This window comes from Streptomyces sp. SPB074 (assembly GCF_000154905.1).
Lineage (GTDB): Bacteria > Actinomycetota > Actinomycetes > Streptomycetales > Streptomycetaceae > Streptomyces.
In genome coordinates this window covers 1-93,310 of the sequence record NZ_GG770540.1, presented here as the reverse complement: position 1 = coordinate 93,310, position 93,310 = coordinate 1, and the positions used below count along the sequence as shown (strand labels likewise).

The following is a 93,310-nucleotide window of genomic DNA, read 5'->3' as shown; positions in this document are numbered from 1 at the left end:
GCGTGCGCACCGAGCGGTCCCACGAGGCTCCTTGCAGGGCCTCAGATGCGCCGGCTGGTCATGAGGGCCAGCACAAGCGCCGCAACCGCCGCGGCTCCCGTGACGGGACCGACGAGGGCGGGGTGCTCGGCAAGCACGTACACGCTGCCGCCCAGAGCGCCGAGGGTCGCGACGGCGGTGAGCTCGTCGTCGTGGCGCGGAGGGTCGGGCTGGGGCGGGAGCGAATTGCGGGCGTGGGTCACGGCTGTCCTTCCGGTCGGGTCTTCTTCGGCCCTTCGCAGTGCTCGGGGCGGGCCGGACAGGACGATGGAGGACAGCGGGGTAAGCCACGCAAGCCACAGCGTCGCGGCGTTACGAGGTTCGGCACCGGGGCGATCGCCGGGAAGACAGCGGAATGGGGCGATTGATTCCGCCGTGGCCTTCAGGAGCAAGGACATCCCGCTGCCCGGCATGGCGAAGACGTTGTCCGCCTTGAAGTGCGCTCGCCGCTCGGTCTCAAGACACCAAGAAAGCCGGTGCTGAAACGGCACCGGCTCCTGGTCGGCTCTCCCGCTGCAACGGTCGGGCCGTGTACTCCCTGGTCGGCGTGCGATTGGAGTCAGCAGCGTTCAGGGCAAGGGGGTGGCCCGTCGGACGCAACCTCCTGTTTCGGCGATGTTCGCAGCGGTACTGACCGCGCGGCAACCGTGATCGGCGCACGGACGCATCAATGCGCGGATCGTCACCGCACCCTGCTGAAGCCCCGCCTCAGCCTCTTCTTGCATGGCCGCAGGTCAGCACGCTTGACTTCCTTAGAGACCTCGCCCGCAGACAAAGTATGTGGCGTCCCTGGAGGCCCGCCAGGTGTTAAGCCGTACGGGGACGGTGCCGCATCAACTAGCCCGAAAAGCGGACCTCCGGGCCAAGCCGGTCGCTCAGTCCTGCGACCATCTTTTCCACGCGCCACACCCGAGCGGCTGCAACTGCTCGTGACGCGTACCCGTTTGGAGTCAGCAGCCGGTCCGGTGGCCCGATGGTCACCGACCGCCCAAGGCAGGGGGTTTCCATGCCCAAGTCCGTCCCCGTCTCCTGTGTGGAGCACGAAGTGCCGTTCCGCCGACGCCTCGGTGGCGCCGAGGCGGCCGTGATCATCGTGATTTTCACGCTCGCCGCAGCGTTGCCCGCCTTGGCGGGCATGCCGGTCACGATCGTCCTGCAAGTACTCGCGGGCGCTGGTCTCATCGCCGTGATCGTGGTGAGCCTGGGCGCCAACGCGCCCCGTCCATGGTTTCGGATGGGAGCGAAGGCGCTCCTGAGCACCCTCGCCTGAGGCGGGATCATGTCGCGCCCCGAAACCTTGGTGATCACCAACAACAAGGCACTGCGCGAGCTCGTGGAGTGGCTACGCGGTCACCGAGACCGCACCGGCCTGCACTACCGGGTCCTGGCCGAGCGGGCCGACTGTCACGCAACCACCCTCTCCCGCGCCGCCTCCGGCAAAAGTGTTCCTACGCTGCAGGCTGTGCTCCGCTACGCAACAGCGTGCGAGGCCCCGCAGGATGAAGCCCGCCGCCTGTGGCGAAACGCCCGGTTCGAGGAGACCCGGCGACAGAGAAAAGGGAGGATGCAGGCCGTCGCGAAGCCCCCGTTCATCGGCAATTTGGCAGAGCTGAGTGCGGCCCTGCTCAACGTGTACGAGAGGGCGGGCTCTCCCAGCCTGCGCACGATGGAGGGACGCACCGGCGGCTACGGTGTGCTGCCCCGCACCACCCTCAGCCATATCTTGCGCAAGGAGACCGTGCCGTACGGTATCCCGCAGCTTCAGGCCTTCCTGACAGCCTGCGAAGTTCCTCCAGCCCTCTGGCCGCAGTGGGAAGCCGCTTGGCGCCAGGCACACCTGCACGACAACAGAGTCGTAGTCGTGCGGGACGTGCCGCCGCCGCCCCGTACACACCGGACGAGGGATGCTGCGGCGGCTTCGAACATCACGGTGCAGCTCGTGCGAAAGACCTCACCTCGTGGAGACCGCGCCTACGAGTTCAGGCCCGATGGCGAGACGCGGGTCATCGAACTTGAGTGAGAGGTGTCCCTATGTGGCTGCGCGAGGCCGCCGTCGGACCCGTAAGCGGCTCGACGACGGTCCCTCGCAGTCCCTCAGGTCCCGGATCATGGCGGCGGCAATGCTGGCGATGGTCCTGCGGACGCGGGCCAGCGGCGATGATGACGCTGACTGCCACGAGGCACTTCCTCGTCAGGTGAGTCCGGCGGCGGCGTTGTCGGTCCAGCCGTTGGCCCGGTGCATGTAGCCGAGCATGCTGCGGGAGTGGCGGGCCCAGCCGCCCTGGTCGGCGATGGCGACGGCGTCCTTGCCCGCAGCGCGTCCTTGCGAGGCGAGCCCGATGCGCAGGGAGTGCCCGGTCCAGGCGACGGGGACGTTCGCGCGCTGGGAGGCGCGCTTGATCGCGCGGGTGACGGAGTCGGAGCTCATGCCGCCGGTGACGTTGCCCCAGCGGTCGATCCCGACGTAGGCCGGCGCGTCGGGCGCGCTCCAGCGCGGGTCGGCCTCGGCGGCGAGCCGGGCCCGGTAGGAGGCGTAGGCGCGCACGCCGCACAGCTCGGGGTCGGCGGAGGGCGGGACCTTCGCGGTGCGCACCGAGTGCTTCGTCTTGCCGGTGAGGATGTCGATGAGGAGCCCGTGCTCGACCTCCTCGATGTCGGCGGCGAGGAGACCGGCGGGGACCTGGGCGCGCGCGGCGTACGGGAACGAGGTCAGCACGAGGGAGCGGTCGCGCTCCCCGGCGAGGGTGTCGGGGCAGGAGCGCGCGATCGCGCGCAGCCCCGCGATCGTGCCCGGCACCGCTTTGCCGCGCCCGCGCCGCTCGCCGTCCTTCAGGAGCTGGACGGCGAGCCCTTCGAGCGCGGCACGCGCGGCGCCCTGGTCGTCGCCGGAGACGGGGACGCCGCGCTCGCGCAGGCCGACGACCGCCCCGGCGAGGTGGGTGGAGGCCGAGCTCGGCGCGTAGCCCATGCCGGTGTGCTGGCCTTCGCGCAGCATCCACGCCACGAACGCGACGAGGGAGCCGCGCGTCGCCCCGGTCTCGGGCAGGCCCGAGACCGCGCAGAACCGCGCCCACACCCGCCACGCCTTCGCGTAGGTGTCGAGCGTGTTCGCCGGGGTGATGGCGCGGGCGACCGCGTCGGCGAGGTCCTCGGCCTCCTCCAGGCGCCGCGCGGCCTCGACGCCGTGCCGCTGCGCCCACAGTTCGAGAAGCGCGGCATGCTCGGACGCTGCTGGAGGCGCGAGGCCAGGTGTATTCGTCATGGCGTGCCGTCCTCCAGTTCCTCGTCGATGCTGAAGTCCTCGGGGCCGTCGTACGCGAAGGCCCCGGACGCACTGCACGACTCGCACAGATCCAGCGGCGAGCCGGTCTCGCCACGGTCTGTGGCGGTTCCGCAGGCGGAGCACCAGCCCAGGTTCGGGAATGGGGTGAGGCAGGTGAAGCAGAAGGCGGATGTCTCATGAGCTCCGTGCAGGAGGACTCCGGTACCGAGATTCTGCTGCTGGCATGTCGGGCACGTGTTGGGGCGTTCCGGGGCTCCATCCCGTCCTCCGAAGTACATGGGCACAAGGATGTCCGTGGGCCTGGACAGTCCGCAGAAACGGCAGGTCGCCGTGTCGGGGGAGTCCTCCTCGGTAGGCAGTCCCGTCCTGGAGCCCTCGATCACCAAGGCGAGCTTTTCGCACTCGGGGCACTCGATGGTTCGGTTCTCCACGCCCTCCTTGCGCAGTTCGTTGCCGATGCGCTCCATGCGCTGGTCGCCGTAGGCGGTGACCCGGGTCAGTCCTTCCCTGAGTGATTCCAGGCTCTTCTCTGCCTCTCGCAGCTCCGACTCGTTGGTCAGGTAGGGGAGGAGCTGTTCGTCGCAGAAGCGGATGAGGAAGTCGAGCACCTTCGCCGTCCGCTCTTCGACCTTGGTCGCGGAGACGGTCAGGCCGAAGTGCTGGAGCTTGTTGCGGTCCTTGCCGAGTGCTTCGAGTTGGGCTTCCTCGGCGGGCGTGATGGTCGCCTGCACGATGTTGCGAAGGCGGACGATCGCCTCCTTGAGGGACACGCTGTCGAACTCGTAATTCTCCAGGGCCTCGTGCGTCACCTTGATGGCTTTGGCGGAAGGGGCGAAGACGAGGGTCCAGTGCTCGGCGTGTAGACGCGCTTTGAGGAGGACCTCGGCCGCCGCGTAGAGGTGCAGGACGGCGTACTTCACGTCGCGAGCCCCGCCGCCTTCCCATTCATCGAGGTGTCCCACGGCGCTCTGGAGGAAGTCGAGGCCGTTGCGCACGGGCGGGAAGTCGAGGTGCCCGGGGCCGGGCGGGGGCGTCCAGGGCCGCCACCGGGAAGGGCGTGGCAGAGGTGCGGGCCTGCTCGTCGTTCTGCCGTCCTCGCTCATGCGCGGAATTCCCCTCCCGGTTTCCGGCGCGTGGGCCGACCGGCCGTCATGTCCCTTTTTGTCGCGTCGGATAAGGAGAGCTTATCCGACGCCATGCCGTCTCCCGCTACCGTTCCGCCATGACCAGCGCACCCCGCCCCCGCTTCTCCGTCCGCACCGGTCTCGCCGCCGCGCCCGACCACGACGGACCGCACGAAGGCGTACCCGGGAGCGGCCAGGCTCATAGCGAAGACCGAACAGGAGCCCGGGGGCTTCCGTTGGAGCAAGAAACGTGATCTTCAGGACCGACCAGGCAGCACGTTGAGAGGATGCGCCATGGGAGAAGAACGTAACGAGAGTCCAGCCCAATTGCGCCGACACTGGCACGCGATGACCGAGCTAGGCCAGTCCGGACCGGACAGCGTCCCGTGGCCGGACGATCTCGGGAAAGCCCCGATGATCATCGACACCGACATCGGTGGCGACGCGGACGACGCGCTTGCCGTTGCCGCCGCCGCCCGCCGAGTTCCGGAACTTGCCCTGGTGCTCACCGGCGACGAGGTCGACGGCGAGCGGGCCCGGTTCGCGCGCCACCTGCTCGATCTGCTGGGCCGTCGTGATGTCGTGACCGTCGCAGGGGCCTCCCTGGGGGGGTCACGCTACTACTGCGTCGACGGGCTGATCCCCGATTTCGTGCCGCAGCAGGCGAGCGGTGTCGTGGAAGCAGTCCGGCAGGTATGTGCCGGAACCGATGGACCCGTGCGGTGGGTGGGCATGGCTCCTCTGACTAACCTCGCCCGCGTGTTGGCCGACGCCCCCGAGCTGGGGGCTCAGCTACGAGTGACACAGATGGGCGGCGCCCTGCGGTACCGGGACCCCGAGAGCGCAGAGCACAACATGCGCTTGGACGTGCCGGCCGCCCGTGCTGTCCTCGACGCTGTCAGTTCCGATGCCCTTGGCATGCCAGAGTTCGTCGCCTCGGAAGTCACCTTCACACCGGCGATGGAGGTCACCGCTGCGAGCCCGCTGTACCAGTGGCTTCGAGAGCCGGACGCGGTGCCGTGGGCGCGGCTGCTCGCCGATCACCTCGACCGGTGGTTCGAAGACTTCTACCCCGGCAGCATCCAGCACGACGCCCTGACGCTGACGGCGGCGATGGACCTGCCCTTCGTCGACTCCGACCGGATTCGCATCGAGATGGACGATCACGGCCGCACGACCCGAGCTGGCGAAGAGGCGGGCGCGATCCTGCGGTGGAGCATAGCGGCCACCTACCAGCCCTTCATGGGCTGGCTCGCCGCGTCACTGACCTCGTCGACCACGCCTCCGGGCCTCAGCGGGCGGGACTGACATGGAGCCGATCGAGACGACCTATCCGCGCTTACAGGACGTTCAGGACGCCTACCGCCTCTCACCCGAGGGCCAGCGGACCGTCGAGGAGGCATACGACGCATTCCGTGCAACCCACGCTCCGCTGATCACCTCCGTCGTGGCGCAGATGCTCCCCCACCTACGCCAGGACGCCGCCGCTGGGCGCAGCATCGTCTTCCTGGGCCGCGACGGACACTCCTTTGCGGCCGCCACCCGAGCGCTGGCGCCGGACTTCTACGCAGCGTCCTGCCACGAAGCCGTGCTCTCCCGCGTGGTGGTGGAGGCCGCGGTCCAGGACCTGGAGGCCAACCGTGGGGACCGCTTTCCGGACTACGAGGGATTCCGTGCAACCCGCAGGCGCGTAGCGGCCGAAGACGTACCCGGCTCGTACCGTCGTCTGACCGCCTACCTGCGGGACACCGGGGTCCCTGCCGGGCGGCCGGAGAGCGCCGTCACCCTTGTGGACAGCAGCTTCAAGGGGACCGTGCAGGAACTGCTGACGGCGATCTACCCACACACAGACTTTCAGGGCCGCTACGCCAGCTTCGGCGCTGCACCGGATGATCCGCACCCCCACCGCAAGCGCGGCTACCTCGTGCATCTCGCGGCCGCACAGACGGGTGAGGGCAAGGGATTCCCGTTCGATGATCTCCACCCCAATGTGGGACTCACCTTCGCCAGCAAAGATCCGATCAACTCCCTGGAGGACACCTTGCACGGCCCCCTCGACACGCCGCTGAGGATCGCGGAGGGCCCTGTCCAAGTGCTCCAGCGCACTGACAGGAGTCAGCTTCAGGGCTTCAACCCGCTGCTCGTCCCCAAGAAGTGGAGGGATCCCCTCGCCCGGGAGGCGGCCAAGGCCGCGGCGCTGCTGGCGGTCCACGACTTCGCGCAAGAGGTCGCGCCCGGGCAGCAGTCGCAGGACTGGTACGACCAGCGGCAGCGTGAGGGCGAGCAGGCCACTCACGAGATCAGACGATGGGCGGCGCGCAGCATCGACGCGGACCCCGGCTTGAAGACCGTCTTGGACAGCATCACTCACCGCGTCGACCACCCCGTCATCACTCGGCTACAGGACTACCTTGCGGGTCGAGGGATTCCTGAACGCGAGACTCATCAGCTTTGGGAGAAGGTCGAAAACGCACCGTCGCGCAGCCACCGGGCAGACCTCATCGACGAGGTCATACACACGGGCGTCCTTCCCGGGCGGAGAGGAGGACGCCCGTCGGCGGAAGCAGCTCGTAAGCGCTCCACGACCACCACCCGGCGGCCGCCGGGGCCCGGGCCGGGACCTGCCGATGATGGCGCCGCAATGCCCCATCGTCGGGGGCCGGACGAGGCGCCGGGGCGGGGGCGCGGCAGATGATCGCGGCGGTCCGCCCGACCGACCTGACCCAATTAGGGGCTCAGGCGTCCGCGCAGATGTGCGTACTGGCCACGAGGGCGGGCCTCGTTCCGTCCGTGGCGTAGGCGCGAAGCTCCACCCGGTGACTCCGAAGATCTTCATCAGCTCCGGCAGGCACTGCATGGCGACTTTGATCACGTAGTCGGGCGAGCCGTTTCTCATCGCCCGTCGCCAGCCCGCTGGCTCCCCAAGCGGTCAGCTCCAGCCAGGAGAAGTTCGCGGTGGACTAAGCGACGAGATGCTCGCTGGCGACCCAGCCCCCAGCCCGGACCGTACATCGCCAACGCCTTTCCGGTGTGCGCCGCCTGCTACACCCCCCTCGCGCCGCTCAGCGAGTAGCGTGAGGGGGGGCTCGCTCAGTCCTCGGCGTGCGTCCAGGCGCTGGGGACGAGACCGGGCATGCGGTGCTCGATCTGGTGCTCGCCCTTGGTGCAGCCGCCGAACGGGCCAGTGGACGCCCGCAGTTCCCGGAGCGCGGGATCGAGATGGTCGCGGTGCCAGACCGAGGGGCCGGTGTACCCGCAGGACGCCGGGTCCGTCAGCTCCTGCCACGCGAGCCACACCGCGTGCAGGCGGGCGATGGCCACGGGGTGCTCCCACCACAGGTGACACCACCGGGCATCGGCCGACGGCTCCCCGAGGTAGCCGGGCACCAGCACCCCCTCGACCCACTCGATCAGCGCGCGCAGCTCGTCGTCGTACTCCGGCGGGTCGAGCAGCAGGATGAACGGCGGGTACTGCCACTCCTCTTCTTCCCCGTCGCTCTCCTCCTCGGCGGCGGCCTCCCCGCCGGCCGACTCCTCCTCGTCGGCGGAGGCCTCGCCCGGCTCCCCCTCCGCTCCCCCGGTCAGCTTCTTCACCAGGTCCGTCAGGCTCGCGACCTGGGCCTTTAGGTCTTCGATGTCCTCGAACATGCCCACCGGCACGCTCAGCTCCGGGGCGCCCTCGGGTTCATCGGCCACTGCGCGTCGCCTTCCGCAGCTCGTACGCGCCCACGGCGCGCTTGGTGATGGCGGCCTCCTCGTCGCGCATCTGCGGGCCGATGTGGGCCATCGCCTTCTCCGCGTACCAGGGCCGCAGCGCGATCTGTGCGACCGGCATGCCGGTGGACATGAGCAGGGCCGTGCCCTTGCGCATGGCGCGGATCTCGGCGGGGTCTAGCACCTGCTCGCGCTGCTCGCTCCAGCTTCGGCTGCCGCCATCCTTGCTCTTGGAGTAGCTGCCGCGCTCGACGTAGTGCGCGCCCGTCAGGCTGCTGATGTCCTGCGCGAACTTCGCATCGTCGATCCCGACACCGACCAGCTTCTTCGTGGCCGCCGACCACATCGAGTCCATGCCGACCTCTCCCCACGCCCGTACGCCCTGGCGGTAGCTCTGGAGGATCACGAACGGCGTGATACCGCGAGATCCCAGGTGGCTGTAGAGGTCGGGCAAGTCCGCGATCTTGCAGATGTTCGCGGCCTCGTCGAGCACGGCGCGCATTGGCTCGGGCAGGCGAGCGCTATGGCGCTCGCCCGCCTCGGTACCGGCCGTGAAGACCGCGTCGGCGACGGCCGCGACCAGGGCGCTCGACGGGCCGCCCTTCTTGCTCAGCAGGTAGAGCGTGTCCGTGCTGGTGGCGAAGGTCTCGGGGTCGAAGCGGGCCCGATGCTTGTCCGGGGTGACCCACGCGAGGACCTTCTCGTCGCGCAGTGCGGACATCGCCGTACGCGCGTTCTGGTAGATCCCGCTTTGGGTCTCTTCGGCAATATTGATGGAGGAATCGACTTGTTCTGCGAGCACGGGTTCGTGCTGGTAGAGCACGCGGAGCGGCGCCTTCTCCTTCGGGTCGGACAGCCACCTCATGACCTCGCGGACGGTGGCTCCCTCCCACCACGCGGCCCGGTAGAGGCCGGTGAGGAGGTCTCCGGCCGCCTGAGACCAGAAAGGATCGGCTTGCTCGCTCGTGATCTGGTTGACGAAATGGCTGGCCAGACGCTCGGCTCCCTCCAGCGTCTCGGCCTGCGCGACCAGGTCGACCCACACCTCCCGCTCGGCCTGCGCGACGCCCTGGGTGTCGAACAGGAAGGTGGTCCCGACCTTCGCCCGGCTCCCCTTCGTCGCGGCGTAGACGTCCGCCTTGTTGCTGGTCATCAGCAGGGCGCCGGGCGCCTCCTCCGCCACCGGGATGGCCAAGGAGGTCGACTTGCCCGCGCGGGGCGCCATGATGGCGACGTAGGTGTCCTCGTCGGACCCCCGCAGCTCGACCCCGGACGGCATGTGGTCACCGAGGAGCACGCCCCGGTCGCGGGCCGGAAGCTCCTTCGGCTTCACGCCCTTCAACGAGGCCCTCAACCGGGTCGCGGTACGGGCCGCGTGCTTGGGCGTCAGCTCGCGCACCTGGTGCAGCGTCGCCAAGCTGGACGGGTTCCTGAACCAGCGGAATGCCCAGCGCATCCCCCACACGAGGAAGACCACGACCGCGAGGTCGGCGACGGTGGCGCCGACGATGGAAGCGGTCTGCGACTGCGACCACACCGTCGACCAGTCGTTCACCATCCGGTAGACGGTCAGCGGGGAGGCGGGTGCCACGTCCTCGCCGGTCGCCAGCGCGCCGGCCGCCGCCCCGGCCCACGTCGTCGCGGCCAGCGCCGCCGCGCCGCCGACCAGGATCGCGCCGCCGGCCCACGCCCGGTCGTTGTCCGTCATCATCGGCTGTCGCCTCCCACGCTCGTCCTCCTGCGCCGGTTGGTGTCCGTGCGGTAGAGCCGCTGTTCGGTCGCGGTCAGCTCCAGCGAGGCCGCGATCCCGGGCCGGGTACCCACCTTGATCAGGTATTTGCCGCGGCCCGGGTGCCGTGCGCCCTCTTCCTCCAGGGGCACGTTGACGCCGTCGGCATCGTCGTAGCTGGGGTCGATGTCGAGCCCGGTCGACGTCGCCGACGACCATGAACCGATCATCATGCGCTCCTGCTCGGTGAGGCTGCGCTTGCCGGTGACCCGGGTCAGCTCCTCCTCGGAGGAGGCGCCGATCACCCAGGTGTCGCACCGGTCCATCAACCCGCGCGCCTTGGCCCGGTCGGTCTCCGTCGGCAGCGCCTCGACGTCCAGCAAGCTGTGCGTGACGTAGATCGTCACATCGTTGGTGGTCCTGTTCAGACGGCTGATGGCGTCCATCGCGTCCACCAGGCCCGGGCCGGACCGCAGCGCGCGCCACATCTCGTCCATCGGCAGCACGAGGGACCGGTCCATCAGGCCGATACTGCGGGCGGAGTCGATCGCGGAGTAGGTGTACGCCCACGTGGCGATCATGCCCGCGCTGACCACGTCATTTCCGCGGGCCCGCAGGGCGGAGATGTCGACCGAGACGGCGGGCGCCGAGATGTCCAGGGGGGTGGTCGTCGGGCCGTCGAAGAGGCCCTTCAACGGGCCCCCGATCAAGTTGTCCAGCCCGGCGACGACTTCCCTCGTCAGGTCCCGGTACCGGTCGTCCTCGGCGGAGAGCTTGGTCCGCAGTGCCTCGGGCGCGTCCCGCAGCACCTGCACGACGTCGCCGACCACCGGGTCGCTCCCCGACGACTGGGCGGCAGAAGCGACGTGGACGGCCGTGTCCAACGCCGAGCGCTCGATCGCGTTCGGGGCCTTGCCGAGTCCGTGCTTGGTCGACAGCAGGGCGACCAGCGTCTCCAACCGGCGCCCGTTGAGGACGTCCAGCAGGGCCTCGCGCTGCTTCACCGGCAGCGACTGCGCGCGCCCCTTGAGCGGCCCGGAGTCCAAGGGGTTGAGACGGCCGATGCCGTCGCCGATCCGGACCACCGACCCGCCGAGTTCGCGGACCATGTCGCTGTACTCGCCCTTGACGTCCCCGGGCACGCAGGTCATGAACCCGAGCGCCGAGTAGACCATGCACACGCGCTTGACCAGCGCTGACTTACCCGCGCCCGGCTGGGACATGACCCAGACGCCGGGATTGGTCGTGAGCTTGCCGGTCCATCCCGACGGGTCGATACACACCAACTCGCCGGTGAGCACATCCCGGCCGACCGGCACCCCGCGCGGCGGGAGACCGCTGCCGAGGAGGAAGGGGTAGATGCCGCCCGCCTGGCTGGTCGGACCGGTGTAGATGGTGCCGGTGTCCTCGACCGGGACGCGGCCACTGAACCGGCCGCCCCAGCCCAACCTCGGGGCGAAGCGGCCCCGCAGCTTCTTCTCCGCCCGCCGCTCCTCGCGGGTCGGGGCCTGCTCGATCACCTTGACCACACGCTTGGGCGTGGTCACCGGAACGGACTTGGTCTTGCCCATCGTCGTCAGTCCTTCACCAGCGGGGAGTAGCCGATCGGCAGTCCGGCCGCGAACACCGCGGCCTGTGCGCCGAACGCGCTCCGCATCCGGATGCCGCGGGTCGCCTTCACCGCGCGGGCCAGCTCCTGGCGCGCGGCGGGCAGGTCGGCAGCGCGGCGGGCGGTGGCGGTGACCATGAGGGTCCAGTCGACCACCTGGACGCCGCCGGCCACCTGCGCGGCGGCCCGTTCCGCGCGCTGGAGGTCGGCCTTCTGGCTGTACTTCGCGCGGCCCTTGACCTCGGCGGTCGCCCGCGCCCGGTCGTGGGCGTTGCTGATCTCTCGCTCCAGCACCGCCTCGCCCTCGTGCGGATCGAGCACGCGGTACAGCAGGGTGATGCGGCGCTGGTAGCGCCCCGGGGCCAGCAGGGGCAGCAGGACGCTGTACGGCAGGGGGCGCTTGGGCATCTCGCGCAGCACCCAACTGATGCTGACGCCGCCATCGTGCGCGTACTCCTCCCAGCCGTCGTCGGCGGCCTGCGGCCCGCACTCCGCCCACGACAGATCGGCGAACTCCGAGTCCCGCGCGTTGAACACGTCCGGGTCGTACGCGCTGCGCACGATCCGGCGGAGGTCGACGTCGGTCGCCCGGCGCTCGATGTCCGTGCCCGTGCCGGACAGGTCGAGCGAGTCGACCACCCGCAGCGCCTCGGCGACCTGTTCGGCGAGGTCCGCCGGCGCGTTCACGGAGGCGTTCGGGTCCACCGTGACGCTCATCCACGGAGCGACGCTCGCGGTGGCGTGCGGGGTGGTGCGGACCAGCTCGTCAATGACGTTCTTGGCGAGCTGCGGCGCGTTCGGGTCCTTGCGCTCGGCGACGTTGTCGCCGAGGGCCTCCCCCGCTCCCGGGGTGATCTGGATGGTGACGGACGCGGCCTTGATCTGCTCGTCGGTGCTCATCGCGTCCAGCACGGACGACCAGGTGCGCAGGCTGCTCTGCACGGCCCCGGTGGGCGCCATGAGGCTGCCGCCCGGGGCGAGCAGGGTGGTGATGGTCATGCGGCCGGTCCCCCGGTCGTGGACGACGCCGACGGGCCGTCCGCTGGTCGGGTCGTGCGCCTTGATCAGGGTGGAGCTGGCACCGACGCCGGGAAGGTCCAGGGCGTAGGGGTGCGGCAGCAGCAGGCGCCGGTAGGAGGTGGCGTCGAACTTTGCCGCCCGCTTCCAGGCGACCTTGGCCCAGTAGTAGTTCAGTGCGGACATGCCGTGGCGTCGCGCGGCGGCGAGCCCGAAGACCGCGCCGGTCACCGGGAGAGTGACCAGCAGGGACAGCGGGGCCTGGGTGGCGATCAGGCCGTCCGCCACCAGGATGACCGCCGCGAAGATCGTCGCGTTCCGCGACAGCCCGCCGAAGCCGAAGCTGCGGCGGGCCCGGAAGCCCTCGACCATCAAGGTCTTGGGCACCTCGTGGGTGCTCACTGGTTCTCTCCGCCCATCTGACCGCTCGCCCCCTGGACCGCGTCATTGACGCCGTCCAGGACCTGGATGCCGACGCCGACCGGACCGAGCGCGCCCGCCGCGGTGCTGGTGCCGGCGGTGCCCGCCGTGCCCTGCACGGCCTCGGTGGTGCCCGGCGTGCCGACGCCCGGAACGCCGTCGACTTCGCCGCCTTGTCCGGGTACGCGTCCGGTCTCGTTCCGGGCGGCCTGCGTCTGGGCGTCGCCGCCCTGGCCGCCGTCCTCGCCGTCGCCGCCTTGGCCCTGGCCTTGGCTGCCCATGCTCTGCTCGACGTACTTCGCGTGCTCGACCGCGTTCGTGCCGCCGTCGCCGTCACCGCCGCCGTCGCCTCCGTCGCCGTCGCCTCCGGCCTTCCCGGCGAAGTAGCCCGCGGCCGCGCCGAGGGCGCCGCTGGCGCCCCCTGCGCTCATGCCCGCGCCGACCGCCGCCCCGAAGGGCGCGAAGATCTTCGTGAGCGGGCCCGGGGCGAGCACCGCGAGGACCAGCGTGGCGCAGCCGCGCAGCCATTCCGCGAGGGTCTTCGAGTGGCCGAACTCCGCGAACCCGGTGCAGATGATCACGGCGACCGTGGGCTTGTAGGCCACGATGACCATGCCGGAGGTGATCAGGCTGGGCGCCCACTTCCGGGTGGCCTCGCCGCCGGTCCGACCGCCGCCGGCCACGGGGATCAGCAGGCAGATGATCGGGATGGCGCTCTGCCGCAGGAAGATCATCACCATCTGGATGAAGCCGATCAGCAGCAGCACGCCGACGATGCACAGCAGGGTGATGGGGTTCGAGATCGCGTTGGGCAGCAGGACCGCGATGAACCGCTCGTAGGCCTGCCCGTCGTCATCGAAGGTGGCCTTCACCAGTCCGGCGCTCAGCGCGTCCCCGAGCGTCAGCAGGAACGCGAACAAGCTGACGCCGAGGGCGGACAGGACGATGTTCTCCACCCATCCCTTCATCGCCACCCCGGCGTGCTGCGCCTTCCCGGTGATCGCCATCTTGGCGAGGTTCCACATCACCCCGAACGCGGCGATCACCAGCCCGAGCCACACGAGCATGCCCGCCAAGGTGGCCTTGCCGTCCCACAGGCCGGTGCCCTTCAGGTCGACCGACGGGCCGAGCAGCGCCAGGGTCAGCGTCTTCTTGATGATCCACTTGGTGACGTCCTGGGCGGACTTGATGATGTCGCCGAAGACCGAGTCCCAGACGTTCTTCCAGGCATCCTTGATGGCCCTCTCGCCCACGTCGCCGACCGCGTCGCACATGTCCGAGCCGGTCAGGCCGCCGATGCCGGTGAGCTTGCCGCCGGGGTGCAGGATCGTCCCGAGCACCGAGCCGGTGGTGACCCGGCAGGCCCCCTCGATCGTGTTGCTGATGATGCCGTCGGCCCGCGCGGGCTGCGGCGCCGAGACGACGGACACCCCGAACACCGCGGCGAGGGCGAGCAGCACCGCGGCGAACCGGCGCCCCATGACGCCTCGGCGCATCACGACGCCTCCCGGATGGCCGTCCATCCGGCGCTGTTGAAGTCGGCGTCGCCCGGCGCGACGATCCGCGGCTGCGTCTGGCCCTGGACGTCCTTCTGCGCGCGGGCGGTGGCGTCGCCGGTGAGCTTCCAGTCGCCGCCCTCCCACTGCGCACCGGCCAGCGTCCGGGTATAGGAGCCCTTCTCCTTCTCCATCTCGCCGTTCTTCTGCACCACCCTGGTCAGCAGCCACGCGCTGACCTCGGTGTCGGACTTCTGGATGATCTTGTATCCGACCACGGTGTTGCGGACGTACGCGCCCGCGGGCAGCGACTGGCCGGGGCTCACGCCCATCTGCTTGGCCAGGGACTTGTCGCTCTGCTGGGCTTGCAGCTCGATCTGCTCGGCGTTCTCCGACGACTGGTCCGCCTTGCCGATGTACGAGTGGTAGATGCGGAGCTGCTCGTCGGTGTTGGTCTTCTCGCCCTCGATGTCGGTCGCGTTGGCGGCGACCATCATCGACACCGCGCCCTCGGTCGTCTTCGGGAAGCCGACCTGACTGCCCCGGTCGTCGGTGCGCTTCCCCCGCGGAAGTGCCGACCACTGGTCCGGCTCCGTCCAGTCCTCCGGCGGCGCGTACGTCGGGCCGGGTGAGGCGGACCCGCTCGCGCTCGCGCTCGGGCCCTTGGCCGGGGTGTCCCCGCCGTCGTCGCCGCCGCTGAACACCGCGTAGCCCGTCAGGGCGAGCACGGCCGCGAGCGCGGCGCCGGCGAACCAGGTGCCCTTGGTGTTCCACGTCCCCCTGGTGCGTCCCATGTCCCCCGCCTCAGCCTGCGATGCCGTTGAGGATGGCGATCAGCGATCCGGACAAGATGACCGCGGCCAGCCCCCCGCCCATCCACTTGAAGGGCTCGGACCCGCCGCCGTTGCGGCTCTTGTCCGACACGGCCAGCTTGTAGACGCCGAAGGCCACACCGCCGACCCCGGCCAGGACCAGCAGCCACAGGCCGTAGCCGAAGATCTCGGAGACCGGACCTTCCATGCCCGGGATCTTCGTCGGCTTGGCCCCGGGAATGAGGCTGCCGCCGCCCTTCTTCTTGTCGTCGTCCGCCGCCAGGATGAACGCGGCGACCCGCTCCATAGCCATCTGCTCACTTCCCTTCGATCGTGTGCCGCAGCTTCTCGGCTGCGGACCGAACGTTCTTGTACTCCAGGGCCTCGTCAGGACCCTTAACGGCCCGGAGAACGGGCAGGTACGGCAACCTCGCCACCCCGGCCAGCCGCCCCTCCAGGGCGCGGACCAGGAACCGGGCGTCCTGCACGGGGCGGGCCGGGCTGTCGGCCACCCACACCAGCCACGGCCGGGGCAGCGAGCCCCACCGCTGGAGGGTCTGCTCGACCATGTGCGTGCCGTACAGCGTCGTGTCCGCCACGAGCACCGGAGAGGCGCCGTACGGGATGTGCTCCCCGTACGCCAGGACTCGGGCCCGGGCGCCGCCGGCGTCGTTGTCGAGCATCTTCGCCACCGTCGCCACTGCAATGCCGACACCCATGTCGATCGGCATCAGCGCGTACCGGAGGGCAACCGGCGCACCAGTGCCCGGGGTTGATGTCACCGATTGGGTGGTCATGCCGCAACTCCCCCCTGTATGCCTTTGTTTAAGTCACGATATTGGGTTCTTGGGATCACTGAGGCTAGCGTGAACCCCCGACAAACCTGGGTGGTGTTTTCGCGAGAGCCGGAGGTCAGGCAGAGGTGTCGCTCTACAACAGCGCACGGCGGCCGGGGATTTGCCTGCAAAGCGGCGGCTGTTTCGAGACGGCGAACACGTTCCGGCTGGTCACTCCGGCCGGAGTCACAGCGTCAACACACACACCCACAGCCACACCCCCGAGTCGCCAACGGTTCCGCGCGGACGCCTCCATTTCGCCGTGCGAAATGAAGAGGGCGGCATTTCGTTGTGCGAAATCGCCCTACCTGAAACCTGATCCCCGACCCTACGTGAGCCGCGCTCTCGTAGCCGGTCCGGCCCCGGCGAATGGAGGCGCACATGCCAAACAACTCGTGATCTAGTACGGCAGAAAGTCACACAACCGGCACGACAGCGAAGCGAGAACACGCACGGGGGGACAGCACGTGAAGGTGCTCATGGGGGCCGTCGCCGCGGTCATAGGACTGGTCGTCCTGGCGCTCCTCGCGGTGGTGGGTGTGGTCATCGGCGACGACGCATCGGCCACCGAATCGACCAGCTCCAGCGGCGGCCTCAAGGGTGTGCCCGCCGAGTTCCGCGAGTGGATTCTCAAGGCGGACGAGGCCTGCAAGGAGCAGGCGATGACCCCGGCTCTGCTGGCCGCGCAGCTCTGGCAGGAGAGCAAGTTCAAGACCTCGAAGGAGGAGGCCACCAGCTCCGCCAACGCGCAGGGCCCGGCTCAGTTCCTTCCCTCGACCTATGCGACGTGGGCGCGCGACGACGACGGCAACGGGGAGGCCAGCCTGTGGGACATCGGCGACGCCGTCATGGCACAGGGCCGGATGATGTGCTCCCTGCTGAAGCAGGCGAAGTCCTCCGGCTACCCGGGCGACGTCCGCGCCCTCGCGCTGGCCGGCTACAACGCCGGATGGGGCCGGGTCGAGCAGTTCAAGGGAGTGCCGCCGAAATCGTTCGCGAAGGGCGAGACCTTCAACTACGTCCAGCTCATCCTGAGCTACCTGCCGCGCTTCCAGGGCCCGAGCCTGATCCAGGTCTCCGGGCACGGCTCGGGAGCCGACGCGCTGCGCAAGGCGGTCGGCCGGATCGGCACCCCGTACGCGTGGGGTGGCGGCGGACCCTCCGGCCCGTCGAAGGGCTTCTGTGACGGCACCAACGGCTACTTGAACGGCGACTGCGTGGCCTCCAGCACCACCGGCTTCGACTGCTCCGGGCTGACCCAGTACGCCTTCGCGCCCAAGCTGAAACTGCCGCGCACGGCGTCCGCGCAGTACGGCGCCACGTCCGACCGGCCCGTCTCCCGCAGTGACCTCAAGGAGGGCGATCTGCTGTTCTGGTCGCACGGCGGAAGCGGCAGGATCTATCACGTCGCGATCTACGCGGGTGACGGCAACGTGGTGCAGGCGCCGCGCACCGGTAAGAACGTCGAACTCGCCCCGCTGACGTCCGCGATGCCCGAGCGGGACTACTACGGCGCCACCCGCCCCTGACCCCGAAACGACGTGTGCCGCAGACCGACGATCGGTCTGCGGCACACGTGCGTCCGGCCGTGCTCTACCGGGTCTTGCCACTCTTCGGCGCGGGCCCGGCCTCCCGGTGCGCGGCCACGCCGGGCGTGGCCGTCGCCGCGGCCGTGCCCTTCGCGGCCGGCTTAGTAGGGCCCACGCTCGGCGACGTCGACCTCGCGGCCGCCGTGCTCACCTTCGGCCCCGCCGCGCCGACCGGCTTGCGCAGCGCATCGTTGGCGGCCTGGATCAGGCGCCGCCCCATCTGCGTCTGCGGGCCTTCCTGCCACGAGGGGTCCTTCGACAGGCGGGCCAGGTGCTCCGCGACCGGCTGACCCTTGCTCTCCATGTCCGCCATCCGGGCGGCGACCAGCGGCCACTGACGCGAGGTCACCAGCAGGTCCGCCTCCCGCTCCGCGCCGGGCAGGGCCTCGCGCACCATGCGCGTGAACTTCGCGTTCTCCGACGGCGCGATCGAGAGTTGCCGAAGGGCCCGCTCCCTGTCCCCCAAGTCGAGATCCTTGGGGATGTCGAGCCCGGTCGTCAACGGCCCGTACGACAGCTTCGCGTCCCGGCTCGTGGTCGGCGCTTCCCCGGCCGCGAGCACCTTGGCGACCGCCTGGTCGACGCCGACGCCCTCCTCGTGCGCGGCCGCGAGCAGAGCCCGCACGTCGACTCCGCGCTCGTCCATCGTCGCCATCGTCCGCGCCATCTCCGGCCACGCCGGGGAGGACAGGATCGCCTCGCGCACCGGTCCCGCCGGCAGCGTCTCGCGCAGCGCCTTCGCCCACTCCTCGGTGCCCTCGCGCTTGATCTTCTCGGCGTTCGCCGCGACCTGGTCCCGCACGTCCACGGTGATCTCGCCGACGCGCGGGAGCATCGTCTCCAGGTCGACCCCGGCGGCTTTGAGTGCCATGAGCTGCTGGGCGAGCTGGGGCCAGTCCGCGCCCTCTAGCAACGCCGTGGCGATGTCGTCCGGCAGGAATTTCTTGACCTCCTCCGAGGCCTCCGCCGCCGCCTTCTTGGTGTCCGGGAGTTCGTCCTCCTTCCCGGCCTTCTTCTGCTGCTGACGGCGCACCGCGTCCGCGATGGCCATCACCAGACGGAACGCCATCATGGAGGTCTGCACCGCCTCGGCGGCGGCCTCCGTGAACGCCTCCCCGGGGCGTTCCTCCGGTGTCGGCATCGACATGTTCGCTCCCCTCGTTACCGGGCCCGTCGCGGGCCCTTACACTGCTCGTCACCCGGCGGCCGACGTGTCGGTCCGGGCGCCCCCGTCTTGCGCGGCCCACCGGTGCGGCCGGTGCCGCCCGTGGACGTCGGCGACGGGTTCTTGCCGGTGGCAGTCGTCGTCGCACCGCGCTGACGACTCCACCCGTCCAGTCGCCATGTAACGAGTTGGTGCGTGATAGCGGGTGAGGTGTCGTGCCACGTGGATGGCATGATCCCGCTGTGGCGATCATGGTCAATCGGGCGGTGCTGGCGCATCGACTGTTCACGGGGCTCTCCCGGCGTCATCTTGCGTGCTTGGTCGAAGAGTTGGCCGAGCCGTGGCAGGCCGGGGTCGAGGGTCGCCGCCATGCTGTGCGAGGCGGGGCCCGCAAGCGGGCCGAAGGCGCCGGCGCCCGCCATCAGCTGGTGTTCGTCGACCGGTTGGTGGCCACACTCATCCACCTGCGGCACGACCTGCCGCACTCGGTGCTGGGGCTGCTGTCAGGTGTCGACCGATCCACGGTCACCCGGGCGATCGGAGAGGTGCGCACGCTCTTGGCGGAGCGGGGGTGCGCGGTTCCCGACCGTCCCGGCCTGCGGCTTCGGACTCTGGCAGATGTGTTTGCCTACGCCCAGGCCGAAGGTGTCGAGCTGCGTCTGGACGCCACCGGGATCCAGGTCCGCCGGCCACCGGCCGGCCGCGGCGGCCGGCGCGCATTCGTCTCGGGCAAGAAGAAGCAGAACACGATGAAGGCCACCGTGATCGCCGGCTGGCGGGGCCGCACGTTATGGACCGATGCCCTACGACCTGGGCGTATGCACGACGCCACCGCCGCCCGCGACGAAGGCATCGCCATCTGCTTCCAGCACTTCCCCGACGTCGAGGTCCTGTTGGACGACGGCTACCTGGGGCTGAGCCGCGACCATCGCGGGCAGGCGATCACGCCGCCGAGAAAACCCCGGCCGGGAGCACTGCCCGACAGAGTCGAACAACGGGGACGCGACCGCCACGGCCACTCGTCCGACCGCATCACCGTCGAACACGCCCTCGCTGATCACAAACGCTGGAAGCAACTGACCCGCTGGACACATCGCCGCGACCGCCTGCCCGACACCTACCGCGCCATCGCCGGCCTCGTCTCCGACCGCAACACCAGCATCTGAAAACGGCCGTGAGCAGGGCAAACACACCTCACCCGCTATCACGCACCAACTCGTAAGACTTCCCCGCCCCCGGGCGGGGAAGCAGGGCCCAGCGAAACGGGAAGACGCCCGGCTCAGCCAGGCGCCACCTCGGCGGGGCAACCCGCCGATATCCCCGCGAGCGCACAAAGAGAAAGCAAAGCCATCCTGAACGTGCAGGTCAAAAAGGGTACGGCCCGCGCGCAGGGGATGACCCAGCAAGGCCCAGTCGGCGGTGACGCGCTGTCCTTCCGGTGGAGTCCTGCAGCGGCCCGGGGCGTGCGCCCGCCGAGCGGCCGGCACCGGAAGACCTGGGAGAGATGCTCGATCGGGTGGTTCCGGGGCCACCGGTATGCCGCGGAACGGAGGACCGCGTCGGCGCAGGGGCGGCGAGGTGCTGGCCGCGGTCATCCTCGGGACGCGCCGGGACCAGTCGCCACCTGATCACACCGATAGGCGCCTCCGCGGCGAACTTGTACGGCAGTCGGGTCTCATCCGAACGTGGCGACCAGCCGTCCGATGACCTCCCCGCGCTGGAGCCGGCCGATTCCGTCGGCGATCTCCTCGAAGCCGATCTCGGTGATGCGTGAGGACAGCTTGCCGTCGGCGACGAGATCCAGCACCGCCGCGCAGTCTTCCTTCGTCCCTGCCTGTGAGCCGACGAGTTCGACCTCGTTGAGGGTGAGCGCCTGGAGGTCGATCTCGGCGCGCGCGCGGCCGAGGCCGACCTGAACGATCCGTCCGCCGCGGCGGACGGATCGGATCGCGCCGTCGGTGGTCGTCCCGAAGCCGGCGAAGTCGACGACCACGTCGAGGTTCTCACCGGCGAAGTCGATGATGTCGTCGGCGACCCTCTCGGCGCCGAGCGAGCGTGCGAAATCGTGCACGCGCTGGTTCTTCTCGGCGACGAACAGCCTCGCGCCGAGTGCGAGCGCGGTCTGCGCGCCGAGCGAGCCCAGCCCGCCGAGCCCGATGATCCCGACTCGGGAGCCTGCGGAGACCTGCCCCTGTACCGAGACCGCGTGGTAGGAGGTGAGGCCCGCGTCGGTTGCGGCTGCCGCCTGATCGAACGGCACCCCGTCCGGCAGGGCGACGACGAGTCGTTCGAGGGCGACGACCTCGTCCGCGAACCCGCCGTTCTTCGAGGTTCCCGGGCCTTCGATGGCCGCGGGGATGACGACTCTCTGGCCTACGGTGAACCGGGTCACACCGGATCCCACGGCAGAGACGGTTCCCGCGATCTCGTGGCCGAGTGTGATCGGCCGGAACGGCAGCAGCGGAGTCAGGGTGCCGTCGAGGAATCCGACGTCACTGTGGCAGAGGCCAGCGGCGCGGACGTGTACCACGAGCTCGTCCGCGGCCGGTGACGGTGCCGACACCTCGTTCAGGGTGAGAGGTTTTCCGACTTCGGTGAACTGCCATGCGCGCATCGTCTGCTCCTTGGACGCTTTGTCTCTCGGCGGGTGACGGGTGTGCCGGCGCCCGTCTCGTGAGCAACCGGCCGGCCGGGTCGTATTGGCACCCAGTCCCAAAAATACTCCTCTAGGCTCGGATGATGACTACCCCCCGCCCTCGCCGTGGGCGACCGCCGGCTTCGACCCGCGAGGCCCTTGAGGAGATCGCCTTCGAGTTGTTGCTCCGTGACGGCTACGAGGCGACGACACTCCAGGCCATCATGGCTGCCGGCGGCGTCGGGCGTTCGACGCTGTTCCGCTACTTCGGTTCGAAGGCCGGGATCGTGTGGGGTGAGTTCGACCGCGCTGTGGAGCGGCTGCGGGCGGCCCTGCGTGACGCCGGTGAGGTGCCCGTCATGACGGCCGTTCGGTCGGCGGTCGTCGGGTCGACGCGGCTGTCCCAGGCGGCGGCGCCGGACTCGTGGCTCGACCGGTTCCGTGTGCTCGACCGGGACCCCGCGCTCGTCGGGGAGGCTGCCGCGCACTGGCGCGTGTGGGCCGAGACGGTGAGCCGGTATGTGGCGGAGCGTGCCGGACTCGACGTCGACGCTCCGCTCTCGGCTGCGATCGGTGGCGCTGTTCAGGGGGCCTACGTCGCAGTGCTCAGGCTGTGGGCCGCTGCGGGTGAGGTGGTCGACATCGACGAGTTGGACAGTGCTCTGCGTCCGGTCACCGACGTGTTCCAGGTGGTTCTCGACGGCGTGGCGCAGGGCTGAGTGGAAGGCCGCGGACGATGAGGAGTATTTTTGGGACTGGGGTCCGAAATTCGGATGACCCGTAGGGATGAAGGAGTCCTCTCATGGGCCGTATGGACGACAAGGTCGCGATCATCACGGGAGCGGGTCGGGGGATGGGCGCCTCGCACGCCCGCCGCTTGATCAAGGAAGGGGCGAAGGTCACCCTCACGGACGTCAACGAGACGGCCATCCGTGAGCTTGCCGAGGAGCTCGGCGACAACGCGCGGTACACCGTGCAGGACGTCACGAAGTTCGACCAGTGGAAGCGTGTCGTGGCAGAGACCGAAGCCGCGTTCGGCAGCGTCACCGTGCTCGTGAACAACGCCGGCATCCTTGGGCCGATCGCCAAGACGGCGGACCTCGACGAGGAGGACTATCTCAGGGTCTGCGCCATCAATCAGCACTCGCAGTTCCTCGGCATGAAGGCGGTCATCCCGTCGATGCAGCGTGCGGGGATCGGGTCGATCGTGAACATCTCGTCGCTGGCGGGGTTGCGCGCGAACTACGGGTTCCCGAGCCTCGCCTACGTTGCGAGCAAGTTCGCGAGCCGGGGGATGACGAAGGCGGCCGCGCAGGAGTACGGGCGGGACAACATCCGCGTGAACTCCGTGCACCCGGGCTTCATCAACACGCCGATGATGGTGGAGGCGACCGACGAGGGAGGCGGTGACGCACTGGCGCAGATCTTCCTGGGCCGGCTCGCGGAAGCGGACGAGGTGTCGTCACTGGTGCTGTTCCTGGCGTCTGACGAGTCCTCCTACATCACGGGGGCAGAGCACAAGATCGACGCTGGCATGTCCGCGTCCTGACCGCGCCGCCCCACCGCGCTGGTCACAGTCGACAAGCCCAGCATCCGTAGCGCCCCTGAGCCCGGCAAGCCGGAATCCGCACAGATGAACGTCTGTAAACGACCGTTGTCGGCGGGCGGTATCGGGACTCGACAGGGTGAAGGCGAACCGGAGCATGGACGGGGGGCGGATGGCGGAACGAACACGGCCATCTTCGCGGACCTTGGAGGGTGGAGAACTCCGTGATCCGCGGGGCCGTGTTCGTCTGCTTCCGTGTCCACCTCAGGCGCACACCAACAAGCTGGGACGTGCCGGGCAAACACCGAGGCGCTGATGCGTCCCCTGGCGGACGGCGTAGCCTTCGGACCCGGACGGCCCATATCCGACCAAGGACGAATCTCCGACTCAGGACACTACTGAGGCTGAACTCGTGGTGTCGTGGGGGATGACGGCTGGCCGGTGGCTGCGGTATGACCGGAGTCACGCGGTATCCACAAGGGGGCGGGCTGACCGCCGAACGGCAGCAGTTCCGCGAAGAGTTACGGCTCCAGGCGGCCGAGCGGTTCGCCCAGGGCGAGGGCAGTACCGCGATCGCCAGAGATCTGCGGGTCAGTGTCCGTTCGGTCCAGCGATGGCGTCACGCGTGGGCCGAGGGCGGCCCGGGATCTCTGCGGTCGCAGGGTCCGGCGTCCCTGCCGAGGCTCAGCGATCGGCAGTTCGCTCAGCTTGAGGCGGAGCTGGCCAAGGGGCCGGCCGCGCACGGCTGGGAGGACCAGCGCTGGACTCTGGCCCGGGTCAAGACGGCGATCGGCCGGCGCTTCCATCTGACGTACACGATCCAGGGTGTGCGGAAGCTGTTGGTGCGCAACGGCTGGTCCTGCCAGGTCCCGGCCCGTCGCGCCATGGAACGGGACGATGACGCGGTCGCGGGGTGGGTCAAGGAGGTGTGGCCCCGCGCGGAAGGCTAGCGGCGGCCCGTGGAGCCTGGCTGGTCTTCGAGGACGAAGCCGGCTTTTCCATGACGCCGCCGCACGCCAGGACCTGATCCCAGCGCGGCCGCACCCCAGTGGTCCGAGTCCGCGGCCGCTCCCGCCGCCGGCTCTCCATAGCCGCGCTGACCTGCTACGAACCCGGCCACCGATCGAGGCTGATCTACCGGCCCCGCCGCGATGACGGCAACCGTGACGGGCGCGAAAGTTTCTCCTGGCGCGACTACCGCGACCTGCTGATCGCCGCCCACCAACAACTCGACGGCCCCTTCGTCCTCATCTGGGACAACCTCAACGTCCACAAAGCCGCAGGTCTCCGGGAGTTCGCCGAATCCCGCGACTGGCTGACCATCCACTACCTACCGCCCTACGCACCCGACCTCAACCCCGTCGAAGGCATCTGGTCACTCCTGCGACGTGGCTGGCTCTCCAACGTCGCCTTCAGCACCCCGCAACACCTCGTCCAGACCGTCCGGCGCGGCCTACGGCACATCCAGTACCGCGGCCACCTCATAGACGGCTGTCTCACCGAGACCGGCCTGACCATCCGACCCGCCTGACCAGCAACACGACATCCCGAGTTCAACCTCGGTAGTTCCTACTACGCCTGGCGCGACGAGGGCGAGGCCGTTCGCCAAGACCGCCAGGCGGCCAACGACGCGCTCGCGCACGAGATCACCTTCAGAATCTGCGAACCTGCTGCTTTCCGGGCACGACCGCAGGGACTGCCCCGAGGGCCTTCTCACCCGGCGCTGGTTGCCTGCCCGCCGGCTGTCGCCAGGCGGGCATGGCCCGGTCGCGGTGCTGCGCACCGCTATCGGCCGCTATCAGGCTCCGATGCGAAGCCACGTGTCGCCAGAGCGAAGCCATAGAAAACCGTCGCGACCCTGACCGCAGCGCGTGACCACCCGTCCGGGCACCTGAATCTTGCGCCGCTCGGTCACACCCCAGCTATCACCATCCAGCTCGGCTCGCACCACTTCGGTCGACCGCTGGTTGTGATCGCGCTTGGTCAGGACCGCGCGATGGTCGCGCACGGCGAACCCGTCCGGGTCGCGTACGGGGCTCGGCCAACTGGTCACCTCACCCGTCGACGGGGTAATCCGCGTCAAGAAAGTGCCTCCGCGCCGACTGCCGGAATACCAGACCAGCCAGACCCGGTCCCCCTCGGTGGCAGCGGTGCGTCCCTCCAAAGGCAGGTCAGGAAGACGATCTCCCGGAGCCCAGGTTGCCCTGCCATCGGCACTCCAGCCGGCAAGACCGGCTGCAGACTCCGGATGCCCTCCGTAGATGCCTTCGTCTCCGTAAGCCGTCCAGATCGATCCCCCGCGATCGGTCACTAGAGCAGGGATGTCGTCGCCGATGCAGAAGGTGGCCTCCTGGTCACCACTTTCCAGCGAGAACACCACAGCGTTCGGGCTCCATGCTCCCGACTCCTCCTTGCCCGCTCGACCGCCTGCGACGAGAAGTCGGTCCTCCAGGAGAAGAGCGATGTGGCTCGGCCTGACCGGGACGTCCTTGATCGGTCGCCGTTGAAGCGAACCGTCAGCCTGGCGAATCACGAGCACCGCATCGAATGGGACCTGCGGGCCCCAGCCCACCCAACCCTTCACGTGACGGATTCGGCGTAGGCACTGCCGATGGACGAGCAAAACAGCCAGCTCCCCCGTCGGGCCAACGGTCCACCACAGAGGGTGTCGTCCCGCCCAGAGATCCGCTACGGACGGCTTCCAGACCCTCTGCACGTCGACCGTCGACACCACATCCCCCTTCTGCTGTGACCTAACGAGTTGGTGCGTGATAGCGGGTGAGGTGTCGTGCCACGTGGATGGCATGATCCCGCTGTGGCGATCATGGTCAATCGGGCGGTGCTGGCGCATCGACTGTTCACGGGGCTCTCCCGGCGTCATCTTGCGTGCTTGGTCGAAGAGTTGGCCGAGCCGTGGCAGGCCGGGGTCGAGGGTCGCCGCCATGCTGTGCGAGGCGGGGCCCGCAAGCGGGCCGAAGGCGCCGGCGCCCGCCATCAGCTGGTGTTCGTCGACCGGTTGGTGGCCACACTCATCCACCTGCGGCACGACCTGCCGCACTCGGTGCTGGGGCTGCTGTTAAGTCTTCGTACAGCCGCAGGTCACGGCGGCTGGTGCGAATCCAGTGTCGCGGTACGCGAGGCCCTGCGACATAGTCTCTCGATGGTCGCTGAGGCGACCTACGGGGTGCTACGGGGTGGCGCTGGAGACGGTGCGGCTGCAGGGCCCTCCGAGCGGGATGGCTGCCGCCGGAACGAGGGCCGCCGGTGGTGTGGTGAGGTGTGCTGGCCCCACGGAGCTCGTGTCTGCGGAGGCCCGGGTGGTCGAAGGCGGGCTGGAGGCCGGAGCGGCCTGAGTGATTACGCCGTAATCAGCCGGTCCGCATCTCCGGGCTGAGGCGGCCGACGCAGGTCGGTCCTTCCCCCTGTGGTGGCACCCGGTCAGCTGAGGCGACTTCCCTGCTGTGAGCGGCTGGGAAATTTTGGTGAGGCCGGCAGGCGCACGATCCAGAACAGTTATTGCACACTGCGCTCGCGCCCCGAGAGCAAACAGTCGCTCCTCCATGTCGCCCACCCTTCCCTGCGAGGTCGGTACTTTGCACGCCGTCAGCAGCCACCTGCCAGGGCCCCGGACCGGCATGCGAACTACCTCCCTGGCGACGCCCGCGACCAAGCCGCATGCGTAGTGGGGCGAGGGCCCTCCGGTCTCAGCAACGAGCCGTCGTGGCTGAGACCGGAGGGCCCTCGGTGAGGCACCGTCTCATGTGGCCATGAGCTCTTGGAGCGTCTTGTAGTCCTCCGGCGTCATGTGCTCCCGCAGGATCCGGTGAACAACGTTGACGTGCCGCCATGGGATCGCTGTGACCGGGATAAGAGCTGCTGGCGCTGTGCGGGGAGTTGCGGGCTGTGGAGGGCTCGACGGCTGCGACGACTCAGACGGCTCGGATGATGAGGCGGGGGCGGGGGTGATTACGGCGTAATCATGCGCCGGCTGTTTTCTGCTCTCGGGCACGTTCGGTGAGGCGATTACGCCGTAATCATTCTCGGCCCGCTCCCCTGTGTCTGCGGCCTGACCCGCACCCTTCCGGTTCCGCACGGTGCGCTGCGTGGACTCCTTGTCCTTGAGCGCCTGGAGCGCTGCGGGCTGTTCCTCGGCCGGTTTGTTGCCGATGGCTCGGAGGTGTTCGATCTTCTCGGTGCCGACCAGGTTCTGCATCTCTTCGGAGAGTCCGAGGAGTGCGAGGCGCGTCGAGATCCATGGCTGGGAGCGGTGCAGGCGTGCGGCGAGGGCACGTTGTGAGCCGTGGAGGGCGAGGAGTCGTTGCAGGGCGCGGGCTTCGTCCAGTTCGGAGAGTTCGCGGCGGTGGATGTTGGCGACGAGGGCGGATTCGAGGATCTCTTCGCTGGTGCCGCCCTGGCCGTCGTCGACCATGACCTTCACGGTGGTGAGGCTGGCTTCGCGGGCTGCTGCGAGACGGCTGGAGCCGTCGATGACGACGTATGCCGTGTCGGGTTCGAGTTTCTCCTCGGCGGCGGGGTTCGCGGCGATGTATGCGTCGCGGTTCATGACCGTGATGGCCTGCTTCTGCCCGTGGTCCTTGAGGCTTCCGGCGAGGTCGGTGAGGTCGCCGAGGGAGGAGCGCGGGTTGTCCGGGTTCAGGCTGATCCGGTGAGGGGGCAGCTCGGTGGGGGAGGGCACGCCTTCAGTGGGTACCTGTCGTGCTTGGGCGATGGCTGCTCGGCGGGGGCTGACGGGGGCGCCGCGGCCTGCGAAGCGTCCGCCTCCGAGCTTGTCTGCTTTGGGTGTCATGCGAGCTCCCGGGCGAGGGCGCGCATGGCGACGGACTGTGTGCAGGTGGGGGAGTAGGACAGGAGCGGTTGTTGCATGCGTACGGCTTCCTTCTGCTCCTTGAGGTCGCCGACGAGGCCGACGACGCGGGGGTCCTTTATGTCGACCCAGCCCTGCAGGGAGCTGGTGGCGATGTAGCCGCGGCGGGCGTCGTAGAGGTTGACGACGATGCCGAGGTAGTCGATGACGACGTCGAGGTCGTTGCGGAGGTCGTCGATCTGGGTGGTGAGCATGTCGTAGGCGTCGGCGGAGCTGTCTTCGGCCTGGACGACGATGAGTGTGCCTGACTGTCCGGGGGCTTCGCCGTCGCGGCGGTGGCCGTAGTAGATCGCGGCGTCCATGGAGAGGCCGAGGCTGGGTGGGCAGTCGACGATGATTACGTCGTAATCACCTTCGAGGGGTGCGAGGGCTCGTTCGAGGGCTTTCTCGCTGGCGCGAACGGACGCGAGTTTGACGTCGAGGAGGAAAGCGTCGTTGCAGCCGGGCAGCATGTGGAGCCGGTCGCCGAAGTGTTCCTGGTCGACGGCGACGATCAGGTCGCGGAGTTCGCCCTTTGCCTCTCCGCCCATGTGCTTGGTGAGGCTGTCGCCGTCGAGGGGGAGGGGCTCGGCGCCGAGCTGGCGGGTGAGGTGGCATTGGGGGTCGAAGTCAATCAGGAGGACGCGCAGGCCGAGGCCGGGGAGGTTTTCTACCTCGAGCGCGTCGCTGCTGCCGTCAGTTTCCGGTGATGCGAGTTGTGCGGCGGCGAGCTGCTTGGCGACTCGTACCGGGCGCAGGATGTCAGGATCCTCGGCCAGGGCTTCTCCTGTCCCCGCCGTGATGGCGGTCTTGCCCACACCGCCCTTCTGGTTACAGACGATGATGCGGCGGGTTGTCTCTGGACGGATGACCTCGGGAGAAGGGTTCATGTCGAGCCACAGCTGCACGGCTTGTGCCAAGCCCTGAGTGAGGGTCACGTCACGGGCGGAAGCGATCGTTTTGAATGCGTCCCACTGGCCGGGGGGGAGGAAGGTGGCGAAGGAGCTGGCACCGCTGACGTCAACGGCTGCGGGGGAGGCGGCGAGGGCGGTCCAGGCGTGGATGGCTTGTTCCACGGCGATCTGAATGTCGAGGCGATGTTGTGCTGCACGGATCTTGAGCTGTTGGCGGAGACTGGCGGGAAGTTTGGAGACGACCTTTTCGCGGGCGCTGGGCTGAGTCATGAGAGAGATGTTACTAACCATCAAGAGGGAGATGGGGCATGTGGGGTTAGTTCACTCATTCGCCTGGGTGATTACGCCGTAGTCACCCAGATCCCTGGCGCCCCAGCAGCCGAGGGCCAGACTCAGGCCCTCGCCCGGCTTTCCTCAGATAAGTGCAGGGACCGGGAGATCGCCTCCTCGCCACGTCCCCCCCCCTCATGGGGGAGGCTCTCAGCTCCCAGAGCGCCCGCATTGACCAGCTGGCGCCGCCTGCGCTGGCGGCAGATGCCACAGTTGGACCGCCGCCGCCCCGCCAGCCCCGGATGGCGCGAGGTACAACGACTGAAGGCGCGCACCGACCAGGCCGGGCCCGCACGCCGTCCAGGCCATCGAGATCAAGCGAACCCGCGTGAACAAGGAGACCGGCGAGGCTCTGACGAAGACCGTCTACGCCGTCACCAGCCTCGCCCCGAATCAGGCTGACCCGGTCGGCTGACCCAACTCGTCCAGGGCGAGTGGCCCGTGAAAGCCCTGCAAAAGGTTCGAGATCCCATTCGGGCGTGGGCGCCTGAGACCGTAGCCAGGGGGTGGGGACAACGTGTGGGCAACCTCCGGACAACGTGTGCTGCCTGTAGTCATCCCCGCCTTGGGGCAACGTGTCTGACGTCACGCCGGGACCGGTAGTCCGCATGGCGGTGCCCGGCCTGCTTTCACCAGACCGTGCACCGATCTACTTGGCGCTGTTTGGCAACTTTCGTTGGCCGCCCATCGGTGCCCGTACTGCCCGCGCCACGGCACCTCCCTGGCGTTTGGCGGTGGCCTCGTTACGCCGCCCCTCCTCATCAGACGCGTACTCGGCAGCCAGGTAGGCGGCGTACGAGTCGCGAGCTGCCGCGACGGCCGCGAGCGCCGTCTCGTGGAAGGTTGCGGAGACGTAGTCGGGGTCCCAGACCAGAACCCACACCCCGTCCGCTTGGTGGATCGTCGCTACTCGCACCCGGTCCTGGTGACCGCCGGACGTCCAGAAACTCTCCATTCCACGGGGAAAGATGGGCGCAGCTTCCGTCTTGAGCCGAGCCACGCGACTGCCTCACTACTTCTCGGTGGAGCTGCGGGGCGTCGGCGGCTTGCTGCGATGGCGGTTGGCCCACATGCTGTCAGCCTGCCTCTGGAAGTGCTCGATGTGCTCCAAGTACTTGCGCATGAGCTTCACCCTCCGGGCGTCGCCGTTCGTGAGGGCCTCGTTCAGCCTCTTCATGGTGGCGTCGTGCTCGCCCGCGAGGCGTGATGACGGTGTTGCTCTGCGTTGCGACCACGAGCAACAGGGAGCAACACCGAAGCGGCTACCGCCGCCGGCCCGGCCGCCGTAGAGTGCGGCCACCGCCCGTGTCTGGGCATGCGCACAGCGGAGGTGCCAATGGCCCCAGGACGCCCCACACGGCCGGTAGCCCCCGCGGCTACCTGCTGACCCGCGCCCGGAAGATGCGCGGGTGGAGTCTGGCGGAGATGGCCACCCGCTTACGCGCCCGCAGCCGCGAGCGCGGCCACCCGATCCAGACCGGCCGCGATGGCGTGTGGTACTGGGAGCACGACCGCGAGCCGGACGACCCGACCCAACGGCTCATCGCCGATCTGCTCGGTATTCCGCCTACGGCGGTCGATGAGCGACCATGGCCAGAGTGGTTGTCCGAGGATCCCGCCCAGAGGCCAACTCCCCGGCCCTGGACGCTTCTCGGCGCCTCCCAGTCCCTCACCGAACTCACAAGGGGTGCCATGGGCGTCACGCGACGGGAACTCGTACTGATCTCCGGCGGCACCCTGACCGCCGCCCTGTTGAACTGGCTCACGGCCGATCCGGTGGCCGCCGGGCAGCTCACCACCGGCCAGCGCATCGGAGAGGCCGGAGTGGCCAAGCTGGAGGCCCGCGCCCAGGAGCTCCGGGAGCGGGACGACGAAGACGGGGGCGGTACCGTCCTCGCCGAAGCGTCGAGCGCCCTCGCACTGGTCAACGGCATCATCAACCAGCGCACCTACACCGACGCGCACGGCGCCCGCCTGTACGCCGCGGCCGCCGACCTCGCCCGCCAGCGCGCCGCCGCCCTGTTCGACACCCGGGGCGACTGCGCCGACGGCACGTTCCTGACCGCGTTGCGCGCGGCTCGCGTCGCCGGAGACGACGCCCTCGGCGCCAACGTCCTGGCGTTCTGGTGCGTCTCCGCCTACAACACCGGCCGTCTCCACGACGCCGACGACATGGCCACCGCAGCACTCGCCGCCGTCCGCGGCCGCACCGATCCCCGCGTCGAAGCGATGATGCACAGCCGGCGCGGCCGCGCCCGCGCCCACCTCGGCGACGCCCGGTGCTGGGACGATTTCGACGCCGCGGAAACTCTCCTCGCCCGCGCTGACGAGCAGCAGGACCAGGCCCCGCAGTGGGCGTACTGGTTCGACCGCGCCGAAATCCTCGGCGCCCGCGCGTCCAGCCACCGCGACATGGGCCAGCACGACCGCGCCGAGACCGAGTTCACGGCGGCCGACGAGCTGCTCGGCCCCACCACCGTCCGCACCCACGCCGTCTACCTGTGCCGGATGGCGGACGCCCAGTACGCACAGGGCGAGCTAGGGCCTGTCTTCAATTGATCTTGAGTGGTGGATCATGGTCGGATGATACGTCGTCATGAATAGTCCGATGCGGAGTGGGGGGCCTTGACCCTGGAGTTTGAACACGTCTATGCGGCTCGGGCCAGGGTAGTTGAGGTTGGGTGGACGGTGATCTCGTAGGTGATCGGGGCTCGCTGGCCGAGCCGGGAATGACGGCGTCGGGTGTTGTAGCGGGACAGCCAGTGGAAGGCGTCGAGTCGTGCCTCGCGCTCGCTTGACCAGCCCTTTCGGCCCTTCAACGTCTCCCTTTTAAAGCTGGCGTTGAACGATTCGGCGGCGGCGTTGTCCGCGCTGGACCCGACGGCGCTCATGCTCTGCAGGACACCGGCCCGGCGGCAGGCGTCCGCGAAGGCCCCGCTGGTGTACTGGGCTCCGTGATCGGTGTGCATGATCGCCCCGTTCAGACTGCCGCGGGTCCGTTCCGCGGCGGCGAGGGCGTCGATGACGAGCTCGGTGCGCATGTGGTCGGCGATCGCCCAGCCTGCCAGGCGGCGCGAGCACAGGTCGATCACTGTCGCGAGATAGCAGAACCGTCCGCCGCCGACGCTCAAGTAGGTGATGTCACCGACGTACTTGGTGTTGATCTCCTTCGCGGTGAAGTCGCGGCCGATCAGGTCCGGGGCCTTCGCGGTGGCCGGGTCGGCGATGGTGGTGCGGTGCCGGCGCCGCAGACGGACCCCTTCGAGGCCGATGGTCCGCATGATCCTGGCAACGCGCTTGTGGTTGACCGCCTGGCCGCCCTCGTCGCGGAGCTCGGCAGTGATCCTCGGGACTCCGTAGGTGCCGTCGGACTCCTTGTGGGCCTTGCGTATCCGGGCCGCGAGCCGGTCGTCAGCGGCCTGACGGGCCATGCGAGCCGGGGCGGTGCGACGCCAGTAATAGAAACTCGAGCGGGCGATCCCGAGAATGTCGCAGAGCCGCTTCACGCCGTATCGGCGCTGGTGATCCTCAACGAACTGGCAGCGGTTCACCAGCGCGTCTCCGTCGCGAAATACCGGGCCGCCTTGCGGAGGATGTCGCGTTCTTCCTCCAGCTCGCGGATCCTCTTGCGCGCGGCGGCCAGCTCCGCCTGAACCGGGTCACCGGCAGGCTGCGGTGCCGTTGCGGGGGCGGAATGGGCACCGGCGCGGCGTCCGTCGGCGGCCCGGATCCAGTTCCGCAGCGTCTCGGTGTTCACTCCGAGATCGGCGGCGACCGACTTGATCGTCGCTCCCGGACGCGACCGGTACAACGCGACCGCGTCCGCCTTGAACTCGGCGGGGTAATGCTTCATCCCCACAGGGACTCCGTTCTCCTGGACCATCAAGATCCAAGTCTCTCCGGTGTCCAAACTCCAGGGTCAGGGCCCGGGAGTTCCTCCGTCCGCTGTTGCCCGGGGCTTCTCGTGGGCGGAAGCGCTTGGACGACCGGACCGTGCTCAACGGGATCGTGTGGAAGTTCCGGACGGGCACGGCCTGGCGAGATGTGCCCGAGCGGTACGGCTCCTGGCACACCTTGCACACCCGTTTCCGCCGGTGGGCCCTGGACGGCACCTTCGAACGGATGCTCCAGGCCGCACAGGCCCGCTCGGACGCGGCAGGAGAGGTCGGCTGGCTGGTGTCGGTCGACTCCACCGTCGTACGCGCCCACCAGCATGCGGCCGGGGCCCGAAAAGGGGGCACCGCGACCGGGCACTCGGACGCTCCCGAGGTGGGCTGACCAGCAAGATCCACCTGGTCTGCGACGCCTTCGGACGCCCGCTCGCCTTTGTCCTCACGAGTGGCAACACCAACGACTGCACCCAGTTCGCCGCCGTGATGGAAGCGATCAGGGTGCCGCGCGTCGGCCCGGGCCGCCCCCGGACGAGGCCCGCGCACGTGCTGGGCGACAAGGGCTACAGCTCCCGCGCGATACGCGCCTGGCTGCGACACCGAGGCATCAGCCACACCATCCCCGAGCGTGCCGACCAGATACGCAACCGGCTCCGGCGCGGCAGCCGGGGCGGCCGCCCGCCGATCTTCGACAAGCAGCTCTACAAGCAGCGCAACGTGGTCGAACGGTGCTTCAACCGCTTGAAGCAGTGGCGCGGCATCGCAACCCGCTACGACAAGACCGCCGAGTCCTATCACGCAGCCGTCACCCTCGCCTCGCTCCTGATGTGGGCGTGACATTTGAAGACACCGCCTAGAGCGCGCGTGCGCCACCGCCGGCACCGCGCTGGACCTCACCGAAACGATCAGCTCGCACCGCACCACCGCGCCCCTGCTCTCCCTCGCGGAACGTCTCGGCCAGCACCGCACCACGCCAGCCGCCCGCGACTTCATCGACCGCGCACACAGCGTGCTTGCCGCCTGAGAAGGGGACTGTAAAACGTTCGGTGTAACTCCCGATCATGGAAGATGCTCGATGACCAGCAACAACGTGACCAAGGCCGAGCCCGTCGAGCCGTCTGAGACGGTGCCGTCGAAGTCTGTGGACGACCGGCTGATCGACGAGTTGGTGGGCCGGGCTCAGGCGGAGGGCCTGCAGCTGACCGGCGAGGGCGGGCTGCTCCAGCAGCTGACCAAACGACTCCTGGAGTCGGCCCTCGAGGGCGAGATCACCGACCACCTCGGCTATGACAAGCACGACCCGGCGGGGAAGAACGGCGGCAACTCCCGCAACGGCACCCGCGCCAAGACCGTACTGACCGACGTGGGCCCGGTGGAGACAACCGTGCCCCGCGACCGCGAGGGCTCCTTCGAACCGAAGATCGTCAAGAAGCGCCAGAAGCGTTTGTCCGGCGTCGACGAGATGGTCATCTCACTCGCGGCGAAGGGCCTGACCACCGGCGAGGTCCAGGCCCACCTGGCCGAGGTCTATGGCGCCGACGTGTCGCGCCAGACGATCTCCACGATCACCGACAAGGTCCTCGAAGGCATGGCCGAATGGCAGAACCGGCCCCTGGACGCCGTCTACCCGGTCGTCTTCATCGACGCCATCCACGTAAAGATCCGCGACGGCGCGGTCGCCAACCGGCCCATCTACGTCGCCCTGGCCGTCACCGTCGAGGGCCGGCGGGACATTCTCGGGCTGTGGGCCGGCGACGGCGGCGAGGGCGCCAAGCACTGGATGCACATCCTCACCGAGATCAAGAACCGCGGCGTGAACGACGTCCTCATGCTCGTATGCGACGGGCTCAAGGGCCTGCCCGACGCGGTCGAGACCGTCTGGCCCCGCACCGTCGTGCAGACCTGCGTGGTCCATCTGCCGCGGAACTCCTTCCGCTATGCCGCCCGCCAGGACTGGGACAAGATCGCCAAGGTCCTCAAGCCCGTCTACACCGCGGCGACCGAGGACGCGGCCCTCGATCGGTTCGCGGAGTTCGCCGACGCATGGGGCAAGAAGTATCCGGCGACGTCAGGCTCTGGGAGAACGCGTGGGAGGAGTTCACCCCGTTCCTGCGCTTCGACATTGAGATCCGCCGCATCGTCTGCACCACCAACGCGATCGAGTCCGTCAACGCCAGGATCCGCCGGGCGGTGAAAGCCCGGGGGCACTTCCCGAACGAACAGGCCGCCCTGAAGTGCGTCTACATGGCGATCATGTCGCTCGACCCGACCGGCAAGGGCCAGGCCCGCTGGACCATGCGCTGGAAAACCGCTCTCAACGCCTTCGACATCACCTTCGACGGCCGACTCTCCGCAGCCCGCCAGTAACCCTCAACAACCCTACTTACACCGCTCGTTTGACAGACCCAGGTGCTCCGGCGGAGCCGGGTTGGGTCACGGCGTCTCGTCCTCCGCCTCATCGTGGAACCCGTAGTCCTGGCGGCCCTCGTACACGGGCGCACCGGACGCGCGGCACCGCTCGCACCGGCCCGAGAAGGAAGGGTCCTCGGCGGGGCTCACGACATGCCCGCAGTCGGAGCACGAGCCCAGCTCAGGAGAGGGGAAAAGGCAGGTGAAGCAGAAGACGGTCCGGGTGCGGGGGCTGGAGCGCAGCACGACGCCGGTCCCGAGCGTCGCCTGCCCGCACTGCGGGCAGGCGTGGGGCCGCTCGGGCCGTCTTCCCCTCCCCCCGAAGTAGCGGAAGGCGAGGTCCTCCGTACTCCAGGTCCGCTCGCAGAAGCGGCACGTCGCCGTGACGGGCGGGCCCTCGGCGGGCGGATCGGCAGGGGAGTCGCCGATCACCAGGGCGGCCCGCTCGCACTCGGGGCACTCGATGGTTCGGTTCTCCGCGCCCTCCCGGCGCAGGTCATTGCCGATGCGCTCCATGCGCTGGTCGCCGTAGGCGGTGACCCGGGTCAGACCCTCTCTGAGCGATTCCAGGCTTTCCTTTGCCTCCCGCAGCTCCGACTCGTTGGTCAGGTAGGGGAGGAGCTGTTCGTCGCAGAAGCGGATGAGGAAGTCGAGCACCTTCGCCGTCCGCTCTTCGACCTCGGTCGCGGAGGCGGTCAGGCCGAAGTGCTGGAGCTTGTTGCGGGCCCTGACAAGGGCGAGGAGCTCCTCTTCCTCGGTCTTGTCGATGGTGACATGCGGGATGTCGCGAAGACGGGTGATCGCCTCGGCAAGGGTGACGCTCTTGAAGTCGGCGCTCTCCAAGTTCTCGCGGGTCATCTTCCTGGGCGGAACGAACGGCGCGAAGACGAGGGTCCAGTCCTCGGCGTGCAGACGCGCTTTGAGGAGGACCTCTACGGCGGCCCGGAGGTGCAGGACGGCGTACTTCACGTCGCGGGCCTGGCCGCCTTCCCAGTCGTCGAGGTGTCCGACGGCGCTCTGGAGGAAGTCGAGGCCGTTGCGCACGGGCGGGAAGTCGAGGTGCGCGGGGCCGGGCGGGGGTGTCCCGGGCCGCCACCGGGAAGGGCGTGGCAGAGGTGCGGGCGCGCTCGTCGTTCTGCCGTCCTCGCTCATGCGCGCGGTTCCCCTCCCGGTTTCCGCCGCGCAGGCAGAACGATCGTCATGTCCCTTTTTGTCGCGTCGGATAAGTGACGGGGGGCCTGCGTCCGTCACTGGGTGCGGGCGGCTTGGGCGAGGAGGCGTTCCCAGGTGCGGGTGGAGCTGCCGTGCTGGTCGGCGAGGGTGGCAGCGAGATGTGTGCGGGGGGTGCCTGGCGAGGCGGTGAGGGTTTGCGCGGCGAGGTGGAGGCGGGGGTCGCCTTCGTAGGGGTGCGCTTTGGTGGGGCCAGTTTTGCCTGGGGGGCGACCGCCACCCTGTCCTTGGCGGGGAGGGGTGTCGCGGCGGGCTTCGATGCCCTGGCGGGTCCAGAGGCGGAGGCTGTAGACCGTGGTGCCTCGCGGGAGGTAGTTCTGGCTGGCGTAGGCGCGGACGGTGCCGGGTGTCACTTCAAGGAGAGCTGCGGCTTCTTGGTCGTTGAGGAGGTCGTCGGGGTGCGGTGACGTGGGCAGTGGAGGGATGGGTTGTCCGTTGAGGTAGGCATGTGCCTGGGCCTTGTCGTAGATGAGTACGCGACTGTCGAAGAGGGCGGTTACTCGTCGCCGGAAGGCTGGTGCGTCCCGGCGCCTCCAGGTGGGGAGGGGAACACCGGCTCTCTGGGCGATGTCCCGTTCGTTGATCACGGGGCGGCCATGTGGGATCACGGGGTTTCCTTGGGGTGGTCCGGGCTGGTGTGCCTTGTAGGCTGGTGGGTGCTTCCCTGCGCTGGCGTCAGCTGGTGGTGGAGATGGCTGGTTAAGGGCCGGTGGTGTGCCGGGCCGCTCGTGAGCGGCTCTCCGCCCCCTTCGCTGTTCTCTGCCTCCAGCGCTGGACCTCGCGTGGGCTGCGGAGCCGTACGACCTCGACGCCCAGGGCCGCGGCCTCGGCCACCTGCCGGGCGTACCGGGGCCGGTTGGCCCGGTACTTGCGGATGGCGGTGCGCAGCAGGGACCGGCGGGCAAAGAACGCCGAGGTCCAGGTGAGGCGCCGGGCCTGTGCGCTGTCCTCCCGGCCGGCCAGCTGGCGCAGGCTTCGCCGGGTGATCCGGTAGAGGATCAGCGGCAGTGGGAAGTCGAGCCAGACCAGGGTGTCGGCCCGGTTCCAGACGACGTCCGCCAGCTTGGAGAAGTTCCCTTCGACGATCCACCCGTCCGTCGCGGTGATGGCCGCGGCCTGCCGGCGGAATTCGTCCAGCGGCAGCGGCCCCTGGGGGGTGAACAGGATGTCGTCGAGGTCGGTATGGGGTTCGTCGAGTTCCGTGGAGAGCCAGCGGGCGAGCGTTGACTTTCCGGTGGCCGGGGGCCCGAACAGTGCGACCCGTCGCATGTACGCCTCATTTCTACAGGGAAATTGACACAAGAAACCTTACAGCAATTCAGTCCAACGGTGTCATGGGTTCACCGCACGGGATCGGTGCCGCCGGAGGCGGCTCCCTGGCCCCGCAGGGGTGGGCCCGTGACCGAAGGCCACTCAGGGGGCGGGCGGTGAGGCGGGCCGGGGGCCGGACCCGGTCACCGGGTCCGGCCCTGCGGTCCTACAGTCGGGGGAACAGTGCCCGTGAAGTTTCCCCATGATCCCGGACACGTGATCGTTATGCCGCGAGGGTGTGCTGCTGCCGCTGCCTGGTCTCGGCCGGGGTGACATAGCCGAAAGTCCGGTGCTTGCGCAGTCGGCGGCGGTTGTAGAAGGTCTCGATGAAGGAGAAGACCTCGGCTCGGGCGGTGGCCCGGTCGGGCCAGGTGCGGGTGCCGATCTCCTCTTTGAGCAGGGCCCCGAAACTTTCCGCGGTGGCGTTGTCGAAGCATGACCCGGTGCGTCCGCAGCTCTGCCGCAGGCCTAACTTCTCTACTCGTAGGCGGAATTGGGCCGACGTGTATTCGCTGCCGCGATCGCTGTGAACCACGCAGCCGGGCTCGAGTCCGCCGCGGCCGTGGGCCATGTTGAGAGCGTCGACGATCAGCTCGGCGCGGTGGTGGCCGGCCATGGCGTAGCCGACGACCTCGCGGGTGGCCAGGTGGGAGCGTATCGAGTCGTGATCAATCTGCGGGATGTGCCTTCGTGGCACGGTCTGGTCCGGTAGACCGTCGTACGTGACGCGAGTGCAACTGACCGACCCGGAGTGGGATTTCATTGAGCCGTACCTGCCGATCGGCGAGTACGGCCCGTACCCCGAGCGGCTGCGGCCGATCAGGTCCGGGGCCGGTGTCGCCTTCTTGTCGGGCCGGGTCAGCGAACGCCGTCTGCGCCGGGTGACACCACGGATGTCGCGCTCACGCATCACACGAGCGATGCGCTTGCGGTTCACCCGCCGGCCCAGGCGGCGTAGTTCGGCGTGGATGCGCGGGACACCGTAGGTGTGGCGGGAGGCGATGTGCACCACGGTGATCTCGTGGGCGAGCGCGTCGTCGGCGGCTTGCCGGGCACGGCGTGCGGCCTCGCCCTCGCACCATGCGTAGTAGGAGGAGCGGGCGACTTTCAGCACCCGGCACAGCAGGACGATCGGGTACGTCGCCTTCTCCGCATGGATCAACCGGTACAGCTCGCTCACCGGTCGTTCTCCTTCACGAAGAAGGCCGTCGCTTTTTTCAGGATCTCGATCGTCTGCTTCTGTTCGCGGACCTCCTTGCGCAGCCGCTTGAGCTCCTCGCGCTCGGCGCTGGTCAGCTCACCGGACTCACCCTCGCCCCGGTCGGCCCTGGCCTTGCGGTACCAGCCGCGCAGGGACTCGGAGCTGATGCCAAGCTCCCGGGCGACGGCGGTGACCGTCTTGCCCGAGGAATCGACGAGCGCGATCGCGTCCCGCTTGAACTCCTCGGTGTACCGCTTCGTGTACTTGCTTCCCACCTGGTGCTACTTCCTCTGGAACCTCAAGATCCCAGTCTCCAGGTGTCCACGATCAAGGGGAAGCTTCAGGTCGACCCAGCCGGTCCGGTTGGAGAAGCTCCGGTCGGCGCCGTCGACCAAGGGGGCACGGCTGCCTGCCGGGCCACCGGTTGTTCACCGATGGCCCGTACAACGTCCCGATAACGCCCGCTGCTGCTGCGGCGATCCCGTGCACAGCAGCCCGACCTAGTGACCGGCACTCGCCCACGGGTGCGGGTGCTTGTGGGATGCCCCGGGAAGGCTGCGCTGCGCTAACTCATGCGCGAGGTCAGAGTGAACCCGCCGTCCACCGCGAGCACCGTGCCCGTGATGAAGGCGGCCTCCTGAGAGGCCAGGAACAGGGCGGCGTTGGCAACGTCCCAGCACGTGCCCTGGTGCCCCATCGGAACCAGCGCGGCCCGCTTGGCGGCCACGTCCTCGCGGGAGGAACCTTCCGCCCGGGCCGGGGCGTCGACGCCCATGGGGGTGTCCATCATGCCGGGGGCGATGCAGTTGACCCGGATTCCGTGGGGTGCGTACTCCAGTGCCAGACTGCGGGTCATGGCGTGCACCGCGGCCTTGGAGGTGGTGTAGGCGATCGCTTCGCCACCCGCGAGCAGGCCCGCCATGGAGGAGATGTTGACAATCGCACCGCTCCGCCGCTGGCGCATGTGGGGCAGGACGGCCTTGCAGGTCAGCCACATGCTGGTGAGGTTGACCTCGAAGCCCTGACGCCATGTCTGGGCACCGAGGTCCTCGGTGCGGCCGGCGGGGACGACACCGACGTTGTTGTGCAGCACGTCGACATGTCCCAGGACCGCCAGAGCCGCGTCGAGAATGCCCGCGCACTCGTCCTCGACGGTGATGTCCGCCCGGTGAGCGGTCGCCGTGCCGCCTTCCTTGCGCACCAGTTCGGCGCTCTCCTCGGCCGAGTCCAAGTCTCGGTCCACGACCAGAACCTGTGCGCCCTCGCGGGCGAAGGAGAGGACGACTGCGCGGCCGTTGCCGGTGGTGGCGCCAGGGGTCTGGCCTCCGCCGACCACGATCGCGCGCCTGCCCTGAAGCCGTCCGCTCACAGGTCCTCCACTGGTGGTTTTGTGCCGGTGGCCTTGTCCACGGTCCATTCGAAGGAGGTGGCAACGGGCCAGCCGGCGTTGTAGGCGATCTGCACGGCGATCTCCCGGAGTTCGGCCTCGGTCAGGTCACCACTGTCCAGGGCGGCCTTGCCATGCAGGTGTCCGTGGAACTGGTGGGACTGGAGCATGGCCAGGACCGTGCGCGTGACGATGCGCCGCTCGCGGACGCTCAGTCCCGCTCTGTTCCACAGGTCGCCGAAGACGATTTTGGTCGCCAGGTCGCTGAGCGATCCGGGCTCGCTCCGGACTGCCTCCTGCGGTACGCGCATGACCTCGGCCTGCGTGGCGCGGCCGGTCGCGGCGAGGTGGGCGAAGTGGTCCGGGCCCGGTGTGTCCTGGGTGCTCACCAGGTCACCGGCAGCGTCTCAACTCCGTAGGTGAGGGCATCGTCGTGGAAGTGCAGTTCGCTCTCGTCGACGGCGAGCCGCAAGCCCGGGATCCGTTCGAACAGTTTGGGCCAGGCCACCTGCATCTCGACCCGGGAGAGGTTCTGGCCCAGGCACTGGTGCACGCCGTAGCCGAAGCCAATGTGCTTGCGCTCCCTGCGGGTGATGTCCAGGCGTTCGGGGTCGGCGAAGACCAAGGGATCCCGGTTGGCGGCGGGCAGGTTGCAGATGATGCCCTCGCCGGCCTTCAGTAGTACGCCGCCCACCTCGATGTCCTCGGTCAGGACGCGGCGCGGTTCGGTCTGCACCATGCTCCAGTAGCGCATCATCTCCTCGACTGCGGTCGAGGAGTACGCCACCGGGTCGGACAGCAGGAGGTCGCGCTGTGAGGGTTCGCGCAGGAGCGCGAGGATGCCCAGGGCGATCATGTTGGCGGTGGTCTCGTGCCCGGCGCCGATCACGAGGACGCCGAGCCCCACAGCTTCCTCGAACGTCAGGTCGCCCTTGTCGTCGACGTGGGTGTTCACCAGACGGGACAGCAGTCCGTTGTCGGGGCGGGAGCGCTTGGCCTCCATGTGACGGGCCAACAGCTCGTGCAGAGCGCGGTGGGCGGCCACCTTCTCGTCCTGCGCGATGGCGAGCTGCACCATCTTCTTCGAGGACTCGTGCACGGTGGTGCTGTCCTCGTAGGGGACGCCGAGGACTTCGCAGATCACCACGGTGGGCAGGGCCAGCGCGAAATGCTCGAAGAGGTCGACGGGGCCGTCCATGGCGAGCAGGTCGTCGAGGAGCCGGTCGGTGAGTTCGGCGATGCGCGGGCGTAGCGCTTCGGAGCGTTTGGCGGTGAAGTCCGGGTTGAGGATGCGGCGTACCGGGAGGTGTTCCGTGCCGTCCTTGCGGAAGAAGATGTTGCCCTCGACGGCGGGCTGGGCGTCGCTGGTGTTGGGGAAGCCGGGGTCGGTGACGTCCGCGCTGATCATGCCGACTGCTCCGAGGAGCTGCTGGATGTGGTCGTGCCGGGTGATCAGCCAGGGCGTGCTGCCGTCCCAGATCGTCACCCGGTGCGGCCGGCCGCTTTCCCGGAAGGCCGTAGCGTCCTCGGGTGGCGAGAAGGGGCATCCACGCTTCAGGGGGAAAGCGGGGGCGGGTTCGAAGGAGACAGTCATGGGGAACTCCTTGCCTGCGAAAGACGTGGGGTCATGCCGCGGCCGGGGCCGCTCCCCGGAGCGCGCTGCCTGTCAGGGGACGGCGCAAGCTGCTCCGGGGAACGCTGCCTGGGCCCCGGGGGCGGCTCAGCGGGTGACCATGAGCTTGCGGACGCCGTAGTTGGTGCCGGTGAAGTCCATGGGGACTTCTTCCAGCGGGGTGGCGAGCCGCAGGTTGGGGAAGCGCTGGAAGAGCTTGGGCAGGACGGTCCTGAGTTCGGCGCGGGCGACGTTCTGGCCGAGACAGGCGTGGACGCCGTAGCCGAAGCCCATGTGGCGGGCCATCTTGCGGTCGATGTCGAGGGTGTCGGGGTCCTGGAAGGCGCGCGGGTCGCGGTTGGCGGCGTTCATCGCGACGACGACGAGATCACCCTTCTTCACCTGAGCGCCCGCGAGTTCGAGGTCTTCCTTGGCCACGCGGCCCAGGCCGAACTGGACGATGGTGAGGTAGCGCATCAGCTCCTCAACCATGGTGCCCGTCTTCTCCGGGTGGGCCAGCATCTGCTCGCGCTGCTCGTGGTGGGTGAGCAGGGTGAGGGTGGACAGCCCCATCATGGCGGCCGTGGTGTCGTGTCCGGCGAACAGCAGCAGCACGCCCAGGCCGATGAGCTGCTTCTCGGTCAGTGCCGCGTCGTCGCCATCGCTCTTGTGGATGAGTTCGGCGAGGATGCCGTCCCTGGCACCGGTGCGGCGCTTGTCGGCGACGAGGCTGGTGATGTAGTCGATGAGCCAGTGGGCACCCCTGTCGCGTTCCTCGCGGCTCTTGGCCATGTCCATGAGATCGACGGTGGCGTCGTGGAAACCGTCACGGTCTTCGTAGGGGACCCCGAGCAGTTCGCAGATCACCAGACATGGGATGGGCAGGGCCATGGCCTGGACGAAGTCGAAGGTCTCGGGGCCTGCGGCGATGGCGTCCAGGTGCTCGTCAACGATTTTGTCGAGATAGGGCTGGAGCTTGTTCTGCACCGATTTGGGGGTGAAGCGGGCAGTCAGCAACCGACGGTAGGCGCCGTGCTCGGGCTCGTCCATCATCACGAAACCGGCATCGAAGGGGGCGTCCTCCCCGGCCTCGGCGATCTCTCCCTCAGGGGTGTCGTGGCGTGGACGGCGGGCGCTCAGGCGCGGGTCGGTGAAGACCTGGCTGCCCTCCTCGAAACGCGTGACGAGCCAGCCCGTCGAGCCGTTGGGAAAGCGGGCCTTGACGATGGGCTGGTCCTCGCGGAGCCGGGTGTACTCGGCCGGCGGGTCGAGGGGGGCGCCAGTAACGCGGGTGACGGGCTGATTGACGGGGATGTCGGTCATTGCTGCTGCTCCTGCGCGAGGGTGTGGGGCCCGCTGGTGGGGGGCTGGGCGGCGTTGTGCGCGGCGATCGCGGCGGTGACGCCGGTGTGGGTGGCCGTGGCCTTGCACCAGCCGGTGTAGAGGGCCAGGTGCAGGACGGCCTCGCGCAGCTGCTCCGCGCTCAGCTCCCCGTTGACCAGCGCCCCGTTGGCGATCACTTGCACGAGTTCGGGCCGGGCGACGGTGGCGGCGACGCCGAGGGTGAGTAGCCGACGGTCACGGACGGACAGGCCCGCGCGGCCCCACACCTGGGCGAAGAGGTAGTCGACGGTCTCGGTACTGAAGGGGTCGTCGGCATCCTGGACGGCAGCGCTGAAACCGGGGCCGTACGCCTGGTCCATCATGTGCAGTCCGTATGCACGGGCGTCCTCCTTCGCCGGTGCCGGGACTGGTGCCACATCGGCCTCCAGCTGGAGGGTGCGACGAGCCTGGGTGCGTACCGTCTCGACGAGGGGCGCCTGGACACCGAGGGCGGCGGCGAGGTCGCGGGCGGCTTCGAGGTCCTTGGTCATCAACGGTTCGATCTGCCGGCCGACAGCCCCGGGCAGCACGCCGTCGGCGTCCTGCATCCGCAACAGTTGCAGCAGCGTGCGGCCCTCGGGGTCGGCCGCGTCGATGACCTCGGCAAGACGGGCGGTGTCCACACCTGCGGCACGGGCCAGGGCCGCGGCCTCGGCAACCGTGCGCCAACTGCCGTACGTGACGACATTGCGGGCGATCTTGGTGGCCATACCGGCGCCGGACGGACCGCAGTGCACCACCTTCTTCGCCCAGTCCTCAAGGATGGGCAGCGCCGCCTCCACGATGCTCTGCTCGCCGCCGAGGATGGCGACCATGCCGTGCTCGGCGGCCTGGTCGCCCGGGGTCACCCCGCAGTCGAGGAAGCCCACACCGGACTCGGAGCAGAGCGCGGCCAGTTCGTGGACGACCGGCAAGGCAACCGTGGCGAGCAGCACGACGGTCAGGCCCGGCCGAGCTGCTCGCAGCAGGCCGTCCTTGCCGCCGATGACCTCGCGTGCCTGGTCGGCGTTGACCACCGCGACCATCACTACGTCGGACACCTCGGCCACCTCGGCAGGCGAGCCGAGCGGATCGGGCACACCGGCCAGGTCCCTGGCGGCGTCGGGGCGGACGTCGTAGACTGCGGGGACGCGTCCGCTGCGGGCCAGACTGACGGCGACCCCGCCGCCGATCATGCCCAGGCCGACAACTCCGGCCCTGAGGGTGTCGCTCATGCCGCACTCCCGGTGAGAAGAGGGGCCGCCGCAGCGACCTGTGCCCGGTAGCCGCGCAGGGCCCGGACCATGTTGATGCCGACCGCCGCGCAGATCCGGCCGTTCCTGGCGTAGAGGGCGACCAGCTTGCGCTCAGCGGTGCTGCCTTCGACGACGCGGACCTCGTCGGCGCCACGGGTCCTGCCGTAGATCTGGATTTTCAGGTCGTACTGGTCGGACCACACGTAGGGCACCGGATCGAACGCGACAGTCCGCCCGGGTCCGGCCAGGATGTTGCGGGCGACGGCCAGGCCCTGCTCAGCGGCATTGGTGCGGTGCTCGATACGCCACGGTTCACCGGTGCGGGCATGGAGCCAGCAGGCGACGTCACCTGCCGCCCACACCCCAAACCCGGCGTACAGGGTCGCATCGCACTCGACCCCGTTGCCGACCGGAACGCCGCTGCCGGTGAGCCATTCGGTGTTCGGTCGGGCTCCGATACCGACCAGGACGGCGTCCGCGGTCAGCGTGCGGCCGTCGGCGAGACGTACCCCGCTCGCCCGCCCGCCGTCGGCGAGGACCTCCTCGACACGAGCTCCGGTCTCGATCCTGACGCCGTGTTCCTGGTGGACGGTGCGCAGCAGGGCGCCCAACTCGTCACCGAGGGCGTCGCCCATCGGCTGAGCGGTGTCGGTGAGAAGGGTGACCTCGCAGCCCAAGCGGCGGGCCACGGCGGCGGCCTCGGCCCCGACGAAGCCGCCGCCGACCACGGCCAGATGCGGCTTGGCCGCCAGATCCTCGCGCAGCGCGAGCGCGTCCTCCAGCGTGCGCAGGACGTGCACCCCGCGCACCGATTCGGTGCCCGGCAGCCGCCGGGCCCGCGTGCCGGTGGCCACCACCAGGGCGTCGTAGCCGACGACTGTGCCGTCGGCCAGAACGACCTGGCGGGCAGCGGTGTCCAGAGCGGTAGCCGGTTGCCCCAGCTTCAGCTCCACGCCGAGGGCCTGAAAGTCGTCCTCGCCGCGCAGGTGGAGCCGGTCGGCGTCCCAGACGCCGGACAACAGTTGCTTCGACAGCGGGGGCCGGTCGTAGGGCAGGTGCTGCTCTTCACCGATCAGCGTGAGTGTTCCGGTGTAGCCCGCACGCCGCAGCCCTTCCACGGCACTCAGTCCGGCTGCGGAAGCGCCGACCACGGTGATCCGCGACGCAGTCGTGGCCGCAGCTTCGGCACTCACGCGCGCACCTGGATCACGGCGGCAGGGCAGACCGCTGCGGCCTGGACCACGTTCTCGGTCTGTTCGGCCGGCGGGTTGTCATCGAGCAGGACCACGACGCCGTCCTCGTCGCGCTGGTCGAAGACCTCCGGCGCCGCCAGTACGCACTGGCCGGCACCGCAGCATTTGTCGAAGTCGATGGTGATGTCCATGGGGGGATCCACTTCCGTCCAGCCCGCTACTACGGGCGACGCGGGTCAGGCGCCACATTGTTGCCCTGGGCACCTAACTTAGTTCAGCGGCGACTGTACTCCCGCACCTACGGAGCGACAACCAGCCGCACGCAGAGGGTTGTTGACGATGTGAAGAGAGTGTGAACGCGGAGCGCGCGACCGGGCGCCGCCCCTTCACCGAGGGCGGCGTCTCCCGCTACAACTGCGGACTGTCCGGCTCCGGAGCATTCCTGAGTGCCCTGATCCTGCGCGACGCCTCGGTCTCGGATCCGCTTGCGGCGTGGAAGGGAACGTTAGGCCCGCGGGCCACGAGCGAGTCGACCAGACCGTCGGAAAGCTGCAGGACCAGGCCCTCTGACGACTCGTCGCAGTAGAGACTGTGGTGCAGCGAGAGCATGCCGTGCAGACCGGCCCACAGTGTCTGCGCGGCCTGTTCCACCGGCAGCGACAGACCGAACCCATGCTCTGCACAGCTGTTCAGGCCGTCGCGCAGACCGGCGGATATGCGGCGGGCGGGGTGAGCACCGATCCTGCTCGGATCCGCCGCCGGCTGATGCGCCTCGAACATGAGCCGGTAATGGCCCGGACTGCCCAGGGCGAACCGGCAGTACGCGCGCGCCCGCGCCCGCACCCTGCCCCGCGGATCCTCGTCACCACAGTCCAGGGCTGCAGCAGCCATTTGGGCGGCCAGTTCACCGTAGCGGTCCTCCAGCGCCGCCCATACCAGCTCCGTCTTGTCCTGGAAGTGCAGGTAGATGCTCGGAGCGGAGATGCCCACCTCCTTGGCAACCGCCCGCATCGTCAGCCGCTCGGAACTGCCCCATTCGCCGAGCAACCGCTGGACCGCGGCCACGATCTCCCGGCGGCGCCGCGGCCCCTGCCCGTCCCGCTGACCATCACCGGTCGGCCCTGCCTCCATCGCGCGCACTCCCTTTCCGCCAACAGGGTAGCCAGCCTGCCCCCTTCCCAGCGCTGCGGTACGGATGATGGCGACGCTGCACCCGTACACAGCAAGGGATCCTCCACGTCCGGGGTGGGGGCCCAGGCGCGGCGCCACAGTGCCACACAGCCGACTGCAGCCTCCCGCCCCGTGCTGGGCAGGGGCCCGCCTTCGGCGTCCCTGGACCCCACCCCACCCCACCCCACCGCACGGCCGTGTGTACCTCACCAGGCCCCACCCCGAAAGGCGCCACCATGCCCACCCTCGGAGCCGACGCCTGCCGCGTTCGCGCCGTGGACGGCTGGTTCGTCTGCCCGGCAGCTCACGCACCAGCCAGGCCTTTGCTCCTTCCGGCTCCCCGGCCTGCTCGGCGGTCTACGACCCCTGCGTGGCAAGGGCTGCCCCATTTGACGTTTCGCTAGCCGCCTAACGAGCTCGTGCACGGTAGGCGGTGACGCGTCGAGTTCTCGATCGTCGATCATGGTCGTGTGGTGGGGAACGCGTCTCGTGCAGCGATCATCAGCGACCGGAGGATCACCGGCCTGTCGGCTGACGTGATCGCTGAACTCGTGGCTGAGGTAGGTCCGTTGTGGCACGAGCGACACCACGCCAAGCTCGCGTCCAGGCCGCGGAAGCGGGCTGTGGGCGCGGGTGCGAAGCACCGGCTGGTGTTCGTCGACCGCCTCCTGGCCACGCTCGTGCATCTGCGCCATGCCGTCACTCATGACGTGCTGGCCTGCTGGTTCGGTGTGGACCGCTCCACCATCACCCGCGCCGTCGGCGAGGTGCGGCCACTACTCGCCGAGCGAGGCTGCACCGTCAGCCCCGGAGTGCGGCTGCGGACTCTGGCCGAGGTCGTCAGCCACCTCGGCGCCGACGGCAAGACCGGGATCATCGACGGCACCGAGATCCGGGTCCGCCGGCCGGCCGCCGGGCGCAAGGACCGGGACAAGTTCATCTCCGGCAAGAACAAGCAGAACGCCGTCAAGACCATGGTCGTCACGGACGGCAACGGCCGCGTGCTGTTCTGCAGCCCGACCAAGCCGGGAAGCTGCGCGGACATCACCCACGCTCGCCAGTTAGAAGTCATCTCATTTGGTGAGTCTGCGGTAGCAGATGAGGGTGCAGGCGATGCTGGTGAAGGCGAGGAAGTGGTCGGCTTTGCGTTCGTAGCGTCGGTGGAGTCGTCGGCAGCCGGCGAGCCAGGACATGGTGCGTTCGATGGTCCAGCGGTGTCGGCCGAGTCGCTGCGAGGTCTCGACGCCTTTGCGGGCGATGCGATGCCGGATTCCGCGTCCGGACAGCCATTGCCGCAGGTGGCGGTAGTCGTATCCCTTGTCGGCGTGGAGCTTTCCGGGTCGGCGTCGACGGGGGCCCCGGCGGGAGCTGATAGGCGGTATGCCCTTCACGAGCGGGATAAGGGCTTGGCTGTCGTGGACGTTGGCACCGGAGATTGCGACGGATATGGGCAGACCGGTCCGCTCGGTGATCAGGTGGATCTTCGACCCGTACTTGCCCCGGTCGACAGGATTCGGACCTGTCAGGTCCCCCTTTTCAAGGCCCGCATGTTCACCGAGTCGATCGCGCACCGCGACCAGTCCAGCTCCCCGCGCGTACCGAGCTCGTCGAGGACCAGGCGGTGGAGCTTGGCCCACACCCTGGCCTTCGACCACTCCGAGAACCGCCGGTGGGCAGTCGCTCCGGACGGGCCGAACGACGCCGAAGGCAGCTGCTGCCAGGTACAACCCGACGTGGCCACGAAGACGATCGCGGCCAGCACTTCCCGGTCACCGTGCCGACGCCGACCACCACCCTGCGGCCGCGACGGCGCCTCAGGCACCACCCGCTGGAACAACTGCCACAATTCGTCCGGCACCAGCCGCTCAACAAGCCCCACCATGACTCATAGACTACCGAGTCACCCAAATGAGATGGCTTCTTAGGGCTGGTCAAGCTCCTGGCCGACGGCCCCGTCGTGGAGATTCTCGCCGATGCCGGCTACCAGGGCCTGGGTGCCCAGAGCGGCGGACGTGTGGTGACACCGCCGCATCGCAAGTTCAAGAAGAACGCTCCGGACTGGTACGAGGAAATGCATGAGCGGCAGCGCAAGGCGCATTCCTCGCGGCGTATCCGGGTCGAACACGGCATCGCGCACTTGAAGAACTGGCGGGCGCTGGCCCGCCATCTCGGCCGCCGCGAGCACATGAGCGACATCGTCCAAGCCGTCGCCGGTCTGCTGTCCCATCAGCAGACCGCGGATCTGACTTCGGCACGACAGAGGTGAGGACGGCGCCCCACCGTCATCCTCGACGTCTCACCGCCTACCGTGCACGAGCTCGTTAAAGTGGCAGGACGAGATGCGGGAGAAATTCGGCCTGGACTTCGTCATCGTCGACAGCGAGCTCATGGCGAAGGTACGACGGAGCCACGGGCTGAACGCCAACCCGTTCCGGCTCTTCCCGCGCGTAATCGTGAGCATGGCGTGGCTGCCGTCATTGCGGGCGCAGCGCCTCCTGCGCGACGTGCTGGCCGATGTGCGCAGCGCAGGCACGGCCAAGCGGTACGCGTTCGACATGCTGGTGGTCGACGAGGCGCACCACGTGGCGCCGGCCAGCCCGATGACAGCGCCGGGCCAACGCGGCTACGCGGTCGACAGTAAGCGGACCACGGCGACGATGCGCCTCGCGGAAGCCTGCGAGCACCGACTGAGCCTTTTCCATCCTCACGCTGATGCGTGGTGGAGGACGAGTACGGCTTGGACGATCGCGGTGATGCGGTTGGTGCTGCAGCGGAGCTTCCGCAGCAGGCGCCAGCCCTTGAGGGTGGCCATGGCCTGTTCGCCAAGGCCACGGATCTTGGCGTGCGTGCTGTTGTGCCGTCGCTGCCACCGCTTGAGGCGACGGCCCCGGAAGGAGACCCGGACGGAGCGGCCGGCACCCTGGTACGCCTTGTCGGCGTAAGCCTTGAGGTCGACGTCGACGATCCCGTGGATGCGTGCGGCGGTCAGGTCGTGCGTGGAGCCGGGAAGCGCGGGCGACGCCCACAGCAGCCGCCCGAAGGGATCGGCGAGAACCTGGACATTCATGCCGTGCCGCTTGTGTTTGCCCGGGTAGTACGGGGTGTCGGCGGCGATCCGGTCGATCGGCAGCAGGGTGCCATCCAGGATCACGAACGCTTTGGCTTGTGCGATGCACATCGCCTCGTCCAGGGTGGGCGCGAGCATGGACAGGACATCGACGGCCTCGCGTATGTAGCGGTATGCGGTGGCGATGCCGACACCGAATCCGGCGGCGAGATGGGCGTATGTGTCACCGCACCGCAAATGCGCCAGGGCGAGGAGGGCCTGCCGTCCGGCAGTCAGCCTCCGCCACCGGGTGCCGATCTCGCCTCGGCGGGTGGCGAGGTGTCCCGCCAGGCACCGCAGGGTGCGACTGGAGAGGTCGATCGACGACGGATAGACAAGCACTCGGAGCTCTTGGAGCGACGGTTGGTCTTGGTCGAGAACCCGTCTACCAGGAGCTTCGTCGTTATGCAGAGCAGTCCAACTCACGGTCAGACTCTTCAGGTTGGAAGAGGCTCACTACTCGGTGTACCGCTTCGTGTATGTGCTTCCCACCTGGTGCTACTTCCTCTGGAACCTCAAGATCCCAACCTTCAGGTGTCCACGATCAAGGGGAAGCTTCAGCCTATCGCGGTCTCAGTCCCGCAGGATGAGATCCGCGGCGATCCAGCCGACCGCCATGGTCGGGGCGGCGGTGTTTCCGGAAAGTTGGAAGGGGATGACGGAGGCGTCCACGACCCGGAGTCCATCGACGCCCCGGACACGCAGTTCGGCATCGACCACGTCATCGTTGGCCGGGCCCATGGCGTTCGCCCCGACGGCGTGGTAGATCGTCGCACCCGTGTTCGTCGCGTACTCCAGTGCCTGCTCGGGAGTCGAGACCGCAGCTCCGGGATACTCCTCCGCGGCGATCAAACGTGCGAGCGGCCCCTGGGCGAACACCTCGCGTGCGTGATCGAGGATCGTGGAGGTCACTTTACGGTCGGTCTCCGTCTGGAAATAGCCCGGTGTGATGACCGGAAGGTTCTCGGGCAGGCGCCCACTGGCGTGGATAGAGCTGCGGCTTTCGGGTCGTAGCTGGTATCCCATCATCATGATTCCGCCGTGCTTGGCGAGCTTCATCGCCGCAGACGAGGTGTCCAGCGCGAGAGGGACCCAGGCTGCGGCGATATCGGGCCGATCGACATCCTGGGTTGACTTGAACTGCGAGGTCACGTCGTAGCCGGCCGTCGAGATCGGTCCGCGGTGCGTCAGCAGGTACTTGACCCCTTGGACGCCCTGCTTCGGAATCGAGTTCAGCTCGGTCGTCGGCCCGATCGGTTCCTTAAAACGTACTTGCATCGCCACACCGTGCTGCTCGACGACGCGTTCGCCGACATTCGGACTCTCCACGACAGGAGTGATACCAGCGGCGCGCAGTACTTCGGGACTGCCGATGCCGGATCGTTCGAGTAGCAACGTACTCTCGATCGTCCCGGCGGAGACAATCACCTCGCGCCGAGCCCGGAAGTCTTGGACCCTGCCGCGAACCGAGGCCCGCACGCCGATGACGCGCCTGCCGTCGAACTGCAGATAGCCGACGCGTGCACCGGTCAGGACCGTCAGGTTCTTGCGCCGACGGACCGGGCGCAGGAACGCGGTCGCCGAACTGACACGCCGGCCGTTCTTAACCGTGGACGGGGTAAAGCCGATCCGCTCGTCCTCGGCCGCGTTGAGATCTGCGACACGGCGCCAACCGACGGCCTGGCCCGCCTCCATGAGCGCGTCGGTGACCGGTTCATGGGGTTCGTCGATCGAGATGCCCAGCGGACCGCCCGCTCCACGCAGCTCCGACGGCCCGAGTTGGTGGTCCTCCATCGTACGGAAGGCGGCGAGGACGTTTGTCCAGCCCCAGTGGCCTGCGCCAGTATGCTTCTCCAGCGCGTCGAAGTCCGCCCGCGAGCCGCGGCTGTACATCATTCCGTTGACCGTCGTCGACCCCCCCAGCACCTTCCCCCTCGTCCACGTCTCCGAAGCGGAACCGCCCGCGATCGGCTGCGTCGGATAGTGATATGTGTACCGGCTCCCGTTCAGGGTGAAGAAAAACCCCTTCGGGATGGAGTGTAGAGGGTTGGCGTCGATCGGCCCATATTCCAGTAGCAGTACCTGACTCTCCGTGTTCTCCGACAACCGGTTCGCCAGCACCGCACCTGCGGCACCTGCGCCGACAATGACGTAGTCGTAGTCGTAGCCCATGCGCTTCACACCTCCCAGACGATAATTCCCACCGTAAACCCAAACAGGCGACAACCCCCACCGCGATCTGTGCCGGGGGTCCCGCACCCTGCTTGAGTTCTAAAACAGCCTCAAGCCGCCGCGCCGGCGAAGCCGCGCGGCGGCGGTGTGGGCTCGCGCGGGGCGGCGGCGGTGTGGGCTCGGGTCCCGCCACTGTCTTCTCGTGGCGGGACGGGCAGGTGCTGGCGGGGTGGTCAGGCGCGGAATTGCGCTGGACGCTCCGGGGTGGCGGCGGCCAGTGCGGCGACGACCTCGTCGGTGCTCGCGGCCAGCCCGTAGACCGGGGTGCCGGGCTGCTGGCGCCAGGATTCGTCGAGGCCGCCCGCGTCGACGGCGTCGAAGCCGAGTTCGTCGAGCAGGGATGTCACGGTCTTTTTCGCCTCCTCGTCGTCACCGGTGAGGGGCAGGGCGATGCGGTCGGCGGCGCCTGCGGGGCGCGGCTTGTCCAGGAGGTCCTGGGCGTAGGTGGCGTTGAAGACCTTCACCACCGGGTGCCCGAGCTGACGCTCGGTCCAGCGGCTCTCGGTGAGGCCCTCGTCCTCGATCCCGGCGATCCGGCCGTCGCGCTGCGGGTAGTAGTTGCCGGTGTCGATGAGGACGAAGCCCTCCGTCGCGCCGTCGAGGAGCCCGGCGGGCAGGTCGGGGATGTTCTTCACCGGGATCGTGACCACGACGACGTCCGCGCCGTGCGCCGCCTCGGCGACGGGAACCGCGGTGGCCCCGGTCTCCTCGGCGAGCTCGGACAGCGTCTGTGGGCCTCGCGAATTGGCCACGCTCACGTCATGCCCGAGCGCCGTCAAGCGGCGGGTGAGGTTCCCGCCGATGTGTCCCGCGCCGACAATGCCGATCTTCATGAGTCCTCCGGAGAACGTGGACACGTAACGGCCGGGTGCCGCACCGGCTACAACCCCTCAGGCGTGCGCGTATTCCGGTGGCGCGTGGTCCTCGCGGTGCACGAGAGCGTCGTCGCGCCCCGCGGCCTCGACAGCCTCGCGGGCTTCGTCGCCTCCCCGGTCCCCCCCGCCGTCGCCTCACGGCCCGTCTGCGCCACCTCGCCGGCAGCGCCCGCCAGCTCGCGGCCGCTCGGGAGGCCGGGCTCACGATTTCGGACCGCACGATCAAGGCGCACAAGGCCGGGACCCGCACCGCGCGCACGGTCCGCGAGATCGACGCCGCCTACCGCGCGGTGCGCCGTCAGAACGTCTCCCGCCACCTCCTGGCCCGCCTCAACCGGCAAGGGCGGGGGACCCGCGTCGAGTTTCACCGTCAACCAGTCCGGGGTCGACCACCCCCGTCAGCGGGCTGTGGAGCGCACCCTCAACGTGCGCCGGTGGGACCGGATCGTCGGCGCGTGGGACGACGCGGGCCTGGATGCCGGGTGGGTCGACGAGGTCGTGGTCGACCTGGATTCGCAGTGGGGCCAGTACGAGTACGTCACCAACGTCGGCTTCACCGCCTAAGCCGACCGTAGGGAGGCAGCATCCCTGATCTTCCCATATGCACGTGGCGTGCATGAGTCCCTCTTCTCCGAGCGAGACTCATGCACGCCACGTGCATATGGAAGTGGCTCGTCGCCCAAGAGAGCTTCGCCAACAGGAGGGCTGCCCGTGCCGTACCAGGGGCCGAATTCGCCGACCGGGTTGTTCTGGATATTCGGGGATGCTGCCCCGCCGTGAACACCGTCCTCTGTCTGGCTCGTGTGGAGTGCTGGGGCGTTGCCCGAGGGTCGGAGGTCGTGCTTCGCGCTCTTCGCGCAGGAGGACCGGCGCATCCTCGGCCCCGGGGGGCCTGCGGTGCGACGGTGGGCCCGCCGGGATGCTGGACGGGCGGCGAACCGAGCGCGGGGCTTAACGGGCTCCTTGGTGCGGTCAGTGGGTGGTGCGGGTGGCATACGTGCAGGCGGGAGGGGAGCTGCGGGCGCGTCCTGGCGGCTTTCCGTGGCTGGGGCCGAAGAGGGTGAGGAGGTGTACGTCGTCAGGATGTGAGGGCGGGGCGTCGCGACGCGCCTTGGTGTTCCCGCGCGCAGGCGAAGCGCGGTAGATGCGTTGACGTCGCTGCGAGGGGTGAAGGCCGCCGTGCCGGTGCTCCGGGATGTATTAGAGGGCGCCGCCAAGAAATCCCCTTCGACCTGCTGAAACGTTGTCGGACACTACGATCCTGGGATCTGCCTGCCAGTTCCCAGGATCTGCCTGCCAGTTCCCAAGAACCGGGTAAATGCACGTGGAGTACATGAGGGGCGGCGGGGGAGCGGCTTCCCGGAATCTGGCATGAGGTCCTCGTGGGCCCCTGACGCTCGTGCATTCCTCGACCGGCGTCCGGGACCCGTCCGGCCCCGCGTTGAAGGGGCGGGGTGCGTCCATGTTGATGAGCCCGTCCCTCAGGCGTCCCACATGCACCTGGCGTTCATGTACGGTGTGCACACAAATTCGTACGCTGAGAGAGGATCTCTGTGGGAGCCGTGCGCAGGCTGGTCGACGAGGCCACCGGCGAAGTCGTGCCCTATGCCCCGTACGCCTTCTCCGGCGGCGGACATGTCCAGGTCGACAAGGCCCGCGTCGCGGCCATCACCGAGAGCCGCACGTTCACGCCGAGCCAGAAGTACTTGATCCTCTGGTGGATCGGCACGTCACCGCCCGGCATGGAACCGCTGCGCCTCACCGGCGCGGACATCGCGAAACGGGTCGGCATGACCCCCGACGCGGTCGGCAAGATCAACCGGGCCCTGCGTCGGCGGCGAATCCTGATCGAACGGGGCCGGGTGGGAAGCTACCGCTTCTACCGGATCAGCCCCTACATCGCTTTCCACGGCAGCGGAGTCGAGCAGCGCGAAGCGATCACGCTGTGCAACCCGCCCGACATTCCAGGCTTCGACAAGGACGCCCGCACGGCAGCGCAGGAGGCGCAGTGAGCGACCACGACCAGACCGCATTTCACGTGCTGACGCGCTCGGCAGGACTGACAGCCAACCAGCGCCTCGTGCTCATGCTCTACGCGACGCACAAGACTGACCGCTCCGGCGCCGTCCCGGTGACCGCCGCCGAGCTTGCCGCCCACCTCGGGCTCGCACCCACCGTGTTCTCCCGCACCCGCCGCCAGCTCGTCGCCGGAGGATGGCTGGAGGAATCGGAACGCTTCGGCCACATCCGCTTCTACCGCCTCGCCCCGAAAAGCACCGGAGAGCAGGTCGTGGTCCCCCTGCGCCGGACCGGCACCCGCTGACTTCCTATATACACGTGACGTGCATGAGCCCATTTCTCCGCGCGGGACTCATGCACGCCACGTGCATGGACGCTGGCCGACCTGAACCTCGGCCGCCGGAACTAGGCACCTTCCGCCGGAACGAGCGGTGAGCCCGTCGACCGCTCTGGTCTGTGGTTCGCACCTTGCTGAACGGACAACGCCCCCGGACACCGGCGAATCCACACCCGCCCACCGCCCCGGAACACGAGGCGCACGACGCCACGGCACTTCGGTGCGAAGCACCGAACCGTCCGGAGCGACATCGGGGGTCCGGGCCGAGGCGCCCTCCCGCCGCCTGGGGCGTCGGATCAGCGCGAAGACCTCGGACTCGGTTCCCCGCCCCGGGGCGAAGATGAGAGCAAGTGCGTAGCTCGGGAGTGCCCGAACGTGCCGCCGGTCAAGGTCGAACTGGCCCGCTGAGCGGGACGGTGGCCTGACCGCGGTGACGAGGGGGCCGCTTCCGCCCGAGCCAGTAGCCGTCGAGTCGCCGCAGCGACGGTGCGGGCTCGCGCGCGGCGGCGGTGCGGGTGCGGGCCCGCAGCGGGCGGCGGTGGCATGCCGGGCCCGCGAGGACCTCCACGCCCCTGAGGGCGTGAAGAAGCGTGCAGGGTGGCGTCATGTGTGACGCCACCCCCTCCCCTGCAGGGGCGCCTCGTGAGCGGCGCCCCGCAGTCGCCCGGAGACGGCCGAGCACGGCGCCGGAGGCGTGGTCGTGGAGTGCCTGGCCGGTACGTCCCCGGGCCCGGGAAGAGGCTCAGGGGGAAGCAGTCGACGTGGTCCCGCCCCTCGGTCGCCATCCCCCTCCTGCCCTACCGGGTGGGCCCCGCCCCGTTCTGATCGGAGACCAGCATGCTGGGGTCGCTCTTCGCGCTCCTCTACGTCGCCCACCTCGTAAGCGACTACGCCCACGCCAGCGTCCACGTTCTCGTCGGCGTGCTCGCCCTCGCGGTGGGCGCGCTCACCGGCCTGGACGTTCCGCCGTGGCGAGCCGCAGTCGCGCTCGCATGGATTGGCGTCACCCACGCGGTCATCGACCGCCGCTGGCTCGTCCAGCACTGGATGCGAGCCGCCCGTCAGCCGCGGTTCGCAGACCACGGGGGCGCCGCTCACGTAGACCAGACCGCGCACCTCGTGGTGCTCCTGGTCGCCGCGCTCGGCCTCTCCGCCTGACGCCCGCGCACTCGAAGCCCCGTACCAGCCCACCCCCGCCCCCGCCGAGCGCTACGCCGCCGCCATCTCCGACGCCGTGTGCGACCTCTCCGACGCCCTCACCCCAGCCCCCGCGTGGACACAGCCCGCCCTCGAAGACGCCGTGGAGACCGTAGAGCTCCTCACCCAGCTCCTCGCCGAGCACGGCCCCGCCGCCGCGCACGCCCTCGCGCACATGCCCCGCACTCTCACCCGGCTCCGCAGAGCCCTGAACCTAGAGGAGACGTCCGCGAGCCCGGCCAGGCCCCGGACCACCCGCCCCGGCCGGCGCGGACTCGGCCCCGGATACCAGGGCATCACCACCGCGCCGGTACCCCAGGCCCGCCGCCCACTCGGCACCGGCACCCCGCCGCGCTGCCCCCCCAGAACCACGCGCCGAGCGACCTTCTCCAGCGGATACCGATACCGCGAGAGGGCAGCGACCGAGCGACCTCACCAGCGGGGCCGGGTCGCGCCCTGAGTCGCATCCCGGGGCACTCCTTGAGTCCCGCCCCAGGTCGCACCCTCGGTCACATCCCGGGTCGCACCGCACACAGCAGTCGACAGGCATAAAACGCCAGGTCAGAGCGCGCATTTCAGACGATGCGGGCGCCGACTACTTGCCTACAGGGCAGTTGGCCACGCCCCAGCACCTGCCGCGCCGCATCCATCGGGTCATCGCCCCGCGCCGCGCCCGCTCCCAGCAGCCCGACGCACCCACGGCGCCTCCAGGTGGCGGGCCCCAGCCCGGACTCCCACCCCATCCGCAACGCCTCCTGGCCGTCGACCGGCTTGGCCGCGGGGTCGGCGCTCCTGCCTTTACGGTGCAACGCTGGCTCACCTGGAGCCGTGGCGGCACCGAGCACGAAGCGGCCCCTTGCGGTTGGGCAGGCAGGGGCCGCTCCTTCACATCTCTGGCCGTTCACGGCCGGAGGCGTGGCTAGGGAGCGTATCGAGTCGTGATCAATCTGCGGGATGTGCCTTCGTGGCACGGTCTGGTCCGGTAGACCGTCGTACGTGACGCGAGTGCAACTGACCGACCCGGAGTGGGATTTCATTGAGCCGTACCTGCCGATCGGCGAGTACGGCCCGTACCCCGAGCGGCTGCGGCAGCAGTTCGAGGGCGTGATCTGGCGGTTCAAGACGGGCGGCCAGTGGCGGGAGATACCGGCAGAGTTCGGCGCCTGGTCGACCGTCCACAACCGCTTCCGGCAGTGGCGTGACGCCGGGGTCTTCGAGGCCCTGCTGGAGGGCCTGATCGCGGAAGCCGCGAAGCGCGGTGAGGTGGACCTGTCCCTGGTCAGCATCGACTCCACCACCGCCCGTGCCCACCACGACGCGGCCGGGATGCACCTCGACGAGGACGTCGTCACCGCCCTGGAGAAAGCCGCCGCCGAGGAGGAGAAGGCCAGGTCAAAGGGGGCGGCTGCGACGAACAAACCGGGCAGGAGACCGAAAGCGATCCCGCGCGGGAAGAACGACGACGCGTCCGGCGTCGGCGCAAACTCCGGCTGAAGGCCGCCCTCCTCGGACGCTCCAGGGGCGGGCAGACCAGCAAGATCCACCTCGCCGCCGACCGCAAGTGCCGCCCGCTGGCGTTCATCCTGACCGCGGGCCAGGCAGCGGACAGCCCACAGTTCATCCCCGTCCTGAAGAAGGTGCGGATACGCGGGCCCGTCGGCCGCCCCCGCACCCGGCCGGACGCAGTCGCCGCAGACAAGGCTTACTCGTCTCGCGGCAACCGTGCCCACCTGCGCAAACGCCGTATCAAAGCGGTCATCCCGGAGAAGAAGGACCAGGCCGCCAACCGGAAGAAGAAAGGCAGTGGAGGCGGCAGGCCCGTCAGTCACGACACCGAGCTCTACAAGGAACGGAACACCGTCGAGCGGACGATCAACAGGATGAAGGCATGGCGAGGCATCGCCACCCGCTACGACAAGACCCCGGGGAGCTACCTCGCCGGACTCCACCTCCGGGCCTCCATGATCTGGATCAAGGACCTCACACGAGCAGCCTCTTGATCACAACCGAATACGCTCCCTAGTGCTCTGACCGGGAAGGTTCGCCGGGTTGGTGGTCGCGACGGTTGGATGTGCGGCGACGTCCGATCCGATCGCTGAAGGCGCGGTGGCCGAGCCTGTCCGTGTGCGCAGACTGACCGACCAGGAGGGGCAGAAGCTGCAGCAGATCGTGCGCCAGGGCAGCACGAGTTCGGTGCGCTACCGGCGCGCGATGATGCTGCTGGCCTCGGCCGGCGGGAACCGGGTGCCGGCGATCGCTCAGCTGGTGCAGGCCGACGAGGACACCGTCCGGGATGTGATCCACCGGTTCAACGAGATCGGCCTGGCCTGCCTGGACCCTCGGTGGGCGGGAGGCCGTCCCCGCCTGCTCAAGCCTGACGACGAGGACTTCGTCGTGGCGACGGCCACCACCCGCCCCACCAAGCTCGGCCAGCCCTTCACCCGCTGGTCGAGCCGCAAACTCGCCGCCCACCTGCGGAAAGTGCACGGACGCGTCATCCGCATCGGCCGTGAGGCCTTACGGTGCCTGCTCCGGCGCCGCGGCATCACCTTCCAGCGCACCAAGACCTGGAAGGAGTCACCCGACCCTGACCGCGACGCCAAGCTCGACCGGATCGAGCAGGTGCTGGAACGCTTCCCGGACCGGGTCTTCGCCTTCGACGAGTTCGGGCCCCTGGGGATCCGGCCCACCGCAGGCTCCTGCTGGGCGAAGCAGGGCAAGCCCAACCAGCTGCCGGCGACCTACGGGCCCTGACCCTGGAGTTTGGACACCGGAGAGACTTGGATCTTGATGGTCCAGGAGAACGGAGTCCCTGTGGGGATGAAGCATTACCCCGCCGAGTTCAAGGCGGACGCGGTCGCGTTGTACCGGTCGCGTCCGGGAGCGACGATCAAGTCGGTCGCCGCCGATCTCGGAGTGAACACCGAGACGCTGCGGAACTGGATCCGGGCCGCCGACGGACGCCGCGCCGGTGCCCATTCCGCCCCCGCAACGGCACCGCAGCCTGCCGGTGACCCGGTTCAGGCGGAGCTGGCCGCCGCGCGCAAGAGGATCCGCGAGCTGGAGGAAGAACGCGACATCCTCCGCAAGGCGGCCCGGTATTTCGCGACGGAGACGCGCTGGTGAACCGCTGCCAGTTCGTTGAGGATCACCAGCGCCGATACGGCGTGAAGCGGCTCTGCGACATTCTCGGGATCGCCCGCTCGAGTTTCTATTACTGGCGTCGCACCGCCCCGGCTCGCATGGCCCGTCAGGCCGCTGACGACCGGCTCGCGGCCCGGATACGCAAGGCCCACAAGGAGTCCGACGGCACCTACGGAGTCCCGAGGATCACTGCCGAGCTCCGCGACGAGGGCGGCCAGGCGGTCAACCACAAGCGCGTTGCCAGGATCATGCGGACCATCGGCCTCGAAGGGGTCCGTCTGCGGCGCCGGCACCGCACCACCATCGCCGACCCGGCCACCGCGAAGGCCCCGGACCTGATCGGCCGCGACTTCACCGCGAAGGAGATCAACACCAAGTACGTCGGTGACATCACCTACTTGAGCGTCGGCGGCGGACGGTTCTGCTATCTCGCGACAGTGATCGACCTGTGCTCGCGCCGCCTGGCAGGCTGGGCGATCGCCGACCACATGCGCACCGAGCTCGTCATCGACGCCCTCGCCGCCGCGGAACGGACCCGCGGCAGTCTGAACGGGGCGATCATGCACACCGATCACGGAGCCCAGTACACCAGCGGGGCCTTCGCGGACGCCTGCCGCCGGGCCGGTGTCCTGCAGAGCATGAGCGCCGTCGGGTCCAGCGCGGACAACGCCGCCGCCGAATCGTTCAACGCCAGCTTTAAAAGGGAGACGTTGAAGGGCCGAAAGGGCTGGTCAAGCGAGCGCGAGGCACGACTCGACGCCTTCCACTGGCTGTCCCGCTACAACACCCGACGCCGTCATTCCCGGCTCGGCCAGCGAGCCCCGATCACCTACGAGATCACCGTCCACCCAACCTCAACTACCCTGGCCCGAGCCGCATAGACGTGTTCAAACTCCAGGGTCAAGGCCCTACCGCCGCACCCACGGCGTCACCTACTTCCACGGCTGCTACTCCGTGGGCGACGACCGCCTGTGGGGCGTCAACCGCCGCCGCAAGGGCACCGCCGACACCCTGGCCGCGCTCAAGTCGATCCGCGCCGCCCGGCCCGACGGCGCCCCGATCTACATCATCCTGGACCACCTCTCCGCCCACACCGGCGCGGACATCCGCCGCCGGGCGAAGAAGAACAAGGTCGAGCTGTGCTTCACCCCGACCTACGCCTCCTGGGCCAACCCGATCGAGGCCCACTTCGGCCCGCTGCGGCAGTTCACCCTGGCCAACTCCCACCACCACAGCCACCCCGCGCAAACACAGGCACTGCACCGCTACCTGCGCTGGCGCAACACCAACGCCCGCCACCCCGACGTACTCGCCGCCCAACGCAAGGAACGCGCCCGCATCCGCAGCGAAAAGGGCATCCGCTGGGCGGACGCCCCCTCAACACCGCAGCCTGACCAATCGCGAACAGCAGCTCCCGCACCCCGACGGGGCAAGTTGCAGGAGAAGGACAGCGGCAGAAGGATGACTCAGGAGACGGACGGCTCGATCTCCCCCGCGAAAACGATGACCTGGTCGATGAGGCTCCGTCGCAGATGGACGACATCCGTTCCCGCCAGGCGGGGGCCTCCATCAGGCGTGGTGAAGACCCACTGGTACCGGGCCCATTCGTCAGGCATGTCCACCGCTGAGCAGCGCACCATCGTACCGGTCCCCGCCGGGTGGCGCCGGATGTCCAGCACGAACCGCTCGACCGCCGCGATTCCTTCGCTGCGACCCAACGGGCCCCAGAAGACCACGTCTGAGGTCAGGGCCTGGGAGAGCAGGGCAGTCACATAGCTGTCGTCCGAGGCGTTGAACGCGGAGATGAACATGTCGATCGCGGAGCGTGCGGTCTCTTCCTGCATGCCCCAGTAATACCAGCCGTTTCGCGTGCGCTCGTCCCACGAGCCGCCTTCCGATCACGGTGAACCAGGGACTGCTGCACGAGTAGGTGACACCTGACCTGGCGGCTTGCTGAGAGGCGGCCTGGAAGGATGTCGCAGTGCCCAAGCCGTATCCGAAAGAGTTCCGCGAGGACGTCGTGCGGGTCGCGCGCAACCGTGAGCCCGGCGTCACGCTGGAACAGATCGCTTCTTCGCGCTGCTGCAGAAGAACGTCCTCGACCGCCGTACCTGGTCCACCCGCGAAGAACTCCGGATCGCGATCGTGACCTGGATCGAGCGCACCTACCACCGACGCTGGCGTCAGAGACGCCTGGCCAGGATTGACCCCCGTCGAGTACGAGACCATCATGAACCCAGCCGCAGCCCTGGCTGCATAAGCCCCACTGTCACCCAACCCCGCAGCAGTCCCTTTACTCAACGGATGCCGTGTCATGGATGTGGTGGCAAGCTATGCCCATGGACGAAAGGGAGACGGCCCCTGACTGTGCGGGCGGCGGGCTTCTGGAGTCGGTTTCAGCGATGGCGCTGGTGGCAGGTGAGCCAGCGCGTCTGGTGGACCGCAATCGGGCCTTCGAGGCGGTGTTCGGGTACTGGGAAGTCGGGCAGCCAGCAGACGACGCCCTGGCAGGCGAAGACTGGGAGCCAGTTAGATCAGCCCTGAGACGGGCCGTCGGGGCTAATACGGCGAGCCTGGTGGAGTTCCCGTTCCTCAGCGCGAAGCACACGGACGAAGAGCCCTGGATGGTGCGCTGCATGCCGACGGTGTGGGGCGGCGGTCCGGCGGCTTTGCTGCTCGTCTCGCCGCGATCGCAGTCGGCCGATCGGCGAGCAGGGAGCACCTTTGAGGCAGAGTCCCTGGTCAGGCGGTATGAGGCGCTCCTGTCCGCGATCCCTCAGACAGTTTGGCTGATGTCCCCAAAAGGAGAGGTGACCGGTCTGGTAGGAACGTTCGGCAGCACTGCGGGAGGTCTGTGGCACGCCGGGGAGGGGGACGAATGGATGGCGGCGGTGCACCCGAAGGACCGAGAGTGGTTCGAGCGGGAGTGGGCCGCGACAGCCCGAGGCGAGGCCGTCCTTGACACCGTCGTTCGCGTGCGGCGCAAGGCCGCGCCGGACAGCAAGTTCCGGCACGTCCGAATCGTGGCGGTGCCCGTGATCCACAGAGGTGCGGTGACCGAGTGGATCGGTACCGTGACCGATACCGAGGATCTTTGGCGCGCCAGGATGCGCGAGCGGCTGCTGGCGCGCATGGCAGCGCTGCCGGCCGCGCGCGATCCGTCCGAAGCGTTCAGGATCATCGCGGCAGCCGTTGTACCTGACCTTGTCGATGCCTTCGTTGTCTTCTACCACTCGCCCGAACAGACGAGGCAGGCCTTTCTCCTCGGTCGCAGGGACACCTCCGACACCGCCCGCACCGCACTCGCTCCTGGCTTGCCTCCCCTGCCGCCGATACCGGCGGACTTCGAACTGGGGCCGGTGGCTGAGCGGGCCATCACCGATCGGTATCCCGCTCTCCTGCTTTTCCCGCCTGGCGACCCGCCGCCGGAACAGATGTCCGGCACCTCCTTCGAGTGGCTGCGGGAGGCCAGCGCGACGAGCCTCTTCATAGTGCCCGTCGTGGTCGACAACCGCACAGTCGCGCTGGCTGCGGCAGCCAGCTGCCGCGGGAACCCGCCACCGGACAAGGCTGACCTCCAACTTTTAGAGGATGTGCTCCACCATGTGAGCGGGCCATTGCGCCTAAGCATGGAGCTGCAGGCTGCACGGGACACCTCCCTGGCGCTTCAGCAGTCCTTTCTCGCCGCGCTCCCCGACATCGACGACGCCGCGATCGAGGCGGCCTACCAGCCCGCCGATACCGCCGCTGAGGTCGGCGGTGACTGGTACGACGTCACCACGATGGCCGACAAGACTCTCGCCCTCACCATCGGTGACATCGCCGGCCACGACCTCGCCGCAGCTACGGCAATGGCGCGAGTGAACAGCATCCTCAAAGGACTCGCCTGCGACGGTGGGCCAGCGGCCTGTCCCGCCAGAACTCTGGCCCACTTGGACGGCATCACGCAGGCTTTGCAGATCACACCCCTCGCCACTGTCGTCCACGCGCTCCTTCGCCCCCAGTTCGACCACAGCTGGGAAGCCACCATCTCCAACGCCGGACACCCACCCCCCCTGCTTATCCCCGCCGACGGTCGCCCTCACTACCTGCGGCTCGGCGAGAGCCCCGACCCACCCCTGGGCGCAGGAACGCGTACTCGGCGCAACGCCTGGCACCAGCGTCTGCGATCCGGTGACACCCTACTGCTGTACACCGACGGCCTTGTGGAGGTTCCGGGAAAGGACCTCGACGCCGGCCTCGACCGCCTCCTTCAGCGGACCGACCAACTTCGCGCGCAGGACCTGTCGCTGGCGGACATCGTGTCCGAACTCCTCACGCTCGCCACGGACCGTCACGACGACGTGGCCGTCATCGCATTCCGACCGGACCGGCCACAGCATTACGAGTTGGTGCGTGATAGCGGGTGAGGTGTGTTTGCCCTGCTCACGGCCGTTTTCAGATGCTGGTGTTGCGGTCGGAGACGAGGCCGGCGATGGCGCGGTAGGTGTCGGGCAGGCGGTCGCGGCGATGTGTCCAGCGGGTCAGTTGCTTCCAGCGTTTGTGATCAGCGAGGGCGTGTTCGACGGTGATGCGGTCGGACGAGTGGCCGTGGCGGTCGCGTCCCCGTTGTTCGACTCTGTCGGGCAGTGCTCCCGGCCGGGGTTTTCTCGGCGGCGTGATCGCCTGCCCGCGATGGTCGCGGCTCAGCCCCAGGTAGCCGTCGTCCAACAGGACCTCGACGTCGGGGAAGTGCTGGAAGCAGATGGCGATGCCTTCGTCGCGGGCGGCGGTGGCGTCGTGCATACGCCCAGGTCGTAGGGCATCGGTCCATAACGTGCGGCCCCGCCAGCCGGCGATCACGGTGGCCTTCATCGTGTTCTGCTTCTTCTTGCCCGAGACGAATGCGCGCCGGCCGCCGCGGCCGGCCGGTGGCCGGCGGACCTGGATCCCGGTGGCGTCCAGACGCAGCTCGACACCTTCGGCCTGGGCGTAGGCAAACACATCCGCCGGAGTCCGAAGCCGCAGGCCGGGACGGTCGGGAACCGCGCACCCCCGCTCCGCCAAGAGCGTGCGCACCTCTCCGATCGCCCGGGTGACCGTGGATCGGTCGACACCTGACAGCAGCCCCAGCACCGAGTGCGGCAGGTCGTGCCGCAGGTGGATGAGTGTGGCCACCAACCGGTCGACGAACACCAGCTGATGGCGGGCGCCGGCGCCTTCGGCCCGCTTGCGGGCCCCGCCTCGCACAGCATGGCGGCGACCCTCGACCCCGGCCTGCCACGGCTCGGCCAACTCTTCGACCAAGCACGCAAGATGACGCCGGGAGAGCCCCGTGAACAGTCGATGCGCCAGCACCGCCCGATTGACCATGATCGCCACAGCGGGATCATGCCATCCACGTGGCACGACACCTCACCCGCTATCACGCACCAACTCGTTAGGCCGATGGGGCGGCAAGGCGGCACATGGCCGCCTTGCCGCCCCAGCCGGTTCCACACCGGAAGTTGCCAGACACTGGACGGGTGTATCGTTTTTCGATGGTATCGTTTTTCGATAGGTGGGGAGCGGGTATGGCGGAGGATCGTAAGCTTCTGGAGCCCATGGCTACAGTCGTCTCGGTTGCCCTGCGATTGATCATGGGCCTACTCGTCGCCTGGTTCATCTTGGCCGTGGTGAAAGGTAGTTGGGACGGCGGAAGCGTCTGTGTTGCTGATTGGAACTCCAACAGCTCAACAACGGCCAGGTCCTTCGTTCCGGAACCCGGAGCCCACGTCGACTCGATCCCTCGCTACTGCACTGACGATGCCTCGGCCGGTCAGGCTGCGCTAGCCCGCCTCGGGGCGCTGACGTCTATCGTTACGTACATAGGTGGCCTCTTCCTGCTCAACCGTCTCCTGCAAGGCGCGTCGCGCAGCGGAGTACACACCGCACGGACCACCTCCGGTCTGCGGCTCTTGGGGTGGTGGCTTCTAGGCGGCAGCATCATCGCCCAGTCGGTCTCAGCCCTCGCGCGAACCGCCCTCCTCGGCACCCTCTCCCGAAGCGCTGACCTCAGCCTGGGTCGGTGGCTGGAAGCCTGGAATCCGCCTTACCTGGCCGTCCTTACCGGGCTTGGGCTACTCGCCTTCTCTCGGATCATCCGCGTCAGTTCCAAGATGCGCGAAGACCTTGAGGGGCTTGTGTGACGACCGACGATGAAGACGAGGGGCATCGCGTAGTGGTTCACCTCGGCTCACTCCTGGAGCAGCGAGGCATGACTCTCGCGGAGCTCGCTGCCCGGGTAGGAGTAACGAACGTCAACCTATCCGTACTGAAAAACGGCCGCGCAAAAGCCATTAGATTTAGCACCCTGACCCATATTTGCGAGGTATTGGACTGCCAGCCTGGCGATTTGCTCGGCGTGCGCACTAAACGCGACGAATCCTAAGGAGCTCAGGCTCGCCATATTTCGCGAGCACTGGACCGGGAAAGCGTCAACCGTAAAAGGGGAGATAAGTGTACGGAACCATGGACGCCGGGACAAAGATCGCACTCTTCGTGGTAGTCGCACTGATCATCGTCGGGATTCTCGCCGGAATCGCCTGGCTGAATAACCGCAAGAATTGATCGACAGAAGCGGAAAATTGCAGCCTGTCGCGACACGGAGCCCTTTCCAACCTGGCTGTGGCGTCGGGGTGTTGGTGGGCATGGGTTGTACGGAACAACGAAGCTCCTGGTAGACGGGTTCTCGACAAAGATCACCCGTGTCTGCCAGGAGCTTCGCGTGCTTGTCTACCCGTCGTCGATCGATCTGTCCAGCCGCACGCTGCGGCACCTGACGAGGCAACTGGCCGCCCACCGACGGGAGATCGGCACGCGATGGCGGCGTCTGCCCGTCGGCCGTCAGGCCCTGCTCGCCCTGGCCCACCTGCGATGCGGCGACACGTACGCCCAGCTCGCCGCAGGGCTCGAGATCGGCATCGCGACCGTCTACCGCTACATACGCGAGGCCGTCAAAGTGCTGGCCGCCCAGGCGCAGACCCTGGCCGAGGCAATGACGACCGTCCGGACGAAGGCGTACGTCGTCCTGGACGGCACCCTCCTGCCCATCGACCGGATCGCCGCCGACACCCCGTACTACTCCGGAAAACACAAGCGCCACGGCATGAACGTCCAGGTCATCACGGATCCCTTCGGCCGACTGCTGTGGGCTTCCGCGGCCCTGCCCGGCTCCACCCACGACCTGACCGCCGCGCGCGAACACGGCATCATCGACGCGCTCGCAACAGCAGGGCTGAAGTGCTGGGCGGACAAGGCGTACCAAGGGGCTGGTCGCCATGTCCGCGTACCCTTCCGGGGCCGTCGGCTCAAGCACTGGAAGCGACGGCACAACAGCACCCACGCCAAAATCCGGTGCCTCTGCGAGCAGGCCATCGCCGTCCTGAAGGGCTGACGCCTCCCACGCAAGCTCCGCCGCAGCACCAACCGCAACACCAACATCGTGAAGGCCGTCGTCGTCCTTCACCACGCCTCAACCTGAGGTTGGAAAGGGCTCAGTACCCGGGACGTCATCCTCATCGCCACCGGATCCGAGGTGTGGGTGGCCATCGAGACTGCTCGTGCCCTGGCGGCGGAGTCGATCCGGGCCCGCGTGGTCTCCATGCCGTGCCGAGGATGGTTCGGCGCACAGCCCGCGTCGTACCGTGAAACTGTCATCCCGCCGTCGGGTTGTCGTCGAGGCCGGGGGGAGTCAGGGCTGGCATGACCTTCTGGGGCTGGAAGGGCAGGCGATCTGCGTGGAGAAGTTCGGCGCCTCCGCTTCGGCCCAGGAACTTTTCGAACACTTCGGCATCACCCGTGAGGCGGTGGCAGAGATAGCGCGGGCACTCGTGTGAGGTGGCGGCGCGGCGGGCTACCGCGCGACGGGCAGAGCTCCCCCGCGCAGCGGTGCGGGGGAGCTCCTGGCATTGCCCGACGAGCGGGGCAGACCGCGGAGCATCAGTTGCCGAGGCGTACCGGCAGGGTCGAGGAGCTGTTGGAGAAGAGGGACGGTACGGGGACCAGTGCGCCGGGGTCGACCGCCAACGAGAGGTCCGGGTAGCGTCGGAAGACGGCCGGGATGGCCAGCCCGGCCTCCAGGCGTGCCAGCGGGGCCCCGAGGCAGAAGTGAGGGCCGTGGCTGAATGCCAGGTGCCTGTGCCGCTCACGGGTGATGTCGAACCGGTCCGCATCGGAACCGTGTTGGCGCTGGTCGCGGCCGACTGCGCTATACGGGGCCATGATCGCTTCGCCCTTGGGGATGGGGACCCCGGCGATCTCCACGTCCTCCAACGGGTAGCGGAAGGGGAAGTTGCCGATCGGCGCGTCCCAGCGCAGGGTCTCCTCCACCACGTCCGCCCAGACCGAGGCGTCCCCACCCGTGGCGAGAGCGCGCTGATCAGGATGGGTCAGCAGTGCGCGTACCGCGTTGGTGATGAGGCTCAGTGTGGTCTCCTGCCCCGCCGACAGCATCAGCAGGAGAGTGCCGACGAGCTCCTCCTCGCTCAGCGCGTCGGGGTCCGCCTCACGCGCGGCGATGAGCGCGCTGGTGAGGTCATCACCGGGATCATCGCGGCGGGCCTCCACGACCCGGCCCAGCAGTTGGTACTGCTCGATCTGGCTAGCGGTGACCTCTTCGGGAGGCAGGTCCGAGCGGAATATGTTGTCCATCAACTCCTGGAGCCGCCGACGCTCGTGCGCAGGGACGCCGAACAACTCGCAGATGACCTGCATCGGTACAGGGTGCGCGAAGTGCCTGCGCAGGTCCACACTGCCGTCAACGTCCGCCCGGTCGGGAAGCGCGTCGAGAAGGTCGTCGATGATGTGCTCGATCCGTGGGCGCATCTCCTGGACGCGACGTGGGGTGAAGGTCTGGGTGACCAGTTTGCGAAGCCGCCGGTGTTCCTGGCCGTCGGATGTGACCATGTTGGTCACTTTCACCATGCCTATGAGCGGCCAGCCGTCCTCGATCTCGCCACGGATGATGGCACTCCAGTTGCGCCAGTCCTTGCTGAAACGTGGGTCGGCGATCATGTCGTTGAGCAGGGCATGTTCTGTGACCGACCAGGCCATGACGTTGCCGGGAAGCCGGACACGGACCACGGGGCCGAGTTCGCGAAGTCGGGCGGCTTCAGCGTGGTGGTCTGTTCCGCGGGGGTCGAGAGCGATGACCGGTATGTGCCCCTCGGAGGAAGCTGTACGCGTCATACGTTGCTCCAGGTTACGGGACCCGCAGCCGTGGCCGCAGGTCCGGCGGGGATCGAAGGTGTCACCGGCGGATGCCGGTGGCGATGCGGGAGGCAGAGAACTCTGCGGGAAGCGACACCGGCACCCGTGTCCAGGGAGAGGGGCGCCACGTCACCTCTTCTGCCGGGATGCTGAGCCGCATGTCCGGCAGCAGGTGCAGGGCGGTCTGCACCGCTGTACGGGTGATCAGCCGGGCGGGAACCTGCGCGGGGCAGACATGCGGACCGGCGGAGAAGGCGAGATGCGCTCGGTTTCCCCAGCTCTCCTCGTCGCTCCCGGGGCGGATCGCTGGGTCGTCGTTGGCGCCGCACAGACCGAGAATCAGACAGTCGCCGCGCTGGATGACGTGACCACCCAGCTCGGTGTCGTGCAACGCGTATCTGGCAGGCATGTTGTTCATGGGAGGATCGCGCCACAGCGCCTCGTCCAGCGCGTCGTCGATACCGAGTCGGCCGCCGCGTAGGCGCGCGGCGAACCGCGGATCGGTGAGCATCAGTCGTAGCGTGTGGGAGATCCAGGCCGTCACCGTCTCATTGCCCGCCGAGATCATCACGACGACCGACTGGAGATGCTCCGCCTCATTGTGCAGGTTCGGATCGCTGACGAACGCCGTGGTCATGTCACTAGTAGGGTTGCGCCGCCGCTCACGCACGGTGTCCAGGATGATCTGCTCGAAGGTCCTGTTGCCGCTCTGCGAGTTGTCGGCGCTGCCGAACAGTGCGATGAGGGCGTCCAGCAACTCCCGTCCCTCTGTGGTGTCCAGACCGAAGAGCGAGGCAAGCGACAGCATGGGCACGACGGTCGCGTACTCGTTCACCAGATCCGCACGGCCGCGCGGCGAGAACTCGGCGATGAGCTCTGTGCAGAGGGCCTCCACCTCCCGGCGGACCCGCCGTTGGTCCATCCTTGCGACAGCGTTGTCGAGCGGCATGCGCAGCCGACGATGCTCCGGGCCGTCGGCACCGATGACGTTCGCCCGCCAGGCCATCATCGGAAGAAGGCCTGAATGGAGTGGCACGAGGCCGTCGTTGAGATCGCGCCAGTTGCGGGCGTCGCGGGAGAACAACTGTTCCTGCCGGGTGATGGTCAGGAGTTCCCGGTAGCCGAGGACGAGCCAGGCGGGTACACCCGGTTCCAGTTCGACCTTGGCGACATTGCCCCACTCGTCACGCAGCCTGCGGTAGGCGGCCTGCGGGTCCCCCGACCCCACGGCCGCCGACAGAGGCATCAGCCCGGTGGACTGTGTGCTGTGTGCCGGGCATGCGGGTGGTGGTGTGAGGCTCATGAGATGGTCTCCCAGGCGGCCGCACTTCGGTTGCCCGATACGTACTCCACAAGGCTCACCAGAGAACCGACCGACGAACTGGATTGGCGTGCGTCGCAGGTGACAATAGGTGTGTCGGGCAGGAGATCAAGGGCGCCGCGCAGTTCCTCCACCGAGTACTGGTCGCTGTCGGGGAACTGGTTGACCGCGACGGCGAAGGGCAGCCCGCGGATCTCCAGTTGCTCCAGGACGTCGAAGCTGTCCTCCAGCCGACGGGTGTCGATGAGGACGAGCACCCCGATGGCGCCCTCGGATAGTCCTTCCCACAAATCCCAGAACCGGCGCTGCCCCGGCATTCCGAACAAGTAGAGCACCAGTCGGGAGCTGAGCGTGATTCTGCCGAAGTCCATGGCGACGGTGGTCGTGGACTTGGTACTCATGCCGGCCAGATCGTCGATGCCGACGCTCGCCACAGTCATGACCTCTTCGGTGCGCAGCGGTTCGATCTCGCTGACGGACCCGACGAGCGTCGTCTTGCCCACACCGAAGGCACCCACGACGAGGATTTTGGCGGCTTGCTGGACGGTTTCGGGCAGATAACGATCAGACGAGCCTGCGGAGCCCATCCAGTACCTCCTGAAGCAAATGGCTGTCGGGCAGAGCGGCCTGCGGGACGCCGGACCGCGCGGACAGATGACCGCTGTCCACGAGGTCAGACGCCAGTACCTTCATGAGACTGACCGGCAGCGAGAGATGAGCGGCAGCTTCCACCAGAGAAATAAGCCGCTCGCACATGCGCATCAGCGCGAGTTCCTCCCGGGTGGCCGTGACTGGCAGCGGCTTGTGCGCGTCGGCCACGATCAGGAGGGTCTCGACCCCGACGGTGTTACGACTGGGCCGCGAGCGCCCTCGGGTGATGACGTAAGGACGAACCGCACCGTCCGGGAACGAATCCTGTCCGGACGCCGTCACGCGGACCCCTGTCGCGGCGGACTGCTGAGGTTGTGGGCTCCGATCTTCATGACCTGGGCCTGCATCTGCCGGGCGACCAGCTTGGGATCGACGACCGGTCCCGTCACCACCGCGAGGTGTGCGCCGTTGGCACTCCGCATGAAGAGGAAGCCGCCTTTGAACTCCACCATCTGCTGGTGTACGGCCCCGCCATCCTCTCCGAACTCCCTGCCCAGGCTGCGTCCCAAGGACTGCAACCCGGAACAGTTGGCCGACAGCCGGTCGGCCGAATCTCTGTCGATTCCGTCCGAACTGGCCAGCAGCAGCCCGTCCGCGCTGAACACGATGGCCTGCCGCACTCCTGGCACCGCCGTGACCTCAGCCAGCATCCATCCACGCTGCTGAGGGCTTTCCACGTAGCTCATGATCAGGTCTGTCCTTCTGTCGAATCTGGGTGGGTGGCGGATAGACCGTGGTCGTTGCCGTACGTGTACTCGTCATGGGCACCGGTCAACGAAGTCTCGGCGCGGCCACCCTCGAAGAACTGCTCCATCCAGTCGCCGGCGTCTTCCGGTGAACCGGGTGGGGTAACAGCCGTTGGCTCCGCCTGAACCTGGGGCGTCGGGCCGTCGCGCCGGGAGCGGCGCTGCGGCAGTCTGCGGGAGGGGCGGCGCGGGGGCTCCTCCGACGGAGAGGACCCGCAGTGTTCGGAGGGAGGTGCGAGAGGGCCGCCGCGTGCCGGTGCCGGCGAGGATGCGGTGGACTCCGTCATAGGCTGCGGCGAACGGGCGGCCGGGGCCCGGCGCTCCTTTGGGTCCGGTGGCGCGGGCCGGGCGGGAACACGTGTGGCCGCCGGTGCGCCTGCCGGGGGGAGGGCCGTGAGCAGTTCCACCGGTACGAGAACGACCGCACGCACACCACCGTACGGAGACGGCCCCAGATCGACGCCGAGGCCGTGCCGCCGGGCGAAGCGTCCGACAACCGCGAAACCGGTCTGCGGGATCTCCCCGACGTCGCCGACGCCGAGGAGCCGGAGGCCGGAGGCGACCTCGCGTGCTTCGGCCAGTCGGTACTCGTCGAGTCCGAGTCCGCCGTCGTCCACCTCGATGACTGCCCCGCGCTGCACCGTCCGGACGGTGACGGGCACACCGGTTCTCGGCGGGCTGTACTCCGTGGCGTTGGCGAGCAGTTCCGCGAGGAGATGAATGAGGGGCTCTACGAGCGGAGCTGCAATGCCGACATCGGGATCGCCCGTCACTTCGACGCGTTTGAAGGAAACGATCCTTCCGGAAGCTGCCCTGACCACGTCGACCAGGGCGAGCGGCCTCTGCCACTGCTGCCCGGGCCACTCACCGCACAGCACCTTCAGACTCTGGGCATGTCGTGCCTGCTGGGTGGCCGCATGGTCCACCTGCATCGTGGCTTCGAGGAGATCCGCGTCGCCCGGATAGCGCTCGGTCACTCCTGTGATGGTGGCCTGAATCCGGTGAGCGGAGGTCTGGACGCGGTTCGCGAGTTCGATCAGTGCGCGCCGATGGGACTCCTCACGCTCCTCCACCGCGGTGGAGACCTGCGAGAGCAACCGCTCCAGGCCATCCGCGAGGACCGCGCCCAGCTGTGGGGCGCCATGCCGCGGTGGGGGAATTTCACGCTTCGCGAGGGCTGCGGGCAGCCGCTCGGAGGCCAGATGACCGACCTCCTCGACAACCAGTTCCAACTGACGGCCGATGTACTGCCGCCACTCCGCGTCCTGGCGGGCCGCCTCCGCCTTCTGGGCCTGAGACTCCGTCCGCAGACGAGCGGTATCTGTGCCGGCCTTCAGATGCCGTGCCCGCAGGGAGATGAGACAGACAAGGGCCAACACTGCCGACGCGGCGTAGACAACAGCCAGCGTGCCGGACAGCCGACCCGTGGAGAACACTCCGAACACGAGCGGTACGACGGTGAACAGAAGAGCCGCCCACCAGAGGTGGGGCCTGCTGGGTGGGGCGCCCGAAGGCGCGGGAGAACGTGCCATGGATAGCCCTTGAGTTGGCTCGGATTCGCAGGCTGACGCGGGCGGGCCCAGCGGGTGCCGCCGGTAAGTCACGGCAGGGGACACAACGGTCGGCGTGAGGCCTCCGGAGGGGGAGCCCGCCTGGAGCTGCGCCGTGGTCTCGCGGCGGGACCGGAGCGCGCTCGGCTGGGCTGATCGTTCATCAGGCATGGTCGGGTGATCTTATATGGCAGAGGCGCATGGCCTAGCCTTCTTCCGGCCAGATGAAAGTTGGGTGGCTGGGATGAGCTGTCCCGAGTTTCGTAGAGTCCGGTGATGTTGGTTCAGGCGGACTGCGGGACTTGTTCCAGGCTCTGCCAAAAGTCCCGTTCGTACTCGGTGGGCGGTACGTAATCGAGGGCGGAGTGGAGGCGTTCTTCGTTGTACCACGTGATCCACTGGAAGATCGCTCGCTCGACCTGCTCGACGTCCTTCCATGGGCCCTGCATCTCGATCAGCTCCGCCTTGAAGGTGCCGTTCAGCGCCTCGGCCATGGCGTTGTCGTACGAGTCCGCGACGGAGCCGACCGACGCGGAGGCGCCGATATCGGACAGCCGCTCGGTGCAGCGAATTGACACGTATTGCGACCCCCTGTCGGAGTGATGGACCAGGCCGGAGCCCTTCTTGATCCGTCGAAGCCAGAGCGCCATCTCCAGTGCGTTCAGGGGCAGTTCGGTCCGCGTATGGTTCGCGATCTGCCAGCCGACGATCATGCGGGAGAACATGTCCAGGACGAAGGCGACGTAAGCCCAGCCGGACCAGGTCCTGACATAGGTCATGTCGGCGACCCAGAGCTGGTCGGGACCGTCGGCGGTGAAGTCCCGCTCGACCAGGTCCGGCGGCCTGGGCGCCGACGGTTCGGACACCGTGGTCCGCCTGCGCTGGCCGCGGATGACGCCCTCGATGCCGAGCTCGGCCATCAGCCGCTCCATGGTGCAGCGGGCCACCTCGGCTCCCTTGCGCCGCAGGGCGCGGGTGATCCGGCGGGCTCCGTAGGTGCCGCCGGACTCGACGTGGATCTGCTCGATCATAGGCACTATCTGTTCGTCCCGGCGCCGGCGGGCGGACTTCGGGCGCTTCTTGCGGGCGAAGTACGTCGACGGCGACAGGTCCAGCTCCCGGCAGACGGGATCGACCCCGAGGCCCTTCGCTCGCAGGTGGTCGATCACCTGCTCGGCCACCTGCTCGGCCTCGTCCGGGGACGGTCGATCTCCTGGGCAAAAACACCAGCGGCCTTCAGGATCTCATTGGCCCTCCTCAACTGGGCGTTCTCCTTGCGGAGTTGCTGGAGTTTGTCGAGCTCGGCCGTGCTCAGCCGGTCCTCACGTTCGCCGGCGTCCGCCTCGGCCTGGCGGACCCAGCCGCGCAGGGCTTCCTTGTGGATGCCGAGATCCTTCGCGACGTGCGCGACGGGCCGGCCGGTGGTGCGGACCTCTCGGATCGCGCGCTCACGTAGTCCATCGGGGTATTTCCGTGGTGCTGGCACTGATGTGGATCTCCTTCGCCAGGATCGTAACCCTGGCATCAGGGACTCCACGCATCTCAGTACAGCTCAATGCCGGCGTTCAGCCGCTCGTAGACGGTGTTCCCTTCCTTCCGGGGAAATGTCATTGCAGGTCCAGCTTTCTGGGGTATTTCTGCACGTCGCGCTCGGCGCCGTCCCATCGGGTGGACCGCAGCCATGCCTCGAAGTCCTGCAGTCCGGGATGCATGGCCCGCAGCGCGGGCAGGTCCCTGTCCAGGCCCACGACATCCCGGTCCTGGAAGAACTCGAACATTCCCGCGAAGTCGTGCCCGAATTCGCCCATGCCGGAGCGCACCGCTTCGAGCGGAATAGCCTCGTACGCGGCGGGCTTCCCCGTCACCCGTTCGAAGATCCCGGCGATCTGGTCACCGGTCAGGCTGTCCGCGGCGACCGCGAGATCACGCGCTCCCCAGGAGTGCCAGTTGTCGAAGACGAAGCTGGCGAACCAGGCGATGTCGTCGAGTCCGATCAGCGGGTAGCGTCCGTTGCCGAGCGGAATGGCGAACACCAGCCCGTCCCGGCCGTCCGCGAGTGTCTCCGGCCGCGGAGCGAGCCGCAGTTGGAAGTTCTCGAAATACGGCGCTGTGGTCAGTACCGAGACGTGGTGGGTGTACCACCCATCTGGCTCTTTCCGCATCATCTCGTCCGCACGCCGCAGACCGATGTGTGCCGCGACAGACCCCTTGCTGTCGTAATGCGGCGCTGGGACCCGGCCGCCCGTCAGGAAGACGGCGTAGTCCAGCGATGACCAGATGAATTGGCCGACCCCGGCGGCGCGGGCTGCCTCAAGGATCCGTACCCCCTGGTCGTGTTCGGCCTGCACGGATCCGGACGAGAAGAAGTCGGTGTTGCAGAAGACACGGTCGACCGACGTCATCACCTCACGGATCACCGCGTCGTCATCGACATCGCACTGGACGAGGCGTACCCGACCGCCGCCCTCGGCATACAGCGCCTGGGCACGGGCGGACGACGGATTCCGGGTCGCCACAAGGACGGTGACTTCCGTCGAGTCGAGCAGCCGGGCCACCACCCGGCTGCCCATCGCGCCGGTCCCACCGATGACTAGGGTATTGGGCATCACGAAGCTCCTTGGCGCTGTGTCGCGTGGCCGGTGTGCCGCAGCACATGTTCGGCGACTTGCTGATGGGTGGCGACCCAAACCCGGTCGCCGGCTTGCTGCACTGAATCGAGGACCCGCCCGATCGCGTCAGCCATGGCCGGGCGTCCGCCGACGTGGGCATGCACTGTCAGATTGAGGATCTGGGGCCGCCCGCTGGCCAGCAGACAACCCAGCAGCTGCTCAAGCAGGCTGCGGTAGGCGGCCGGTCCCGATGGTGTGCGCACATCGCTGACATCGCTGTGCATGATGGCCACCACCGGTCCGTACGGTGTGTGCAGCACGTAGGGCAGGTCAGCGTCGTTGAAGTCGCCGGACCATGTGAGCCCGGCTTGGGCGAGCAGATCCACGGTCCGCGCGGTGCCCGTGGCACGAGGACTCATCCATCCTGTGGGACGGCGTCCGGTCACACCCTCGATGAGGTCGCACGACCGGACGATGTTGGCGCGCTCGGCGGCGGCGTCTAGGCAGGCGGGAAGCACATCCTGTGCGTAGGAGTGGGCTGCGATCTCGTGCCCTGCTCCACCGGTCGCCCGTAGAATTTCCGGGAACCGTTCGGCGACCAGACCGTTGATGCCGAAGGTGGCCCGCATTTCCTTCGTCTGAAGGATGTCCAGCAGGCGCCACACGCCGGTGGTGACACCGTATTCGGCCCATGAGACGCTGTGAGTGTCCTGGGCGCCGGGGAGAGGCCACGCTGCAGCCATCGGTGCGTAGACGGGCCAACTACCGTGGGACCACAGTTCGACCGCCACCGTGGCGATCACGGCCACCTGCCGGTCGTCCGGCCAGGAGAAGGAGGACGGCAGCGTGGAGGCTTGCGGAGAGGGCACCTGATGTCCCTTCACAGGTAGACGGACTTGAACTGCTGATATCCGGCCAGACCTTCGGGACCCAGTTCGCGGCCTATGCCGCTCTGCTTGACTCCGCCGAAGGGAGCGACCGGGTCCGACATGTAGTGGTTGATGCCGACAGAGCCGGTATGCATCCGACGCGCGACCTCAAGCCCGCGCTGGACGTCTCGTGTCCACACCGACCCGGCCAGGCCGTACTCGGAGTCGTTCGCCAGGCGGATCGCGTCCTCTTCGTCCTTGTAGGCGATGACTACGAGGACAGGACCGAAGATCTCCTCCCGTGCGATCACCTGGTGGTTGTCGACATCAGCGAACACGGTCGGCTCGACGTACCAGCCCCGCTTCAGATGTTTCGGCCGGCCGCCGCCGACTGTCAGTCTCGACCCTTCCTTCACGCCGCGAGCGATGTACCCCTCGACGCGGTCACGCTGCTTGGCGGACGCGAGAGGGCCCACGTCCGTGCTCGGGTCGAGCGGGTCTCCTACCGTCAACGATGCGGCAAGCGACGACACCGCCTCCACGACCTCCTTGTATCGGCTGCGCGGAGCGAGCACGCGCGTGCTGGCGAAGCACGCCTGACCGTTGTTCATGAGTGTCGCGGCGACCAGTTCCCGCCGTATCGCCTCACTGTCCAGGTCGGCGTCGTCGAGTACGATCGCCGCCGACTTGCCGCCGAGCTCCAGGCTGACGGGACGGAGCAGACGCCCGCAGGCCTCGGCGATGGAGCGGCCCGCCGCGCTCGACCCGGTGAACGCCACCTTGTCGATGCCGGGATGCGCGACCAGGTAGGCCCCCGCCTCCCGGTCGGCCGGCACGACGTTGACGACGCCGTCGGGCACCCCGGCCTCCTGTACGGCCTGCGCGAACAGGACCGCGTCCAGCGCCGTCTCCGGCGACGGCTTGAGCACAATCGTGCAGCCTGCGGCAAGTGCCGGGGCGTACTTTCCCGACGCCAGCGTCTGCGGAGCGTTCCAAGGCACGATCGCCGCGACCACGCCGACGGGTTCGCGACGCACTCGCACTGGTCCGCCGAGGAGCCCGTCGCGGTGCTCCTCGGCCGGGGCGTCGCTGATCAGGTCCGCGTAGTAGCGCAGGAGCATGCTGGGCACGGTGCCTTCGAGCATCTCGCCAAGGGCTGTCGGCATGCCGTTCTCGCTGCTGACGACTCGTGTGATCTCAGCTCGCCGTGCATCGAGGGCTGCTGCCAGGCGCCGCATCATCTCGGCACGGGCACTGGGGGCCCAGGCGCGCCATCCGCTGGAATCGTCGAACGCGCGGCGCGCGGCCGAGACTGCGGCGTCGACATCGGCCCGGACACCTTCCGGTGTGCTGCCGAGCGTCTCCTCCGTACTCGCGTTGACAACGGTGAACCGCAGAGAGGTGCTCGGGGCGACCCACTCCCCGCCTATGAAGAAACGATCATGAACCAATTCCATGAATCCATGATCGGCATCCCTCTCCCCTCACGACATTGGCCCACGGGTCACTATGGATAACTTTCGGGCCAGATCTCGGTGCGGCCCCGGATGACGCAAGAACTCAGACGCGGCCGGATGCGCCGGCCTCGCGGCCGACGGCCGAGTAGGTCCGCCGGTAGGCGCCCGGGGTCAGCCCGACCGCATTCCGCAGGTGCTTCCGCAGAAGCACCGGATCGGTGAAGCCCGCCTTGCTGCTGACCTCGTTGATGCTCAACTCGGTCGACTCCAGCAAGTACCGGGCGTGATCCAGGCGGCGTTGCAGCAGCCACTCATGGGGGCTCAGACCGACCTCGGAACGAAACCGCCGGGTGAAGGTGCGGACGCTCATGTGCGCGTGTGCGGCGAGATCCACCAGGGCCAGCGGCTGCGAAAGCCGCTCCTCAGCCCACTCACGCGTGGACGACGTCGACGAATCCCCGGAAGCGGGCAGAGGCCGTTCGATGAACTGAGCCTGACCCCCTTCTCGCCAGGGGGCCACTACGCACCGCCGCGCCGTCGCGTTGGCCACCGCCACGCCATGATCCCGACGTACGAGGTGCAGGAACAGGTCAAGACCCGCGGCGGCCCCCGCCGCCGTCAGAATGCGGCCGTTGTCGACGAACAGCACGTTCTGGTCCACCGTGACACGCGGGAACCGCCGCGCCAGCTCATCGCACATCTGCCAGTGTGTCGTGGCACGTTGCCCGTCGAGCATTCCGGCAGCGCCCAGTACGAACGCGGATGTACACAAGCTGACCACGCGAGCTGTGGACGGAACACTCCTCAGAGCGGCGGCCAGCCTGTCGGGAAGGTCACCACGATCCGGCACGCCTCTCCGATGGTCCTGCGTCGCCACGACCACCGTATCGGCACCGGCCAACGCCGACTCGTCCTGCTCCACGGAGATGGAGAAGTCCTGATTCGTCACCACCGGCCGACCGCCGATCGAACATGTCGACACCCGGTACAAGGCGTGCCCCGAGGCGCCGAAGGCCTGTCCCAGCACCTGAGAGGGGATGCCGAGATCGAACGGTTTGACACCGTCGAGCGCCAGGACGACGACATGATGCACCATGGCCCGAACGATACCTTCGGCGCCTGACCGGCACATGATCGCGTTACAAGCTCAAAAGCTGAGGAGAGCGAGACGAGCGACGCCCGGCGGCACGCCAACGCCAGCATCACGGATGCCCTTTCCAACCTGATGACGTCGGTTGGGAGTTGGACGCTCGGGCTGCTGCTGGCCGTGATGGTCACGCCGACATCGGTGACCGATCGTGAGGCCAGGCACACGCTGCATTGCTGGTCAGGCCACCCCGCGAGCGTCCGAGGCATGGGCTACAGCGCCCCCTTTTCGGGCCCCGGCGGCATGCTGGTGGGCACGTAAGACGGTGGAGTCGACCGACACCAGCCACTCGATGTCCCCGGCCGCGTCCGCCTGGGCCTGCGCGGCCCGGAGCATCCGCTCGAAGGTGCCGTCCAGGGCCCACCGGCGAAAGCGGGTGTGCAGCGTCTGTCACGGCCCATACCGCTCAGGCACGTCCCACCAGGCCGTGCCGGTGCGGAACTTCCACACGATCCCGTTGAGCACCCTTCGATCGTCCAACCGCTTCCGCCCCCGCAAGGACACAGGCAGCAGTGGCCGAACGAACTCCCACTCCTCATCGGACAGTTCATGGCGACGTATTACCCGACCATGATCCACCACTCGCGGGGTGGTGCACAGCGTCTGGGCGTCCGGTACGGACTGGCGCGGTGGCGGGTACGCCGTCCTCGCCGAGAACTACGCGCGGCTCGGGCCCGTCTGCGTGCGCGCGTTGAACCGCGCGGGCTACGGGGCGGAGCGCTTCACCGGGGTACGGGTGGGGACGCCTTCGCGCTCCGCTTCCGCCGCGCCGAGGAGCAGCCGCTGTGCCTCGCGCCGGAGATCCCCCGGCACAAGGACATCGACTGGGAGCCGTGGACGTGCGACCTCGCCCGCGAGCCCCCCGCACTACACCGCCTTGATGCGGTACCACTGGGTCGACGACGCCACGCCGAAGTCGCGGGAGGCCTGAGCCGCGGAGGGCCACCTCTCGGCCTTGGCGCGCGCCGACGCCGCGAGCGCGCTGAGCGTGATGTGGCCTCGTCGGTCCTCCGGGCGGTCCTGGCGGGAACCCGCGAGGACGCGGGGCCTTCCGCGCGGACCCGGGGTCGGCCGTATCTCGGCCGGCCCTCCACCCCGTTGTACGCGGTGCCGCAGCCGTCCGGCGCGTCACCGCGCACGGCAACACGGTCTGCCGTCGCCGCGCTCGCTTCGGCACGCTGGGCGAGGACGAACGCGGCCAGCTCGCCGCACTCGGCGCGCCCTGGGCCGTGTAGGTGGTGGTCGATGTCCACGCCGTACGCGCCGCCCCGGGCGGGGACGTCTCCGCCCGGGGCGGCGTTTCGTTCTCCTCGGGCGGCTGGATGCATGACCATGTGGGGAGTCACGCACGCCGAGGAGATGCCGATGCCCACCGAGCCCCTGCCGCCCGAGGTGCGGGATTTCATCGACGATGCGCGGCGTCATCTGGCTTTCCGCGCCGGGCTGCGCGCGGGTGAGGATCCGGCGTACGCGGCCGTGCTCTTGGCCCCCGCCGAGCAGGGGGAGGAAGTCCTCGCCCGGTACGGGGGCCGCGTGGCTACGTGGATGGAGTGCATGGCACCGGCCGACGTCTGCCTGGAGGCGGTCTGTGAGGAGCCGCGCGAGCGGGTCGACGGCGTCCTCTACGCCTGCCCCGCTCACAGGGCCGAGGCGGCCTCCCGGATCACCGAGGCGGAATGGACCGCGCTGGTCAAAGCGGCGGGCCCCGCGAGCCGGGCTCGGTGCGGGGTCTTCGACGGCGCCACCCGCAAGGCACGTCACCTCCTGGGGGCGTAGCCCTTCTCAGGCGGCGAAGCCGATGTTGGTGACGTACTCGTACTGGCCCCACTGCGAACCGAGGTCGACCACGACCTCGTCGACCCACGCGGCATCCAGGCCCGCGTCGTCCCCCGCCTCCCACGCACCGACGATCCGCTCCCACCTGCGGACGTTCAGGGTGCGGTACTCCACGGCCCGCTGCCGGGGGCGGTCAACCGCGGACTGGTTGACGGGGTGGAACTCGACGCGGGTCCCCCGGCCCTGCCGGTTGAGGCGGGCCAGGAGGTGACGGGCGACGTTCTGACGGCGCACCTGCTGATAGGCGGCGTCGATCTCGCGGAGCGTACGCGCGGACGGGGCGCGGGTCCCGGCCTGCTGCGCCCTGATCGTGCGGTCAGAGATCGTGAGCCCGGCCTCCCGTGCGGCAGCGAGCTGGCGCGGACTGCTCGTGAGGTAGCGCAGCCGCGCGGCCAGGCCCCGGCGGGTGGCCACCGGGGACGCGATGAACCCCGCGAGGCTGTCGAGACGGCGCGCGACGAACTCGTGGCCCTTGACGCCCTGGGCGCCGAACTGGCCGAACGCGATGTTCCGCTCCGGCATCCCACTCCCTCCTCCTTCAATACGTCATTCACATTGTATTGCGATTATATCTACTGTTTTGTACGGGAGCTGACGGCGTACGGTCGCCCCGGCAGGCAGGTGCTACGTCTGTTACCCCCACGGTGGGGCGCGGGCATAACAGATGAAGGTGTTATGCCTGTGACCTGCGGTTTGGTGGGTGGTGCGGCGGGGTGGGGCGTAGGCGTAACAGCCGTAACAGACACGCTGGCGTCGTTGAGTCGGCACGAGGGCTTGCCGGGGCGCGCCTGGGCGGGCCGCCTACAGCTCCTGGGGGCGCAGGTCGCGGACCCACCACCAGGTGCCGGCCGTGTCGGGGGCGTAGAGGCTCCGGCCGCCGGGGTACTGGCCGTGGTCGCTGATGATGGCGGTCCAGGGATCTGGATCGTCGGGGTCCACGGGCACCCGCCAGCCGTCGAGCGTGCCGCCGTGCAGCTCGACTTCCACCTCGTCGCGCGGATTCGTCGTCATGAGCCGTACGGTACGGCGGCTCATGACCCCCCGGGGGCCAGTGCGCGCAAGGCGGTCTCGGGGCGGCACACGGGGTAGGGCCGGGCCCCGGCGGCGGCCTGGAGGGCGACGGCGTCGTCGGCGGGCTCGGCGTCGGGAGGGGCCTGCGCGCAGTCGGCGCGGTGCACGAGCGCGCCACCGCCCGTGTAGTCCTCGGCAACCAGCCACCGCCCGCGCCCCGTCCCCGGCGCGCCCGTGCCCTCGTGCCCGTGCCCGTCGTCGAGGACGGTGTAGTCCTCGCCGGGCACAGGGCGCACGAGCGGGGCGGGCGCGGTGAAGACCTCGGCGCGCTCCCGCGGGATGGGGCCGCGCCCGGTGCTCACCCGGTCGGGGAGGAGGATCTCGCAGACGTACCACCACGCCCCGCGAGCGTCGCGCTCACGTGCCCGCACCGTCACCCGCACCCAGGCGCCACCGAGGCGGACCTCGGCGAGCGGACCGGGTGCGGGGGCGGGCTGCATGGCATCGAGCCTGCCACGTCCGTCCCGCGGTTCCGGCTGGCTCCCGTCCGTCCACGGGACGCGCCGGCCTTCTGGCCCCCTGGAGGCGTGGTTGTCCCCTTGGCGACTGGCCTTCACCCTGAGGGGATCCGGTGGGCTGGGTCGAGGAGAGCGGGCATGGACTTCTTGTTCACGTGCGGGTGGTGCGGCGAGGAGAACACGTTGTACGGCGAGCGCACAGGATTCTGGAACAACCGCTTCGAGCTCCCGGAGACCTTCGACTGCTGGGCGTGCGGCAGCAACAGCACCGTGCCCGCCGGGCCGTGGACCCCGGCGGACTGAGCGAACGAGCGGACCGACCCGGAGCGGCTGGCGGGCTCACTCCGCCTCCCCGGCCTGGGCGGCGGGGAGCGTACGGCGCAGCGTGATGTCTGCGAGCCTAACGAACTGGTGCGTGATTGCGGTTGAGGCGTGTTTGCCTGATCAGGGGCGTGGTTACGCGTTGGCGGTTCGGTCGGAGACGAGGCCGGCGATGGCCCGGTAGGTGTCGGGCAGGGCCTCTCGCCGGTGCGTCCAGCGGGTCAGCTGTTTCCAGCGTTTGTGGTCGGCAAGCGCGTGCTCGACGGTGATGCGCTTCGATGAGTGTCGGTGCCGGGCCTCTTCTCTGGCGGCGTGCACGTGCGGCAAAGCGATCTTGTTTGGTTTTCTGGGCGGTGTGATCGCCTGGCCGGGGTGATCACGCCGGAGACCGAGGTAGCCGTCGTCCAGAAGCACTTGGGCCCTGACCCTGGAGTTTGGACACCGGAGAGACTTGGATCTTGATGGTCCAGGAGAACGGAGTCCCTGTGGGGATGAAGCATTACCCCGCCGAGTTCAAGGCGGACGCGGTCGCGTTGTACCGGTCGCGTCCGGGAGCGACGATCAAGTCGGTCGCCGCCGATCTCGGAGTGAACACCGAGACGCTGCGGAACTGGATCCGGGCCGCCGACGGACGCCGCGCCGGTGCCCATTCCGCCCCCGCAACGGCACCGCAGCCTGCCGGTGACCCGGTTCAGGCGGAGCTGGCCGCCGCGCGCAAGAGGATCCGCGAGCTGGAGGAAGAACGCGACATCCTCCGCAAGGCGGCCCGGTATTTCGCGACGGAGACGCGCTGGTGAACCGCTGCCAGTTCGTTGAGGATCACCAGCGCCGATACGGCGTGAAGCGGCTCTGCGACATTCTCGGGATCGCCCGCTCGAGTTTCTATTACTGGCGTCGCACCGCCCCGGCTCGCATGGCCCGTCAGGCCGCTGACGACCGGCTCGCGGCCCGGATACGCAAGGCCCACAAGGAGTCCGACGGCACCTACGGAGTCCCGAGGATCACTGCCGAGCTCCGCGACGAGGGCGGCCAGGCGGTCAACCACAAGCGCGTTGCCAGGATCATGCGGACCATCGGCCTCGAAGGGGTCCGTCTGCGGCGCCGGCACCGCACCACCATCGCCGACCCGGCCACCGCGAAGGCCCCGGACCTGATCGGCCGCGACTTCACCGCGAAGGAGATCAACACCAAGTACGTCGGTGACATCACCTACTTGAGCGTCGGCGGCGGACGGTTCTGCTATCTCGCGACAGTGATCGACCTGTGCTCGCGCCGCCTGGCAGGCTGGGCGATCGCCGACCACATGCGCACCGAGCTCGTCATCGACGCCCTCGCCGCCGCGGAACGGACCCGCGGCAGTCTGAACGGGGCGATCATGCACACCGATCACGGAGCCCAGTACACCAGCGGGGCCTTCGCGGACGCCTGCCGCCGGGCCGGTGTCCTGCAGAGCATGAGCGCCGTCGGGTCCAGCGCGGACAACGCCGCCGCCGAATCGTTCAACGCCAGCTTTAAAAGGGAGACGTTGAAGGGCCGAAAGGGCTGGTCAAGCGAGCGCGAGGCACGACTCGACGCCTTCCACTGGCTGTCCCGCTACAACACCCGACGCCGTCATTCCCGGCTCGGCCAGCGAGCCCCGATCACCTACGAGATCACCGTCCACCCAACCTCAACTACCCTGGCCCGAGCCGCATAGACGTGTTCAAACTCCAGGGTCAAGGCCCATCGCTTTGCCGAACGTGCACGCCGCCAGAGAAGAGGCCCGGCACCGACACTCATCGAAGCGCATCACCGTCGAGCACGCGCTTGCCGACCACAAACGCTGGAAACAGCTGACCCGCTGGACGCACCGGCGAGAGGCCCTGCCCGACACCTACCGGGCCATCGCCGGCCTCGTCTCCGACCGAACCGCCAACGCGTAACCACGCCCCTGATCAGGCAAACACGCCTCAACCGCAATCACGCACCAGTTCGTTACGAGTTGGTGCGTGATAGCGGGTGAGGTGTCGTGCCACGTGGATGGCATGATCCCGCTGTGGCGATCATGGTCAATCGGGTGGTGCTGGCGCATCGACTGTTCACGGGGCTCTCCCGGCGTCATCTTGCCTGCTTGGTCGAAGAGTTGGCCGAGCCGTGGCAGGCCGGGGTCGAGGGTCGCCGCCATGCTGTGCGAGGCGGGGCCCGCAAGCGGGCCGAAGGCGCCGGCGCCCGCCATCAGCTGGTGTTCGTCGACCGGTTGGTGGCCACACTCATCCACCTGCGGCACGACCTGCCGCACTCGGTGCTGGGGCTGCTGTCAGGTGTCGACCGATCCACGGTCACCCGGGCGATCGGAGAGGTGCGCACGCTCTTGGCGGAGCGGGGGTGCGCGGTTCCCGACCGTCCCGGCCTGCGGCTTCGGACTCCGGCGGATGTGTTTGCCTACGCCCAGGCCGAAGGTGTCGAGCTGCGTCTGGACGCCACCGAGATCCAGGTCCGCCGGCCACCGGCCGGCCGCGGCGGCCGGCGCGCATTCGTCTCGGGCAAGAAGAAGCAGAACACGATGAAGGCCACCGTGATCGCCGGCTGGCGGGGCCGCACGTTATGGACCGATGCCCTACGACCTGGGCGTATGCACGACGCCACCGCCGCCCGCGACGAAGGCATCGCCATCTGCTTCCAGCACTTCCCCGACGTCGAGGTCCTGTTGGACGACGGCTACCTGGGGCTGAGCCGCGACCATCGCGGGCAGGCGATCACGCCGCCGAGAAAACCCCGGCCGGGAGCACTGCCCGACAGAGTCGAACAACGGGGACGCGACCGCCACGGCCACTCGTCCGACCGCATCACCGTCGAACACGCCCTCGCTGATCACAAACGCTGGAAGCAACTGACCCGCTGGACACATCGCCGCGACCGCCTGCCCGACACCTACCGCGCCATCGCCGGCCTCGTCTCCGACCGCAACACCAGCATCTGAAAACGGCCGTGAGCAGGGCAAACACACCTCACCCGCTATCACGCACCAACTCGTAACAGCCTCAAGCCGCCGCGCCGGCGAAGCCGCGCGGCGGCGGTGTGGGCTCGCGCGGGGCGGCGGCGGTGTGGGCTCGGGTCCCGCCACTGTCTTCTCGTGGCGGGACCGGCAGGTGCTGGCGGGGTGGTCAGGCGCGGAATTGCGCTGGACGCTCCGGGGTGGCGGCGGCCAGTGCGGCGACGACCTCGTCGGCGCCCGCGGCCAGCCCGTAGACCGGGGTGCCGGGCTGCTGGCGCCAGGATTCGTCGAGGCCGCCCGCGTCGACGGCGTCGAAGCCGAGTTCGTCGAGCAGGGACGGCGCACGCGGGTGTGATGTAAGCCACTAAGGGTGATTGGTCGAGACCTCTCAGTGATGTCGTTCTTGCTGCTCAGCGTCCCTTCGTGGGGCTTTTGATCTTGCGCATTGTGAAGCGTTGCGCACAGAGCGGATTCCTTTTTCCTTGAGGCGCATGAGTGTTCGGGCTTCGAAATCGCTTCAGTGGGGTCAGGACCGCATCCGGTCCCGGCGCCCTCACGGCGCCATCTGTCCCTCGACGCTGAGGAGTTCGTGATGTCCCTGCCATGCCGGAGGCCCGAGTGAGTGCCCCCGCCTCGCGGTCCGAGCACGCCGCGCCTTTGCCGCTCGACTACGACCTCCAGGCCTTCTATCTGGGGCACCAGGAGTTCTTCCACGCCTACGCCGAGCTCCAGCTTGGTACGCGCGCCGCCGCCGAGGAACTCGTCCACGAGACGTTCCTGAAGATCCAGGACAGCTGGGAGCAGATCGCGACGGAGGGCAAGGCCGAGCAGCACGCGCTGCTCCTCCTGCACGCGGAGGTCAAGTGGCGCCTGCACATCGAGGGCCGCGACCCGTCCTTCGTCAGGAACGGCCCCGTACGGCAGCACAACCTCGCCGCGATCCGCGAGCAGCTCGAGCTCCACGACAGCCCGCGCGGCCTGTACGCCGCGATCGCCGCGCTGAACGACCGGCAGTTCGACGTGGTCGTCATGCGGTACTTCCTGGGCTACCCCACCGCCCGTATCGCCCGCTTCACCGGCCTCAACCCCCGCACGGTCGACTACCACCTGCGCCGCGCCAAGGAAATCCTCAGCCGCCAACTCGGCCTGTCCACCGAGCCCAGGAAGAAGAAGACGCCGTGACCCGCACCCCGCCCCCGCCCTACACCCCCAGGCCCCTTCTGATCGACGACCTGCTCGACGGCCTCCTGGAGCAGCCCCTCGTGCGCACCGGCACCCCGGCCGCCTTCGACGTCGCGGCCGCGCTGCGCCGCCTGTCCACCGACGCTGCGACCGCCCCGGCCCGGCCCGGTGACAACGACCTCGACCGCGCCACCAAGGCCACCGCCCGCCTGAACGCCGTCTGCCGCGCGGCCATCACCACCCCCGCCGCCGCCCTCCACATCGAGCGGATCTCCGACTCCCCGCCGACCCCGCCCGACAAGAACTCCCCCCACCCCGAGGCACCCCCGGACGTCGAGGGCCTCTTCATCTACGGCTGCCTCCTCCACCTCGCCGACCACCCCGAATCCGCGAAATTCTGGTGGCAGATCGCCGCCGGCAGCGAACACGGCGTCGCCGCCCACTGCCTGCACCTGCACCACCTCACCCTCGGCGAAATCCGCGACGCCGCCCACTGGGCCCACCAGCTCACCGAGGCCGACAAGGACGCCGTCCACCGCCTCCTCACCGCCCCCCTCATCCCCGCCACCCCGACCAGCGGCCTCGAGATGGCCATCGAGCGCATCGCCGAAACCGGCGACGACGACGTCATCGTCGGCCAGCCCGACCGCGCCCTCGCCCACCACCTCCGCCAGCTCACCCACCCCTGACCGGCCCGCGGGCGGGGCCCGACACCCCGCCCGCCCACCCCACCGAGGAAGAGCATGACCGTCGCCCCCGCACCCCACGAACACGTACCCCGCCGCGCGTCCCTCGCCGCCCGCCTGCGCCAGCACCGCGCCCTCGCGCTCGGGCAGCTCGTACGAGGGCTGGCCTACGGCACCGGCACGGCCCTGGCCGGTGCCGTAGGCCTGTGGCTCCGCACCCGCATGTGAATGCCCCCGGGGGGCGGGCGGCGCCCGCACCGCGTACCGCTCGCCCCCCGGGGGGCACGGCAACAAAACTGCCGCAACTGTGCGTTCCCAGCCATACACCCTGAGTGATACAGCCATTTCGTAGGGAAATCGTGCGGGCCTTGATCAGCGAGTCATATCCAAAGCCGGGGGCGCTTGCCCTTCGTGCCGGGCAAGGGCGGTCCGCGGGTCGCCGGGGGAGGGAACCCGATCGTGCTGGTGTCCATGAACGTGGCCGTGCTCCTGGCCGTCATCGTCGCCATCCGCCTGCGGCGCCGCACCCACGCCCGCAGCCGCAACGACGAGAAGCTCACCGTGGCCATCGTGCTCGTCCTCGGCCTCCTCCTCGCCCCCACCGAGATCGGACAGCAGATCGTCCACATCGTCGGACAGCTCGCCGACAGCCTCGCCCACGCGCGCATCTGAAGATCCTCGCGCCCGGCACAATGCCGACGCGCGACACCGGCCCGGCTCCCGCGCGCCCGCGCCCTCACCGGTCCGGTGCGCACCCGGGAGAACGCCTCGGGCAGTACCGCCGCGCCCTCGCCGCGCACCGGAAGGCGGCGCCGCCGTCGCGGATGGACCCGCACATCGCGGAGGCGGTGGAGCCGCAGTCAGCCGCGATGCGGGCGTGAGCCTGCGCGCCTTCCCCGAGACCGACGTCGCCCCGGACGATGCACCGGCCCCGATCGAGCAGGCCCGCACCGAGCGCCGCCGCCAGGCCGACGCCCCCGAGGCCGTGGCGGGCGGTGACGCCGGAGGGGGCCGCTGATCGGGGTACGGCCCACCCTCCGCCCCCACATTCGCTAGATCGAGTTAAACAACAGGGTTAAATGTTGGGGCTAAAGACTGGTAGGGTGGTGGTACGGAAGGAGACCGTGATGGCGTCCGAGGAAGAGCTGTTCGCGAACATCGACGCGTTGCTGGAGGAGGAGCCGCAGCTGCCGCCCCCGGCGGAGCGCGCCCGGCTGCGTGAGGCCGCTGGTATCACCCAGGCACGGCTCGCGCAGGCCCTGAAGTCGACCGTGCAGACGGTGAAGAACTACGAGAACGGCCGCTCCGAGCCGAAGTCGCCGCGCCTGGAGGCATACCAGCGGCTTCTGAAGGGATGGGCCGCGAAGTACCCCGCCCACGGCGCCCCCAGCGCCCCCACTGCGCCCGCTCCGGCCCCGGCCCGCGTACCGGAGCCGGAAGGGCCCGGGACGTTCACCGGCCCGGTCTCCCCGGAGGAGCGGGAGACCGCCGTGCCGGTTCAGGCTACGGCCGCCCATGTCGCGCCCGGGCGCCCCGCCCGGGCGGCCGCGCGCCCGTCGACATCGTCCCGGCGGCCGGCCGCGAAGAAGGCCGCCGCGCCCGCCGTCGACCCGCGCTTCCCTCACGGGCCGCTCGCCGTCCTCGACGGTGACGGCTCCGCGTACGGCGTGGACGGGCTGGTGCTGGACTGCCCCGCCACCACGGTGGTGGAGCTCGTTGAGTGGACGCTGCGCGAGTCCGGTCTCGGCGCCCCGAGGCTGCACCGCTACGGCAAGGACGCCGACCCGCTCATCGTCCTCACCGAGGCCGCGGCCGCCGAAGCTCGGGCTGCCCGAGCGTCTGGAGGACCGGCGCGGCCTGCGCCTGCCCGAGGATCACCCGGTCCTCAAGCAGATCACGAAGGCCAAGTGGCAGCTCACGCAGCGCGGATTCGGCCCGTGGGCGCGGGTGTACCGCAAGGCACAGGGCCGCGAGCGTCAGTGCGTGCAGCTCGCGATCCTGCCCTGGGACGCGCTGGATGAGCGGTCCTGGCCCGGCGTCAGCGCGATGGGCCCGGCCGACATCGCCCGGGTCCTGGGCGTGTACGCGCAGCGGGTCATCACCCCGCGCGGCAGCACCGCGGTCTCAGGCCTGGAACTGATGACGGCGCTGCGCCCGCCCACCCGGCCCGTCCGCGACGAGGCCACCGGCAACTGGGTCTCCGGCCTCAACCCCGGCAGCCTGGGTACGGAGCCGATGGACCCCGCCCCACCCGAGGGCCAGCCCGAGCACCCCGCCGTCTTCCGCACGGGCTGGAAGGGTGGCTTCCTCCGCGAGGAGGCGTTCCAGTGGGTGCGGGACGTGGACACGCTCACCGCTGAGGACTGCCGCCTGCCCTGGGCCATCGGCCTGGACCTGAACACCGCGTTCCTCGCCGCCGCAGCCCGGTTGACGGTGGGCCTCTCGGAGCCGGTCCACCTCCTGCACCCCGCGTTCAGCCCGAAGGTCCCCGGCAGCTGGCTCGTGGACCTCTCCCACATCGACCTCGACCCCCGCCTGCCCTCACCGTTCACCCCGGACGGCACCCGCCCTGCGGGCCCGGCCTGGTACCAGACCCACACCGTCGCCTACGCCCAGGAACTCGGCCACAACGTCGAACCCCTCGAGGCGTACCTGCGCAAGGAAACCGGCGCGTACCTCGACCCCTGGCACGACCGCCTCAAGACCGCCTACGTCGACACGCTCGCCGACCTGGGTGTCACCAAGGACCTCACCGACGAGCAGTTCCTCACGGCGATGGAAGCGCACAAGAGCGCCGACCCCGCGATGGCCGCGGTCCTCGCCGCGATCAAGGCCACCGTGAAGGGCGGCATCGGGAAGCTCTTCGAGAACCCCCAGGGCAAGCACTACAAGGAGGGCGAGCCGTGGCCGGCCATGATGCGGCCGACCTGGCGCCCCGACATCCGCGCCGCCGTCATCAGCAAGGCCCGCGTCAACATGCACCGCAAGATGCTCAACATGGCGAAGATGACCGGCCTGTTCCCCCTCGCCGTGCTGTCCGACTGCGTCGTCTACCCCAGCCCCGGCCCCAGCCCCCTCGACATCCTCCCCTACGCCACCTCGGGCAAGCCCCAGCCCGGCGCCTTCCGCCTCGGCCCCACCCCCGGCCTGGCCAAGCTCGAAGGCGTCCAGAGCATGGACTGGGCCGTCGACCTCATGGAGAAGGGCCTCAACCCCGCCCGCCACATCAAGGGCGGCGACGCCGTCCTCGACGACGGCGAATAGCCCACCGCGCCTCACCCACCCCCATTTCCCGCCCCTGAGCAGGAGTTCCCGTGACTGCCGCGCCCCGCCTCGCACCGCGCTGGCCCATCCCCACCAACCCGCCCGTCCACGACCCGATCCTGTTCGCCCAGGCGATGCGCGACATGCGCCTGACGTGGCGTGCCCGCGGTGTCCTGGCCGAACTCGCCACCGGCTACGACGACGGACAGGAACCCACCATCAGCGCCCTGGCAGGCCTCGCACGCCGGGACCGCTCCGCAGCCGAAGGCCGCGAAGCGTTCTCCAAGGCCGTCAAGGAGCTGCGCACGCTGGGCTATCTCATCCCCGACGCCAGCACCACCACGGGCGTGGGCGAGCGTCTGCTGGTCGACCTGACCCCGGCCACCGACGCGCACCTCGTACCCGACCGCTGGGGCCACAGCACGCCCGAAGAAGGACGGTAGAGGGTGATGGGCGAGATCGACGACGCGATCGAGCGGGCCGACCGCGAGGCGTTCACCAAGGACCCGCCCAAGACGTTGAAGGGCCAGATCGGGTTCCTGATCAAGCAGTTCGGCAGCGCCAAGGCCGTCGCGGCGGAGCTCGGCGTCACCGCCGACTCCGTCAACCGCTACCGGCGCGGGGCCCGCAAGCACGCCCGCCCGGACGTCGCCGCGAAAATCGACGACACGGTCAAGGCCCGCTGGCAGCCGCTGGTGCGCAAGCGCCGGCAGAAGCAGGCCGCCACCTCGGGCGGGATCACGGTGGAGACGAGGGCCCGGTTCGGCTACACATCGTCCGCCGGATCAACCGACGACGGCCGGTTCCGCCGCCTCACCGTGCACCTCCCCGCGACGTACGCGCAGCAGCTGTTCGACGCCCGCAACGCGGGGGCCAGCGACCAGCACATGCGCAAAATCGTCGCCGAAGGATTCAAAGAAGTGTATTTCCAGGACGGCGGCGGCCGCGCCATGGGACTGTCGGACGTAGAAATCAACGACATCGACTACCTCGATCTCGACTACTAAATCCGGAGCCCCTTATGACGATCAACCACCAGTACCCACACCCCTACCCAGAGCCGAAGAACAACGCCGAACGCGCGGCGAACCGCGCGGAACTCGAGGCCCTCGCGGCCGACGTGCGCTTCGACCTGGCGAGCGCCGGCTTCACCGCGGTGGCACCCGGCCACGAAGACGACCCCGACGGCGGCCTGCTCGTCTTCCTCTACGAGGACCACGTCGCCGTCAGCTGGGGCGTGCACGACCGGCTCTGCGAGGCGGCCATCGACCTGCAGGGCGCCGGCCGCCAGGGCGAGGACGTGGTCGTCCGCTACGACACCACCCGCGCAGCGATGCACCTCGCCCTCGGCAGCATCCTCAACTCCTTCGGCTACCACGCCAGGCCGCACGCCCTCGGCTTCGGCCACATCATCCGGCCCGGCACCCAGGAGTAGGGGATCCGCCCATGACCGCATCCACGGCCACCCGGCGCGCGTACGGTGAGGTGAGAACCCGCCGGGAGGATCAGATGAGCGCGCAGCCCGACCACGCACCCGTCACCACCTACGCCCCCGCGCCCGGGGCGCCGGCCGAACTCCTCGCCCAGCTGCGCGCCGACAAGCGCGCGGACCGCTGGGTGCCGGCCTTCGAGCGCGACTACGCGGCCGCCCTCGAGGAGAGCCGCCGCACGTTCTCCCTGGCCGGGCTCTACGAGGTCGTTCAGGAGTGGCAGGGCCGCCTCGCGCACGCCCCGGCCGTCGACGCGTTCGTCGCCTCCGGCTGCGACGACAGCGACGCCGTCGACCTGGCGGAGCTCCGCCGCCGTCGCGGGTGAGCCCGTCGCCATACGCGGTCCGCGTCTCCGCTCCGGCGGCCAAGGCCCTCGACGCCCTGCCCGAGCACGCGG

At 68.9% G+C, this 93,310-nt stretch carries 84 protein-coding genes and 17 pseudogenes; 44 read left to right on the top strand and 57 right to left on the bottom strand.

Annotation, left to right across the window (positions count from 1 at the left end; genetic code table 11):
* Nucleotides 1-41: 41 nt before the first annotated feature.
* Nucleotides 42-530 carry a hypothetical protein gene (locus SSBG_RS33500; RefSeq protein ID WP_008749706.1) on the bottom strand — a complete coding sequence of 163 codons (489 nt, stop codon included), beginning with the start codon at nucleotides 528-530 and terminating at the stop codon, nucleotides 42-44.
* 515 nt (nucleotides 531-1,045) lie between these two features.
* On the opposite strand from SSBG_RS33500, the gene SSBG_RS29695 reads away from it, so the two are divergent.
* Nucleotides 1,046-1,309, top strand: coding sequence for a hypothetical protein (locus tag SSBG_RS29695; RefSeq protein ID WP_158677852.1), 264 nt, complete (start codon nucleotides 1,046-1,048; stop codon nucleotides 1,307-1,309).
* 9 nt (nucleotides 1,310-1,318) lie between these two features.
* Complete coding sequence (locus SSBG_RS29690; protein ID WP_008749704.1) at nucleotides 1,319-2,059, top strand: helix-turn-helix domain-containing protein; 741 nt, start codon at nucleotides 1,319-1,321, stop codon at nucleotides 2,057-2,059.
* A gap of 171 nt (nucleotides 2,060-2,230) precedes the next feature.
* Here the strand turns inward: SSBG_RS29690 and SSBG_RS29685 are convergent, their stop codons facing one another.
* Both SSBG_RS29685 and SSBG_RS30425 read right to left on the bottom strand, forming a co-directional pair.
* Nucleotides 2,231-3,301, bottom strand: a complete 1,071-nt coding sequence (locus SSBG_RS29685) for an integrase (RefSeq protein WP_008749703.1) — start codon at nucleotides 3,299-3,301, stop codon at nucleotides 2,231-2,233.
* Nucleotides 3,298-4,425 (bottom strand): serine/arginine repetitive matrix protein 1, encoded by a 1,128-nt coding sequence (locus SSBG_RS30425; RefSeq protein ID WP_234010803.1) that lies wholly within the window; start codon nucleotides 4,423-4,425, stop codon nucleotides 3,298-3,300. Before SSBG_RS30425 ends, SSBG_RS29685 begins: the two co-directional genes overlap by 4 nt.
* 435 nt (nucleotides 4,426-4,860) lie before the next feature.
* Here SSBG_RS30425 and SSBG_RS29675 point away from each other — a divergent pair, with 435 nt between their 5' ends.
* Nucleotides 4,861-5,754, top strand: a complete 894-nt coding sequence (locus SSBG_RS29675; protein ID WP_234010802.1) for a nucleoside hydrolase — start codon at nucleotides 4,861-4,863, stop codon at nucleotides 5,752-5,754.
* 1 nt (nucleotide 5,755) lies between these two features.
* A complete protein-coding gene (locus SSBG_RS29670) occupies nucleotides 5,756-7,141 on the top strand; it encodes a hypothetical protein (protein WP_008749700.1) in 1,386 nt (461 codons plus the stop codon).
* A gap of 395 nt (nucleotides 7,142-7,536) precedes the next feature.
* Here SSBG_RS29670 and SSBG_RS30420 read toward each other — a convergent pair whose 3' ends face one another.
* From SSBG_RS30420 to SSBG_RS32365, 8 genes are read right to left on the bottom strand one after another with little or no spacing between them, the layout of a single operon-like run.
* Nucleotides 7,537-8,142 (bottom strand): DUF4913 domain-containing protein, encoded by a 606-nt coding sequence (locus SSBG_RS30420; protein ID WP_008749699.1) that lies wholly within the window; start codon nucleotides 8,140-8,142, stop codon nucleotides 7,537-7,539.
* The gene (locus tag SSBG_RS29660) at nucleotides 8,132-9,871 is read right to left on the bottom strand and encodes a type IV secretory system conjugative DNA transfer family protein (protein WP_008749698.1); all 1,740 of its coding nucleotides are present in this window, start codon (nucleotides 9,869-9,871) and stop codon (nucleotides 8,132-8,134) included. Before SSBG_RS29660 ends, SSBG_RS30420 begins: the two co-directional genes overlap by 11 nt.
* On the bottom strand, nucleotides 9,868-11,460 hold the full coding sequence (locus SSBG_RS29655; RefSeq protein ID WP_008749697.1) for an ATP-binding protein: 1,593 nt from the start codon (nucleotides 11,458-11,460) through the stop codon (nucleotides 9,868-9,870). The genes SSBG_RS29660 and SSBG_RS29655 overlap by 4 nt, the downstream gene beginning before the upstream one ends.
* Nucleotides 11,461-11,465: 5 nt before the next feature.
* Nucleotides 11,466-12,917: an SCO6880 family protein gene (locus tag SSBG_RS29650; protein WP_037872329.1), complete on the bottom strand. Its 1,452-nt coding sequence runs from the start codon at nucleotides 12,915-12,917 to the stop codon at nucleotides 11,466-11,468.
* On the bottom strand, nucleotides 12,914-14,431 hold the full coding sequence (locus tag SSBG_RS35540; RefSeq protein WP_037872328.1) for a hypothetical protein: 1,518 nt from the start codon (nucleotides 14,429-14,431) through the stop codon (nucleotides 12,914-12,916). The genes SSBG_RS29650 and SSBG_RS35540 overlap by 4 nt, the downstream gene beginning before the upstream one ends.
* The gene (locus SSBG_RS29640; protein WP_008749694.1) at nucleotides 14,431-15,225 is read right to left on the bottom strand and encodes a hypothetical protein; all 795 of its coding nucleotides are present in this window, start codon (nucleotides 15,223-15,225) and stop codon (nucleotides 14,431-14,433) included. Before SSBG_RS29640 ends, SSBG_RS35540 begins: the two co-directional genes overlap by 1 nt.
* Before the next feature lie 10 nt (nucleotides 15,226-15,235).
* Nucleotides 15,236-15,556, bottom strand: a complete 321-nt coding sequence (locus SSBG_RS29635; RefSeq protein ID WP_234010801.1) for a hypothetical protein — start codon at nucleotides 15,554-15,556, stop codon at nucleotides 15,236-15,238.
* Between the two features lie 4 nt (nucleotides 15,557-15,560).
* Entirely contained in the window at nucleotides 15,561-16,040 is a 480-nt protein-coding gene (locus tag SSBG_RS32365; protein ID WP_008749692.1) for a hypothetical protein, read from the bottom strand.
* A 518-nt stretch (nucleotides 16,041-16,558) separates the two neighbouring features.
* Here SSBG_RS32365 and SSBG_RS29625 point away from each other — a divergent pair.
* Nucleotides 16,559-17,608: an NlpC/P60 family protein gene (locus SSBG_RS29625; RefSeq protein ID WP_106429472.1), complete on the top strand. Its 1,050-nt coding sequence runs from the start codon at nucleotides 16,559-16,561 to the stop codon at nucleotides 17,606-17,608.
* 64 nt (nucleotides 17,609-17,672) lie between these two features.
* On the opposite strand, the gene SSBG_RS29620 is transcribed toward SSBG_RS29625, so the two are convergent.
* The gene (locus tag SSBG_RS29620; RefSeq protein ID WP_008749690.1) at nucleotides 17,673-18,815 is read right to left on the bottom strand and encodes a hypothetical protein; all 1,143 of its coding nucleotides are present in this window, start codon (nucleotides 18,813-18,815) and stop codon (nucleotides 17,673-17,675) included.
* Between the two features lie 269 nt (nucleotides 18,816-19,084).
* Between SSBG_RS29620 and SSBG_RS29615 the strand changes: the two genes are divergently transcribed.
* On the top strand, nucleotides 19,085-19,999 hold the full coding sequence (locus tag SSBG_RS29615) for a transposase family protein (protein WP_008749689.1): 915 nt from the start codon (nucleotides 19,085-19,087) through the stop codon (nucleotides 19,997-19,999).
* 509 nt (nucleotides 20,000-20,508) lie between these two features.
* Here SSBG_RS29615 and SSBG_RS29610 read toward each other — a convergent pair.
* Nucleotides 20,509-21,447, bottom strand: coding sequence for a zinc-binding dehydrogenase (locus SSBG_RS29610; protein ID WP_008749688.1), 939 nt, complete (start codon nucleotides 21,445-21,447; stop codon nucleotides 20,509-20,511).
* Between the two features lie 125 nt (nucleotides 21,448-21,572).
* Between SSBG_RS29610 and SSBG_RS29605 the strand changes: the two genes are divergently transcribed.
* The 3 genes and pseudogenes from SSBG_RS29605 (at nucleotide 21,573) to SSBG_RS36305 (ending at nucleotide 24,545) form a co-directional block, all read left to right on the top strand.
* Entirely contained in the window at nucleotides 21,573-22,187 is a 615-nt protein-coding gene (locus tag SSBG_RS29605; protein WP_234010800.1) for a TetR family transcriptional regulator, read from the top strand.
* Nucleotides 22,188-22,279: 92 nt separating this feature from the next.
* On the top strand, nucleotides 22,280-23,017 hold the full coding sequence (locus SSBG_RS29600) for an SDR family NAD(P)-dependent oxidoreductase (RefSeq protein WP_234010799.1): 738 nt from the start codon (nucleotides 22,280-22,282) through the stop codon (nucleotides 23,015-23,017).
* Nucleotides 23,018-23,466: 449 nt separating this feature from the next.
* A pseudogene (locus SSBG_RS36305) lies at nucleotides 23,467-24,545 on the top strand (IS630 family transposase).
* 267 nt (nucleotides 24,546-24,812) lie between these two features.
* Here the strand turns inward: SSBG_RS36305 and SSBG_RS35290 are convergent.
* Nucleotides 24,813-25,394, bottom strand: coding sequence for a hypothetical protein (locus SSBG_RS35290; protein WP_234010798.1), 582 nt, complete (start codon nucleotides 25,392-25,394; stop codon nucleotides 24,813-24,815).
* 444 nt (nucleotides 25,395-25,838) lie between these two features.
* On the opposite strand from SSBG_RS35290, the pseudogene SSBG_RS35285 reads away from it, so the two are divergent.
* Nucleotides 25,839-26,090, top strand: a pseudogene (locus SSBG_RS35285) (IS5/IS1182 family transposase); the annotation flags it as partial.
* 681 nt (nucleotides 26,091-26,771) lie between these two features.
* Here the strand turns inward: SSBG_RS35285 and SSBG_RS29580 are convergent.
* The 4 genes from SSBG_RS29580 to SSBG_RS33490 all read right to left on the bottom strand — a co-directional run bounded on the left by SSBG_RS29580 (nucleotide 26,772) and on the right by SSBG_RS33490 (nucleotide 30,299).
* On the bottom strand, nucleotides 26,772-27,710 hold the full coding sequence (locus tag SSBG_RS29580) for a ParB/RepB/Spo0J family partition protein (protein ID WP_199781485.1): 939 nt from the start codon (nucleotides 27,708-27,710) through the stop codon (nucleotides 26,772-26,774).
* 107 nt (nucleotides 27,711-27,817) lie between these two features.
* Nucleotides 27,818-29,062 (bottom strand): ParA family protein, encoded by a 1,245-nt coding sequence (locus SSBG_RS29575; RefSeq protein WP_037872327.1) that lies wholly within the window; start codon nucleotides 29,060-29,062, stop codon nucleotides 27,818-27,820.
* Between the two features lie 709 nt (nucleotides 29,063-29,771).
* Nucleotides 29,772-30,077 carry a hypothetical protein gene (locus SSBG_RS29570; protein WP_008749680.1) on the bottom strand — a complete coding sequence of 102 codons (306 nt, stop codon included), beginning with the start codon at nucleotides 30,075-30,077 and terminating at the stop codon, nucleotides 29,772-29,774.
* Nucleotides 30,078-30,134: 57 nt separating this feature from the next.
* Nucleotides 30,135-30,299 (bottom strand): hypothetical protein, encoded by a 165-nt coding sequence (locus SSBG_RS33490; protein ID WP_158677851.1) that lies wholly within the window; start codon nucleotides 30,297-30,299, stop codon nucleotides 30,135-30,137.
* A gap of 515 nt (nucleotides 30,300-30,814) precedes the next feature.
* Here SSBG_RS33490 and SSBG_RS32980 point away from each other — a divergent pair.
* Nucleotides 30,815-31,681 carry a transcriptional regulator gene (locus SSBG_RS32980; RefSeq protein WP_106429467.1) on the top strand — a complete coding sequence of 289 codons (867 nt, stop codon included), beginning with the start codon at nucleotides 30,815-30,817 and terminating at the stop codon, nucleotides 31,679-31,681.
* Nucleotides 31,682-31,770: 89 nt separating this feature from the next.
* Here the strand turns inward: SSBG_RS32980 and SSBG_RS29560 are convergent.
* Nucleotides 31,771-32,981, bottom strand: a protein-coding gene (locus SSBG_RS29560; RefSeq protein ID WP_086023026.1) for an IS3 family transposase whose coding sequence is annotated in 2 segments (ribosomal slippage) — nucleotides 31,771-32,690 and nucleotides 32,690-32,981 — 1,212 coding nt in all. Because the reading frame shifts where the segments join, the coding sequence is not laid out codon by codon here.
* A gap of 86 nt (nucleotides 32,982-33,067) precedes the next feature.
* Between SSBG_RS29560 and SSBG_RS31960 the strand changes: the two genes are divergently transcribed.
* Together SSBG_RS31960 and SSBG_RS29540 are read left to right on the top strand one after the other, a co-directional pair.
* Nucleotides 33,068-33,849 (top strand): IS5 family transposase gene (locus SSBG_RS31960; protein WP_420790348.1). Its coding sequence is split into 2 segments (ribosomal slippage): nucleotides 33,068-33,349 and nucleotides 33,352-33,849, totalling 780 coding nucleotides; the frame shifts between segments, so codons are not numbered across the junction.
* Nucleotides 33,850-34,087: 238 nt separating this feature from the next.
* Nucleotides 34,088-35,379 (top strand): annotated as a pseudogene (locus SSBG_RS29540) (IS256 family transposase).
* A gap of 66 nt (nucleotides 35,380-35,445) precedes the next feature.
* Here SSBG_RS29540 and SSBG_RS30415 read toward each other — a convergent pair.
* The 14 genes and pseudogenes from SSBG_RS30415 to SSBG_RS29475 all read right to left on the bottom strand — a co-directional run bounded on the left by SSBG_RS30415 (nucleotide 35,446) and on the right by SSBG_RS29475 (nucleotide 47,104).
* On the bottom strand, nucleotides 35,446-36,573 hold the full coding sequence (locus SSBG_RS30415) for a serine/arginine repetitive matrix protein 1 (RefSeq protein WP_234010797.1): 1,128 nt from the start codon (nucleotides 36,571-36,573) through the stop codon (nucleotides 35,446-35,448).
* Nucleotides 36,574-36,668: 95 nt separating this feature from the next.
* Nucleotides 36,669-37,259 (bottom strand): proteoglycan-4, encoded by a 591-nt coding sequence (locus SSBG_RS31950; RefSeq protein ID WP_008749675.1) that lies wholly within the window; start codon nucleotides 37,257-37,259, stop codon nucleotides 36,669-36,671.
* Between the two features lie 91 nt (nucleotides 37,260-37,350).
* Nucleotides 37,351-37,920, bottom strand: coding sequence for an adenylate kinase (locus SSBG_RS29525; RefSeq protein ID WP_008749674.1), 570 nt, complete (start codon nucleotides 37,918-37,920; stop codon nucleotides 37,351-37,353).
* A gap of 265 nt (nucleotides 37,921-38,185) precedes the next feature.
* A pseudogene (locus SSBG_RS36300) lies at nucleotides 38,186-38,593 on the bottom strand (DDE-type integrase/transposase/recombinase); the annotation flags it as partial.
* 249 nt (nucleotides 38,594-38,842) lie between these two features.
* Nucleotides 38,843-39,076: pseudogene (locus SSBG_RS36295) on the bottom strand (IS3 family transposase); the annotation flags it as partial.
* Nucleotides 39,077-39,138: 62 nt separating this feature from the next.
* The gene (locus SSBG_RS29515) at nucleotides 39,139-39,438 is read right to left on the bottom strand and encodes a transposase (RefSeq protein WP_008749672.1); all 300 of its coding nucleotides are present in this window, start codon (nucleotides 39,436-39,438) and stop codon (nucleotides 39,139-39,141) included.
* Between the two features lie 290 nt (nucleotides 39,439-39,728).
* On the bottom strand, nucleotides 39,729-40,532 hold the full coding sequence (locus SSBG_RS29510) for an SDR family NAD(P)-dependent oxidoreductase (RefSeq protein WP_010278724.1): 804 nt from the start codon (nucleotides 40,530-40,532) through the stop codon (nucleotides 39,729-39,731).
* The gene (locus SSBG_RS29505) at nucleotides 40,529-40,939 is read right to left on the bottom strand and encodes a carboxymuconolactone decarboxylase family protein (RefSeq protein ID WP_008749670.1); all 411 of its coding nucleotides are present in this window, start codon (nucleotides 40,937-40,939) and stop codon (nucleotides 40,529-40,531) included. Before SSBG_RS29505 ends, SSBG_RS29510 begins: the two co-directional genes overlap by 4 nt.
* The gene (locus SSBG_RS29500) at nucleotides 40,936-42,144 is read right to left on the bottom strand and encodes a cytochrome P450 (protein ID WP_008749669.1); all 1,209 of its coding nucleotides are present in this window, start codon (nucleotides 42,142-42,144) and stop codon (nucleotides 40,936-40,938) included. Before SSBG_RS29500 ends, SSBG_RS29505 begins: the two co-directional genes overlap by 4 nt.
* Before the next feature lie 126 nt (nucleotides 42,145-42,270).
* The gene (locus SSBG_RS29495) at nucleotides 42,271-43,485 is read right to left on the bottom strand and encodes a cytochrome P450 (protein ID WP_008749668.1); all 1,215 of its coding nucleotides are present in this window, start codon (nucleotides 43,483-43,485) and stop codon (nucleotides 42,271-42,273) included.
* On the bottom strand, nucleotides 43,482-44,759 hold the full coding sequence (locus tag SSBG_RS29490) for an NAD(P)-binding domain-containing protein (RefSeq protein WP_078491523.1): 1,278 nt from the start codon (nucleotides 44,757-44,759) through the stop codon (nucleotides 43,482-43,484). The genes SSBG_RS29495 and SSBG_RS29490 overlap by 4 nt, the downstream gene beginning before the upstream one ends.
* On the bottom strand, nucleotides 44,756-45,973 hold the full coding sequence (locus tag SSBG_RS29485) for an NAD(P)/FAD-dependent oxidoreductase (RefSeq protein WP_199781484.1): 1,218 nt from the start codon (nucleotides 45,971-45,973) through the stop codon (nucleotides 44,756-44,758). The genes SSBG_RS29490 and SSBG_RS29485 overlap by 4 nt, the downstream gene beginning before the upstream one ends.
* The gene (locus SSBG_RS29480) at nucleotides 45,970-46,164 is read right to left on the bottom strand and encodes a ferredoxin (protein ID WP_010278707.1); all 195 of its coding nucleotides are present in this window, start codon (nucleotides 46,162-46,164) and stop codon (nucleotides 45,970-45,972) included. The genes SSBG_RS29485 and SSBG_RS29480 overlap by 4 nt, the downstream gene beginning before the upstream one ends.
* A 217-nt stretch (nucleotides 46,165-46,381) precedes the next feature.
* Complete coding sequence (locus tag SSBG_RS29475) at nucleotides 46,382-47,104, bottom strand: TetR/AcrR family transcriptional regulator (RefSeq protein ID WP_037872364.1); 723 nt, start codon at nucleotides 47,102-47,104, stop codon at nucleotides 46,382-46,384.
* Nucleotides 47,105-47,613: 509 nt separating this feature from the next.
* Between SSBG_RS29475 and SSBG_RS35910 the strand changes: the two are divergent.
* Nucleotides 47,614-48,189, top strand: a pseudogene (locus SSBG_RS35910) (transposase family protein); the annotation flags it as partial.
* 27 nt (nucleotides 48,190-48,216) lie between these two features.
* Here the strand turns inward: SSBG_RS35910 and SSBG_RS32360 are convergent.
* Nucleotides 48,217-49,025, bottom strand: a protein-coding gene (locus SSBG_RS32360) for an IS5 family transposase (RefSeq protein WP_106429290.1) whose coding sequence is annotated in 2 segments (ribosomal slippage) — nucleotides 48,217-48,677 and nucleotides 48,677-49,025 — 810 coding nt in all. Because the reading frame shifts where the segments join, the coding sequence is not laid out codon by codon here.
* A gap of 75 nt (nucleotides 49,026-49,100) precedes the next feature.
* Between SSBG_RS32360 and SSBG_RS31940 the strand changes: the two genes are divergently transcribed.
* The gene (locus SSBG_RS31940; protein WP_008749663.1) at nucleotides 49,101-49,409 is read left to right on the top strand and encodes a transposase; all 309 of its coding nucleotides are present in this window, start codon (nucleotides 49,101-49,103) and stop codon (nucleotides 49,407-49,409) included.
* Nucleotides 49,410-49,847: 438 nt separating this feature from the next.
* Here SSBG_RS31940 and SSBG_RS29450 read toward each other — a convergent pair whose 3' ends face one another.
* From SSBG_RS29450 to SSBG_RS29440, 3 genes are all read right to left on the bottom strand, one after another.
* A complete protein-coding gene (locus tag SSBG_RS29450; protein WP_008749662.1) occupies nucleotides 49,848-50,591 on the bottom strand; it encodes an IS5/IS1182 family transposase in 744 nt (247 codons plus the stop codon).
* A 231-nt stretch (nucleotides 50,592-50,822) separates the two neighbouring features.
* Nucleotides 50,823-52,421 (bottom strand): GMC family oxidoreductase, encoded by a 1,599-nt coding sequence (locus tag SSBG_RS29445; protein ID WP_008749661.1) that lies wholly within the window; start codon nucleotides 52,419-52,421, stop codon nucleotides 50,823-50,825.
* 233 nt (nucleotides 52,422-52,654) lie between these two features.
* Nucleotides 52,655-53,314: an NADPH-dependent F420 reductase gene (locus SSBG_RS29440; protein WP_008749660.1), complete on the bottom strand. Its 660-nt coding sequence runs from the start codon at nucleotides 53,312-53,314 to the stop codon at nucleotides 52,655-52,657.
* A 63-nt stretch (nucleotides 53,315-53,377) separates the two neighbouring features.
* On the opposite strand from SSBG_RS29440, the pseudogene SSBG_RS35275 reads away from it, so the two are divergent.
* The 8 genes and pseudogenes from SSBG_RS35275 to SSBG_RS36290 all read left to right on the top strand — a co-directional run.
* A pseudogene (locus SSBG_RS35275) lies at nucleotides 53,378-53,920 on the top strand (transcriptional regulator).
* 989 nt (nucleotides 53,921-54,909) lie between these two features.
* Entirely contained in the window at nucleotides 54,910-55,368 is a 459-nt protein-coding gene (locus SSBG_RS29430) for a hypothetical protein (RefSeq protein ID WP_007830554.1), read from the top strand.
* Nucleotides 55,365-55,679: a helix-turn-helix domain-containing protein gene (locus tag SSBG_RS29425; protein ID WP_008749657.1), complete on the top strand. Its 315-nt coding sequence runs from the start codon at nucleotides 55,365-55,367 to the stop codon at nucleotides 55,677-55,679. Before SSBG_RS29430 ends, SSBG_RS29425 begins: the two co-directional genes overlap by 4 nt.
* Nucleotides 55,680-56,549: 870 nt before the next feature.
* Entirely contained in the window at nucleotides 56,550-56,870 is a 321-nt protein-coding gene (locus SSBG_RS29420) for a DUF3307 domain-containing protein (protein WP_008749656.1), read from the top strand.
* Between the two features lie 1,035 nt (nucleotides 56,871-57,905).
* A pseudogene (locus tag SSBG_RS31925) lies at nucleotides 57,906-58,909 on the top strand (IS5 family transposase).
* A 106-nt stretch (nucleotides 58,910-59,015) separates the two neighbouring features.
* Nucleotides 59,016-59,654, top strand: a pseudogene (locus SSBG_RS29395) (helix-turn-helix domain-containing protein); the annotation flags it as partial.
* 69 nt (nucleotides 59,655-59,723) lie between these two features.
* A protein-coding gene (locus tag SSBG_RS29385; protein WP_086023026.1) for an IS3 family transposase occupies nucleotides 59,724-60,934 on the top strand; the annotation gives its coding sequence in 2 pieces (ribosomal slippage) (nucleotides 59,724-60,015 and nucleotides 60,015-60,934; 1,212 coding nt in all).
* A 73-nt stretch (nucleotides 60,935-61,007) separates the two neighbouring features.
* Nucleotides 61,008-61,211, top strand: a pseudogene (locus SSBG_RS36290) (IS630 family transposase); the annotation flags it as partial.
* 308 nt (nucleotides 61,212-61,519) lie between these two features.
* Here the strand turns inward: SSBG_RS36290 and SSBG_RS35265 are convergent.
* On the bottom strand, nucleotides 61,520-61,897 hold the full coding sequence (locus SSBG_RS35265; protein WP_037872315.1) for a hypothetical protein: 378 nt from the start codon (nucleotides 61,895-61,897) through the stop codon (nucleotides 61,520-61,522).
* 208 nt (nucleotides 61,898-62,105) lie between these two features.
* On the opposite strand from SSBG_RS35265, the pseudogene SSBG_RS31915 reads away from it, so the two are divergent.
* Both SSBG_RS31915 and SSBG_RS29375 read left to right on the top strand, forming a co-directional pair.
* Nucleotides 62,106-62,313: pseudogene (locus tag SSBG_RS31915) on the top strand (IS3 family transposase); the annotation flags it as partial.
* Nucleotides 62,314-62,689: 376 nt separating this feature from the next.
* Nucleotides 62,690-64,462, top strand: coding sequence for a SpoIIE family protein phosphatase (locus SSBG_RS29375; protein WP_008749649.1), 1,773 nt, complete (start codon nucleotides 62,690-62,692; stop codon nucleotides 64,460-64,462).
* A 28-nt stretch (nucleotides 64,463-64,490) separates the two neighbouring features.
* Here SSBG_RS29375 and SSBG_RS29370 read toward each other — a convergent pair whose 3' ends face one another.
* Complete coding sequence (locus SSBG_RS29370; RefSeq protein ID WP_008749648.1) at nucleotides 64,491-65,405, bottom strand: transposase family protein; 915 nt, start codon at nucleotides 65,403-65,405, stop codon at nucleotides 64,491-64,493.
* A 230-nt stretch (nucleotides 65,406-65,635) separates the two neighbouring features.
* Between SSBG_RS29370 and SSBG_RS29365 the strand changes: the two genes are divergently transcribed.
* From SSBG_RS29365 to SSBG_RS36285, 4 genes and pseudogenes are all read left to right on the top strand, one after another.
* Nucleotides 65,636-66,220: a hypothetical protein gene (locus tag SSBG_RS29365; protein WP_158677850.1), complete on the top strand. Its 585-nt coding sequence runs from the start codon at nucleotides 65,636-65,638 to the stop codon at nucleotides 66,218-66,220.
* Nucleotides 66,217-66,462 carry a helix-turn-helix domain-containing protein gene (locus tag SSBG_RS31910; protein ID WP_008749647.1) on the top strand — a complete coding sequence of 82 codons (246 nt, stop codon included), beginning with the start codon at nucleotides 66,217-66,219 and terminating at the stop codon, nucleotides 66,460-66,462. The genes SSBG_RS29365 and SSBG_RS31910 overlap by 4 nt, the downstream gene beginning before the upstream one ends.
* 336 nt (nucleotides 66,463-66,798) lie before the next feature.
* Nucleotides 66,799-67,554: pseudogene (locus tag SSBG_RS29360) on the top strand (transposase family protein).
* Nucleotides 67,555-67,584: 30 nt separating this feature from the next.
* A pseudogene (locus SSBG_RS36285) lies at nucleotides 67,585-67,909 on the top strand (transketolase-like TK C-terminal-containing protein).
* A 103-nt stretch (nucleotides 67,910-68,012) separates the two neighbouring features.
* Here SSBG_RS36285 and SSBG_RS29350 read toward each other — a convergent pair.
* The 13 genes from SSBG_RS29350 to SSBG_RS36280 form a co-directional block, all read right to left on the bottom strand.
* Nucleotides 68,013-69,260, bottom strand: coding sequence for a cytochrome P450 family protein (locus tag SSBG_RS29350; protein ID WP_037872311.1), 1,248 nt, complete (start codon nucleotides 69,258-69,260; stop codon nucleotides 68,013-68,015).
* 61 nt (nucleotides 69,261-69,321) lie between these two features.
* Entirely contained in the window at nucleotides 69,322-70,584 is a 1,263-nt protein-coding gene (locus tag SSBG_RS29345) for a cytochrome P450 (protein ID WP_008749643.1), read from the bottom strand.
* Nucleotides 70,581-71,189 carry a GTP-binding protein gene (locus SSBG_RS29340; RefSeq protein WP_008749642.1) on the bottom strand — a complete coding sequence of 203 codons (609 nt, stop codon included), beginning with the start codon at nucleotides 71,187-71,189 and terminating at the stop codon, nucleotides 70,581-70,583. Before SSBG_RS29340 ends, SSBG_RS29345 begins: the two co-directional genes overlap by 4 nt.
* Complete coding sequence (locus SSBG_RS29335; protein WP_008749641.1) at nucleotides 71,167-71,535, bottom strand: DUF742 domain-containing protein; 369 nt, start codon at nucleotides 71,533-71,535, stop codon at nucleotides 71,167-71,169. The genes SSBG_RS29340 and SSBG_RS29335 overlap by 23 nt, the downstream gene beginning before the upstream one ends.
* Entirely contained in the window at nucleotides 71,532-71,939 is a 408-nt protein-coding gene (locus SSBG_RS29330; RefSeq protein WP_010277478.1) for a roadblock/LC7 domain-containing protein, read from the bottom strand. The genes SSBG_RS29335 and SSBG_RS29330 overlap by 4 nt, the downstream gene beginning before the upstream one ends.
* 2 nt (nucleotides 71,940-71,941) lie before the next feature.
* Nucleotides 71,942-73,531 (bottom strand): ATP-binding protein, encoded by a 1,590-nt coding sequence (locus SSBG_RS29325; RefSeq protein WP_008749639.1) that lies wholly within the window; start codon nucleotides 73,529-73,531, stop codon nucleotides 71,942-71,944.
* Between the two features lie 302 nt (nucleotides 73,532-73,833).
* Entirely contained in the window at nucleotides 73,834-74,730 is an 897-nt protein-coding gene (locus SSBG_RS32345) for an IS3 family transposase (RefSeq protein ID WP_106429465.1), read from the bottom strand.
* Nucleotides 74,715-75,035, bottom strand: coding sequence for a transposase (locus SSBG_RS32340; protein ID WP_008749637.1), 321 nt, complete (start codon nucleotides 75,033-75,035; stop codon nucleotides 74,715-74,717). The genes SSBG_RS32345 and SSBG_RS32340 overlap by 16 nt, the downstream gene beginning before the upstream one ends.
* Nucleotides 75,036-75,156: 121 nt before the next feature.
* Nucleotides 75,157-76,155 carry an NmrA family NAD(P)-binding protein gene (locus tag SSBG_RS29315; RefSeq protein WP_037872309.1) on the bottom strand — a complete coding sequence of 333 codons (999 nt, stop codon included), beginning with the start codon at nucleotides 76,153-76,155 and terminating at the stop codon, nucleotides 75,157-75,159.
* Nucleotides 76,155-77,042, bottom strand: coding sequence for a polysaccharide deacetylase family protein (locus tag SSBG_RS29310; protein ID WP_234010794.1), 888 nt, complete (start codon nucleotides 77,040-77,042; stop codon nucleotides 76,155-76,157). The genes SSBG_RS29315 and SSBG_RS29310 overlap by 1 nt, the downstream gene beginning before the upstream one ends.
* Complete coding sequence (locus SSBG_RS29305) at nucleotides 77,039-78,484, bottom strand: aldehyde dehydrogenase (RefSeq protein WP_008749634.1); 1,446 nt, start codon at nucleotides 78,482-78,484, stop codon at nucleotides 77,039-77,041. The genes SSBG_RS29310 and SSBG_RS29305 overlap by 4 nt, the downstream gene beginning before the upstream one ends.
* A gap of 103 nt (nucleotides 78,485-78,587) precedes the next feature.
* Complete coding sequence (locus SSBG_RS29300; protein ID WP_008749633.1) at nucleotides 78,588-79,580, bottom strand: GlxA family transcriptional regulator; 993 nt, start codon at nucleotides 79,578-79,580, stop codon at nucleotides 78,588-78,590.
* Nucleotides 79,581-80,021: 441 nt separating this feature from the next.
* A complete protein-coding gene (locus tag SSBG_RS36280) occupies nucleotides 80,022-80,210 on the bottom strand; it encodes a transposase (protein WP_420790347.1) in 189 nt (62 codons plus the stop codon).
* A 786-nt stretch (nucleotides 80,211-80,996) separates the two neighbouring features.
* Between SSBG_RS36280 and SSBG_RS35260 the strand changes: the two genes are divergently transcribed.
* Complete coding sequence (locus SSBG_RS35260) at nucleotides 80,997-81,407, top strand: hypothetical protein (protein WP_234010793.1); 411 nt, start codon at nucleotides 80,997-80,999, stop codon at nucleotides 81,405-81,407.
* 6 nt (nucleotides 81,408-81,413) lie between these two features.
* Here the strand turns inward: SSBG_RS35260 and SSBG_RS29285 are convergent, their stop codons facing one another.
* The 3 genes from SSBG_RS29285 to SSBG_RS29275 all read right to left on the bottom strand — a co-directional run bounded on the left by SSBG_RS29285 (nucleotide 81,414) and on the right by SSBG_RS29275 (nucleotide 82,978).
* Entirely contained in the window at nucleotides 81,414-81,989 is a 576-nt protein-coding gene (locus SSBG_RS29285) for a hypothetical protein (protein ID WP_008749630.1), read from the bottom strand.
* Between the two features lie 279 nt (nucleotides 81,990-82,268).
* Nucleotides 82,269-82,478 (bottom strand): hypothetical protein, encoded by a 210-nt coding sequence (locus tag SSBG_RS29280; protein WP_037872307.1) that lies wholly within the window; start codon nucleotides 82,476-82,478, stop codon nucleotides 82,269-82,271.
* A 20-nt stretch (nucleotides 82,479-82,498) separates the two neighbouring features.
* Nucleotides 82,499-82,978, bottom strand: a complete 480-nt coding sequence (locus SSBG_RS29275) for a DUF6233 domain-containing protein (RefSeq protein ID WP_037872305.1) — start codon at nucleotides 82,976-82,978, stop codon at nucleotides 82,499-82,501.
* A gap of 156 nt (nucleotides 82,979-83,134) precedes the next feature.
* On the opposite strand from SSBG_RS29275, the gene SSBG_RS33905 reads away from it, so the two are divergent.
* On the top strand, nucleotides 83,135-83,299 hold the full coding sequence (locus SSBG_RS33905; protein ID WP_199781481.1) for a hypothetical protein: 165 nt from the start codon (nucleotides 83,135-83,137) through the stop codon (nucleotides 83,297-83,299).
* A 153-nt stretch (nucleotides 83,300-83,452) separates the two neighbouring features.
* On the opposite strand, the pseudogene SSBG_RS29270 reads toward SSBG_RS33905, so the two are convergent.
* Nucleotides 83,453-83,734, bottom strand: a pseudogene (locus SSBG_RS29270) (hypothetical protein); the annotation flags it as partial.
* Between the two features lie 68 nt (nucleotides 83,735-83,802).
* Between SSBG_RS29270 and SSBG_RS29260 the strand changes: the two are divergent.
* The 3 genes and pseudogenes from SSBG_RS29260 (at nucleotide 83,803) to SSBG_RS29250 (ending at nucleotide 86,276) form a co-directional block, all read left to right on the top strand.
* Nucleotides 83,803-85,013, top strand: a protein-coding gene (locus tag SSBG_RS29260; RefSeq protein ID WP_086023026.1) for an IS3 family transposase whose coding sequence is annotated in 2 segments (ribosomal slippage) — nucleotides 83,803-84,094 and nucleotides 84,094-85,013 — 1,212 coding nt in all. Because the reading frame shifts where the segments join, the coding sequence is not laid out codon by codon here.
* A gap of 22 nt (nucleotides 85,014-85,035) precedes the next feature.
* Nucleotides 85,036-85,239, top strand: a pseudogene (locus SSBG_RS29255) (hypothetical protein); the annotation flags it as partial.
* Nucleotides 85,240-85,361: 122 nt separating this feature from the next.
* A complete protein-coding gene (locus tag SSBG_RS29250) occupies nucleotides 85,362-86,276 on the top strand; it encodes a transposase family protein (RefSeq protein ID WP_008744837.1) in 915 nt (304 codons plus the stop codon).
* A 184-nt stretch (nucleotides 86,277-86,460) separates the two neighbouring features.
* On the opposite strand, the pseudogene SSBG_RS35255 reads toward SSBG_RS29250, so the two are convergent.
* Nucleotides 86,461-86,628, bottom strand: a pseudogene (locus SSBG_RS35255) (NADP oxidoreductase); the annotation flags it as partial.
* 281 nt (nucleotides 86,629-86,909) lie between these two features.
* On the opposite strand from SSBG_RS35255, the gene SSBG_RS29245 reads away from it, so the two are divergent.
* The 10 genes and pseudogenes from SSBG_RS29245 (at nucleotide 86,910) to SSBG_RS29205 (ending at nucleotide 93,238) form a co-directional block, all read left to right on the top strand.
* Entirely contained in the window at nucleotides 86,910-87,473 is a 564-nt protein-coding gene (locus SSBG_RS29245; RefSeq protein ID WP_158677847.1) for a sigma-70 family RNA polymerase sigma factor, read from the top strand.
* A complete protein-coding gene (locus SSBG_RS29240; RefSeq protein ID WP_008749623.1) occupies nucleotides 87,470-88,162 on the top strand; it encodes a hypothetical protein in 693 nt (230 codons plus the stop codon). The genes SSBG_RS29245 and SSBG_RS29240 overlap by 4 nt, the downstream gene beginning before the upstream one ends.
* 54 nt (nucleotides 88,163-88,216) lie before the next feature.
* The gene (locus SSBG_RS33485) at nucleotides 88,217-88,387 is read left to right on the top strand and encodes a hypothetical protein (RefSeq protein WP_158677846.1); all 171 of its coding nucleotides are present in this window, start codon (nucleotides 88,217-88,219) and stop codon (nucleotides 88,385-88,387) included.
* Between the two features lie 234 nt (nucleotides 88,388-88,621).
* Nucleotides 88,622-88,831, top strand: coding sequence for a hypothetical protein (locus SSBG_RS29235; RefSeq protein WP_037872351.1), 210 nt, complete (start codon nucleotides 88,622-88,624; stop codon nucleotides 88,829-88,831).
* Nucleotides 88,832-89,036: 205 nt separating this feature from the next.
* Entirely contained in the window at nucleotides 89,037-89,177 is a 141-nt protein-coding gene (locus SSBG_RS36275) for a hypothetical protein (RefSeq protein ID WP_420790345.1), read from the top strand.
* A gap of 109 nt (nucleotides 89,178-89,286) precedes the next feature.
* A pseudogene (tap, locus tag SSBG_RS29225) lies at nucleotides 89,287-91,423 on the top strand (telomere-associated protein Tap).
* A 50-nt stretch (nucleotides 91,424-91,473) separates the two neighbouring features.
* Entirely contained in the window at nucleotides 91,474-91,866 is a 393-nt protein-coding gene (locus tag SSBG_RS29220; protein ID WP_008749621.1) for a hypothetical protein, read from the top strand.
* A gap of 6 nt (nucleotides 91,867-91,872) precedes the next feature.
* Nucleotides 91,873-92,430: a telomere-protecting terminal protein Tpg gene (tpg, locus tag SSBG_RS29215; RefSeq protein WP_008749620.1), complete on the top strand. Its 558-nt coding sequence runs from the start codon at nucleotides 91,873-91,875 to the stop codon at nucleotides 92,428-92,430.
* 14 nt (nucleotides 92,431-92,444) lie between these two features.
* Nucleotides 92,445-92,858, top strand: coding sequence for a hypothetical protein (locus SSBG_RS29210; protein ID WP_008749619.1), 414 nt, complete (start codon nucleotides 92,445-92,447; stop codon nucleotides 92,856-92,858).
* Nucleotides 92,859-92,932: 74 nt separating this feature from the next.
* On the top strand, nucleotides 92,933-93,238 hold the full coding sequence (locus SSBG_RS29205) for a DUF6247 family protein (RefSeq protein ID WP_037872350.1): 306 nt from the start codon (nucleotides 92,933-92,935) through the stop codon (nucleotides 93,236-93,238).
* Nucleotides 93,239-93,310 lie beyond the last annotated feature (72 nt).

What these genes read in the sequence shown, in the direction of transcription:
- SSBG_RS29330 (WP_010277478.1), bottom strand. Translation starts at nt 71,939, where the DNA reads ATGAGCTACGTGGAAAGCCCTCAGCAGCGTGGATGGATGCTGGCTGAG.
- SSBG_RS29345 (WP_008749643.1), bottom strand. Translation starts at nt 70,584, where the DNA reads ATGAGCCTCACACCACCACCCGCATGCCCGGCACACAGCACACAGTCC.
- SSBG_RS29495 (WP_008749668.1), bottom strand. Translation starts at nt 43,485, where the DNA reads ATGACCGACATCCCCGTCAATCAGCCCGTCACCCGCGTTACTGGCGCC.
- SSBG_RS29280 (WP_037872307.1), bottom strand. Translation starts at nt 82,478, where the DNA reads ATGACGACGAATCCGCGCGACGAGGTGGAAGTCGAGCTGCACGGCGGC.
- SSBG_RS29635 (WP_234010801.1), bottom strand. Translation starts at nt 15,556, where the DNA reads ATGGCTATGGAGCGGGTCGCCGCGTTCATCCTGGCGGCGGACGACGAC.
- SSBG_RS29275 (WP_037872305.1), bottom strand. Translation starts at nt 82,978, where the DNA reads ATGCAGCCCGCCCCCGCACCCGGTCCGCTCGCCGAGGTCCGCCTCGGT.
- SSBG_RS29640 (WP_008749694.1), bottom strand. Translation starts at nt 15,225, where the DNA reads ATGGGACGCACCAGGGGGACGTGGAACACCAAGGGCACCTGGTTCGCC.
- SSBG_RS29210 (WP_008749619.1), top strand. Translation starts at nt 92,445, where the DNA reads ATGACGATCAACCACCAGTACCCACACCCCTACCCAGAGCCGAAGAAC.
- SSBG_RS29375 (WP_008749649.1), top strand. Translation starts at nt 62,690, where the DNA reads ATGCCGACGGTGTGGGGCGGCGGTCCGGCGGCTTTGCTGCTCGTCTCG.
- SSBG_RS29480 (WP_010278707.1), bottom strand. Translation starts at nt 46,164, where the DNA reads ATGGACATCACCATCGACTTCGACAAATGCTGCGGTGCCGGCCAGTGC.
- SSBG_RS35540 (WP_037872328.1), bottom strand. Translation starts at nt 14,431, where the DNA reads ATGCGCCGAGGCGTCATGGGGCGCCGGTTCGCCGCGGTGCTGCTCGCC.
- SSBG_RS29315 (WP_037872309.1), bottom strand. Translation starts at nt 76,155, where the DNA reads ATGCCCAATACCCTAGTCATCGGTGGGACCGGCGCGATGGGCAGCCGG.
- SSBG_RS29575 (WP_037872327.1), bottom strand. Translation starts at nt 29,062, where the DNA reads ATGACTCAGCCCAGCGCCCGCGAAAAGGTCGTCTCCAAACTTCCCGCC.
- SSBG_RS29615 (WP_008749689.1), top strand. Translation starts at nt 19,085, where the DNA reads ATGGTCAATCGGGCGGTGCTGGCGCATCGACTGTTCACGGGGCTCTCC.
- SSBG_RS29660 (WP_008749698.1), bottom strand. Translation starts at nt 9,871, where the DNA reads ATGATGACGGACAACGACCGGGCGTGGGCCGGCGGCGCGATCCTGGTC.
- SSBG_RS29600 (WP_234010799.1), top strand. Translation starts at nt 22,280, where the DNA reads ATGGACGACAAGGTCGCGATCATCACGGGAGCGGGTCGGGGGATGGGC.
- SSBG_RS29445 (WP_008749661.1), bottom strand. Translation starts at nt 52,421, where the DNA reads ATGGGCTACGACTACGACTACGTCATTGTCGGCGCAGGTGCCGCAGGT.
- SSBG_RS30415 (WP_234010797.1), bottom strand. Translation starts at nt 36,573, where the DNA reads ATGAGCGAGGACGGCAGAACGACGAGCGCGCCCGCACCTCTGCCACGC.
- SSBG_RS29370 (WP_008749648.1), bottom strand. Translation starts at nt 65,405, where the DNA reads ATGGTCAATCGGGCGGTGCTGGCGCATCGACTGTTCACGGGGCTCTCC.
- SSBG_RS29325 (WP_008749639.1), bottom strand. Translation starts at nt 73,531, where the DNA reads ATGGCACGTTCTCCCGCGCCTTCGGGCGCCCCACCCAGCAGGCCCCAC.
- SSBG_RS29300 (WP_008749633.1), bottom strand. Translation starts at nt 79,580, where the DNA reads ATGGTGCATCATGTCGTCGTCCTGGCGCTCGACGGTGTCAAACCGTTC.
- SSBG_RS29305 (WP_008749634.1), bottom strand. Translation starts at nt 78,484, where the DNA reads ATGGAATTGGTTCATGATCGTTTCTTCATAGGCGGGGAGTGGGTCGCC.
- SSBG_RS29500 (WP_008749669.1), bottom strand. Translation starts at nt 42,144, where the DNA reads ATGACTGTCTCCTTCGAACCCGCCCCCGCTTTCCCCCTGAAGCGTGGA.
- SSBG_RS29420 (WP_008749656.1), top strand. Translation starts at nt 56,550, where the DNA reads ATGCTGGGGTCGCTCTTCGCGCTCCTCTACGTCGCCCACCTCGTAAGC.
- SSBG_RS33485 (WP_158677846.1), top strand. Translation starts at nt 88,217, where the DNA reads ATGACCGTCGCCCCCGCACCCCACGAACACGTACCCCGCCGCGCGTCC.
- SSBG_RS29350 (WP_037872311.1), bottom strand. Translation starts at nt 69,260, where the DNA reads ATGACGCGTACAGCTTCCTCCGAGGGGCACATACCGGTCATCGCTCTC.
- SSBG_RS29690 (WP_008749704.1), top strand. Translation starts at nt 1,319, where the DNA reads ATGTCGCGCCCCGAAACCTTGGTGATCACCAACAACAAGGCACTGCGC.
- SSBG_RS33490 (WP_158677851.1), bottom strand. Translation starts at nt 30,299, where the DNA reads ATGAAGAGGCTGAACGAGGCCCTCACGAACGGCGACGCCCGGAGGGTG.
- SSBG_RS29685 (WP_008749703.1), bottom strand. Translation starts at nt 3,301, where the DNA reads ATGACGAATACACCTGGCCTCGCGCCTCCAGCAGCGTCCGAGCATGCC.
- SSBG_RS29655 (WP_008749697.1), bottom strand. Translation starts at nt 11,460, where the DNA reads ATGGGCAAGACCAAGTCCGTTCCGGTGACCACGCCCAAGCGTGTGGTC.
- SSBG_RS29250 (WP_008744837.1), top strand. Translation starts at nt 85,362, where the DNA reads ATGGTCAATCGGGTGGTGCTGGCGCATCGACTGTTCACGGGGCTCTCC.
- SSBG_RS29365 (WP_158677850.1), top strand. Translation starts at nt 65,636, where the DNA reads ATGGCTACAGTCGTCTCGGTTGCCCTGCGATTGATCATGGGCCTACTC.
- SSBG_RS29340 (WP_008749642.1), bottom strand. Translation starts at nt 71,189, where the DNA reads ATGGGCTCCGCAGGCTCGTCTGATCGTTATCTGCCCGAAACCGTCCAG.
- SSBG_RS32980 (WP_106429467.1), top strand. Translation starts at nt 30,815, where the DNA reads ATGGGCGTCACGCGACGGGAACTCGTACTGATCTCCGGCGGCACCCTG.
- SSBG_RS30425 (WP_234010803.1), bottom strand. Translation starts at nt 4,425, where the DNA reads ATGAGCGAGGACGGCAGAACGACGAGCAGGCCCGCACCTCTGCCACGC.
- SSBG_RS29490 (WP_078491523.1), bottom strand. Translation starts at nt 44,759, where the DNA reads ATGAGCGACACCCTCAGGGCCGGAGTTGTCGGCCTGGGCATGATCGGC.
- SSBG_RS29675 (WP_234010802.1), top strand. Translation starts at nt 4,861, where the DNA reads ATGATCATCGACACCGACATCGGTGGCGACGCGGACGACGCGCTTGCC.
- SSBG_RS29625 (WP_106429472.1), top strand. Translation starts at nt 16,559, where the DNA reads ATGGGGGCCGTCGCCGCGGTCATAGGACTGGTCGTCCTGGCGCTCCTC.
- SSBG_RS29475 (WP_037872364.1), bottom strand. Translation starts at nt 47,104, where the DNA reads ATGGAGGCAGGGCCGACCGGTGATGGTCAGCGGGACGGGCAGGGGCCG.
- SSBG_RS29610 (WP_008749688.1), bottom strand. Translation starts at nt 21,447, where the DNA reads ATGCGCGCATGGCAGTTCACCGAAGTCGGAAAACCTCTCACCCTGAAC.
- SSBG_RS29570 (WP_008749680.1), bottom strand. Translation starts at nt 30,077, where the DNA reads ATGGAGAGTTTCTGGACGTCCGGCGGTCACCAGGACCGGGTGCGAGTA.
- tpg (WP_008749620.1), top strand. Translation starts at nt 91,873, where the DNA reads ATGGGCGAGATCGACGACGCGATCGAGCGGGCCGACCGCGAGGCGTTC.
- SSBG_RS35260 (WP_234010793.1), top strand. Translation starts at nt 80,997, where the DNA reads ATGCCCACCGAGCCCCTGCCGCCCGAGGTGCGGGATTTCATCGACGAT.
- SSBG_RS29605 (WP_234010800.1), top strand. Translation starts at nt 21,573, where the DNA reads ATGACTACCCCCCGCCCTCGCCGTGGGCGACCGCCGGCTTCGACCCGC.
- SSBG_RS29440 (WP_008749660.1), bottom strand. Translation starts at nt 53,314, where the DNA reads ATGAAGATCGGCATTGTCGGCGCGGGACACATCGGCGGGAACCTCACC.
- SSBG_RS29695 (WP_158677852.1), top strand. Translation starts at nt 1,046, where the DNA reads ATGCCCAAGTCCGTCCCCGTCTCCTGTGTGGAGCACGAAGTGCCGTTC.
- SSBG_RS32365 (WP_008749692.1), bottom strand. Translation starts at nt 16,040, where the DNA reads ATGACCACCCAATCGGTGACATCAACCCCGGGCACTGGTGCGCCGGTT.
- SSBG_RS29525 (WP_008749674.1), bottom strand. Translation starts at nt 37,920, where the DNA reads ATGCGACGGGTCGCACTGTTCGGGCCCCCGGCCACCGGAAAGTCAACG.
- SSBG_RS29670 (WP_008749700.1), top strand. Translation starts at nt 5,756, where the DNA reads ATGGAGCCGATCGAGACGACCTATCCGCGCTTACAGGACGTTCAGGAC.
- SSBG_RS35265 (WP_037872315.1), bottom strand. Translation starts at nt 61,897, where the DNA reads ATGCAGGAAGAGACCGCACGCTCCGCGATCGACATGTTCATCTCCGCG.
- SSBG_RS29285 (WP_008749630.1), bottom strand. Translation starts at nt 81,989, where the DNA reads ATGCCGGAGCGGAACATCGCGTTCGGCCAGTTCGGCGCCCAGGGCGTC.
- SSBG_RS29205 (WP_037872350.1), top strand. Translation starts at nt 92,933, where the DNA reads ATGAGCGCGCAGCCCGACCACGCACCCGTCACCACCTACGCCCCCGCG.
- SSBG_RS33905 (WP_199781481.1), top strand. Translation starts at nt 83,135, where the DNA reads ATGGACTTCTTGTTCACGTGCGGGTGGTGCGGCGAGGAGAACACGTTG.
- SSBG_RS29620 (WP_008749690.1), bottom strand. Translation starts at nt 18,815, where the DNA reads ATGTCGATGCCGACACCGGAGGAACGCCCCGGGGAGGCGTTCACGGAG.